Source organism: Paraliobacillus ryukyuensis (assembly GCF_003315295.1).
Taxonomy (GTDB): Bacteria; Bacillota; Bacilli; order Bacillales; family Amphibacillaceae; genus Paraliobacillus; species Paraliobacillus ryukyuensis.
Genome location: NZ_QNRI01000010.1, coordinates 1 through 115,343 on the forward strand (window position 1 = coordinate 1; position 115,343 = coordinate 115,343).

125 protein-coding genes are annotated in these 115,343 nt (G+C 35.1%); 46 read left to right on the top strand and 79 right to left on the bottom strand.

The window, feature by feature from the left end; all coding sequences use genetic code 11:
- Nucleotides 1-129 precede the first annotated feature (129 nt).
- The 4 genes from DES48_RS12580 to cbpB all read right to left on the bottom strand — a co-directional run bounded on the left by DES48_RS12580 (nucleotide 130) and on the right by cbpB (nucleotide 2,980).
- On the bottom strand, nucleotides 130-372 hold the full coding sequence (locus DES48_RS12580; RefSeq protein WP_079709311.1) for a YkuS family protein: 243 nt from the start codon (nucleotides 370-372) through the stop codon (nucleotides 130-132).
- Between the two features lie 155 nt (nucleotides 373-527).
- A complete protein-coding gene (locus DES48_RS12585) occupies nucleotides 528-1,652 on the bottom strand; it encodes an N-acetyldiaminopimelate deacetylase (protein ID WP_113869704.1) in 1,125 nt (374 codons plus the stop codon).
- A gap of 67 nt (nucleotides 1,653-1,719) precedes the next feature.
- Nucleotides 1,720-2,442, bottom strand: a complete 723-nt coding sequence (dapD, locus tag DES48_RS12590) for a 2,3,4,5-tetrahydropyridine-2,6-dicarboxylate N-acetyltransferase (RefSeq protein WP_113869706.1) — start codon at nucleotides 2,440-2,442, stop codon at nucleotides 1,720-1,722.
- Between the two features lie 70 nt (nucleotides 2,443-2,512).
- Nucleotides 2,513-2,980: a cyclic-di-AMP-binding protein CbpB gene (cbpB, locus tag DES48_RS12595; RefSeq protein ID WP_113869708.1), complete on the bottom strand. Its 468-nt coding sequence runs from the start codon at nucleotides 2,978-2,980 to the stop codon at nucleotides 2,513-2,515.
- 252 nt (nucleotides 2,981-3,232) lie between these two features.
- Here cbpB and DES48_RS12600 point away from each other — a divergent pair, with 252 nt between their 5' ends.
- Nucleotides 3,233-3,697, top strand: a complete 465-nt coding sequence (locus DES48_RS12600) for a YkyB family protein (RefSeq protein ID WP_079709307.1) — start codon at nucleotides 3,233-3,235, stop codon at nucleotides 3,695-3,697.
- Nucleotides 3,698-3,701: 4 nt separating this feature from the next.
- Here the strand turns inward: DES48_RS12600 and DES48_RS12605 are convergent, their stop codons facing one another.
- Entirely contained in the window at nucleotides 3,702-4,070 is a 369-nt protein-coding gene (locus DES48_RS12605; RefSeq protein ID WP_079709306.1) for a hypothetical protein, read from the bottom strand.
- A 187-nt stretch (nucleotides 4,071-4,257) separates the two neighbouring features.
- Complete coding sequence (locus DES48_RS12610) at nucleotides 4,258-4,392, bottom strand: FbpB family small basic protein (protein WP_079709305.1); 135 nt, start codon at nucleotides 4,390-4,392, stop codon at nucleotides 4,258-4,260.
- Nucleotides 4,393-4,491: 99 nt separating this feature from the next.
- Between DES48_RS12610 and DES48_RS12615 the strand changes: the two genes are divergently transcribed.
- Nucleotides 4,492-5,649: an aminotransferase A gene (locus tag DES48_RS12615; RefSeq protein ID WP_113869710.1), complete on the top strand. Its 1,158-nt coding sequence runs from the start codon at nucleotides 4,492-4,494 to the stop codon at nucleotides 5,647-5,649.
- A gap of 18 nt (nucleotides 5,650-5,667) precedes the next feature.
- On the opposite strand, the gene DES48_RS16240 is transcribed toward DES48_RS12615, so the two are convergent.
- A complete protein-coding gene (locus DES48_RS16240; RefSeq protein ID WP_245911447.1) occupies nucleotides 5,668-5,826 on the bottom strand; it encodes an aspartyl-phosphate phosphatase Spo0E family protein in 159 nt (52 codons plus the stop codon).
- Between the two features lie 315 nt (nucleotides 5,827-6,141).
- Between DES48_RS16240 and DES48_RS12625 the strand changes: the two genes are divergently transcribed.
- Nucleotides 6,142-7,290: a hypothetical protein gene (locus DES48_RS12625; protein ID WP_113869712.1), complete on the top strand. Its 1,149-nt coding sequence runs from the start codon at nucleotides 6,142-6,144 to the stop codon at nucleotides 7,288-7,290.
- A gap of 20 nt (nucleotides 7,291-7,310) precedes the next feature.
- Complete coding sequence (locus DES48_RS12630; RefSeq protein WP_113869714.1) at nucleotides 7,311-8,447, top strand: S1C family serine protease; 1,137 nt, start codon at nucleotides 7,311-7,313, stop codon at nucleotides 8,445-8,447.
- A 58-nt stretch (nucleotides 8,448-8,505) separates the two neighbouring features.
- On the opposite strand, the gene DES48_RS12635 is transcribed toward DES48_RS12630, so the two are convergent.
- Nucleotides 8,506-8,955 carry a hypothetical protein gene (locus tag DES48_RS12635; protein ID WP_113869716.1) on the bottom strand — a complete coding sequence of 150 codons (450 nt, stop codon included), beginning with the start codon at nucleotides 8,953-8,955 and terminating at the stop codon, nucleotides 8,506-8,508.
- 600 nt (nucleotides 8,956-9,555) lie between these two features.
- Here DES48_RS12635 and DES48_RS12640 point away from each other — a divergent pair.
- From DES48_RS12640 to spoVAE, 4 genes are read left to right on the top strand one after another with little or no spacing between them, the layout of a single operon-like run.
- Entirely contained in the window at nucleotides 9,556-9,975 is a 420-nt protein-coding gene (locus DES48_RS12640) for a YhcN/YlaJ family sporulation lipoprotein (protein WP_079709300.1), read from the top strand.
- Nucleotides 9,976-9,992: 17 nt separating this feature from the next.
- Nucleotides 9,993-10,460: a stage V sporulation protein AC gene (spoVAC, locus tag DES48_RS12645; RefSeq protein ID WP_113869718.1), complete on the top strand. Its 468-nt coding sequence runs from the start codon at nucleotides 9,993-9,995 to the stop codon at nucleotides 10,458-10,460.
- Entirely contained in the window at nucleotides 10,461-11,474 is a 1,014-nt protein-coding gene (spoVAD, locus tag DES48_RS12650; RefSeq protein WP_113869720.1) for a stage V sporulation protein AD, read from the top strand.
- Nucleotides 11,474-11,824 carry a stage V sporulation protein AE gene (gene spoVAE / locus DES48_RS12655; RefSeq protein WP_079709297.1) on the top strand — a complete coding sequence of 117 codons (351 nt, stop codon included), beginning with the start codon at nucleotides 11,474-11,476 and terminating at the stop codon, nucleotides 11,822-11,824. Before spoVAD ends, spoVAE begins: the two co-directional genes overlap by 1 nt.
- A 31-nt stretch (nucleotides 11,825-11,855) precedes the next feature.
- Here spoVAE and DES48_RS12660 read toward each other — a convergent pair whose 3' ends face one another.
- The gene (locus DES48_RS12660; RefSeq protein WP_113869851.1) at nucleotides 11,856-12,833 is read right to left on the bottom strand and encodes a zinc-binding dehydrogenase; all 978 of its coding nucleotides are present in this window, start codon (nucleotides 12,831-12,833) and stop codon (nucleotides 11,856-11,858) included.
- Between the two features lie 91 nt (nucleotides 12,834-12,924).
- Here DES48_RS12660 and DES48_RS12665 point away from each other — a divergent pair, with 91 nt between their 5' ends.
- A complete protein-coding gene (locus DES48_RS12665) occupies nucleotides 12,925-13,212 on the top strand; it encodes a hypothetical protein (protein ID WP_245911449.1) in 288 nt (95 codons plus the stop codon).
- Nucleotides 13,213-13,264: 52 nt separating this feature from the next.
- On the opposite strand, the gene DES48_RS16430 is transcribed toward DES48_RS12665, so the two are convergent.
- Nucleotides 13,265-14,077 carry an N-acetylmuramoyl-L-alanine amidase family protein gene (locus DES48_RS16430; RefSeq protein WP_113869722.1) on the bottom strand — a complete coding sequence of 271 codons (813 nt, stop codon included), beginning with the start codon at nucleotides 14,075-14,077 and terminating at the stop codon, nucleotides 13,265-13,267.
- Between the two features lie 209 nt (nucleotides 14,078-14,286).
- On the opposite strand from DES48_RS16430, the gene DES48_RS12675 reads away from it, so the two are divergent.
- A complete protein-coding gene (locus tag DES48_RS12675; RefSeq protein WP_113869724.1) occupies nucleotides 14,287-15,615 on the top strand; it encodes a TrkH family potassium uptake protein in 1,329 nt (442 codons plus the stop codon).
- Between the two features lie 76 nt (nucleotides 15,616-15,691).
- Here DES48_RS12675 and DES48_RS12680 read toward each other — a convergent pair whose 3' ends face one another.
- Entirely contained in the window at nucleotides 15,692-16,147 is a 456-nt protein-coding gene (locus DES48_RS12680; RefSeq protein WP_113869726.1) for a DUF6884 domain-containing protein, read from the bottom strand.
- A gap of 687 nt (nucleotides 16,148-16,834) precedes the next feature.
- Here DES48_RS12680 and ilvB point away from each other — a divergent pair.
- From ilvB to leuD, 7 genes are all read left to right on the top strand, one after another.
- Nucleotides 16,835-18,568, top strand: a complete 1,734-nt coding sequence (gene ilvB / locus DES48_RS12685; RefSeq protein WP_113869728.1) for a biosynthetic-type acetolactate synthase large subunit — start codon at nucleotides 16,835-16,837, stop codon at nucleotides 18,566-18,568.
- Nucleotides 18,565-19,089, top strand: a complete 525-nt coding sequence (gene ilvN / locus DES48_RS12690; protein ID WP_113869730.1) for an acetolactate synthase small subunit — start codon at nucleotides 18,565-18,567, stop codon at nucleotides 19,087-19,089. Before ilvB ends, ilvN begins: the two co-directional genes overlap by 4 nt.
- 61 nt (nucleotides 19,090-19,150) lie before the next feature.
- Nucleotides 19,151-20,182, top strand: a complete 1,032-nt coding sequence (ilvC, locus tag DES48_RS12695; protein WP_245911451.1) for a ketol-acid reductoisomerase — start codon at nucleotides 19,151-19,153, stop codon at nucleotides 20,180-20,182.
- Nucleotides 20,169-21,716: a 2-isopropylmalate synthase gene (locus DES48_RS12700; RefSeq protein WP_113869734.1), complete on the top strand. Its 1,548-nt coding sequence runs from the start codon at nucleotides 20,169-20,171 to the stop codon at nucleotides 21,714-21,716. Before ilvC ends, DES48_RS12700 begins: the two co-directional genes overlap by 14 nt.
- A gap of 16 nt (nucleotides 21,717-21,732) precedes the next feature.
- Nucleotides 21,733-22,794, top strand: coding sequence for a 3-isopropylmalate dehydrogenase (leuB, locus tag DES48_RS12705; RefSeq protein ID WP_113869736.1), 1,062 nt, complete (start codon nucleotides 21,733-21,735; stop codon nucleotides 22,792-22,794).
- 26 nt (nucleotides 22,795-22,820) lie between these two features.
- On the top strand, nucleotides 22,821-24,236 hold the full coding sequence (gene leuC, locus DES48_RS12710) for a 3-isopropylmalate dehydratase large subunit (protein WP_113869738.1): 1,416 nt from the start codon (nucleotides 22,821-22,823) through the stop codon (nucleotides 24,234-24,236).
- A gap of 31 nt (nucleotides 24,237-24,267) precedes the next feature.
- Nucleotides 24,268-24,858: a 3-isopropylmalate dehydratase small subunit gene (gene leuD, locus DES48_RS12715; protein WP_113869740.1), complete on the top strand. Its 591-nt coding sequence runs from the start codon at nucleotides 24,268-24,270 to the stop codon at nucleotides 24,856-24,858.
- 114 nt (nucleotides 24,859-24,972) lie between these two features.
- On the opposite strand, the gene DES48_RS12720 is transcribed toward leuD, so the two are convergent.
- The gene (locus tag DES48_RS12720) at nucleotides 24,973-25,275 is read right to left on the bottom strand and encodes a hypothetical protein (protein WP_113869742.1); all 303 of its coding nucleotides are present in this window, start codon (nucleotides 25,273-25,275) and stop codon (nucleotides 24,973-24,975) included.
- A gap of 295 nt (nucleotides 25,276-25,570) precedes the next feature.
- Between DES48_RS12720 and DES48_RS12725 the strand changes: the two genes are divergently transcribed.
- From DES48_RS12725 to DES48_RS12740, 4 genes are all read left to right on the top strand, one after another.
- A complete protein-coding gene (locus tag DES48_RS12725) occupies nucleotides 25,571-26,632 on the top strand; it encodes an amino acid ABC transporter substrate-binding protein (RefSeq protein ID WP_113869853.1) in 1,062 nt (353 codons plus the stop codon).
- Between the two features lie 83 nt (nucleotides 26,633-26,715).
- Nucleotides 26,716-27,897, top strand: a complete 1,182-nt coding sequence (locus tag DES48_RS12730; RefSeq protein WP_342769952.1) for an amino acid ABC transporter permease — start codon at nucleotides 26,716-26,718, stop codon at nucleotides 27,895-27,897.
- Nucleotides 27,898-27,903: 6 nt separating this feature from the next.
- The gene (locus tag DES48_RS12735) at nucleotides 27,904-29,103 is read left to right on the top strand and encodes an amino acid ABC transporter permease (RefSeq protein ID WP_113869745.1); all 1,200 of its coding nucleotides are present in this window, start codon (nucleotides 27,904-27,906) and stop codon (nucleotides 29,101-29,103) included.
- Between the two features lie 46 nt (nucleotides 29,104-29,149).
- Nucleotides 29,150-29,887, top strand: a complete 738-nt coding sequence (locus DES48_RS12740; protein WP_179123909.1) for an amino acid ABC transporter ATP-binding protein — start codon at nucleotides 29,150-29,152, stop codon at nucleotides 29,885-29,887.
- Nucleotides 29,888-30,017: 130 nt separating this feature from the next.
- Here the strand turns inward: DES48_RS12740 and DES48_RS12745 are convergent, their stop codons facing one another.
- The 11 genes from DES48_RS12745 to DES48_RS12790 form a co-directional block, all read right to left on the bottom strand.
- Nucleotides 30,018-31,064: a lactonase family protein gene (locus tag DES48_RS12745; protein ID WP_113869747.1), complete on the bottom strand. Its 1,047-nt coding sequence runs from the start codon at nucleotides 31,062-31,064 to the stop codon at nucleotides 30,018-30,020.
- 119 nt (nucleotides 31,065-31,183) lie between these two features.
- Nucleotides 31,184-31,321 (bottom strand): hypothetical protein, encoded by a 138-nt coding sequence (locus DES48_RS15955; RefSeq protein WP_170126219.1) that lies wholly within the window; start codon nucleotides 31,319-31,321, stop codon nucleotides 31,184-31,186.
- Between the two features lie 95 nt (nucleotides 31,322-31,416).
- Nucleotides 31,417-31,959 carry an RNA polymerase sigma factor gene (locus DES48_RS12750; protein WP_113869749.1) on the bottom strand — a complete coding sequence of 181 codons (543 nt, stop codon included), beginning with the start codon at nucleotides 31,957-31,959 and terminating at the stop codon, nucleotides 31,417-31,419.
- Nucleotides 31,960-31,976: 17 nt separating this feature from the next.
- A complete protein-coding gene (locus DES48_RS12755) occupies nucleotides 31,977-33,938 on the bottom strand; it encodes a DUF6449 domain-containing protein (protein WP_113869751.1) in 1,962 nt (653 codons plus the stop codon).
- Entirely contained in the window at nucleotides 33,913-34,809 is an 897-nt protein-coding gene (locus DES48_RS12760; RefSeq protein WP_113869753.1) for an ABC transporter ATP-binding protein, read from the bottom strand. Before DES48_RS12760 ends, DES48_RS12755 begins: the two co-directional genes overlap by 26 nt.
- Complete coding sequence (locus DES48_RS12765) at nucleotides 34,802-35,191, bottom strand: GntR family transcriptional regulator (protein WP_113869755.1); 390 nt, start codon at nucleotides 35,189-35,191, stop codon at nucleotides 34,802-34,804. The genes DES48_RS12760 and DES48_RS12765 overlap by 8 nt, the downstream gene beginning before the upstream one ends.
- A 181-nt stretch (nucleotides 35,192-35,372) precedes the next feature.
- Nucleotides 35,373-35,972: an alpha/beta hydrolase gene (locus DES48_RS12770; RefSeq protein WP_113869757.1), complete on the bottom strand. Its 600-nt coding sequence runs from the start codon at nucleotides 35,970-35,972 to the stop codon at nucleotides 35,373-35,375.
- Between the two features lie 90 nt (nucleotides 35,973-36,062).
- Nucleotides 36,063-36,947, bottom strand: coding sequence for a 50S ribosomal protein L11 methyltransferase (locus DES48_RS12775; RefSeq protein ID WP_113869759.1), 885 nt, complete (start codon nucleotides 36,945-36,947; stop codon nucleotides 36,063-36,065).
- Nucleotides 36,948-37,102: 155 nt separating this feature from the next.
- Nucleotides 37,103-37,303 carry a hypothetical protein gene (locus tag DES48_RS12780; protein ID WP_113869761.1) on the bottom strand — a complete coding sequence of 67 codons (201 nt, stop codon included), beginning with the start codon at nucleotides 37,301-37,303 and terminating at the stop codon, nucleotides 37,103-37,105.
- Nucleotides 37,304-37,470: 167 nt separating this feature from the next.
- Nucleotides 37,471-38,310, bottom strand: coding sequence for a formate/nitrite transporter family protein (locus DES48_RS12785; protein ID WP_113869763.1), 840 nt, complete (start codon nucleotides 38,308-38,310; stop codon nucleotides 37,471-37,473).
- Between the two features lie 295 nt (nucleotides 38,311-38,605).
- Entirely contained in the window at nucleotides 38,606-39,052 is a 447-nt protein-coding gene (locus DES48_RS12790) for a DUF5392 family protein (RefSeq protein ID WP_245911454.1), read from the bottom strand.
- Nucleotides 39,053-39,335: 283 nt separating this feature from the next.
- Between DES48_RS12790 and DES48_RS12795 the strand changes: the two genes are divergently transcribed.
- Nucleotides 39,336-40,265, top strand: coding sequence for a nuclease-related domain-containing protein (locus DES48_RS12795; protein WP_113869765.1), 930 nt, complete (start codon nucleotides 39,336-39,338; stop codon nucleotides 40,263-40,265).
- A 201-nt stretch (nucleotides 40,266-40,466) separates the two neighbouring features.
- Here DES48_RS12795 and DES48_RS12800 read toward each other — a convergent pair whose 3' ends face one another.
- The 10 genes from DES48_RS12800 to DES48_RS12845 form a co-directional block, all read right to left on the bottom strand.
- Nucleotides 40,467-41,189 (bottom strand): amino acid ABC transporter ATP-binding protein, encoded by a 723-nt coding sequence (locus tag DES48_RS12800; RefSeq protein ID WP_113869767.1) that lies wholly within the window; start codon nucleotides 41,187-41,189, stop codon nucleotides 40,467-40,469.
- Nucleotides 41,182-41,841: an amino acid ABC transporter permease gene (locus DES48_RS12805; protein WP_079709269.1), complete on the bottom strand. Its 660-nt coding sequence runs from the start codon at nucleotides 41,839-41,841 to the stop codon at nucleotides 41,182-41,184. Before DES48_RS12805 ends, DES48_RS12800 begins: the two co-directional genes overlap by 8 nt.
- A 30-nt stretch (nucleotides 41,842-41,871) precedes the next feature.
- Nucleotides 41,872-42,663: a transporter substrate-binding domain-containing protein gene (locus tag DES48_RS12810; protein WP_113869769.1), complete on the bottom strand. Its 792-nt coding sequence runs from the start codon at nucleotides 42,661-42,663 to the stop codon at nucleotides 41,872-41,874.
- Between the two features lie 107 nt (nucleotides 42,664-42,770).
- Nucleotides 42,771-43,934, bottom strand: coding sequence for a M20 family metallopeptidase (locus tag DES48_RS12815; protein WP_113869771.1), 1,164 nt, complete (start codon nucleotides 43,932-43,934; stop codon nucleotides 42,771-42,773).
- 81 nt (nucleotides 43,935-44,015) lie between these two features.
- Nucleotides 44,016-44,270, bottom strand: a complete 255-nt coding sequence (locus tag DES48_RS12820; protein WP_113869773.1) for a DUF6171 family protein — start codon at nucleotides 44,268-44,270, stop codon at nucleotides 44,016-44,018.
- Between the two features lie 31 nt (nucleotides 44,271-44,301).
- Complete coding sequence (locus DES48_RS12825) at nucleotides 44,302-44,895, bottom strand: 3'-5' exonuclease (RefSeq protein ID WP_113869775.1); 594 nt, start codon at nucleotides 44,893-44,895, stop codon at nucleotides 44,302-44,304.
- A 123-nt stretch (nucleotides 44,896-45,018) separates the two neighbouring features.
- Complete coding sequence (locus DES48_RS12830; RefSeq protein WP_113869777.1) at nucleotides 45,019-45,957, bottom strand: aldo/keto reductase; 939 nt, start codon at nucleotides 45,955-45,957, stop codon at nucleotides 45,019-45,021.
- 108 nt (nucleotides 45,958-46,065) lie between these two features.
- Nucleotides 46,066-46,785: a YebC/PmpR family DNA-binding transcriptional regulator gene (locus DES48_RS12835; protein ID WP_113869779.1), complete on the bottom strand. Its 720-nt coding sequence runs from the start codon at nucleotides 46,783-46,785 to the stop codon at nucleotides 46,066-46,068.
- Between the two features lie 358 nt (nucleotides 46,786-47,143).
- On the bottom strand, nucleotides 47,144-48,352 hold the full coding sequence (locus DES48_RS12840; protein WP_079709262.1) for an NAD(P)/FAD-dependent oxidoreductase: 1,209 nt from the start codon (nucleotides 48,350-48,352) through the stop codon (nucleotides 47,144-47,146).
- Nucleotides 48,353-48,562: 210 nt separating this feature from the next.
- The gene (locus tag DES48_RS12845; protein ID WP_113869781.1) at nucleotides 48,563-49,342 is read right to left on the bottom strand and encodes a Cof-type HAD-IIB family hydrolase; all 780 of its coding nucleotides are present in this window, start codon (nucleotides 49,340-49,342) and stop codon (nucleotides 48,563-48,565) included.
- Nucleotides 49,343-49,491: 149 nt separating this feature from the next.
- On the opposite strand from DES48_RS12845, the gene DES48_RS12850 reads away from it, so the two are divergent.
- From DES48_RS12850 to metA, 5 genes are all read left to right on the top strand, one after another.
- Nucleotides 49,492-49,671, top strand: a complete 180-nt coding sequence (locus DES48_RS12850) for a YjzC family protein (RefSeq protein ID WP_113869783.1) — start codon at nucleotides 49,492-49,494, stop codon at nucleotides 49,669-49,671.
- A 72-nt stretch (nucleotides 49,672-49,743) separates the two neighbouring features.
- On the top strand, nucleotides 49,744-49,968 hold the full coding sequence (locus tag DES48_RS12855) for a DUF1659 domain-containing protein (RefSeq protein ID WP_113869785.1): 225 nt from the start codon (nucleotides 49,744-49,746) through the stop codon (nucleotides 49,966-49,968).
- Between the two features lie 35 nt (nucleotides 49,969-50,003).
- The gene (locus DES48_RS12860) at nucleotides 50,004-50,216 is read left to right on the top strand and encodes a DUF2922 domain-containing protein (RefSeq protein ID WP_079709258.1); all 213 of its coding nucleotides are present in this window, start codon (nucleotides 50,004-50,006) and stop codon (nucleotides 50,214-50,216) included.
- Between the two features lie 57 nt (nucleotides 50,217-50,273).
- On the top strand, nucleotides 50,274-50,408 hold the full coding sequence (locus DES48_RS12865) for a YvrJ family protein (protein WP_079709257.1): 135 nt from the start codon (nucleotides 50,274-50,276) through the stop codon (nucleotides 50,406-50,408).
- A gap of 120 nt (nucleotides 50,409-50,528) precedes the next feature.
- Complete coding sequence (gene metA / locus DES48_RS12870; RefSeq protein WP_113869787.1) at nucleotides 50,529-51,437, top strand: homoserine O-acetyltransferase MetA; 909 nt, start codon at nucleotides 50,529-50,531, stop codon at nucleotides 51,435-51,437.
- Nucleotides 51,438-51,517: 80 nt separating this feature from the next.
- Here metA and DES48_RS12875 read toward each other — a convergent pair whose 3' ends face one another.
- Nucleotides 51,518-52,459, bottom strand: coding sequence for a prenyltransferase (locus DES48_RS12875; protein ID WP_113869789.1), 942 nt, complete (start codon nucleotides 52,457-52,459; stop codon nucleotides 51,518-51,520).
- A 221-nt stretch (nucleotides 52,460-52,680) separates the two neighbouring features.
- On the opposite strand from DES48_RS12875, the gene DES48_RS12880 reads away from it, so the two are divergent.
- From DES48_RS12880 to DES48_RS12890, 3 genes are read left to right on the top strand one after another with little or no spacing between them, the layout of a single operon-like run.
- The gene (locus tag DES48_RS12880; protein ID WP_113869791.1) at nucleotides 52,681-53,622 is read left to right on the top strand and encodes an ABC transporter substrate-binding protein; all 942 of its coding nucleotides are present in this window, start codon (nucleotides 52,681-52,683) and stop codon (nucleotides 53,620-53,622) included.
- Entirely contained in the window at nucleotides 53,619-54,356 is a 738-nt protein-coding gene (locus DES48_RS12885; RefSeq protein WP_113869793.1) for an ABC transporter ATP-binding protein, read from the top strand. The genes DES48_RS12880 and DES48_RS12885 overlap by 4 nt, the downstream gene beginning before the upstream one ends.
- A complete protein-coding gene (locus DES48_RS12890) occupies nucleotides 54,353-55,126 on the top strand; it encodes an ABC transporter permease (protein ID WP_113869795.1) in 774 nt (257 codons plus the stop codon). Before DES48_RS12885 ends, DES48_RS12890 begins: the two co-directional genes overlap by 4 nt.
- A gap of 181 nt (nucleotides 55,127-55,307) precedes the next feature.
- Here the strand turns inward: DES48_RS12890 and rlmN are convergent, their stop codons facing one another.
- On the bottom strand, nucleotides 55,308-56,372 hold the full coding sequence (gene rlmN / locus DES48_RS12895) for a dual-specificity RNA methyltransferase RlmN (protein WP_113869797.1): 1,065 nt from the start codon (nucleotides 56,370-56,372) through the stop codon (nucleotides 55,308-55,310).
- Between the two features lie 293 nt (nucleotides 56,373-56,665).
- Here rlmN and DES48_RS12900 point away from each other — a divergent pair, with 293 nt between their 5' ends.
- Nucleotides 56,666-56,866, top strand: a complete 201-nt coding sequence (locus DES48_RS12900) for a cold-shock protein (protein WP_017471671.1) — start codon at nucleotides 56,666-56,668, stop codon at nucleotides 56,864-56,866.
- 49 nt (nucleotides 56,867-56,915) lie between these two features.
- On the opposite strand, the gene DES48_RS12905 is transcribed toward DES48_RS12900, so the two are convergent.
- From DES48_RS12905 to DES48_RS12915, 3 genes are all read right to left on the bottom strand, one after another.
- Complete coding sequence (locus DES48_RS12905; RefSeq protein WP_113869799.1) at nucleotides 56,916-57,989, bottom strand: C45 family autoproteolytic acyltransferase/hydrolase; 1,074 nt, start codon at nucleotides 57,987-57,989, stop codon at nucleotides 56,916-56,918.
- Nucleotides 57,990-58,023: 34 nt separating this feature from the next.
- Nucleotides 58,024-58,818 (bottom strand): alpha/beta hydrolase, encoded by a 795-nt coding sequence (locus DES48_RS12910; protein ID WP_113869801.1) that lies wholly within the window; start codon nucleotides 58,816-58,818, stop codon nucleotides 58,024-58,026.
- A 78-nt stretch (nucleotides 58,819-58,896) separates the two neighbouring features.
- Nucleotides 58,897-60,369 (bottom strand): potassium/proton antiporter, encoded by a 1,473-nt coding sequence (locus DES48_RS12915; protein WP_113869803.1) that lies wholly within the window; start codon nucleotides 60,367-60,369, stop codon nucleotides 58,897-58,899.
- Nucleotides 60,370-60,913: 544 nt separating this feature from the next.
- Here DES48_RS12915 and DES48_RS12920 point away from each other — a divergent pair.
- Nucleotides 60,914-61,426 carry a hypothetical protein gene (locus DES48_RS12920; RefSeq protein WP_079709247.1) on the top strand — a complete coding sequence of 171 codons (513 nt, stop codon included), beginning with the start codon at nucleotides 60,914-60,916 and terminating at the stop codon, nucleotides 61,424-61,426.
- Nucleotides 61,427-61,598: 172 nt separating this feature from the next.
- Nucleotides 61,599-62,453, top strand: coding sequence for a Cof-type HAD-IIB family hydrolase (locus DES48_RS12925; RefSeq protein ID WP_113869805.1), 855 nt, complete (start codon nucleotides 61,599-61,601; stop codon nucleotides 62,451-62,453).
- Between the two features lie 75 nt (nucleotides 62,454-62,528).
- Here DES48_RS12925 and DES48_RS12930 read toward each other — a convergent pair whose 3' ends face one another.
- The 5 genes from DES48_RS12930 to licT form a co-directional block, all read right to left on the bottom strand.
- The gene (locus DES48_RS12930; RefSeq protein WP_113869807.1) at nucleotides 62,529-62,738 is read right to left on the bottom strand and encodes a hypothetical protein; all 210 of its coding nucleotides are present in this window, start codon (nucleotides 62,736-62,738) and stop codon (nucleotides 62,529-62,531) included.
- Between the two features lie 420 nt (nucleotides 62,739-63,158).
- Nucleotides 63,159-65,036: a beta-glucoside-specific PTS transporter subunit IIABC gene (locus DES48_RS12935; RefSeq protein WP_113869809.1), complete on the bottom strand. Its 1,878-nt coding sequence runs from the start codon at nucleotides 65,034-65,036 to the stop codon at nucleotides 63,159-63,161.
- Between the two features lie 352 nt (nucleotides 65,037-65,388).
- A complete protein-coding gene (locus DES48_RS16255) occupies nucleotides 65,389-65,577 on the bottom strand; it encodes a hypothetical protein (RefSeq protein WP_245911455.1) in 189 nt (62 codons plus the stop codon).
- Between the two features lie 117 nt (nucleotides 65,578-65,694).
- On the bottom strand, nucleotides 65,695-67,515 hold the full coding sequence (locus tag DES48_RS12945; protein ID WP_113869811.1) for a beta-glucoside-specific PTS transporter subunit IIABC: 1,821 nt from the start codon (nucleotides 67,513-67,515) through the stop codon (nucleotides 65,695-65,697).
- Between the two features lie 29 nt (nucleotides 67,516-67,544).
- Nucleotides 67,545-68,396, bottom strand: a complete 852-nt coding sequence (gene licT, locus DES48_RS12950) for a BglG family transcription antiterminator LicT (RefSeq protein ID WP_113869813.1) — start codon at nucleotides 68,394-68,396, stop codon at nucleotides 67,545-67,547.
- Nucleotides 68,397-68,676: 280 nt separating this feature from the next.
- Between licT and DES48_RS12955 the strand changes: the two genes are divergently transcribed.
- Nucleotides 68,677-69,465, top strand: a complete 789-nt coding sequence (locus DES48_RS12955) for an HAD family hydrolase (RefSeq protein ID WP_113869814.1) — start codon at nucleotides 68,677-68,679, stop codon at nucleotides 69,463-69,465.
- 314 nt (nucleotides 69,466-69,779) lie between these two features.
- Nucleotides 69,780-69,896 carry a YjcZ family sporulation protein gene (locus DES48_RS12960; protein WP_079709244.1) on the top strand — a complete coding sequence of 39 codons (117 nt, stop codon included), beginning with the start codon at nucleotides 69,780-69,782 and terminating at the stop codon, nucleotides 69,894-69,896.
- Nucleotides 69,897-70,139: 243 nt separating this feature from the next.
- On the opposite strand, the gene DES48_RS12965 is transcribed toward DES48_RS12960, so the two are convergent.
- The 12 genes from DES48_RS12965 to DES48_RS13020 form a co-directional block, all read right to left on the bottom strand.
- Complete coding sequence (locus DES48_RS12965) at nucleotides 70,140-70,643, bottom strand: methylated-DNA--[protein]-cysteine S-methyltransferase (RefSeq protein WP_245911461.1); 504 nt, start codon at nucleotides 70,641-70,643, stop codon at nucleotides 70,140-70,142.
- A 135-nt stretch (nucleotides 70,644-70,778) separates the two neighbouring features.
- Nucleotides 70,779-71,363, bottom strand: coding sequence for a redoxin domain-containing protein (locus DES48_RS12970; RefSeq protein WP_113869815.1), 585 nt, complete (start codon nucleotides 71,361-71,363; stop codon nucleotides 70,779-70,781).
- A 257-nt stretch (nucleotides 71,364-71,620) separates the two neighbouring features.
- Nucleotides 71,621-72,202: a class I SAM-dependent methyltransferase gene (locus DES48_RS12975; protein ID WP_113869816.1), complete on the bottom strand. Its 582-nt coding sequence runs from the start codon at nucleotides 72,200-72,202 to the stop codon at nucleotides 71,621-71,623.
- Between the two features lie 271 nt (nucleotides 72,203-72,473).
- A complete protein-coding gene (locus DES48_RS12980; protein WP_113869817.1) occupies nucleotides 72,474-72,770 on the bottom strand; it encodes a rhodanese-like domain-containing protein in 297 nt (98 codons plus the stop codon).
- Nucleotides 72,771-72,978: 208 nt separating this feature from the next.
- Nucleotides 72,979-75,768 (bottom strand): GGDEF domain-containing phosphodiesterase, encoded by a 2,790-nt coding sequence (locus tag DES48_RS12985; protein ID WP_113869818.1) that lies wholly within the window; start codon nucleotides 75,766-75,768, stop codon nucleotides 72,979-72,981.
- Between the two features lie 205 nt (nucleotides 75,769-75,973).
- Complete coding sequence (mnhG, locus tag DES48_RS12990) at nucleotides 75,974-76,330, bottom strand: monovalent cation/H(+) antiporter subunit G (RefSeq protein WP_370622730.1); 357 nt, start codon at nucleotides 76,328-76,330, stop codon at nucleotides 75,974-75,976.
- The gene (locus tag DES48_RS12995) at nucleotides 76,311-76,592 is read right to left on the bottom strand and encodes a Na(+)/H(+) antiporter subunit F1 (protein ID WP_079709238.1); all 282 of its coding nucleotides are present in this window, start codon (nucleotides 76,590-76,592) and stop codon (nucleotides 76,311-76,313) included. The genes mnhG and DES48_RS12995 overlap by 20 nt, the downstream gene beginning before the upstream one ends.
- A complete protein-coding gene (locus DES48_RS13000) occupies nucleotides 76,592-77,068 on the bottom strand; it encodes a Na+/H+ antiporter subunit E (protein ID WP_079709237.1) in 477 nt (158 codons plus the stop codon). The genes DES48_RS12995 and DES48_RS13000 overlap by 1 nt, the downstream gene beginning before the upstream one ends.
- Nucleotides 77,069-77,101: 33 nt before the next feature.
- The gene (locus DES48_RS13005; protein WP_113869819.1) at nucleotides 77,102-78,589 is read right to left on the bottom strand and encodes a Na+/H+ antiporter subunit D; all 1,488 of its coding nucleotides are present in this window, start codon (nucleotides 78,587-78,589) and stop codon (nucleotides 77,102-77,104) included.
- The gene (locus DES48_RS13010) at nucleotides 78,582-78,920 is read right to left on the bottom strand and encodes a Na(+)/H(+) antiporter subunit C (protein WP_113869820.1); all 339 of its coding nucleotides are present in this window, start codon (nucleotides 78,918-78,920) and stop codon (nucleotides 78,582-78,584) included. The genes DES48_RS13005 and DES48_RS13010 overlap by 8 nt, the downstream gene beginning before the upstream one ends.
- On the bottom strand, nucleotides 78,920-79,342 hold the full coding sequence (locus tag DES48_RS13015; RefSeq protein ID WP_079709234.1) for a Na(+)/H(+) antiporter subunit B: 423 nt from the start codon (nucleotides 79,340-79,342) through the stop codon (nucleotides 78,920-78,922). The genes DES48_RS13010 and DES48_RS13015 overlap by 1 nt, the downstream gene beginning before the upstream one ends.
- A complete protein-coding gene (locus DES48_RS13020; RefSeq protein ID WP_113869821.1) occupies nucleotides 79,332-81,755 on the bottom strand; it encodes a Na+/H+ antiporter subunit A in 2,424 nt (807 codons plus the stop codon). Before DES48_RS13020 ends, DES48_RS13015 begins: the two co-directional genes overlap by 11 nt.
- A gap of 462 nt (nucleotides 81,756-82,217) precedes the next feature.
- Here DES48_RS13020 and DES48_RS13025 point away from each other — a divergent pair, with 462 nt between their 5' ends.
- On the top strand, nucleotides 82,218-82,553 hold the full coding sequence (locus DES48_RS13025; RefSeq protein ID WP_113869822.1) for a thioredoxin family protein: 336 nt from the start codon (nucleotides 82,218-82,220) through the stop codon (nucleotides 82,551-82,553).
- 57 nt (nucleotides 82,554-82,610) lie between these two features.
- Here the strand turns inward: DES48_RS13025 and DES48_RS13030 are convergent, their stop codons facing one another.
- The gene (locus DES48_RS13030) at nucleotides 82,611-83,309 is read right to left on the bottom strand and encodes a CBS domain-containing protein (RefSeq protein ID WP_079709231.1); all 699 of its coding nucleotides are present in this window, start codon (nucleotides 83,307-83,309) and stop codon (nucleotides 82,611-82,613) included.
- Nucleotides 83,310-83,480: 171 nt separating this feature from the next.
- On the bottom strand, nucleotides 83,481-85,727 hold the full coding sequence (locus DES48_RS13035) for a glycosyltransferase (protein ID WP_113869823.1): 2,247 nt from the start codon (nucleotides 85,725-85,727) through the stop codon (nucleotides 83,481-83,483).
- A gap of 126 nt (nucleotides 85,728-85,853) precedes the next feature.
- Here DES48_RS13035 and DES48_RS13040 point away from each other — a divergent pair, with 126 nt between their 5' ends.
- Both DES48_RS13040 and DES48_RS13045 read left to right on the top strand, forming a co-directional pair.
- On the top strand, nucleotides 85,854-86,333 hold the full coding sequence (locus tag DES48_RS13040) for a PH domain-containing protein (protein WP_113869824.1): 480 nt from the start codon (nucleotides 85,854-85,856) through the stop codon (nucleotides 86,331-86,333).
- Complete coding sequence (locus DES48_RS13045) at nucleotides 86,323-87,771, top strand: PH domain-containing protein (protein ID WP_245911456.1); 1,449 nt, start codon at nucleotides 86,323-86,325, stop codon at nucleotides 87,769-87,771. The genes DES48_RS13040 and DES48_RS13045 overlap by 11 nt, the downstream gene beginning before the upstream one ends.
- Nucleotides 87,772-87,861: 90 nt before the next feature.
- On the opposite strand, the gene DES48_RS13050 is transcribed toward DES48_RS13045, so the two are convergent.
- The 3 genes from DES48_RS13050 to wrbA all read right to left on the bottom strand — a co-directional run bounded on the left by DES48_RS13050 (nucleotide 87,862) and on the right by wrbA (nucleotide 90,031).
- A complete protein-coding gene (locus tag DES48_RS13050) occupies nucleotides 87,862-89,073 on the bottom strand; it encodes an EAL domain-containing protein (RefSeq protein WP_113869825.1) in 1,212 nt (403 codons plus the stop codon).
- A gap of 39 nt (nucleotides 89,074-89,112) precedes the next feature.
- Nucleotides 89,113-89,319 carry a hypothetical protein gene (locus DES48_RS13055; RefSeq protein WP_079709226.1) on the bottom strand — a complete coding sequence of 69 codons (207 nt, stop codon included), beginning with the start codon at nucleotides 89,317-89,319 and terminating at the stop codon, nucleotides 89,113-89,115.
- A gap of 112 nt (nucleotides 89,320-89,431) precedes the next feature.
- Nucleotides 89,432-90,031 carry an NAD(P)H:quinone oxidoreductase gene (gene wrbA, locus DES48_RS13060; protein WP_079709225.1) on the bottom strand — a complete coding sequence of 200 codons (600 nt, stop codon included), beginning with the start codon at nucleotides 90,029-90,031 and terminating at the stop codon, nucleotides 89,432-89,434.
- Between the two features lie 246 nt (nucleotides 90,032-90,277).
- On the opposite strand from wrbA, the gene guaC reads away from it, so the two are divergent.
- On the top strand, nucleotides 90,278-91,261 hold the full coding sequence (gene guaC / locus DES48_RS13065; protein WP_113869826.1) for a GMP reductase: 984 nt from the start codon (nucleotides 90,278-90,280) through the stop codon (nucleotides 91,259-91,261).
- Nucleotides 91,262-91,271: 10 nt separating this feature from the next.
- Here guaC and DES48_RS13070 read toward each other — a convergent pair whose 3' ends face one another.
- Nucleotides 91,272-92,408 (bottom strand): hypothetical protein, encoded by a 1,137-nt coding sequence (locus tag DES48_RS13070; protein WP_113869827.1) that lies wholly within the window; start codon nucleotides 92,406-92,408, stop codon nucleotides 91,272-91,274.
- Between the two features lie 174 nt (nucleotides 92,409-92,582).
- On the opposite strand from DES48_RS13070, the gene DES48_RS13075 reads away from it, so the two are divergent.
- The gene (locus DES48_RS13075) at nucleotides 92,583-93,572 is read left to right on the top strand and encodes an aldo/keto reductase (RefSeq protein ID WP_113869858.1); all 990 of its coding nucleotides are present in this window, start codon (nucleotides 92,583-92,585) and stop codon (nucleotides 93,570-93,572) included.
- An 89-nt stretch (nucleotides 93,573-93,661) separates the two neighbouring features.
- Here DES48_RS13075 and DES48_RS13080 read toward each other — a convergent pair whose 3' ends face one another.
- From DES48_RS13080 to DES48_RS13090, 3 genes are all read right to left on the bottom strand, one after another.
- Nucleotides 93,662-94,492 (bottom strand): metallophosphoesterase, encoded by an 831-nt coding sequence (locus DES48_RS13080; RefSeq protein WP_113869828.1) that lies wholly within the window; start codon nucleotides 94,490-94,492, stop codon nucleotides 93,662-93,664.
- Between the two features lie 527 nt (nucleotides 94,493-95,019).
- Nucleotides 95,020-95,280: a hypothetical protein gene (locus DES48_RS13085; protein WP_113869829.1), complete on the bottom strand. Its 261-nt coding sequence runs from the start codon at nucleotides 95,278-95,280 to the stop codon at nucleotides 95,020-95,022.
- Between the two features lie 154 nt (nucleotides 95,281-95,434).
- Nucleotides 95,435-96,979, bottom strand: coding sequence for a BCCT family transporter (locus tag DES48_RS13090; protein WP_113869830.1), 1,545 nt, complete (start codon nucleotides 96,977-96,979; stop codon nucleotides 95,435-95,437).
- Between the two features lie 181 nt (nucleotides 96,980-97,160).
- On the opposite strand from DES48_RS13090, the gene DES48_RS13095 reads away from it, so the two are divergent.
- The 5 genes from DES48_RS13095 (at nucleotide 97,161) to DES48_RS13125 (ending at nucleotide 102,967) form a co-directional block, all read left to right on the top strand.
- Nucleotides 97,161-97,847, top strand: a complete 687-nt coding sequence (locus DES48_RS13095; RefSeq protein WP_113869831.1) for a TerC family protein — start codon at nucleotides 97,161-97,163, stop codon at nucleotides 97,845-97,847.
- An 86-nt stretch (nucleotides 97,848-97,933) separates the two neighbouring features.
- Nucleotides 97,934-99,079, top strand: coding sequence for a CAP domain-containing protein (locus DES48_RS13100; RefSeq protein ID WP_113869832.1), 1,146 nt, complete (start codon nucleotides 97,934-97,936; stop codon nucleotides 99,077-99,079).
- Nucleotides 99,080-99,754: 675 nt separating this feature from the next.
- Nucleotides 99,755-100,399 (top strand): YczE/YyaS/YitT family protein, encoded by a 645-nt coding sequence (locus tag DES48_RS13110; protein WP_245911457.1) that lies wholly within the window; start codon nucleotides 99,755-99,757, stop codon nucleotides 100,397-100,399.
- Between the two features lie 264 nt (nucleotides 100,400-100,663).
- Nucleotides 100,664-101,434 carry a MurR/RpiR family transcriptional regulator gene (locus DES48_RS13120; protein ID WP_170126220.1) on the top strand — a complete coding sequence of 257 codons (771 nt, stop codon included), beginning with the start codon at nucleotides 100,664-100,666 and terminating at the stop codon, nucleotides 101,432-101,434.
- 78 nt (nucleotides 101,435-101,512) lie between these two features.
- Entirely contained in the window at nucleotides 101,513-102,967 is a 1,455-nt protein-coding gene (locus DES48_RS13125; protein WP_113869836.1) for a glycoside hydrolase family 1 protein, read from the top strand.
- Nucleotides 102,968-103,024: 57 nt separating this feature from the next.
- Here the strand turns inward: DES48_RS13125 and phnE (DES48_RS13130) are convergent, their stop codons facing one another.
- From phnE (DES48_RS13130) to DES48_RS13145, 4 genes are all read right to left on the bottom strand, one after another.
- Nucleotides 103,025-103,834 (bottom strand): phosphonate ABC transporter, permease protein PhnE, encoded by an 810-nt coding sequence (phnE, locus tag DES48_RS13130; RefSeq protein ID WP_079709214.1) that lies wholly within the window; start codon nucleotides 103,832-103,834, stop codon nucleotides 103,025-103,027.
- 13 nt (nucleotides 103,835-103,847) lie between these two features.
- Entirely contained in the window at nucleotides 103,848-104,663 is an 816-nt protein-coding gene (gene phnE / locus DES48_RS13135; protein ID WP_113869838.1) for a phosphonate ABC transporter, permease protein PhnE, read from the bottom strand.
- A complete protein-coding gene (gene phnC, locus DES48_RS13140) occupies nucleotides 104,656-105,429 on the bottom strand; it encodes a phosphonate ABC transporter ATP-binding protein (protein ID WP_113869839.1) in 774 nt (257 codons plus the stop codon). Before phnC ends, phnE (DES48_RS13135) begins: the two co-directional genes overlap by 8 nt.
- Before the next feature lie 86 nt (nucleotides 105,430-105,515).
- Complete coding sequence (locus DES48_RS13145; RefSeq protein WP_113869840.1) at nucleotides 105,516-106,571, bottom strand: phosphate/phosphite/phosphonate ABC transporter substrate-binding protein; 1,056 nt, start codon at nucleotides 106,569-106,571, stop codon at nucleotides 105,516-105,518.
- 313 nt (nucleotides 106,572-106,884) lie between these two features.
- Between DES48_RS13145 and DES48_RS13150 the strand changes: the two genes are divergently transcribed.
- Nucleotides 106,885-108,177 (top strand): purine/pyrimidine permease, encoded by a 1,293-nt coding sequence (locus DES48_RS13150; protein ID WP_245911458.1) that lies wholly within the window; start codon nucleotides 106,885-106,887, stop codon nucleotides 108,175-108,177.
- Nucleotides 108,178-108,231: 54 nt separating this feature from the next.
- Here the strand turns inward: DES48_RS13150 and DES48_RS13155 are convergent, their stop codons facing one another.
- The 11 genes from DES48_RS13155 to DES48_RS13205 form a co-directional block, all read right to left on the bottom strand.
- On the bottom strand, nucleotides 108,232-108,792 hold the full coding sequence (locus DES48_RS13155) for a DNA-3-methyladenine glycosylase I (protein WP_113869841.1): 561 nt from the start codon (nucleotides 108,790-108,792) through the stop codon (nucleotides 108,232-108,234).
- 16 nt (nucleotides 108,793-108,808) lie between these two features.
- Nucleotides 108,809-109,054: a hypothetical protein gene (locus DES48_RS13160; RefSeq protein ID WP_079709209.1), complete on the bottom strand. Its 246-nt coding sequence runs from the start codon at nucleotides 109,052-109,054 to the stop codon at nucleotides 108,809-108,811.
- 24 nt (nucleotides 109,055-109,078) lie between these two features.
- Nucleotides 109,079-109,432: a nuclear transport factor 2 family protein gene (locus tag DES48_RS13165; RefSeq protein WP_170126221.1), complete on the bottom strand. Its 354-nt coding sequence runs from the start codon at nucleotides 109,430-109,432 to the stop codon at nucleotides 109,079-109,081.
- A 121-nt stretch (nucleotides 109,433-109,553) separates the two neighbouring features.
- On the bottom strand, nucleotides 109,554-110,240 hold the full coding sequence (locus DES48_RS13170) for an RluA family pseudouridine synthase (RefSeq protein ID WP_113869843.1): 687 nt from the start codon (nucleotides 110,238-110,240) through the stop codon (nucleotides 109,554-109,556).
- A 66-nt stretch (nucleotides 110,241-110,306) separates the two neighbouring features.
- Nucleotides 110,307-110,909, bottom strand: a complete 603-nt coding sequence (locus tag DES48_RS13175) for a DedA family protein (RefSeq protein WP_113869844.1) — start codon at nucleotides 110,907-110,909, stop codon at nucleotides 110,307-110,309.
- 83 nt (nucleotides 110,910-110,992) lie between these two features.
- A complete protein-coding gene (locus tag DES48_RS13180) occupies nucleotides 110,993-111,175 on the bottom strand; it encodes a hypothetical protein (protein WP_079709205.1) in 183 nt (60 codons plus the stop codon).
- Nucleotides 111,176-111,186: 11 nt separating this feature from the next.
- Nucleotides 111,187-111,876, bottom strand: coding sequence for an NAD(P)H-dependent oxidoreductase (locus tag DES48_RS13185; RefSeq protein WP_113869845.1), 690 nt, complete (start codon nucleotides 111,874-111,876; stop codon nucleotides 111,187-111,189).
- Nucleotides 111,877-112,364: 488 nt separating this feature from the next.
- Nucleotides 112,365-113,114: an ABC transporter ATP-binding protein gene (locus tag DES48_RS13190; RefSeq protein ID WP_113869846.1), complete on the bottom strand. Its 750-nt coding sequence runs from the start codon at nucleotides 113,112-113,114 to the stop codon at nucleotides 112,365-112,367.
- Complete coding sequence (locus DES48_RS13195) at nucleotides 113,107-113,790, bottom strand: ABC transporter permease (protein WP_245911459.1); 684 nt, start codon at nucleotides 113,788-113,790, stop codon at nucleotides 113,107-113,109. The genes DES48_RS13190 and DES48_RS13195 overlap by 8 nt, the downstream gene beginning before the upstream one ends.
- Before the next feature lie 128 nt (nucleotides 113,791-113,918).
- Nucleotides 113,919-114,209 (bottom strand): thiamine-binding protein, encoded by a 291-nt coding sequence (locus DES48_RS13200; RefSeq protein ID WP_113869848.1) that lies wholly within the window; start codon nucleotides 114,207-114,209, stop codon nucleotides 113,919-113,921.
- Between the two features lie 25 nt (nucleotides 114,210-114,234).
- Nucleotides 114,235-115,236: an ABC transporter substrate-binding protein gene (locus DES48_RS13205; RefSeq protein WP_113869849.1), complete on the bottom strand. Its 1,002-nt coding sequence runs from the start codon at nucleotides 115,234-115,236 to the stop codon at nucleotides 114,235-114,237.
- Between the last annotated feature and the right edge of the window lie 107 nt (nucleotides 115,237-115,343).

A 115,343-nucleotide genomic window follows, 5' to 3' on the forward strand; every position in this document is an offset into this window, starting at 1 on the left:
CGGCCATCTCTATTATACGATTGGAGATTCTTTTGTTACATCCCTTAAAGGTTTATTTTCACACAGGCATAGCCTGTGGTTTTAAAAGCATTAATAAAAAGGTTTCCATTTAAATGGAAACCTTTTTTACTACTTAAACCTAGTATCTACTTGTTCACACACTTGTGTAGCTGTTAAGCCATCTGCATTAATTACAGCGCCTTTAAAATTGGTGGTTTGCATCCCCATTACATTTTTGTCTTGACCAGATATAACACAACAATCACATCCGTTAGAATCTGACTCTTGTTTAAGATCAACAACATCATATCCTTTTTGTTGCAAAGCCCCTTTAACATCTGATAATGTGCCTTCAACACCCACACGTTTCATATTCATTCCTCCATTCTTGTATTTCTTCGGTGTTAGTATTTGCTTGAAATACAAATTCAATACAACGGAACAGATTTGAATGAAAGAATTATTTGGTACACGTTTCAAATACAGCTATAAAAAAAGTAGGTTTTTAAACGCAACTCAATTATTGATTATACTTCAGTTAATTTTCTCAGCGTTAATTCCACAATATCGACCCCTTTTAACAATGCATCTTCCTTTGGGTTTAGTTTACTATGATGCAAACCGTAATCCGATTCTACTCCCAACCAAAACATAAACCCAGGAATATCACGTAAAAAATAGCCAAAATCTTCTCCTGTCATAGCCGGTGCTGCTTCTTTCCATATATGCTCCGTTCCAGTAATAATTTCTCTAAATTTATCTACAAAGTCTTCATGATTAAAAACTTGATAATAGTTAGAACCATAATCAATGGTTATCTGACAATGATGGCTTTTTTCAAATCCCTTAGCTAATGTTTCAATTGAATGTTTAATTTCATCAATTGCTCCCGGTTCACCTGTCCGAATTGTACCTTCAAGCCGGGCTTTTTCTGCAATAACGTTTTGAACAGTTCCTCCAGTAATTTTGCCTATGGTAACGACACCACTTGACATTGGATCCATTTGTCTAGCTATTATATGTTGTAATTGAGTAACGAAAGTACTAGCTGCAACAACCATATCATTTGCCAGATGTGGATATGCTGCATGACCTCCTTTACCTACGAAATCAATGAATAATTCGCTTGTATTTGCAAACAATAGTCCAGGTTTGGTGGCAACAGTACCTACTGGTAGCTCTGGCGCCACATGGAGCGCAAAAATAACATCAGGTTTAAACGCTTGAAATTCCTTTGATTCAAGCATTGGTAGAGCCCCGCCTGGTCCTTCTTCTGCTGGTTGAAAAATAAAAACAACATCATCCGTTATTGGCTGCTCTGCCAACCTTTGTAAGGCACCTAGCGAAATGGTCATATGAAAATCATGGCCACATGCATGCATTCTACCTTCGTGATCAGAAGAAAAAGGAAGATTAGTATCTTCAACAATTGGTAATCCATCAATATCAGTTCGAAAACCAATTACTTTAGCAGGATTTGTTCCATGTACTTTTACTAATATGCCTGTTTTCCATGTAGTTAGGGTTAAATGTGTTTGTTTAAAATTTTTGATCTTATCTAGCAAATATGCTTGTGTTTTAAACTCTTGAAATCCTAATTCAGGAATTTGATGTAATGCTTGTCGTATTTGTAGTAATTGATTGTTTTCCATTTTATCAACCTCACCCGTAGTAATTTAAAAAGCAGGAGAGTATACTCTCCTGCTTAAATTATAGTAGTTATTCTTCATCAAGTTTGCGCAAGGCTTGCATAATCTCTGTTTTTGTTTTAGTTTGATCGTCGATTTTTTTAATCATCTTAGCTGGAGTACCCGCCACAACTGTGTGTGCTTCCACATCTTTGGTGACAATAGCTCCTGCTGCCACCACAGCACCTTCACCAACTGTAACACCTTCTAAAATAACTGCATTAGCACCAATTACCACGCCGTCTTCAATCACTACCGGTTGGGCGGATGGTGGTTCAATAACCCCCGCTAATACGGCACCAGCACCAACGTGACAATTTTTCCCTACCGTAGCTCGTCCACCTAGTGTTGCATTCATGTCAATCATGGTCCCTTCACCAATAACAGAACCAATGTTGATCATAGCTCCCATCATGATGACTGCACCGTCTCCAATTTCCACTTGATCTCGAATGACAGCACCAGGTTCTATTCGTGCATTAATTCCTTTTAAATCCAATAAAGGAATAGCTGAATTTCTACGATCATTCTCTAATACATAATCCTCAATGTGTTCACTATATGTATTTAATGCCTCTTCAATAACTTTCCATTCTCCAAAGATCACACCCGTAGTAGACTGTACAAAAGCTTGGATTCCTTGATCAAATGTTAATTGATCTAAGTCTTTACCTTTAATATATACTTTCACAGGTGTTGATTTCTTGCTATTTGAAATAAATGAAATAATTTCATTTGCATCCATCATATTCATTTTGTTACCTCCAACAATTATAATATTTTTTATTACCTTATCAAAAACCTTTCACCATTGACAAGTATTTTTATTCTTCCTCTAATTCTTCAAACAATGTCTTATTCAAATGAACATATTTGTTAAATTCTTTTAATATCACTCTTCTTGTCAAGATTCCATCAAAATACCCTTCTTCATCAACAACACATACAAATGGGTAATTAATTACGGTTTTAAGACAGGTGAGAAACTCATCTTGTTTATTAACACATGGAATCGATGTATTCATCACTTCTTGCACTTCGATTTGTGACAACCTTTCCATTTCAAACCTCTCTAAACCAAGAACATGATTTAGAATTGGATTTTTACCAATAACGCCTTTAAATTTATAAGTAGTATCTAATACTGGAACTGCAGAATATCCAGATTTGACTAAGATAAGCAAAGCATGTTCAAGAGGATTGTTCATTTGAACGTGGGCAACTTTTTCAGAAGGAATCATTAGAGATTCAGCCGTAATAGTTAGTAATGGCATTTGTTTTAATTCACTCATTTTTTCACTCCCTTACTTGACAGTTGAAGGAGTTCTTCATACTGATTTTTATCAGACAGTATTAGTTTACCATAACAGCCTTAGAAAACCAACTATCCGTTGTTAGGTAAGGTATTTGTCAATGTGAAAATCTTTAAGAAGTTTTCATCAGCTCATATAGTTTTTTTGTAAAGAAAATGTTAAAATGATTGACAAATAGAAAAAAATTAGTAGCAGATAACTACGTTTTAATATTAGAAAGGGGAACTAGCAATGGAAGAGAAAAATAGTATCGATATTGAACGAATAGCAAAGGCACTATTCGTGATTAATCGTCATGCTAAAACTGCGCTGAACCCTAGAGACTTATATCATTTAAAAAAACAAACAATTGAAAAGCTATTAGAAAACAATGATGCACAAAAAATAGGCCTACATTATTCTGATCGACCAAAATTGAGTCACCAACATTCTACACTTTTAGTGAAAGTAGGTAGTTACTATTTTCATATTTTACCTAACAAACAGGATTTTAAAGAGGTAAAGCATCTAGGTAACATTGATAAAAACTATCGTAATCCAAAAACAAAAATGTCCTTATCTCAAGCGAAAAAGGTCATTTGTTCATACTTAAAAATAAATCTACCAAAAGAAAAACGTACGTATTCATCTTATTACACACCGTCTTCATTAGGAAAATGGAAACCTTCTAATCAAAATTACAAACGAAGAAAATGACTTCTTACGTATTTTTCCAATAAGATAGAATAATTTTTGTGAATTGTGTAATGACCACTATAATTCCTAGCACAATAATGGAGAGTAAGGCATATACCGCATGACTTTCAAATACAGAAAAAAACTTAACTTGATTAATTAGCCACAGTATATTAACAAAAGCTAAAATGGTGACTATATAAGTAAGAAAATGATACCATTTCAAACCAATAATTAGCTTCATTAATGGTTTGAAAATGAAAAACAACGTAATTAAAGCTATTAAACTGATAATAAAATAAAGTTGTTGTTCGTTTACCTCTAGTTCAAAAACCTCATTTTTATCAATCCATTTAAAAATAGAAAATAGTATGAATGGATTACCAAAAAGCACAACAATCCGCTCCCATCTATACAGGTACTTTTCAGTAATTCAGTATAGCCGAGTTATGAGGCTTATAAACCATGATAAAATTATTTATGTTAATCATAATAAGCTTGCATCTTATACTGCATATGTTTAAAGTAATAAAATAAGCAAATATTTTACTAGATTTTCAACAGGAACAAGAGATTAAATTCTATTTATTGTTATTTTTATTCATATATTTGTTGTCTATTCGTTCTTCTAGTTTTTTCATTGTATCGCTATCATCAAGTAGCTCTTTTTTATTTTGATTAACTAGTTGTTCAAATGAGTATTTTTTTAAACGCATAAAATCCACCTCCTTCGTTTACTATTATAACTTATTTACATTTTAAATAAATCAGAATTGAATGACAATTATATTACATTTGTTAAAGGAGATTTTATAATGGAACACTTATTAAATGATAACGTGAAACAAGTGGAAATATCAGGGATTCGAAAATTCTTTAATATGGTGAATGATAAAAAAGATATTCTTTCGCTCACCATCGGACAACCGGATTTTCATACACCAGAACATATTAAACAAGCAGCCCATGAAGCAATTGATCAAAACCATACAACATATACCCATAATGCTGGTATTATTTCCTTGCGTAAAGCAATTGCAACGCAAGTATTTGAGGATTATCAATTAGATTATCACCCAGAAAATGAAATTATAGTTACAGCCGGAGCTTCTCAAGCCATTGACATATCTCTCAGGACAATTATTCAACCAGGCGACGAAGTAATCTTACCAGGTCCGGTGTACCCTGGATATGAACCCTTAATTAAATTGGCAGGAGCTACACCTGTGTATATTGATACAAGAGAAACAAATTTTAAAATAACACCAAAGCAACTAGAAGGTGCTATTACAAATAAAACCAAATGTGTTATCCTCCCCTACCCATCTAATCCAACAGGAGTAACACTAACGAAAGATGAACTTATTGCTATTGCAGAGGTGCTAAAAGGAAAAGAAATTTTTGTTATTGCAGATGAAATCTATAGCAAGTTAACCTATGAAACACCGCATTTTTCTATAGCTGCCATTAATCAAATGAAGCAACAGACAATTGTAATTAATGGATTATCAAAATCCCATGCAATGACTGGATGGCGTATTGGATACGTGTTAGCCCCAGGATGGTTAAGTAAACATATCCTAAAAGTGCATCAATACAATGTATCTTGTGCAACATCGATTAGTCAATATGCCGCGTTAGAAGCCTTGAAAAATGGAAAAGAAGATCCTACAACAATGCGGAAGGACTATCATAAAAGAAGAGACTATGTATTCAATCGACTAGTTAATATGGGAATGGAAGTAGTGAAGCCAAATGGAGCGTTTTATTTCTTTCCCAAAATTCAATCTAACAAAGATTCTTTCCAGTTTGCTTTCGATCTAGTGAATGAAGCAGGAGTGGCTTTAGTGCCAGGAAGTGCATTTAGCCATTATGGAGCAGGATACGTACGTTTATCCTATGCTTATAGTATGGAAACATTAGAAAAAGGATTAAATCGACTCGAGCAATACCTACAAAAAAGAGAGCAGTAATGCTCTCTTTACTTTATATTACTTTTCCTTTTCATATTGATTTAATAACTCATCTAATTCTTTGCTCAAATTAATTGATTCTTCACTTGTAAAACCTTTGATCAAGGCAATCTCGATCATTTTGTGTCGTAGAATTTCAATTTTACTTAGTAAATTGTACCCGTAACATTCTTTCAAATCGAGTTACCTCCTCTAAATTATATCTCTATTTAGTTATATTTTATCATAAATTCAAGAAAATTAGCGAAAAATTGTTATTTTTTAAAAAATGAAACGATTTTTTTCTAATTATGTCAACTAGTAATAAAATGAATATGATAAACTAGCTTTAAGATGATTACTCCTATATTAGCCTAAATAAAGATGATTTAAACTACTTAATATTCATAAAATTTAATCATGTTTAATAAGTACTAAACTACCTCTTATAAGTTAATCTTGTGATCCTCTTTAGTCAAATAGGTTATGTACCATAAGATTGGTGGAATTAAAATGGCTTATTGCCCTTATTGTGGAAGTAAAATCAATACAGAAGAATTTTTTTGTGTGGAGTGTGGAGAGAAGCTCCCAGTTGACATAAATGATCGTTTTCCAGCAAAACCAAAGAGATTCCGTTTGCTAAGCTATATTGTTTCTTTACTTCTTTTAGCTTTAATCGGCTTTGTTTGCTACTATCTATATTTGAATTACCAGGAAAATAACGCACTTATTAAGTATCAGTCAGCAGAGGATAATCTATTAAAAATGGAATTTCAAAAAGCACATCAGCAATTAGAAAAATCACTCACATTTAAAGAAAACTTTCCGGAAGCAAAAAATTTACTTCAATTTACTGACGTTGCAAAAAACATTTCTGCTGCCATTGAAGATATCTCGGCATCAAATTATGATGAAAAGTTAATTGCTATTAATAATGGTAAAAAGCAAATTAGTGCTTTTACCGGAACAGTTGTAGATAACTTTCAAACATCATTAAATAATCAGCAGAAAGAAGTGCAGTTACAAAAGGTGAAAACCAAGTTAGAGTCAGAACCTGATATCCACACATTACAAACCATATTATGGGAAGCAGAAGGCATTCAAGATCCAGAAGCGGATGAAATTGTTGCCTCTATTCAAGAACAACTTGTTGCTTATACTTCTACAAGAGCAAATGACTATTTAACGAAGAAACAATTTTCCAATGCAAAGAAAATAATTGAACAAGGGTTACAATATGTACCTAACTCAGAAAAGCTATCCAGCTTAAAAACTACAATTGAAAAGGAAAAGACGGCTTTTGAAACTGCACAAGAACAACGTATTGAACAAGCAATGACTGCTGTAGAGGCTGAAAATGACAAAAATAAAAATGATGCAGTTAAATTAAAAGATATTTCAATCAGCTCGAATGATCAAGGTGAAGTTATCGTTTCTGGTGAATTGACCAGTGTAGCCACTGTTCCGATAAATACAATTGCTGTACATTATACAATCACAAACGACGATGAAGAAGTTGTAACTGAGAACGATATTTACGTTTATCCAGATACCCTGTATCCAGATGAAACCGGAAAATTTGATCACACACATTTTGATATAGATACAGCGGCAAGTTCATTACAAGTATCCATTGATTCCATTACTTGGTTTCTCGATTAATCAGTTAAGGAGTTTCTTACATGAAACAAAAAAAGATGATTTATTATATTGCTTTAGGTATAGCCCTAACAGTGCTTACTGTAGCTGCCAGTTTTTTTTACTATCAACACTGGGCAGCACAAGAAATACATGTCGAAAATAACCTTGCTAAACCGATAGATAATCAAACTGGTGAAAAAATGCTAGCCTCCGTGATACATGACGCACAAAAAAGTGTGGTACAAATTACAGTTGAAACAGAAACAAGTGAACGAACAGGTTCTGGTTTCTTGTATAATGCATTAGGAGATATTATTACCAATGCTCATGTTGTTAAAGATGCGACCTCAATAACGGTTACCTTGTCTAATGCCGAAACCTATAAAGCAGCTATTGTCGGAATTGGCGACAAAACAGATATTGCTGTGATAAGAGTACCTCAATTAACCAATCGAACGGTAATGCATACTGCTTCAGAATCGTTAGCAGTTGGGGATGAAATTATTGCGATAGGAAGTCCGTTAGGTTTTCAAAACTCTGTATCGGTTGGGATTATCTCAGGTACGAATCGATCCTTTGATGTAGACGGATTTAATTATAAAAATGTATATCAAATTTCAGCTAATATTACACACGGGAATAGTGGTGGGCCTTTAATTAATAGGAATAATGGAGAAATAGTAGGAATTAATTCTGCTGGAGTTAGTGACAGTGACATAGCTTTTAGCATTCCCATTGAACAAGTGATGGAACAAGTAACAGAGTGGTCTAACTCAATCAATAACAATGACCTTGTTTTCCCTAGTACCTCTTTAGACTTGAAGCTTGATGCAAGTAAAGTGAAAGAAGATGCGGAGTATTTAGTGAATTATTTTTTCGAAAGTCTTCAAATTCGTGATTATATTAATGCTTATACCTTACTTGGTAGCGACTTACAAACAGATCAATCCTATTCTGATTTTCGTTCTGCCTATGTACATTATACGTCATTAACAGTAAACGACATAAATGTGGTTTATGAAAGTGATAAAGAGCAAGCTCAGGTTATAGCATCGGTAGAATTACAAAAAGTCGATCAAGATGATCCAGAATCATGGAGTTATACTTTTTCGATTGGTTATGAAAATGACCAATTAAAGATATTGACATACGATTCCTCTCTGTCTGAAGAATCATAGGCCATATAATAAATACCATAATGAAAAAGAGAGCGAATTTTTAAATTAGCTCTCTTTTTCATTTTAAATTTAAGTCCTTATTAACAGTAATGTTCATTAACTTATCGCCAACTTTAAATTGACAGTGAACATATACTTGTCCAACACCTTTTTTTAACACATTATAAGTTTCGCTTATTACATTTGGACGGTAAATATCACCCGGTTGTAGTGCTTTTGTGACCGGACTTCCTGTAAACGTGCTTTTATCGACTCCAAATGATACAAAAGTAAGTGGCGTTCTATGCTCAATGGTAACTGGTTCTTGCCCTGTATACTCTAATGAATGTAATATTCTAAAACCCTCTGTGCTATTTTCAATCCTCATATGTAAAATAAAATCATCTTCTTTTTGATCGATGAGAACAGGTTTAGAGAGGGTGAGTTCTGAACTTGCTTTTAACCATATGACCGTTATAGTTCCAAAACATAAGACAATAACTCCCATCACAAGTAAGCGTTTTACCAACAGACATCTTTCCCCTCTTTTTATTTATTCTAATATATATGACGTTTTTTATCATTAAAAAGTTTCATAATTCTGTTAAAAAGTTTATTTCTAATCAATTTCATAATTGCATCCACACTTATAAAACATCAACATTACATGGCTATTTCTTTTCACGTTTTCTTTCAAATAAGAGAAGGAAGCAAATGGAGAGACTCCTCGAAAATAAAAAACTATTTTCTTCGTGCGATTATTTGCTGCCGAAGCGTTCCTTATCCTGAAGGAAACGCATCAACCGAAGATCCACTTTTGTTGATGAAGGAATGTCAAACTAAAATCGTCACGTCGTGTGACAACGTCTAACTGACCCACGTCTTGTAGGCCCGAGGTGATGCCTTCGGAAAGCGACCCCATTTGCTGACTGAACGGAGCAGTGTGCTACATTCAGTCTGAAATATCATTCGTGTTTTTTAACCAAACATGGAATGATGAAATTGATTCAATTACTTTTCTTTACACATCTTGCATCGAATAATTTTATGGATTTTAAACAAAATAACTATATCCTTTCATCATTCTTTTGATGTATTGGAATACTTTAATGATCTGGGTGATATCTGAATGAACAAGCAATTACATTTTATTTTATGCTTCACTTTGCTTTTCTTTTTGATTGGCTGTACGATGCAAGACAAACCATCTACGAGTGAAACAAAAAATGCAGAGCAAATGAACTACCCTGTTTCTCACAATAATGTGACAGATTTCATTTTAGCTGAATTTGATTCTGTTTCTAAGGCAAAAGCCATCGAATATGAGAGCAAATTAATTGTAGCTATTCAAGCTACTACCTTCCAACAAATAAATGAACAAAAGATAGAACGCAAAATAAAAAAAGAGTTAAAAAAACAGTTTGAGTATGAAACTATTGAGGTGTCTTCTGATCAAAAAATTTTTATGGAGATAAATAAAATGGAAAAGGAAGGTATAAACAAAAATCACTTTAACCACATTAAAAAATTGTTGAAAGATAATGCATAGAAAGAAGGAAATACAAAATGAATCATTCACCATCTACTAGCAAAAATAACTATAAACAAATAGCTCAAAAAAAAGATCCGAAACGTCCTTTAGTAAAAAATTGTATCCGAGCTTTTTTAATTGGGGGTGCCATTTGTACAATAGGTCAATGTATCTCATTTTTTTATATGTATTTTTTTAATTTCACAGAGCAAACAGTTGGTAATCCGACTACCGCTACTTTGATATTTTTGACTATGTTATTAACTGGTTTTGGATTTTATGATGATATTGCGCAATTTGCAGGAGCCGGCACGGCTGTTCCTGTAACTGGATTTGGCAATGCCGTTATTTCAGCTGCAATTGAGCATCGCTCAGAAGGTTTTGTTCAAGGTGTTGGTGGTAATATGTTTAAATTGGCTGGTTCCGTTATCTTATTTGGCGTATTTTCCGCTTTTGTCCTCGCTTTGATTAAAACAATTTTATTAGAATTGGGAGTGATTTAAATGTTAGTTGGTAGCCAAACATGGGAGTTTAAACGACCTCCTACCATTCTATCCACTGGCACAGTTGGAGGCCCTTTTGAAGCCAAAGGACAATTAACAGCCTATTTTGATCAACTATATGATGATATTAGGTGTGGGCAGAAAACTTTTGAACAAGCAAACCAAATTATGCTTGAAACTGCTTGTAACCTGGCAATTAACAAAAGTGATATTCCAAAAGAACAAGTACAATTTTTGATTGCTGGAGATTTAACAAATCAAATGACTCCTACCAATTTTGCTGCTTCCACCTTACAAATACCTTTTATAGGTACATTTAACGCTTGTGCTACTTCAATGGAATCACTCGCGCTAGCTGCTAACTTGATTGATTCTGGTGCAGCCTCTTCCATTTTAACTGGAGCAAGTAGTCATAACGCAGCTGCAGAAAGACAATTTCGTTACCCTACAGAATATGGTGCACAAAAACCAGATTCTGCTCAATGGACTGTAACAGGAGCTGGGGTAGGATTAATTAGTAACACAGGGAATGGACCAAAGATAACAAGCGCTACCCTAGGTAAGGTTATCGATATGAACATGACCGATCCGTTTAATATGGGGGGAGCGATGGCTCCAGCTGCGATGGACACAATTACCATCCATCTAAAGGATAGAGGCATTGACGCTTCTTATTATGATGCGATTATTACTGGGGATCTTGCAAAAGTTGGCCGTTCTATTTTACTTGATTTAGCAAAAGAGCAGAACATAACCTTGCGTGAAGATACATTATTAGATTGTGGTCTAATGATATATAAAGACGATCAAAAAGTTTTTGCGGGTGGAAGCGGAGCTGGATGTTCGGCAGTCGTAACCTATGGTTATGTGATTAACCAACTTAAACAAAAAAAATGGAATAGATTACTTATAGTTGCTACTGGAGCTTTATTATCACCTTTAAGTGTCCAGCAAAAGCAGTCTATTCCTTGTATTGCACATGCTGTATCAATTGAAAATGAGGTGAAAAGTTAATGGTTTTTTTATGGTCTTTTTTAGTTGGTGGACTTATTTGCGTAATTGGTCAATTACTATTAGATGTTTTCAAATTGAATCCTGGTCAAACCTTAAGTATTTTAGTTGTTTCAGGAGCTATCTTAAACAGTTTTGGCTTATACGAACGCTTAATTGATTTTGCTGGTGCAGGTGCAACTGTCCCAATTACCAGTTTTGGAAACTCACTCGTACAAGGCGCCATGCATGAAGCCGAAAAGCATGGATTAATTGGGGTTGTTACAGGTATGTTTGAAGTTACTAGTTCTGGGATTAGTGCAGCCATCATATTTGGGATGATAGGAGCTATATTTTTTAAACCTAAGGGTTGACTAGAAGCATCTCATGCTCCTAGTCTATTGCCTAAAAACGAATTCCAACTTTACCAAATTGCTTTGCCTCTTTTAAGTAATGGAAAGCTTCTTCAATATTTTTATATTCAAAAATCTGGTCTACTACTGGGCGTATCTGATATTGTTCCATAAACTGCAGCATATGCTGCAATTCTTGTTTACTTCCCATTGTGGAACCGAATAATTGGTATTGACCATAAAAGAACTCCCGTATATTAATGGTTACTTCATCTTCAGTCGTAGCACCAAAGGTTACCATGCGACCACCTTTTTTTAAAATAGCTAACGAACGATTAAAAGTTGCTCCTCCAACACTATCAATAACTAAATCAATAGTTTCATTTTCTAACTCACGTTCCCAATTCTGATTCGTATCAATCGCAAGGTCTGCACCAAGTTCTAAAGCTTTTTGTCTTTTCACATCTGATCGGGATGCTACAATGACTCTGGCTCCAATTGCTTTTGCAAATTGTATGATGTAGGTGTTAACCCCACTACCAGCACCGGGTAAAAATAATGTCTCATTGGCAGCAACTTTTCCTTTGGTAAATAGTGCTCGATAACCGGTTAATGCTGATAACGCTAAAACACCCGCTTCTTCCCAACTTAAGTAACTAGGTTTTTTTTCAACATATTGTTCGTTTACAACATATTTTTGAGCGAATGTACCATTGTATGGCATTCCGACAATTTCGAATGATACTGGCGGCGCTTCTGATTGATGCAGCCAGCCTAAGCCTGGATTAATTATTACCTCGTCACCTGGAGCAAACGAATGGACATCTGCTCCAACCGCTTCAATTATACCAGCACCGTCTGATCCCAAAACTAAAGGCTCTGGATCGTGTCCTCTTCTTTCAGGAATATGTAGATCGCGGTGATTGAGTCCAGCTACTTTGATAGCGACTTTTACTTCATTTGTTTTTAATCCCGGCTCATTTACTTTTGTTCTTTGTAATTCAGTACCTTGATGAACAAACGCTTGCATCAATACATGTCCCTCCTTGCTATATTCTTTGCTTTCACTACCTATAAGTGGCATACTAGTTGATAAATCTACTACGTAAAGGATGAAAAATTTGCACTTACTTGCTAGTCAAACCTATTATACGATGGAAAAGAAGATTGAAAATAACACGCAAATCATTGATAAGCAAGAGCATGTTCTTGCTTTATACAATGATCATATTCAAAGCTCATATCAGCAACTTCTTCTTCAAGAGGTCTTTGATGTATCGTATCGACGAGTAACGTCTTACGATTATTTTCTTTACCTGCACACGAATAGGGGTGTCTCCACTTTCCAGACTAACAACGATCCATTCGACTTTATTAAAATGTTTAAAGAAATCAAAAATAATAAGTAAAAAAAGTATATCACGTTCGAATGAATTCATGAAAATATATACTACCTTTGCATCAAACAATCCTAACATATTTTTCACTTGCTGTAATATAATAGGTCTCGCCTTGTGAATTCTTAACTTTATACTGCTCTCCCTTCCCTACTTGTACCTTTCCTACAATTTCCGGAAAGCCAATGCCCTTATCAATTGTATTAACTAACCAACGATCAGACCAACTTGGTTGATAATAATAACGTAAATTATCTACTATACTCTCGACTCTTTTCCCGATATATTGATGTTGTTTGTCTTTCATTTCTCTAATCTTACTATTTTCACTTTTACTATACTTAATATTGGCTATCTCACATATACCTTCCACAATTGCTTCAGCATACAATTTCCAGTTTTCTTTTAATCTTTCGACATCACCTTTTGTATCAGCAAAGCCATATTCAACAATGATTGTTTCTACTTTTCCTGTTTCACGATGCATGAAATAATAATCTTTCTTTGAATTACTGGGTAATGTTTTGGTAAAAATCCGTCGAATTTCTTGTCCACTGTGCTTTAATCTGTTTGATAAAACCTTAGCATTCTTACCGTTACTATAGATAGAATGAATAAATTCCGCTCCCTCTCCTCCACCACTATTGATATGATTCGATATGCAGAATCGTGCCCCGCTTTTTCGGACGCGTTCACTTCTCTCCTCCGTTGATAAATAACAATCATAATATCTAGTCATTTTAACTGGGATCGCTAAGTCTTTTAAACGTCGATATTGATATAACGATAATTCAAGGACAAAATCCTTTTCTTTCCACAAATGATTTGTTCCTCCTCCAACGTCCTTTCCACCGTGCCCTGGATCAATAATAAACATTTATAGCACCTCCAAATGTAAATTTAAATATTACTAAGTTGCTTACAACTATTATCGTCATCTTTATTCATTTAGGCGCGTAAAAAATTGGAGCATTTATCTAATGGGTTATAATAGTTTGTATAACATAGCTGGTTACTTATTGAGGTTAATCAATTAACTGGTATAATAGAATAGAATTACAGCATATAAAAAAGAGGAATAACGTAATGAATAAAATTAAAAACATCTTATTAACGATATCTCCACCACAAATTCTAGCTTTTAGTTTTTTGGCAATTATTATTATTGGCACTCTTTTATTAAAACTTCCTATTTCTACAACCGCTTCATTAAGCTGGTTAGATGCACTATTTACTGCTGCGTCAGCCACAACTGTTACAGGACTTATTGTGGTTGATACAGCTACTGAATTTACGCGTATCGGACAAACATTTATTATGATAATGATCCAACTTGGTGGTATTGGCTTGATGACTTTTGCTCTCTTTACGCTATTAGTTATTGGTAGAAAAATAACACTAAAGCAACGGCTATTTTTATCTGATAGCTTAAATCAAACGCATCCTGGTGGCATTATAAGATTGGTAAAGCTAATGATGATTTTCATTTTTGTTGTTGAAGCGAGTGCTTTTTTTGTTTTGGCTATCGTATGGGTTCCGACATATGGATGGAGTGATGGTTTATTTCACAGCATATTTCATACCATCTCAGCATTTAATAACGCTGGATTCTCCACCTGGACGAATAATTTAATGGATCATGTTACCGATCCTATTGTTAATATCGTTATCACATTTTTATTTATCATCGGGGGTTTAGGTTTCACTGTAATCGCTGACTTAAAAAGTCATAGACGGTGGCAAACATTATCTTTACATACTAAATTAACATTAGTAGGCGCTCTAATATTAAATGTTGTTTCTATCTTTGTAATATTTTTTATTGAGTATAATAACCCGAATACAATAGGAACACTTTCAGAGGGGAATAAATTGTTAACTTCTTATTTCCAGGCTGTTGCACCACGTACAGCTGGTTTTAACACTATTGATATTGGTTCTATGGAAGATGCTTCTTTACTTTATATTATTATGCTTATGTTTATTGGTGGTGGAACAGGTTCAACCGCTAGTGGTGTAAAATTAACAACCATTATTGTTGTTATTTTAGCTACCTATGCTTTTTTAACCTCAAAAGCAGAACCAGTCATATTTAGACGTAGCATACCGATAGAAATTATTACGCGGTCTTTATCAATCATTAGTTTGGGTATCATTGTGGTCTTTTCATTTACATTTTTATTAACGATAACGGAGGAGGCGCCCTTTCTTTCGATACTGTTTGAAACAGTTTCAGCTTTTGGTACAGTTGGTCTATCTACTGGAATAACTGGCTCGCTTTCTACTATTGGGAGATTGTTAATTATTTTACTTATGTTCATTGGTAGACTCGGCCCATTAACGATGGCCTTTTTACTAGCAAGACCACACAAAACCCATATTCGATACCCGAAAGGGAATATATTTACTGGATGAGAAAGAATGACACGATAGGGTAAAAAAATGAACAACTTTTTACTAAAGTTGTTCATTTTTTTATTGTTACTTCACTTTAAAGTAAAGGGATATTCATTTGAATTGCTCGCTTTAGTTTCTGTTGTACTTCCCCAATCCCCTTTGTTCCTAATAATGGATACTCAACCGCTTGAGGGATTGATCGTTCGATATACGGCATATGTTTTTTACCTGTTAATGCAATTACGCGATCAAAACAGTCTAACTTTTTCCTTTTCACCTGTTTGTTTAATTGCTCTAAAGTGATAATTTGTTCAGCTTTGTCTTTCATGTTAAATGTGACATCATAATTAGCTGGAATTATTTCATTTGGTAACATATATCCATGTAATCCTGACAAAACAACCCATTGATCACAAAATTGGTTAGCATATTGTTTGCTCAAGCGATGATAAGTTCCAATATATGCTTCATTAACATTTACTGGCCCCAAGTTCGTGTATTTGTCCCAAATTTTCTTTTTACCACAAGGAATTATAGCTAAAGTTCTCATTTTCCACTCTCTTCTTTCTTCGATTGTTCACCCAATATTAATGTTAGATTATTTAACGAAATAATGAAAGTTTTTTAGTTGTGAAAGCGCACATAAAAAAGTTCACAATTCGTTTTCTCCCTTTGTTATGAAAGGGTTTATCACGTGTTAAACACCCAATTTTTATTAAATATCAGAAAATTTTCACTAAACCTGTTGACCGCAAGTGAAAATGAATGTATTATTGTCGACAACCAATTAAATATTTTTATTATTTTTTAGTGAAAATAATCAGAATATTCTATAGTGTGTTACTATTCTCACTACATTTAGTATAGCAATAAATCGTTGAAGAGAACAAAGGAATAATCCATTTGTATTTACAGAGAGCCGGGGTTGCTGGAAGCCCGGAAGTACAAATTATTCTGACATCGTCTCTGAGAGTTAAATGGAACAGCTAATGCTCAGTATATTTAACCGAGTGTAACAAATCGCACACTCGTTACCAAAATGTAAGCTGCATCAATTCTACATTGAGTAGCTTTATGAGGCAGTATTTGTGAAAATACTGTGAATCAGGGTGGTACCGTGAAAAGATAGACCTTTTCTCCCTTGTATTGCTGCACTATATGCAGTTTTATGCTTGGAGAATGAGGTCTTTTTTTTATAGACACTTTAAAATATTTACCAAAACACAGGAGGGATATAATGGTCCAAACAAAAGAAACGGCTGACAAGCAGATCGCTAGTAATGTTCAAGCACCTAAGACGGGGGCAGATTTGTTGGTAGAAACGTTGATTGAAGCTGATGTGGACACATTATTTGGTTATCCAGGGGGAGCTGTACTACCTATTTTTGATGCTTTGTATCGAGCAAAAGGATCTTTTAATCAAGTATTAGCAAGACATGAACAAGGTTCTATTCATGCTGCAGAAGGGTACGCGCGAGTTTCGGGTAAACCGGGTGTTGTCATTGCAACTTCTGGGCCTGGTGCAACTAACTTGATAACAGGTATTGCCGATGCGATGATGGATTCTATTCCACTTGTCGTATTCACTGGTCAAGTTGGTCAACAGGTAATCGGAACGGATGCATTTCAAGAAGCAGACGTAATCGGAATTACTACTCCTATTACGAAACACAATTATCAAGTTCGTTCCATCAAGGATTTACCAAGGATTGTTAACGAAGCTTTTCATATTGCATCAACCGGACGTCCTGGGCCAGTGGTCGTCGATATACCAAAAGATCTTGCAGCAAATCCTTGTGAAGATCACTATGATTCAGATTTTTATTTACCTGGCTACCAGCCAACAACAAAACCTAATCCAATGCAAATCAAAAAACTAAAAGAAGCATTAAAAACAGCACAGAAACCTGTCATTTTAGCTGGAGCTGGCGTTATTATTGGAAAAGCAACTGCTGAATTAGCTGCTTTTGCTGAAAAACATAATATTCCGGTTACCTCCACCTTACTCGGTCTTGGTGCTTTTCCAGGAACACACGAGCTTTTTCTAGGAATGGCGGGGATGCATGGAACCTATGCTGCAAATAACGCGCTATATGAGTGTGATTTACTCATTAATATTGGGGCAAGATTCGATGATCGTTTAACTGGTAATCTAGATCATTTTGCACCAACTGCAATTATTGCACATGTCGATATTGATCCAGCAGAAATTGGAAAGAATATCACTACACAGATTCCAATTGTTGCTGACGCTAAAAAGGCATTGAATGCAGTATTAAAAGAAACAGATATAGCATTACATCATCAACAATGGGTCGAACGTGTGCACGCAAACAAAAAACAATATCCATTATGGTATAAACAACCAAAAGAAAACATGGTAGGACAATGGGTAATTGAACAAGTCTATCAAGCTACCAAAGGAAATGCTATTGTCGCAACAGACGTTGGACAACATCAAATGTGGTCGGCTCAATATTATAAGTTCAATAAACCTAATCGCTGGATTACATCTGGTGGTCTCGGCACAATGGGATATGGCTTCCCGGCTGCCATCGGCGCCCAATTAGCCGCACCAAATGACACGGTGGTCGCCATTGTAGGAGATGGTGGTTTTCAAATGACTTTACAAGAGTTGTCTATTCTACAAGAACGCCGCCTTCCTGTGAAAGTAATTATCGTGAACAACGAAGCACTCGGAATGGTAAGACAATGGCAAGAGGAGTTTTATGAAGAACGTTATTCTGAGTCGATATTCAGTATTCAACCCGACTTCGTCAAACTAGCTGAAGCTTATCAAGTAACAGGTGCTAAGGTTTCAACGCAACAAGAATTAATGGAAAAGCTCCCTAAACTATTAAATGATGACGGTCCTGCATTAATTGACTGTCGCGTGTTACAACAGGAAAATGTCTATCCTATGATAGCTCCTGGTAAAGGGATTCACGAAATGATAGGAGTGAAACCATGAAACGAATCATAACAGCTACAGTACAAAATCGCAGTGGTGTCCTTAACCGTATTACAGGGCTACTGCAAAAACGGCAATTTAACATTGAAAGTATCTCCGTTGGTCGTACCGAGACTGATGGTGTATCAAAAATGACTTTCGTCGTCGATGTTGTAGACCATCAAAAATTAGAGCAGGTAACTAAACAGTTAAATAAACAGATTGATGTATTAAAAGTTTCTGATATTACTGACAAGGCAATCGTTGCTCGAGAACTAGCATTGATTAAGATTACCAGTACCAGTCAACTTCGCGGAGAGATTCAAGGGGTGATTGAACCGTTCCGAGCAACCGTGATTGACGTAAGTAAAGACACCCTATCCATTCAAGTAACTGGAAAATCAGAAAAAGTAGAAGCTTTAATCGATTTATTACGACCATATGGAATTAAGGAATTAGCAAGGACTGGTGTTACAGCATTTTCGCGGGGGCAACAACCAGCTCAAACACGTGAAAATGTTTCGTTTTCACTATTAAACTAACAAGTAAATGGTATTCTACCTTTACAATAAACTATACAGAATTAGAAAGGATGTAATTATTATGACAAAAGTACTATACCACAATGATATTCAAGAAGAGGTTTTAAAAGCTAAAAAGATTGCTATTATTGGATACGGATCGCAAGGCCATGCCCATGCATTAAACTTAAAGGAAAGTGGTTTTGATGTTGTTGTAGGTTTGAGAAAAGGAAAGTCTTGGGATAAAGCTGTCGAAGATGGGGTTGAAGTTAAATCTGTTGCTGATGCAACAAAAGTTGCTGATGTTATCATGGTACTTTTACCAGATGAATACCAACCAACTATTTATAAAGAAAGTATTGAACCAAATTTAGAAGCTGGAAACGCATTAGTCTTTGCTCATGGGTTTAATATTCACTTCAATCAAGTAGTACCACCAGAAACCGTTGATGTATTTTTAGTTGCACCGAAAGGTCCTGGACACCTTGTTCGTCGTACTTTTGAAGAAGGCGCAGGTGTCCCTGCATTATATGGCGTGTATCAAGATTACACTGGTAATGCCAAAGACATAGCACTTGCCTATGCAAAAGGAATTGGTGCAGGACGTGCTGGTATTCTAGAAACATCCTTCCAAGAAGAAACGGAAACAGATTTATTCGGTGAGCAAGCCGTTCTTTGTGGTGGGTTAACAAGCCTTGTAAAAGCTGGATTTGAAACATTAACAGAGGCCGGCTATCAACCAGAAGTTGCCTACTTTGAATGTATGCATGAGTTGAAACTTATTGTCGATTTAATGTATGAGGGCGGATTAGAAGGTATGCGTTATTCTATTTCAGATACAGCGCAATGGGGTGACTTCGTTTCTGGACCTCGTGTTATTAATGAAGATACCAAAGCACGCATGAAAGATGTGTTATCAGATATTCAAACAGGTGTATTTGCAAAAAATTGGATCCTAGAAAATCAAGCGAATCGTCCACAATTTAATGCAACCAATGCAAAAGAAAATCAACATCAAATTGAAACAGTTGGAAAAGAACTTCGTGAATTAATGCCCTTTGTAAAACAAAGAGCGAACGCGAAGAAGGAAGTGGTCGCACATGACGCAAATTAAGATTTTTGATACGACACTAAGAGATGGCGAGCAATCTCCCGGCGTCAATCTGAATCAGTTAGAAAAATTGGAAATAGCGAAACAATTAGAACGTTTAGGTATAGATATCATGGAAGCAGGTTTCCCTGCTTCCTCCCAAGGGGATTTTGATGCAGTAAAAAAGATAGCTGAGACAGTAGAAAACGTAACTATTACTGCATTAGCTAGAGCCAATCGTAAAGATATCGATCGCGCATGGGAAGCAATCAAAGATGCAAAGAAAAAGAGAATTCATGTTTTTATTGCTACCTCCCCTATTCATATGGAATATAAATTAAAGAAGACGCCTGAAGAAGTGATGGCTACATCGGTTGAAATGGTTCAATATGCAAAAGCAAAAGGAACAGACGTCGAATGGTCTGCCGAAGACGCTTCTCGCTCAGAACTTCCTTTTTTAGCAAAAATCATTGAAAAAGTAATTGACGCAGGTGCCACAGTGATTAACTTACCTGATACGGTTGGATATACCACACCGAAAGAATATGGGGAGATGTTCCGATATATTAAAGCAAACGTACCAAATATCGAGAAAGTTGACCTGTCTTGTCACTGTCACGATGATTTAGGAATGGCAATAGCAAATTCTATTGCCGCCATGCAAAACGGTGCTACCCAAATTGAAGGGACGATTAACGGGATTGGTGAACGTGCAGGTAATGCTTCGTTAGAAGAAATCGCTGTAGCTTTGAAAATAAGAGAAGATTTTTATCCATACCACACGAACATGGTTTTAAATGAGATCAAACGAACTAGTGATCTAGTTAGTAAATTCACTGGAATGATCGTCCCGGGAAATAAAGCAATCGTGGGTAGAAACGCATTTGCCCATGAATCTGGCATTCATCAAGATGGTGTATTAAAGCATGCCCAAACCTATGAAATTATTACACCTGAATTAGTAGGTATTCAATCCAATAATCTCGTATTAGGAAAACACTCTGGTCGACATGCATTTAAAGACAAAATCGAACAACTTGGATTTGAACTAACAGAAGAGAAATTAACAGAAGCATTTCAAGCTTTCAAGTTATTAACAGACCGTAAAAAAGAAGTAACTGATGACGATTTATTTGTTATTTTAACGGACATTCAAACAGATATCCAAAACAGAAAACGTTATGAGTTACTTTCGTTTCAAGTGCAATATGGTTCACATAATCTACCCACGGCAACTGTATTAATTCGTGATCCTAATGGGAATGAAATCGAAACAGCAAAAACTGGTCAAGGTAGCGTTGAGGCACTTTATAATACAATTGACGCGTTAATAAAAGAAAGCATTCAATTAACAGATTTCACGTTAAGCTCTATCGGTAAAGGAACAGATGCACTAGCAGAAGTGCATGTAAGTATGAAAATCGATGATGTTTTTGTTAGTGGTCGAGGAACAGCACAAGATGTATTAGCAGCTGCAGCAAATGCTTATCTTAATGCAATTAATCGTATATTTATTTTAAAAAAACATAAAGCATCTGTTGTAGATAGTAGCTCATGAACTGGAGGGTAACTTTATGACAAAACACATCGTCTTACTTCCTGGGGATGGCATCGGTCCAGAAATTATCGATGCGACCCAGCAAGTACTGGAAACTATTGCAAAACAATTCAAGCATGATTTTACTTGTGAAACGCAATTAATTGGTGGTAGTGCCATTGATAGTGTAGGCACTCCCCTACCTGATCAAACTGTAGAAGCTTGTAAACAAGCAGATGCTGTCTTGTTAGGTGCTGTTGGTGGACCAAAGTGGGATCAATACCCTTCCCATCTTAGACCTGAACGTGGGTTACTTGGTATTCGCAAAGCATTGGATCTTTTTGCAAATTTACGACCTGTAAAAGGATTTGACTCACTACTAAATGCTTCCCCACTAAAGCAAGAAATCATTCAAGGTAGTGATCTCATCATTGTACGTGAATTAACGGGTGGTCTTTATTTCGGAACCCCAAGTGAACGTTTAGCCAATGGTGATGTTGTTGATACCCTCGCCTACCAACGCTATGAAATAGAAAGAATCATTGATAAAGCTTTTCAAACGGCTCAAATTCGAAAGAAAAAGCTTACCTCTGTAGACAAAGCAAATGTGTTGGAATCAAGTAAACTTTGGCGAGAGATTGTCGAAGAAAAGAAAACAAATTACCCTGACGTAGTAGTAAATCATGAATTAGTTGATGCTTGTGCCATGAAGTTAATTACGAATCCTACTTCATTTGACGTTATCGTTACAGAGAATATGTTTGGAGATATTTTGAGTGATGAAGCTTCTGTATTAACGGGATCATTAGGGATGTTACCGTCCGCAAGCTTAGCTGAAAATGGTGTTGGATTGTATGAACCCGCACATGGATCGGCACCAGACATCGCCGGAAAAGGTATTGCAAACCCAATTGCTACCATATTATCAGCGGCAATGCTTTTACGCTATTCTTTTCAAATGGAAAACGAAGCTGAAGCTATTGAAAAAGCCGTTGAAAAAACTATTGAATCTGGATACCACACCGCTGATCTACATGTAAATGGTGGGAAACAAGTAAATACAAAAGAAATAACTAAAATGATAATTAAACAGATATAATTACACCAAAAAAGGAGTGAAAAATCATGGGAAAACCAAAAACGATTATCGAAAAAATTTGGGATAAACATGTTGTCCATCAAGAAGAAGGGAAGCCAGACCTCTTATATATCGATCTTCATTTAATCCATGAAGTAACTTCTCCGCAAGCCTTTGAAGGGCTTCGTTTAAAAAAACGTACGGTTCGGCAACCTAGTCGAACATTTGCCACAATGGATCATAATGTGCCAACTGTTCATCGCAACGTAATCAAAGATGAAGTATCAAAAAAACAAATGGATCAATTGCAAGTAAATTGTGAAGAATTCGGAATATCTTTAGCTGATATTCATCACAAACACCAAGGAATTGTGCATGTTATCGGACCCGAGTTAGGTTTAACCCAACCCGGCAAAACTATTGTTTGTGGTGATAGCCATACTTCTACTCATGGTGCTTTCGGTGCACTCGCTTTTGGAATTGGAACCAGTGAAGTGGAACATGTACTGGCCTCCCAAACCATTTGGCAATCCAAACCAAAGACACTAAATGTAAAGGTTAATGGAAAATTGGGTACTGGGGTAACAGCAAAAGACTTAATTTTAGCGATCATTGGTAAATTTGGTGTGAAGTTTGGTACTGGTTATGTTCTAGAATACACTGGTGAAGCAATCCGTGATTTATCTATGGAAGGTCGAATGACGATATGCAATATGTCGATTGAAGCAGGCGCTCGAGCTGGTCTTATTAGTCCAGATGAGACGACAGTTGACTTTTTACGCGAAAGAAAATACGGGCCAGATAAAACTGTTTTTGATCAAGTAGCTGCTGACTGGCTTGACTTAGCTTCTGATGAAGGGGCAAGCTATGACGCAATGGTAGAAATTAATGCAGATGAAATTGAACCACAAGTTACTTGGGGTACGAACCCTGGCATGTGTATACCGATCAGTGGCACTATCCCTAATCCCGATCATGCTAAAAATACAAATGAACGAAACGAAATCGAACACGCCCTAGCATATATGGGATTAGAAGCAGATCAGACAATCACTTCTGTTCAAATCCAACATGTCTTTATTGGTTCTTGTACAAATTCAAGACTGGCAGACCTCACACGTGCAGCAAATATAATTAAGGGACACAAAGTCAATTCAAATGTCCGTGCCATCGTGGTTCCAGGTTCACAATCAGTTAAAATTGCAGCTGAAGAACAAGGATTAGATCGTATTTTTAAAGAAGCTGGTTTTGAATGGCGAGGTGCTGGTTGCAGCATGTGTCTGGCAATGAATGGGGATATTGTACCAGCAGGTGAACGTTGTGCTTCCACCTCTAATCGGAACTTTGAAGGACGTCAAGGTACGGGAGCTCGAACACACTTAGTTAGTCCAGAAATGGCGGCAGCTGCTGCGATTGAAGGTAGATTTATTGACGTTAGGCAGATGCCTGTTCCAACAGCTTAATACATCACTAAATAAGAAGGAGGTTATCGTGATGGAACCTTTACGTACCCATCAGGGTTTGGTTTATCCACTTAATCGAACAAATGTTGATACAGACCAAATTATTCCAAAACAATTCCTGAAACGTATCTCAAGACAAGGATTTGGTCAATTTTTATTTTATAATTGGAGATACGATGAAAATGATCAGCTAAAAACAGATTTTTCATTAAATGATCCTAAATATATAAATGCTTCTATTCTAGTTGCAGGAGACAATTTTGGTTGTGGTTCATCTCGAGAACACGCCCCTTGGGCACTACAAGATTTTGGTTTCAAAGTAATTATCGCACCAAGCTTTGCTGATATATTTTATAATAATTGCACCAAAAACGGTATTTTACCAGTCAAACTATCCGAAAATGAAGTGCAGAAATTAATCGATCATGCTACAGCAACGAACTATACACTCACAGTAGATTTAGAAATGAAAACTGTATACGATTCGCAAGGCTTTAAAGCAAATTTCAATTTAGCGGACTACCCTAGAGAAATGCTACTCAATGGTTGGGATGAAATCTCAGTAACTTTGAATTATGCAGATAAAATTGAACAATTTGAGGCACAGCATGTTGTTTACTAATGTATGAACTAACGTAAGCGAACGGAAACGGAATATGATCCCTTATCATAATCATGCTCGTTCGCTTTTTGTTATGTAATCACATCATTCATTATACTTCTGTTCATTATTTAGTTATCCATGGTCTTCACTATGTTCAATCCCCAAATCCTCCACTTCTGTCTTGTATAGATTATGTACATCACAGTGCAATACTCGAATTCTCACTTTTTTCCTTACATTACAAGAAACTTCTTCTTGAATAAAATGATGCCACGTTTTGAAATCGTGTTGATAGAGATCTGTTGTCACAATTCTTTCATGTACTACTTCCCATTGGTGATCTTTTTTTATATCTTGTTCTATTTCTTTTGCATCCAGCTGTTGAATAGGTATAATTGTGAAGGCCAAACATATAATTAATATATATTGCTTCATCTGTGTACTACCTCCTTTTATCACATCATTCAACCTTACATTTTCCAACTACATTTCAAACTATACTTACCTTTTTATATGTTAATTATTCAGAATTTTCAGAAAAAGTATGTTATATATTCTTACAATTTTATTCTATTATTACCAATACTTCTATAAACTTGTTTCTAAGTACATTACCTAACATAGTTATGTTCTGCTACATCAAGGTAAAAGAGAGTTACGTACTACAAAAATTTAGGGGGGAAAAGATGTGAAGAACAGAAAGCGTTATTTGCAATTTGTTTTTGCTGGCATGTTGGTATTCCTATTGACGTTAACAGGATGCTCTTCAACAGATACTAGTACAGATGGAGATGAGACAACAGATGAAGCAACAGATTCAACGAATGATGCTTCATCAGGAAAAACTACGTTAGCAGAAGTAAAAGAACGAGGATATATAGTAGTTGGAGGAAATAATCAATTACCTGGATTCGGTTATGTAAACTCAGATGGTGACTATGAAGGTTTTGATGTTGATTTTGCTAAGGTGTTAGGGGCAGCAATCTTCGATGATCCTGAGGCGATTGAAATTCGACCTTTATCCGCTCAAGAACGATTTACCGCACTACAAACTGGGGAAGTTGATGTGTTAATCAGAAACACAACTTGGACCGTAGAACGTGATGTAGAATTAGGCACAAACTTTGCTCCAACCACATTTTATGATGGGCAAGGAATTATGGTGCGTAAAGATACTGGCATAACTAGTTTAGAAGAATTGGCTGGAGCAAGAATTGGTGTAGAAACCGGAACAACCACAGAAGCAAACTTAGCTGACCAATTCCGTAAATTAGGTATTGAATATGAACAAGTTTTATTCGATGATAGTGATTCACTTGTAGAAGCCTATGAATCAGGAAGCATAGATGCATGGACGACTGATAAGTCAGGATTAGTTTCTAGACAATCAACTTTGTCCGAACCAGATGCACATGTGATCTTAGAACAAACGTTATCGAAAGAACCTTTAGGTCCAACTGTTCGTCATGGGGATGATCAATGGTTTGATATCGTGAAATGGGCCACTTATGCAACCATGGAAGCTGAAGAATTGGGTATCAACTCCACAAATGTTGATGAATTTATTGATAGTAGTGATCCAGTTATTCGTAGGTTTATGGGTAATGAGGGGGAACTAGGTGAGATGTTAGGATTAGAGAATGATTTTGCCGTTCAAATCATTAAACACGTTGGTAATTATGAAGAAATTTATAATCGTAATCTAGGACCAGATACCGTATTTAAATTAGAAAGAGGATTGAATTCACTTTACACAGACGGTGGTATTTTATACTCTCCTCCTTTCCGATAATTGCGATGGTTATTTAATTATAAGAGTCTGCTCTTCCCATGCGAATAGGCAGGCTCTTTGAACGATTAGAAAAAATGTTGGTGGTGAATATTTTGGCAAAAAAATCACATGTTTCTACTCCATTTTGGAGAGATAATCGGATGATACCAATTATGTTACAACTTTTTTTTGCAATATTTGTTTTACTTTTATGCGGTTATCTAATTAATAACGCATTAATAGGTTTAGAGCGTTTGGGAATTGATTTTGGGTTTGATTTTTTACAACGAACTTCCTCATTCAATATCTCTGAATCTTTAATTACTTTTCAACCTACGGATACGTACGGTCGTGCGTTACTAGTTGGTATATTAAATACTTTGAAAGTATCTATTATCGGGGTTATATTAACAACAATCATCGGGGTTATTGTAGGTATTGCTAGGTTATCAAATAATTGGCTCGTGCGAAAATTATCTGGGTTATATATTGAAATTATAAGAAACACACCACTTCTCGTTCAATTGTTTATTTGGTATTTTGCTGTATTATTAACGCTCCCTTCTGCGCAAGAAAGTATTTCAGTTGCTGGATTCTATTTTAATAACAGCGGAATTGCAATGCCTTGGTTTACCACAAACGATGGTACAGCCGTTTGGGTTAGTTTATTCATAATCGGTGTTGTTGGGGCAGTCATTATCTGGGTTATACAATTAAAACGTCAGATTAAAAACGGGAAAAGAACCTTTCCTTTTTTATGGTCGTTAGCTACATTAATTATCATGCTAGTTATTGCATTTATCGTTTCAGGATCCGCTCCAGTAAATATTGATAATCCTGTACTAGGAAATTTTAATTTCACTGGTGGATTGCGGATTTCTTCAGAATTCACTGCAATTTTGTTAGGTTTGGTTATCTATACTGCTACCTATATTGCAGAGATTGTGCGTGGAGGTATACAGTCTGTATCAAAAGGACAAACAGAGGCGGCGAAAGCTCTAGGGATAAAAAATTCCACGATGATGCGCCTTATAATTCTACCGCAAGCAATACGAATCATCATACCACCAGTTACAAGTCAATATCTAAACCTAACAAAAAACTCAAGTTTAGCGATTGCAGTCGGCTATCAAGAATTAGTAAGTGTAGGTAATACTTCGATGAATCAATCAGGTCATGCCATTGAGATGATCATCATTATGATCAGTGTCTATTTGATAGTCAGCCTAATTACTTCTTTAGTTATGAATAGCTTTAATCGAAGAATGCAATTAGTAGAAAGGTGATATAGCATGATGCATACAGAAATTACCCCCACCAAAAGCAAGGTACTACCCCCTGAGCAAAAGCAAACGATTTTTGGTTGGACAAAAAAAAATTTATTTAATAGCTGGTTTAACATTATTTTAACTTTCGTTTCTCTGTTTATTATTTTTATCGTTTTAAAAGGGACCCTTACTTGGGTAGTAACTAATGCTGACTGGGAAGTTATTCGAGCCAATTATCGATTGTTTATGGTCGGTCAATTTTCAGAAGAAGAAATTTGGCGTGTCTGGTCTGCCTTACTTTATCTCACCTTACTGTTTGGTTTATCTGCTGGGATTTGGAAAGGTACCATCCGTCAATTAAGTTTTCTATTAACCGCTATCTACGTTATCCATTTAGCATTACCTTTTTTATCAGGGCATACAAAAATTTGGTTATTAAGTAATATTGTAACCTTATTTGCAAGCTACGTTATTGGATTAAAACTACCTAAAGGGAAAATGATTGGAATTGGTGGATGGCTATTTTCCATCATTGTCATATTATTTTTCTTACAAGGATTTGGTATTCTTCCAAGTGTTCAAACAAGTATGTGGAACGGATTATTGTTAACCGTTATCCTATCAGCAGTAGCGATTGTCGGTTCCTTCCCCATTGGAATATTATTGGCCTTAGGTCGTACGAGTAAATTGCCCATTATCAAGTATTTTTGTATTGCTTATATTGAATTTATTCGAGGAATTCCTTTGATTACAGTATTCTTCTCGATGCAAATTCTAATTCCATTGTTTTTACCAGAAGGATTTACTGTAGCTAATATTATTCGAGTTATGATTGGAGCAACATTATTTACTGCGGCTTATATGGCGGAAAATGTGCGAGGAGGATTACAATCGATACCAAAAGGACAGTTTGAAGCTGCGAAAACAATCGGTTTAAGTTCGATACAGTCTACTTTTTTGATTATTCTTCCACAAGCATTAAGAGCCGTAATACCTGCAATCGTCGGACAAAGTATTTCTATGTTTAAGGATACGTCACTCGTAGCTATTGTTGGATTAGTAGACTTACTAGGGATCGCCCAAACAGTAAAATCTAACCCAGCGTTTTTAGGTCATCACATGGAAGTCTATCTCTTTGTAGCCCTTGTCTATTGGGTGATTGCTTATGCAATGTCTTATTCAAGTCGTCGTTTAGAAGAAACATTAGGAGTTGGCAAACGATAATCAAAAATGGGAGTTGAGTGATTTGGAACAAGTAATGCCTAAAGAAATGCCCGAAAAGGAGATCATCCGATGTCATAATGTTAATAAATGGTTTGGCAAGCTTCATGTATTAAAAGATGTGAATTTATCAATTAAAAAAGGAGAAGTATTAGTTATTCTTGGCCCTTCTGGATCGGGAAAATCCACCTTCATTCGAACCATAAATGGTTTAGAAGACATTCAACAAGGTGACATCGTTATTGATGAAATTACCCTTTCGCATGATATTAAGCATATTGAAGCGATTCGAAAAGAAACTGGGATGGTGTTTCAGCAATTTAATCTGTTTCCCCATATGACCATTTTAAAAAATATAACTTTAGCACCTATTTGGGTACGAAAAAAGCCGAAAAAGGAAGCGGAAAAAGAAGCATTAGAATTATTAGAACGTGTCGGAATTCCCGAACAAGCAAACAAGTATCCAGGTCAACTTTCAGGGGGGCAACAACAACGTGTAGCAATCGCACGTGCACTAGCAATGCAACCAGAGATCATGTTATTTGATGAACCTACCTCCGCTTTAGATCCAGAAATGATCAAGGAAGTATTAGATGTTATGAAAGAGCTAGCCAAATCAGGTATGACAATGCTTGTGGTCACACATGAGATGGGTTTTGCAAGAGAAGTTGCAGACAGGATTGTTCTATTTGATAATGGTGAAATTGTTGAAACTGGAACACCAGAAGCACTATTTGATAACCCACAACATGATCGCACGAAATTGTTTTTATCACAAATTTTATAGAAGTAGACACATAAAAGAACGGTAGATGTTTTATAGTCCATTTACCGTTCTTTTTTCTTACATCCTATATTCACCAAACCAATTGGATGAACATACGAACCTGCATATATACTATTTAAATATTATTTTCTTAAGCATGTAAAAACTTCACACAAACTGCTTCAGGAGCTTTCACATCAGATTGCAGTTTCGTAAGTTTACCAGATTGTTCATCTCTTCTAAAAAGTGTTAAAGTCCCTGATTTTTGGTTGGCTGCTACTACATATTTTTCAGATGGATCTAACACAAAATCACGTGGCCAGTTCCCTTCAGTTGATGTCCATTCAACAAAAGTTAATGCACCATTATCTTCATTAATTGCAAATTGCGCAATGCTATTATGTCCACGATTGGCCACATAAACAAATTTTCCATCACGAGTTAAATGAATGCCACTGCCATCATTGACATCCGTATAATCAGCAGGAATCGCTTTGATGGTTTGTTTCTCATTAAATGAACCATCTTCTTTGTTGTAATCTAATACAATTACTTCTGACGTAAGTTCAGTCATTACATATGCATACTTTTCACTTGGATGAAAAGCAATATGACGTGGTCCGCTACCGGCTTTGCTTTCAAAAGTAGAAACTTTTGTTAATTTACCTGCTTCAATTTTATACGTTATAATTTTATCGCTACCTAAGTCAATCGCGATTAAAAACTTTTCATCTGGTGTAAAGCCAGCAAAGTGCATATGTGGTTTTTCTTGACGATCATTCGGCCCTGATCCTTCATGTTCCGCAACATCAACGACAGGTTTTAATGAACCGTCTTCATTGGTTAAATAAGATTCTACTTTTTTAGTGTGGTAATTTGCTGTGACTACATTACTATTATCACTTTTGACACTTACATGACATGGTGGTGAACCAGCAGATGCTTGACTATTAAGTGCTTCAAGATCTCCTGTTTCTTTTATTTGGAAAGATTGAACACCACCGTTGTCTCCTTCTTTTGATACTGCATATAGGTATTTGTTATCGTTTGTAACCGTTAGATATGTAGGATTTTGTAACTTTGCAACTGGAGTTACTCCCATGATTCGCTCTTGATCTGTATCTAATGTAAATTTGTAAACTCCTTCGCTTTCTTCTTTCGTATACGTTCCAATGTAACCAATATATTGATTTGCCAATTTCTCCACTCCTTTTATCCTAATTTCGTTTATTATAACAAATCTTAGAAGGAGAAGCTATTTTAAGGAATTGAACCGAGCAGACGACAATTTGTTGTCTGCTCGTATTTTTCTTAATACTAATGGGGTTGGTTCATTGCTTTTGTCATTTTTTCCATTGGGTTAGCCATGCCACGTTTACCACGCATACTTAAATACGCTGCAGTACCAACACCAATCGAAGCGATTATAGGAAGCATCATGTTTCGTCTACGCATGTCCTTTTCACCTCCTGTTAATACTATTTCCATACGTGCACACTTTACTACCAGTAAAAATTAACAGGAGTTTTTCAACATAATAATCGTCCAACTTATTGAAGGGACGGCATATTCATCAATTGCCGTAATTGTTTCCTTGCGCGGTATAACCGTGTTTTCACAGCTGATAAAGATATATTTAAGTATTGGGCAATCTCTTTATCAGCTAGTTCATTTTGTAGCTTCAAGTACAAAACTGTTCGTAATATTGGCTGCAGCTGGTAAATGGCTTGATGTAATTGTTCATAAGATATATTTCGATCCAATGCTTCTTCAACAAAGGAAGCGGCCGTTGTAGTGGTCACATAATTTTCTGTTATATCGTTCATTTCCAATAGAACTATACGATGTTCTTTACGTAAACAATCTATTGCTGTACGTTTTACAATTGTTTTGATCCAAGCTTTCCATTTCGAAGAATCATTTATATCAGAATGATGCTGATATGCTTTTAAAAACGCTTCTTGAATCACATCTTCAGCTAAATAGTAGTCTTTTGTAATATAACGTGCAAATGCCAACATTTCGTGGTAATGACATTTAAAATAATCATGAAATGGACGTATATTTTCAGAAGTAGGTGCTTTAACGATCAAAATGTCTCCTCCTTTGTTTATTTAAACGCATCTGTAATAAATTGTGGAATGTGATCAGTATCGATAATATCTATCTGTAACTGAGGATTATTTTTTACTTTAAATGCCATGCCATACACTAGATCTTTTCCGTAACGTTCTCCATTTCCACTATTCATTAATTCTGTTATTTTATTTTTATCTGTAATTTTAACAACTTCATCACTATCAAGGTTTTTATATAAATTATTATTATAGATATCATCGTTTTCCGCATTGAATTCTCGTACATAAACGGCTTCAATATCCTCAGCGTCAACGATGACTTCATCGTATAAATTTTCTTGTTTTAACCATGCTATAAAGGAAGTCGTAGTTGCTTTTATAGGAAAGTAGATGTACTTATCTTCGGTTGTTGTTAGCTCAACATCAGCTAAAAGCTTCGCGTTGTTTTGCATGTCTTCATAGGATTGAGCAAGAAAATCCTTTTTCAAAGCATTCATTGCCTGTTCTATTTTCCCTTGATCATATATGGTTGTATCGTATCGGCCATATCTGTAATTAGAAATTTCCATCTGCTTTAGATTTGTTAAAGTAAATAATTCATTTGTTTTTTTATATTCTTCTGTTTCATAAATTGGTTTAAGCAAGCTATCTAAATTAGCGTTATTAGCTATATAATATTGTCGTATAACCTCTCGTCCATTTTCCAACTGATATTTTATTGTAAATTCGCTACTATTCTCGTCTATTTTTGTTTCTTGACCATGTTCAATTAAATACTGATGCAATTCCCTAACATCAGAAATAATTTCCTTAGATTCCATACCCTTATCCATTTCATCAATTATTTGATTGAATGCATAATGATTATGGTTATCCATTATATAAACCTTTTCCACTTTACTTGTTTCAGGTACGCGTTCTTGATAACCTGTTACATCAAATACAATCAACATTGCTAAGATAGTAAAGCCGATGATGAAATAAAGATAGCTTTTCCAATTCGTAAACACACGCCACGTTTTTGCTAAGATCATCTGTGCTACTAAATAGCCAATAATTGAAGCAATAATATAACCAAAAACTAACCAACCAGTTCCTTTCTGGGCATAACCGAAGTATAATCCACCTAATAAAGTCATACAAAAAGTAAAACTATAGATAAACACAGGTCGAAGCGGTGAAAATGCAACTGCTTGTGATGCAGCTTCTACGCTTCTATTTTTATACAACCAATAGCTTATAAGAAAGATAACAATGGTTAAAAATCCATAAATAAACATTTTGATAAATGATATATTTAGTTCATAAAGCATATTCACACTATCTGTAATCGGAGAGAATTGCATTACTTTTTCTTCGATAAAGTAAGGTTCAGGATAACCGTTTAACACGAGATCTAAATTGTAGAATATTAATATGGATATCCCTGAAGGAAGTAATAAAAAGATATACGTGAATAAACCTTGGATTACAGAAAGTCCAGTAATCATGCCTACAAATGTACCGACACTAAAAACAAATAGTTGAAACAATAATGTCAAACCAAACCAAGGGAAAATATCACTTATTGTATAAAAGGCAGAAACATCTACTGTGCTTGCCATTATAAATAAGATAAGACTTATCACTAAATCTGTTAAAATTAACAGCAATGTTCCGTATCCGATTTTATGAAGATAAATCAAGATGCGATTAATTGGTAGACTATGCATGAAGTCAGCTGATTGCTTTACTTGCATAAAGCGAAAGCTGAACACTGCTAAAAGTACAGGTGCAGTAAACAGCATAATAAGCTGAATCACTGGCATAAACTCAAATAGATGATATCCCTCTTCTTGAATCTGAGATGATAGATTATCTTGTCCCAGTTGCATTGCAACATTTAGTGGCAAAGCAAAAATTAATACCACTGTATACATGAGCCCAATCCAACCAACTTGTCGAAAATCATTTTTGGATAATTCTTTTTTAAACCAAGATGTTTTCGATGGCATAACCAACACCTCCCATTTCATACACAAAAATCTCTTCTAATGTTAGCGGAAGTAAATCATAGACGATTGGATTCGTTTGTTTAATTAGCTGATCAATTTCTTCCTTATTTCCTCGAATAATCAATAAATGTACGCTACCTCGCTTTTCTTGATGAACAATATCTAGTGATTCAAATAAAGATGTAGGAACATCTTTAAAAGCTATTTGCACTTTATGCACATCCGATTTGAGATCATCAATATCTTTTTCTAAAATAAGTGAACCTTTATGTAAGATTCCGATATGATCACAAATATCTTCAATTTCACGAAGATTATGGGAAGAAATGATCACTGTCATATTACGATCTGCTACATCTTGAATAATAAGATTAATTATTTTTTGTCTGATCACCGCGTCTAATCCATCAAAAGGTTCATCTAAAATCAATACCTCTGGCATCGTACATAATGTAAGCCAAAATGCTACTTGTCGCTGCATTCCCTTTGAAAATCGAGCTACTTTTTTATTAACCTCTAAATCTAATACTTTTTGCAAGTTATCAAAGCGTTCTTGATTCCAATCTTTGTACATATCTGCATAAAACTCGGCCATTTGTTTCACGGTATATTGTGAAAAAAAGAACGGTAAGTCCGGTATAAAGAGGACATTTTGTTTTAACGTTGGATTTTCAAAAACAGTTTGTTTATCAATCGTTAAGTCGCCACTCTCTTGTTTATATATACCAGCCATTGTTTTTAGTAAAGTCGTTTTACCTGCACCATTTGATCCTAATAATCCAAAAATGGATCCTTTTTTTATTTCTAATGAAACCTTTTTCAATACCATCTCTTTTTCATATTTCTTAGATACATCGGTTAATTTAATCATTTTTTCGGTCACCTCCAACATCAAGATAGGTATGCTCCACTAACGTATAAATCTCTTCTTTTGATATACCAATAAAAAACGCTTCGGTCAGTCTTTTTTGCAACTCATTTCGGATTTTTTCTATTTCTTCTGCACTAATATTTTTGGTTAAACTATCCACAAAACTGCCTTTTCCTTTAAGTGAGTATATATATCCTTGCATCTCCAATTCACGATAAGCTTTTTGAATAGTATTAGGGTTTATCGTCATTTCTTGCGCCAGCGTTCGAACCGATGGAAGTTTTTCATCCGTTTTCATTACGTCATTAACAATTAATTCTTTTATTTTTTCAACCAGTTGTTCATAAATTGGTTGTCTACTACGTAGATCTAAATCGAACATATCTAACCTCCTAACAACTGTATTAACTGTATTAAATCACTTAGTACAGTTAAACTATAAGTGAATAATTTCTAAATGTAAAGCTATTTTTTCACAAAAACGGTAAACAAAAAAAATCTACAGATCTGAGCTCTGTAGATTTTTAATCGATATTTTTTTACTAGTTGAAGATTATTGACAGTTACAAGCTTTCATACCATTTGATAGCAGCTTCTATTTCGGTAAAAGAAAGTTGATGCCCTCTATTTTCCCAGTGGAGATTAACAGCCGCACCATTCTTTTTTAACATTTCCGCTAATTCATTCGATTCTTGAATACTAATCAATGGATCATTTTCACCTGCACCAATAAAGATAGCAGTACCTGTTAAATCTGGCAACTCTATATTACGTCTTGGAACCATCGGGTGGTGAAGTATTGCAGCTTTTAAAGCTTTTTTATAATGAAAAAGTAAGCTTCCTGCAATATTCGCTCCATTTGAATAACCAATTGCAATGACATTATCACGATCAAAATCATATTGCTCAGCTGCTTCGTCTAAAAATGTGTACAAATCCTGTGTTTGTTTTACTAAATCGGCTTCATCAAAGACACCTTCAGCCAGACGTTTAAAGAATCGATTCAACCCATTTTCATTTACATTACCACGAACACTTAACACACTAGCTTGTGGATCAATTTTTTCTGCAATTGGCAATAAATCATTTTCTGTCCCACCTGTGCCATGCAATAACAAGAAGACTGGTTTATTCTGATCACCTTGCTTAAAAATGTGCTTCATATCGTTAGCCTCCAACCATTCTTTTATCTCGAATTCAAAGCAATTATAATAAAAAAGTTGAAACACTGTCAAATGCTAATGTCTTTCTGTTTATTTTGAAAAATAAAATGTCATCCATTCATTTATCTGCAGGTTTTGTTGCAATGTAAAACCACCTGATTCCACAAGTTCTACTAAGGATTGATAATTCCATTCAACAATTCCAGACAGCAACAAATGGTTCGTCCGTTTTAATAGGTCGTGTTGGTTAATTAATGCAATAGATTCTTCAGCACCAATATTGATAAATATCCAATCTCCACTCTCATGAAGAACTGCGTCATCAGCTAATATATCTGCTTGTTCTACGGTTAGATTAGTATCTAACTCATTTAAACCAAACTGCAATAATACTTCTCGTTCCACAGCTTCTCTGTCAACCGCTATAACTGTTTCAGCGCCTTTGAGAGCAGCTGCCACCGAAAGAATTCCCGAACCAGTTCCAAGGTCTAAGACTTTACGTCCTCGAAATGATTGATCAAGGATAATACGTAAGCAGTCCTGCGTTGTTTCATGTAATCCCGTACCAAATGCAGCTTGTGGGTCTAATTGAATGACGTTTTTTTGATTGTGCATGTTTACTGATTCTTGATCATAACAAATGACCCAGCCGTTCGCTAAATCTACTGTTTGGAATGGATCTTGATCAAGTTGATCATCGATAATTTCAACTTTCACGTCATCTGGCTTAAGTTGCAATTGTTTTGCAATTAATGTGGTATAACTATCTGGCAAGTTCTCTACTTCTTCTGGTTCTGCAAATATATAGAAAGGAATATGTTGTTGTTGCTTTGTTTCATATCCATACCCATTGCTTGTCGTTGTGACATATATCGGTTCTTCATAGTAATAATTAAAAATTCCAACTGCACTTAGTGCCTCAATATACAAATTAATGGCGGTATAAGGCAGCTGAACTGAAAATTGATATAACAAAAAATCTCCTCACTTTATGTATTGTATAATTAAGAATAGTATACCTTAACATTTAAAATTCAATAATATAGAAAATATAAAAGGAAAAACATTATTGAATATTTTCTTATCATCCATAACAAAGAAATAGCTTTACCATGAACTAGAGAGATAGATTAAAAAATGACAAACCACCATAGTATAATAGCAATACATACGCTCAGTCCGACAATACTATTAGAAAAAGCAAAACTAATTTTCTTAGGAATAAAGAATAAAATACTACTAGTTAATACGCCAGCAACCATAATAAATATGAGCAAATATAAGTACATTCCTAGTAGATTAGTAACAGGAAATTCCATTACCTTAAGCAAAAATTTCACCTCTTTGCTGCTCATGTTAAATTACTAAATATAAAATCATATTAAAGTATTTTAATAAAAGTGACAACTTTTTTACCAATATTTACGCAAAAATATATTTTTTACATAAAAAAACTCGGACAATGCCGAGTTTTTAGTTAAGACTAAAGAAAAAATTTTTACGTAGCTTTTTTGTTTGAACTAAAAGCAGGTGATAATGTTGTGTCTTCGATTTCCACTTTGACGGTAGATTCTTTTTTTAAATACACTAGCCAATAAGCTCCAGAAACAAACAAAATACCTCCAACTGCATTTCCTAATAATACTGGGACAAAATTGTGTAGGTATTCTATCCATGTGACATGTCCAGCGAAAATTGCTGCAGGTATAAGAAACATATTAGCTACAACGTGCTGAAAACCGATTGCTACAAACGCCATTGTTGGAAACCATATCCCCAATATTTTTCCTGCCATATCTTTTGCTCCATAACACAGCCATACAGCGGAAGCGACTAACCAGTTACAACCGATACCGGACACAAATGCTTGGATGAAAGTTGCTTCAATTTTATGTTCTGCTAGATGAACGGTAGTCGTTAAATAGTCACCTGTTTCAGTCAAACCAACAACGTGACCGAAAAAATAAGCAACAAAAATCGCTCCAACAAAGTTACTACAAGTGATAATAAGTATATTCTTTAGTACCTGTCCAGTTTTGATTTTGTTTTCCATACGTGATAATGGTACAGCCATCATATTTCCAGTTAATAATTCGCCGCCTGCTAATAATGTTAAGATGAGTCCAAGTGGGAAAAGTGATGCCCCAATAAAAGTACTAAATCCTCCCCAAGCCTCTGGCATATTTGTAGTGACTCGAATATACAAGAGGAAACCTAGTGCAATAAATGCTCCAGCTTGAAAACCTAAAATTGAGGATTGTAAAACCGTATAATTTGCTTTCTTTTTACCGGATTTAACCGTATAATTAGCAATTTCTTGTGGACTGTAGAAGTCCATAATAATCAGATCCTTCCATTCAGTTTGTGAAATTATAAACATATTATATCAGAACTATTTCGTGAAGTTGTGAACAAATTTTAAATCTTTTAAGTGAAGCAATTTCATAATTGGATCCACACTTATAAAAGACGAACGTTATATGGCTATTTCTTTTAAATGTCTTCCTTAAAAATAAGTGAAAGAACTTTCCATTGTGATAGAGGACACCACCACATTCAGTATAGAGCCAATTGAAATTGATTCTAGTAATAAAACAAACAAGGAAGTTGCCTTTTTAGACAACTTCCTTTGCTTATAGATACATATTTTGTTTTTGTTTATTTTCCTCTGTAAGAAAGTTAATAAAAATTTGCAAGCTCATTTTAGAGTGTTTTTTCACCATATTAATATAAGCATTTTTCTTATCATCCGCAATGATACTACTAGTTTCAATCCGTTCAATCATGTGATTTTTTCCAATTCGATGAATTTGTTTATTTACATGTTTTGACTCTTTATAAAGCGCGATACCAATAGCTGTTATCAACGCATAAATAGATGGAACTAGCAGTTGATCAAAACCTACTCCACCTTGGAAGAATGTTAATAATAAATTAAACCCGCCAACAATCATTAGTGGAAATGCAAACATCACATATTTAGAATTTTTCTTCATTAACGGTTGTATTTGTTCTGTTATTTTTTCCATTTCTCTTTTAATAAAAGGTGGCATATTTTCAAATAATAAAGGATTCATCATTACACCTCTCCTTTTTCTGACCATATTATTACTTGGAATTGTATTTTATTACACTGTATGAAAAAAGACCTCCCCAAAAGTAGTGGTAAGGTCTTGCTAACAACTTATGTTGCCAACAAAGCTGAGAATGAAAATTTTCATATCTGTACTGACGACTTTGCTGTAAAAGCTACTCCCCTTAAGGAAAATCAATTTCTTATTCTTATTATATATTTTTCTTCTATTGTGGTCAATGTTAACGCTTATAATCTGCTATAATAGTAGCTATGAAAGGGGTGGTTAGTTGATTATTCGACCTCCACAAAAAACAAAACGACTATCACAGTTAGCTATTTTCAAAGAAAGATGTCAGTTTGAAGCTGAAGATATACTTGAGCAGTATGGAAAAGAATTGGCGGGTTATCTTGGCGAAAAGCGTCTACCCTATTTTATAGATGTGAATACCGCTTTGTTACACGACGATCTCTATGGTTTGCGTTTGGAAGTTGCGCAGCATCATTTCCAAATGGATGGGTTATTTATATTTCCGACTTTCTTGTTAATTACCGAAGTGAAACATATGAATGGAAAGCTAGTTGTTAATGACGCTAACCAACTTATTCAAGTGAAAGATGCAATAGAAAAAGTCTATCAACACCCGTTACAACAAGCTAATTTGCAAAAAGCACAACTTCATCTTCTCTTGCAAGAACTTGGCTATGATCCCCCACCTATTCACACTCTAGTTATCTTCTCACATGATCAAGCGCAAGTGAACTTCCACCATTCAGACATGCTTCCGATTCATCAATTACCTTTTCGACTAAAAGAATTGAATAATCAATACACGAAAGAAATATTCGGTAAACAAGAACGGTACCTGTTAGCCAATAAACTGCTTAGCAAACACCAAGAAAGACCCCTCTCTTTTATCCCAACGATGAGTAATGTACGAAAAGGAGCCCTTTGTAAGAAGTGTAAGTTTAACATTATGAGACGTACGTATGGCACTTGGACGTGTACAGAATGCGGTCTTCAAAATAAAACTGCGCATATCAGCGCATTAAAAGACTTTGCTTATCTTTTTGGTCCACGTATAACTAATAAACAATTTAGAGATTTTCTTCTGATCGACTCTAAATATACTGCATCACGGTTATTAAGAAGCATGAATTTAAAAGTTAGAGGGCAGACATATCAACGCCAGTATGATTTATCCAACTTTATTGAATAAAGATTAAGTGTTGTTAAAGATTTGATGATCTTGTTGCAACTTTCGCGAGCTTGTTGCAACTTTTGCGATTTTGTTGCGACTTTTGCGATTTTGTTGCGACTTTCGCGATCTTGTTGCGACTTTCGAAATCTTGTTGCAACTACACCAAATGTAAAAGAAAAAGAGAACTTTTCACATAGAAAAGCTCTCTCTAAATAATGACTATAATATTTTTTCTAAAAAGGAAGCTGCTCGTTCTGTTTTTGGTGCATCAAAAAAGGAAGTTGGCTCTCCTTCTTCAACTAATACACCATGATCTAAGAAAAGCACACGATCAGCAACTTCTCGTGCAAAGCCCATCTCATGTGTTACTACTGCCATCGTCATGCCAGAATGCGCGAGATCCTTCATTACGTCTAATACCTCTTTTACCATCTCAGGGTCTAAGGCTGACGTTGGTTCATCGAATAACATTAATTCTGGTTCCATCGCTAAAGCTCTTGCAATAGCGACCCGTTGTTTTTGCCCACCGGATAAACTACTTGGATAGGCATCTGCTTTATCCGATAATCCTACTTTGGCAAGTAAGTCCATTGCTTTTTCTTGAGCAGCAAGTTTTGATTCTTTTCTTACTTTCATTGGTGCATAAGTGAGATTGTCCAATACAGATAGGTGTGGAAACAAGTGAAAATGTTGAAACACCATACCAATTTGTTCGCGCGCTTTCATAATATTTGTCTTCGGATCAGTTAATTCCTGATTATTAACAACAATTTTACCGTCTGTTGGTTTTTCCAATAGATTGATACACCGTAAAAAAGTAGATTTACCTGAACCCGAAGGCCCGATAATGGATACGACTTCCCCTTTTTTTATTTCAGTTGATATATCAGATAATACTTCATTATTTCCGAATTTTTTTGTTAAATGTTCGACTTTAATCACTTACACTCATCCTCCGTTCCAAGAGCCTCCCGATTATCGTTAGACCCATAACCATTAACCAGTATAGCACACCTACAAATAGTAACGGTTCAAAATTACGATATAAGTCTGCCCCCACTACTTGCGCCCGTCTCATTAAATCTAGATAACCAATTGTGGAAACTAATGCTGACTCTTTGGTTAAGGTAATGAATTCATTCATTAATGCTGGTAAAATATTTTTCATTGCTTGCGGTAAAATAATATCCGTCATCCTTTGACGATAAGGTATACCTAAGGCAATTGCCGCTTCTGTTTGACCTCTATCAACGGCATTAATACCTGCTCTAATTATTTCTGATACATAAGCAGATGAATTTAAACCAAATGCTAATATTGCTGATAGAAATGGTGTGATGTCGTACCCTGTTAATTGTGGTACGGCAAAATAAATAATCATTAATTGCAAAATTAATGGTGTGCCTCGAAAAATAGATGTATATGCATCAGCAAACCATCTTAGTGGACGGACATGATTAATTTTAAATAAGGCCAAAATGGTACCTAGTATAAATCCAAATATAATAGCAAAAAACACAAATTTTAACGTTACCCATATTCCTTCTAACATAAAAGGAATATAAGGCACAATTTGGCTAAAATCCAAATTCATGCCTTACACCTCTTTTCTTTCAAGTATATTTTATTCTTCTGACAACCATTTATCCTTTAACTCTTGTAACTTTCCATTCTCTTCTGCTTGAGCTAGAACTTCGTTGACATCATCAACTAATTCACTACCTTTAGGAAAGGCAATCCCCATTCCAGGAGAACTACTTGTTGGATCATCAAATCCAGCCAAGTCTTGTTCTTCAATATATCCTTTTGCGACTGATTTATCCATATAAGCTACATCAATTCGGTTGGAAATTAATTCTTGAATTAATGTTGGTCCGTTATCAACTGCTTTAATTTCAAAATCCATGTCTTCTTGAAGTTTTTCTGCCCCCGTTTGTTGAATTGTGCCCAATTGCACCCCAACTGTTTTTCCTTCAATATCATCTACTGAAGTAATATCAGAATCTTTCAAGGTCACAAACATTTCACCCGAGTGATGATATTCTTTGGAAAAGTCAACATTTTGTTTACGCTCTTCTGTTGTCGACATTCCAGATAACACCATATCGACGCGCTCATTTTGTAGAGCGCCAATTAAACCATCGAATTTCATATCAGTAATTTTTAGTTCATACCCGAGTTCGTCCGCGATATAGTTTGCTAAATCAATGTCAAATCCTTCAATATCACCAGCTTCATTTCTTGATTCAAATGGAGCGAAATCAGCTGATGTAGCCATTTCTAATACTTCTTTATCTTCTGAACTAGTTGCATCTGTATTTTCACTACTATCTTCTTCTCCTGTTGTCCCACATCCAGATAATAAAATAGTGAAGAATCCAATAAATGCAATAAATAATAATAAATGTTTTTTCATGGTTTACGTTCCTTCCTCTAAGTTTTTAAACATCAATAATGTATGATTATGAATTCTATCAAATATTTATACATTTGTGAAGAAAAAAAATAAAATTGATATTATTTTTATTTTTTTTGCGCTTCAATAAATGCTATCTTTATCTGGTCTAGTAAATTCGGTTGTGTAATAACATCAGCACCTGTAAGGGCAAGTGAAAGCGCGCCGCGTGCAATAACTTCATGACCTGTTTCAGTGATCGTCTGATTAGCAAATTCGGTCGTATGTGCAACAAAACCCGGTTGTCCAAACCCAATATAAGGATGGATAGCAGGGCATACATGACTTACATTCCCCATATCGATTGAACCGTAAGATTTTTTTGCTGGCTGAATAACTGTCTCGCCTGCTTGATGCAAATTTTTGTTGAACTGGTCAGACAATATCTGATTGGTACACATATCATCATAGCTTAGCTCATAATTACTTATTTTCAAAGTTGCGCCTGTCATCGTAGCTGCCCCATTGGCTATTTGTTTTACTTGTTCTACAACGGTATTAAGGTACGTTCGTTCTTTCGCTCTAACATAGAATTGAGCCACGGCATAATCAGGTACAACATTCGCAGCCATGCCACCTTCTGTAATAATGCCATGAATTCGAACATCAGGTGTAACATGTTGGCGAAGAGCGTTGATACCATTGAATAATTGAATCACGCTATCAAGTGCATTAATCCCTTTTTCTGGAGAAGCTGCAGCGTGACTTGTTTTCCCAAAAAACTCAAATTGAATGGCATCCATTGCTAATGATTCACCACTTTCTGTGGAAACATCACCAGGATGCACCATCATCGCAACATCAACTTCATCAAATAATCCAGCCTCTGCCATTGGAACTTTTGCTCCGTTGGTCTCTTCTGCAGGCGTACCAAACACAATTACTTTACCGCCGATTTGATCAAGTACTTTGCTTAATGCAATTCCTGCACCTACGCTCATAGTAGCAATCATATTATGACCGCAACCATGCCCCACGACTGGAAGCGCATCATACTCAGCCATATATGCAATAGTCGGCCCACTTTTTTTACTATCATATACCGCCTTAAATGAAGTTTCACGATTTACTAAACCAGTTTCAACCTCAAAGTCATGTTGTTTTAGAAAATCAACCAGTATTCCCATGGAACGAAATTCTTGATCACCTAACTCTGGGTGTTCAAAAAGATCATCACTAATTTTACATAAACTAGTTTTGAGTTCATGTACCGTAGTATGTAGTTTCTGCATATTCCTGTCTCCTATCTATGATGAATTATTATACATTATATCGCATAATAATAATTCCATCTAGTATTAAGAGAGAGAATCTTATTTATCCCATCTAGCACCTTTTGGATCAGGGCATCGTTTATTTGATAGTTTTGCTCGAAAGGCAACAAAGCAACCACAAAAGCCACACGTTGTTTCATATTGTAAATGCGGACAACTTGCACAAATAGCCAATCGCTCTGAATAAACTTGATCAGAAACGACATTCACTTCAAACATTAACTGTCCTTCAACTAATGCTTGCACCTCTTCTTTACTATGTCTTACTGTCGCAGAACAGCCTTTGCATGTCATAGATATTCCTCCTGAGATAGTTAAAATATTTTTAAACTTTTCTCTTCTTTCGTTTAGGGGTGCGATAACTTCGTTCATATAGTTGACCACAAACCAGTCCATGGTGCTGTAGTAATTGCTCGAAATCCATTATTTCGTTATCTTTAAACGCTTTCACAATTAAATCTACAACAGCTCTCGAATCCGCTAATGCGTGGTGATGATCAAGCATGATACCATGAATATCTGCTAGAGTATTAAGCTTATAGTTTACAAGCCCTGGCCACACTTGTCTTGAAAGCATAACCGAGCAAACATATTGTAAATTAGGGTATGGTAATTGATATTGATCTAATGATGCTCTTAGCACACTCATATCAAAACTAGCATTATGTGCAACAACCAACTGGTCTTTTAGATAATCTTTTACCCTAGGCCATATATCATAAAAAGTTGGTGCATCTTGCACATCTGCCTCAGTGATCCCATGAACCCGTATATTTTGTGATTCAAATGGCATCATTGGATTAATGAGACTATAAAACTCGTCGATTACACCAGTTTCATTACCGACCACAATCCCGATAGCACAAGCACTATTACGATAACGATTGGCAGTTTCAAAATCAATTGCAACAAAATTCATTTTACCTCTCCTAGATCTAAATAGTATATTTATATTCTAACAAACTATTTCCTTACTTCCCATTAAAAAAATTTGTAATAAAAAAAGGTTAAGTGACTAATAAAATCACTCAACCTTCACCTTTTATTGTTCTGAGAAGATACTATCGATTCGCTCAATTTCATGTTCTGTTAGCGTAACATCTAATGTTTTTAAGTTGCTAATAACTTGTTCTTCGCGTTTCGCTCCAGGAATAATTGCATCGATTGCTGGTTGTGCAAGATACCATGCTAGTACAATATGTGGCACTCCTACACCTTTTTCTTCTGCAATTCCTCTTACTTGATTTACTTTTTCCAAGTTATGTTCAAATTGACGCCCTTGAAAATGCGCCATGTTTTGACGCAAATCATTAAAGGTTGTGTCTTTCGTATATTTACCGGCTAATAGACCTGATGCAAGTGGAAAGTATGGAATAAACGTGATATTGTTTTTAGCACAATAAGGTAAGATATCTTTTTCTGCATCACGTTGTAACAAGTTATATTCTCCTTGATAAACATCAACTAAGCCATTTTTATTTGCTTCTTTTAGTTGTTCTAAAGAAAAATTAGATACACCAATTGCTTTAATTTGTCCTTTTTCTTTTAATTCTTGTAGAGCTGCTACTGCTTCATCTTTCGGTGTATGATCATCAGGAAAATGAATGTAAAACAAATCAATATAATCCGTTTGTAGACGTTTTAAACTGCTTTCAACAGCTTCAACTAAAAATTCAGGTGAATTATCCATGATCGTTTCATTTCCTACAAATTTATGGGCACCTTTTGTCGCTATCACTACTTCTTCTCGCTTGCCTGATTCTTTTACAACTTCACCCACTAATTCTTCTGAACGTTCTGGTCCATATATATATGCAGTGTCTAAGAAGTTAATTCCTTTTTTTAAAGCTGTTCGAACTAAATCTTTTCCAGCCTCTTCATCTAAGTTAGGATATATGTTATGTCCTCCAACCGCATTCGTTCCTAGTCCAATTGGATTCACATATAAGCCTGATTGTCCTAGTTGTACACGTTGTGTCATTTGTATACTTCCTTTCTTTGTTTTTATCTATAACATACAAAATTTACCCATAATTATTTAGATGTAAACATAAAAAAAGCTGAACTGGAATGTTCAGCTTTTACTAAGCTAGTTTGCTAAATCTACATTATGATAAATTTGTTGCACATCTTCTAAATCATCTAACGCTTCAATCAATTTTTCAAATTGTTCTTGATCTTCTTCAGAAAGGACTACTTCGGATTGCGCTAACATGGTCCTTTCAGCTACAGAAAACTCTGTAATCCCTTGTTGTTTAAGTACTTCTTGTACATGATGGAATTGTTCTGGTTCTGCATAAACAATAACAGCATCATCTTCTTCTAGAATATCGCGTACATCTACTTCTGCTTCCATCAACCATTCCAATACTTCATCGGCAGAATTTCCTTCAAAACCAATAACGGCTGTCGCATCAAACATATAAGCAACGGAACCATTTACACCCATGTTTCCACCATTCTTACTGAATGCTGCACGAACATCAGCTGCCGTTCGATTAACATTATTGGTAAGTGTGTCAACGATTATCATAGAACCATTTGGTCCAAAGCCTTCATAACGTAATTCATCATAGTTCTCATCTAATCCGCCTTTTGCTTTTTCAATAGCTTTATCGATAATGTGTTTTGGAACACTATATGTTTTTGCACGTTCTAGTACAAATTTTAAATGTTGATTTGATTCTGGATCCGGCTCTCCTTGTTTAGCTGCTACATAAATTTCTCTACCAAATTTAGCATAGATACGACTAGTATTTGCATCTTTGGAAGCTTTTTTCTCTTTAATATTATTCCATTTACGTCCCATTTAAAATCCTCTCACTTTCTATTTCTAACTTTATAAATACGAAATATTAGTTAAGTACCTAACATATTATACCGTAAAACCAAGATTTGTTAAGTGAATTTCATGAAAACATTTTTTTAATCATTACAGTTTAGTGAAGAATTGCAGTAATTCTTTCATAAAAAAAAACTAACCTAGCACTTCATGCTAGGTTAGTTTCATCTTAATGAAAATCTCTTCTATGTTCAGCTTCACGTGAAAACAACACATACGCAATTGCTGAAGCGAATGTTATTAGTGTGACAAGCAACGTGTTTTTCATGAACGGAATCCTCCTTCAATCATTACAATATAAGCTTGCTTTCTATTTATCTGCTACTTAGAAAGGTTTAAATTTACCTTTTCTTAGTACTAAGCCAGGTCCACCTAATAAGAATAGATAACGGTCATCAATAATGTTTTTCATCATTTTTGCTGAGAAGCCATACAATTGTTTTCCATCAAAAATAGAACCCATTGCGTGGCGACCACCTAATGACGCTACAGTACCTTTGTTGTCAAAAACAAATTCTTTTAATGCGCCACCACGAATTAATGCAGCAAGGTTAGCAGAAGCTACATCTGCTTCTTGGATAGCAATTTGTGCTGTTGGTGCATATGGTCTGCCTGTTTCTTTATTCATTACCCATGCACAATCTCCTAAAATAAAGACATCATCATATTGAGGAGAACGCAAATCAGTATCGACATTAACTTTACCTTTTGTTAATTCAAATCCAGATTCACCAATGATAGAATTTGCCTGAACGCCACCAGTCCAAACAATCGTACCTGCCTTAATTTCTTCACGATCATCACCAAAAATAACTGAATCCTCCGTACATTCTTTAATGAACGTATTAAATTTAAATTCTACACCACGATCTTCTAGAGACTTTTGACCATAGTTAATTAGATCTTCATCAAAACCTGGTAGGATCGATGATGCACCTTCAATATTGATGATTCTTGGTTTACTTGGATCAATATCGTATTTTCTACATAATTGCGGTACGCGTTCAGCTAGTTCCCCAACAAACTCAATTCCTGTGAAACCACTACCACCTACGACAATCGTTAATAACTCGTCTTTGTCACTTTCACCATTGTGGTAACGTGCAAATTGATGTTCGATGTGATCACGGATATAACGACTCTTATCTACACTTTGAATAGATAACGCATGCTCTGCCATACCAGGAATACCAAAGGTCGCTTTTTCAAAGCCTAACCCGATTACTAGATAATCGTAATCCATTTCACCATTTGTTAATTGCACTTTCTTTTGGTCTGGGTCAATTTTTTCTACCGTATCTTCCACAATCGAGACACGGTTTGGGTTAATAACATCAGAAATCATAATTCGAGAACGGTTCGGATCAATTGTTCCCGCAGCAACTTCATGTAACCAAGTTGTTTGATAGTGATAATTATGTTTATTCACTAAGACAATCTCAGCTTCCTCTGCTGATAATTTTTGCAATAGTCGTTTGGTTGTCATCATGCCAGCGTAACCAGCACCTAAGACAACTATTTTTGGTTTACTCATCGACTTCAACCCCTTCTGTTTGTTAAAAAATTCGTATCTACTCTATTTTCATTTTTTTATTATGTAAGAAAATACGATACGATTTCTAATTTTTTCTCGCTTTATCCCCGAATAAAACCAATGCACATTATTTATTTTAACAAAAACCGTTATTAACGTCTAACTAAAGGTGCATAGATTATTAATTTTGTTTTTGAAACAAGAACTTGTTTATAACAAACCTACCATCTTAAGTCCAGATAAAATCCCGTCTTCATCCACTGATTTGGTTACATATTTCGCAACTTCTTTCACTTCATCTTTTGCATTCCCCATTGCTACACTATGTGTAACGGTAGACAACATTTCTAAATCATTTAACCCATCTCCAAATGCGTATTGATTCACTTTCGCTATACCAAGTGCAGTCATTGCTTGTTCAATTCCTTTTGCTTTTGAACCTCCTTTTGGCAGTACATCAACTGATAATGGGTGCCAACGCACGAAATTAAAAGCTGGGAAGTTGTTCTGATAATAGACTTCTTCCCCTTCTGAACAGAAAAAGAGAGATTGCAGTATTTCTCTATCTTGATAATAATAAGGATCATGTGTTGGAAATTGATCGATTTGCAATGATGCAATACTCTCTGAGATATAATCATGATGTGGCACATTTGCTTTCATATCTTCATGATCCATATAAACGATTGGATGATTATTCTCCAATCCTACTTTCGTTAACTTTAATAAAGCATTTAAATCAAGCGGGTTTTTATAAACCACTTCCCCGTTAGCTACGACATATTGCCCATTGTAACTAACATATGTATTAATATTTAACTCGTTTCTTAATGATTCAAACATAAACGGTGCTCTTCCCGTTGCTATAGCAACAGTATGACCATCCGCTTGCAATTGTTGTACTGCTTTTTTTGTATTCTGCGGCAGCTTTTTATCATCATCCAGTAATGTTCCATCAATATCAAAAAAAATAATACTTTGTTCCTTCATTATACTGTCTCCTTTGTCGATTCATTTTAGCATAACCAAGTATATCATACTGTATTAGATACTTTTTATATTAAATAAAGATTCCTTTATTAGAAAATAAATTATTTTGAAGTACGTTGGATAACCTATGAAAAAGGAGGTGATGGTATATGGGACAAAACCATCAATTTGAACCTGGACAAAAGGCTCCGAATAATGGTATCTACGTAGAAATTGGCGAAACAGGGAGTATGGTGAATAACCCCAAATCCGTCAAGCTAACTGCTGGAGAAAGATTTCCTGAGACCACAAATAAAGATCGAAAATGGATGCCCAAACGAAAACCGTAGTCTTTTTAAAATTTTTGTTACACCTTTTTTCCTTCTAGTTACGATTATAGAAGTGAAAGGAGGTGATTTTTTATGGCAGTAACGCAAACACTTGATACGCGTTTACAACTTGTTTTGGACAATGGCATTAACGAGAGCAATGGCAACATGGTAACAAAAACCAAAAGCTTAACAAATGTAAAAACAGACGCTACACCTGATCAGCTTCTAGCAATTGCAGAAGCGCTTGCGCCTTTACAAACGCTACCCTTGTATATGGTGAAACGAAATGACACAGACCTTATTACCGCAGAATAGTTTTATACAAGTAATCAAAAAAGGAGGAAATACAAATGAGAAAGCTTGAATTAAAATTTTTGAACGAAGAAAATAAAACAGTAACAATTTCTCTTGATTCACCTGTGGAGCCAGTAGATGCCCCCGCTGTAAGTGCAGCAATGGATCAAGTCCTTGACCAGCAAGCACTTCTCTCTTCAGGTGGGGAACTGGTAAGTAAAAAAAGTGCTCGTATTGTAGATCGTCAAGTTACCGATATTAACATTTAACAAAGTTAGGGAGCGTTTTTTGCTCCCCTCTATTATATGTATAGAAAGGAGCTTACTATGGAGGATACATGGATCTCTATTGTGACTGATCTAGGCTTTCCAATCGCTGTAACATTTTACTTGTTACACCGAATTGAGGCTAAGTTGAACACATTAATCGAATCGATTTTATCCTTACCTGAAAAGCTGTAACAAATAACGTGCTATTTTCTATCAAACGATAAGAAAATAGCATTTTTTATTGTAATTATTAGAATTGTTGCTCTTCTTTACGATGATAGCTATAATAAGAAAAGTATAGGGGGTATTTTTGTGCCAATTAATGTTCCAAAACAATTACCGGCTAGAAGCATTTTAGAAAAAGAAAATATTTTTATAATGGATACGGAGAGAGCGACTACACAAGATATTCGTCCTTTAAAAATTTTGATTTTAAATCTTATGCCAGAAAAAGAACGAACAGAAACACAATTATTGCGTCTGCTTAGTAATTCACCACTACAAGTATACGTTGACTTTATACATACAAAAAGTTATCAGTCGAAAAATGTAGCAGAATCTCATCTAAAACAATTCTATAAAACATTTGAAGACGTTCGTTCACAACGATACGATGGAATGATTATTACCGGTGCACCAATCGAGCACTTGGCATTTGAGAAAGTTGATTATTGGCAAGAGATTACTGCGATTATGGAATGGGCAAAAGATAATGTAACCTCTTCTCTTCATATCTGTTGGGGAGCTCAAGCAGCGCTGTATTATCACTACGGAATTAACAAAGATAGTCGTTCACATAAGTTAAGTGGCATTTTTAACCATCAGCTGGTGGAACCGACATGTAAATTGGTTCGGGGTATTAATGATGAATTCCTAGCACCGCACTCACGCAACACTGATATTCAAATCAGTGATATTATGAAGCATCCTGATTTAGTCCCGCTTGATCAATCGGAGAAAGCCGGTCCGTTTCTTATTGTTTCAAAGGATGAAAGGCATATTATGATTACCGGACACATTGAATATGATGCTACAACGCTTGCTGAAGAATATAAACGTGATCTCAATAAAGGTTTAGATATTCATATGCCTACTGGATACTTTCCCGATAACAATCCAGATAATCTTCCATTAAATCGTTGGCGTTCACAAGCATATTTAATCTTTTCTAACTGGTTGAATTACTATGTATACCAAGAGACGCCATATACGTGGGACTGAATATATAACTAAGGCGTCATTCAAACGAACGTTAAAAAGTGATACGTAAAAATGTTCGTTTGAATGACTAATAATTACATTTAAAAAAGTAGCGAAATAATCATAATGAGACCAAAGCTTAGATGTAATTTATTAGTTTTTGGAACAAGTGCGCTTTCATTTACAGCAACTAAACGATAGCTTTTCCATGCTAACGGAACTGTAAACAAAACAAATAAAGCATAAAAAGGAAGTATCTTAATCCAGACAAATATGATTACAAGAAGATAGCTTGCTGCCAGTAATCCTATGTATAAATTTCTACCAAAGATGTAACCAAACCTAACTGTTAATGTTTGAATACCAAGTTTACCATCACGTTCAAAATCTCTTAATTCATTGCTTAACATTAACGCTGGTATTAACAAACTTACAGGTAGACTTAACAATACTGGTGACCAAGAAAAACTACCTGCAAAAACAACATAAGCTCCATATACCATAAGCGGCCCCATCAATAAGAAAGAAAGTGGGGTTCCTAACCCTCTTTTTTTATACACGATTGGTTCTCCTGTATACGAATAACTACCAATCATTCCTAAAATACCTACAATTAAAACTTCTTTAGTACCAAAGTAAAGTAAGAGCAGCCCTAGCAATCCAGTTGCACCAAAACAAGCCATACCAAATAAAAATATAAAAATATCAAATAGTGTGCGTTGTTTCCCTAAAAAATGATACTTTTTCACACTTTGTGGTCGATATTTATATTCACACTCAAAATAATCATTGATTAAATTTGCCCCCGTTTGTACGAAGATTCCAGCCAGGGTAACTAAACAGATTTTAAGTAAATCGTAAACTAATTGACCTGTTTGAAAAAGAAAACCATTATGATAGGCAATGACTATCCCAATCGTAGTTGAATAAATAGCTAAAGTTAGTGATAATGGTCTTGTAGCAATAAACACTTCATAGATTGTTTTTTTTGATATTTTTGGAATGCTTGTCACAAAATCTTGAAGAATCAATTTATATTCCATATAATTCCTTCCCCTCTCTGACTTTGTTCATTCTTTCACTTCATTTGATTATTGTCAATATTTTTTAAGAAACAAACGCCTTTATATAGATTTTTCTGTTCACAAAACATTCATGATATCCCCTTTAAATGTTCAACTTTTCACATTGAAATGTATATTATATTTAATTAAAATAAGTACATATGTGAGATAAATATTTTTTTGAAAAGGAGAATTTCCATATGAAATACATGAGGTTTACTAGTTTTATTATTTTATTATTATTTTTTATAACTGCTTGCTCTTCGGAAACAAGTAATAATAATCAGCAATCAGATAAAATTGAAAAAGAGGAAACGGTTTCTTTATCAATTGGCTTGATGCCAGCTGTGGATGCTGCCCCCATTCTTCTAGCAGAAAAAGAAGGCTATTTTGACGATTTAAACCTTGATTTAGATGCTAAAATCTATACAAACGCAAACAATCGTCAAAGTGCCATTCAAGCAAACGAACTGGACGGAACAATGACTGACCTTATTGCCTATATCAATAATAAACACAATGGATTCGATACAAAAATTGTTACAAGCACAGACGGTAGCTTTGCTTTTCTAGTCGGCGATAACTTTGAACAAAAGGGACGAAAAAAATTAGGGATTATGGAAGTCAGTGTATCCAATTATTTAGCAGATCATTATGTTGCGAAAGACTATAATATAGAAAAAGTTTACATTCCAGAAATTCCAACACGATTAGAAATGGTCCAGACTGAGCAATTAGATATTGGTTTCTTCCCAGAACCAATCGCCTCCAACGGTGAAGTTGCCGGTTTAACAAAGCTCATCTCAATCACAGATGATGACGGTTATATGCCTGAAGCAATGGTATTTACTACAAAAGCATTAAATGAAAAAAGAGAAGCAATACAACGATTTATTAAAGGCTATAATCAAGCCGTGAATGCAATTAATAGCGATGATACATTAGCTAGAGAAGTATTAATTGAAGCAATTGATCTAAAACCAGAAATTCAAGATTTAATTACTTTGCCAACCTATCATCAAGCTCGAATTCCTAGTGAAGAATATATGAATAAAATCATAACGTGGGTGGAAGAAGCACAAAAAATTCAAACAAACTTAAAGTATGATGAGATGATTGCTAAGGAATATACGGAGTCATGATTGACGTACATAATTTAGTTGTACAGTACGGACAAACAAAAATATTAAACAATCTAAATATGCAGGTTAAAAGAAATGAAAGTTGTGCCATTATTGGTCCTTCTGGCTGCGGTAAAACAACTCTATTATATCAACTTGCAGGCCTTCGAAAACCCAATGAAGGAAAGATTATTATTAATGGGACAACATTAACTGACATCAGAGATAAAACAGGGGTCATCTTACAAAATTATGGTTTATTACCTTGGAAAACAGTTTGGGATAATGCAGGTTTAGGTCTTAAACTTAGGGGTTTTTCTAAAAATCATCGAGATAATGTAGTTAAAATGATTTTAACTGAACTAAATGTTTACCAACAACGTCGTCAATATCCGACTCAGTTGAGTGGAGGTCAGCAACAACGAATAGCAATTGCTAGAGCTATCTCAATTGAACCAGACATATTACTAATGGATGAACCATTTTCTGCATTAGATGCCATCACAAGAGAGTCCTTACAAGACCTCATGATTAAGCTTTATCATCAAAAACAGTTAACCATTGTCCTTATTACACATAATATTGAAGAAGCAGTATTTTTAGGTGAAAAAATAATTATCATGCACCCTTCCAATGGTACAATAAAAAAAATCATTGATAACCCTCATTTTGGTGATAAAGCTTTTCGTAATACTACTGATTTTCATAAGTTATGTGTGGAAGTTCGTAGTGAAATGGCAGGAAGACCATCATGATAATACGATATCTTAAACAATTCAAAACGATATACGCAAGTTTATTTGTTCTAATTATCTGGTATATATTGCATTTAATTATTAAATCCAATATAATTCCAAATCCATTTCAAACAATTTTAGTTTTTATTCAATTATTACAAGATGACTTATTGATTCATTTAGCAGTAAGTCTCACTAGAATTGTCTTTTCTATCATCATTGCTGTTTTTTGTGGAGGAACCATTGGTTTATACTTAGGTATGCATGAGAAGTACGATTTATTTTTTGGACCAGTCATCTACTTACTGTTCCCCTTGCCAAAAATCGCATTTTTACCAGTGTTTATGATTTTATTTGGACTTGGAAATACATCAAAAATTGTATTAATAACCACAATTATTTTCTTTCAAATTTTAGTTACTACTAGAGATAGTACCAAAGGATTAAGTAGAGAAATCTTTTATTCGATTTCATCACTAGGTGCAAATAAATGGCAAATATATAAACATGTTGTGATACCTGCTGCTTTACCTAAATTATTTACTGCCTTGCGGATTAGTATTGGTACTAGTATTTCTGTGTTATTCTTTGCAGAAAATTACGCTACAACATACGGCATAGGATATTTTATTATGGATAGTTGGACTCGAGTGGATTATGTGGAAATGTTTGCTGGTATTATTGCCATTAGTTTACTAGGTTTATTTATATTTAAAATCATTGATTATGCAGAAAGGTATTTCTGTAAATGGGCGCTTTTAGAAAAGAAAGACTCGGCTTTATTTTAGCACGAAAAAAATTGGGTTCTGTCAAATGTGGAGGGGCGATTTCACTCCACCATCTCTTTTTCTTGATGGAGCAGAAAGCCCACCACATTTAGTATAGAGCCAAATTTTCAAGAATACTTTATGTTAAAAAAACGAACAATACACGGGTTACATGTAATTGTTCGTGTTCTTTTTACTGTCTTTAATTTACTTTCTTCATTTGCTTACTGCGCAATTGGCCACAAGCTGCATCAATATCTGACCCTTGTTCCACACGAACACCACACTTGATACCCGCGTTTAATAGGGTTTCATAGAACGTAAGAATCGCTTCTTTCTCACTTCGGTCATATTGGTTATGCTCTGCAACCGGATTATAAGGAATTAAGTTCACATAAGAAAGATGCTTTTTATTTTTTAGTAACTTAGCAAGTTGTAAAGCCTCTTCTTTATGATCATTTACACCTTTTAACAAGATGTATTCAAAGGTAATACGACGATTGTTATTTTCTAAATAGTAATCAATCGAATCCATCACTTTTTTAATCGGGAACGCCTTATTAATTTTCATAATTCTTGTTCTTAATTCATCATTTGGCGCATGAAGGGAAACCGCTAAATTCACTTGGAGGTCCTCATCAGCAAACGTTCGGATTTTGTGTGCTAATCCGCTTGTGGATATTGTGATATGGCGTGCACCAATAGAAAGCCCTTGTTGATCATTAACCACTCGCACGAAGTCCATCGTATTATCATAATTATCAAATGGTTCTCCAATACCCATCACAACGATATGACTAACACGTTCGTCTTTACCTTGTTCGTCTAAGTGGTGCTGCACTTTCATGATTTGTTCTACTATTTCACCAGAAGATAAATCACGATTTTTCTTTAATAAGCCACTCGCACAAAACGTACAACCGATATTGCAACCAACCTGTGTCGTCACGCAAACGGATAAACCATAAGAGAAACGCATTAACACTGTCTCAATTAAATTACCATCTGCAAGTTTAAATAAGAATTTAATCGTTCCGTCTTTGGATTCCTGTTTAATTTCTTCTTCTAATGTCTCAATATAGAAATTCTCTTCTAATAAAGTAAGACACTCTTGATTTAAATTATGCATTTCTGGAAATGATTTTACACGTTTCTTATATAACCAATCCCAAACCTGTTTGGCTCTGAATTTTTTTTGACCTTGTGCTTCCAACCATTCCATCATCTGTGTTTTCGTCAATCCATATATGGATTTTTTCTTATTCATGATAAACCCTCACTCATTTATTTAAATTAATAAACATTAATACCGTTACTATACTACCGACAAAAGTGCCATCTATCAAGTTTAACATCGCTTTTTATGTGTCGTCTACACTACTTTTTAAATTTTTTTCAGTAAAAGTTTGCTTTATCCTCATTAACTTGTTATAATGAATTTAGCTATTTTGTTCGACAAAACACCTTCAAGTTAATTGCAACGTGAAAGTTTTCGTTTTGAAGCATGAGCAAGAATAGTAATACATTGTGTGGATCGACCACACTAGGAGGAAAAGTAATATGGCACAAGGTACAGTTAAATGGTTCAATGCAGACAAAGGGTTTGGATTTATTGAAGTAGAAGGACAAGACGATGTATTCGTACACTTCTCTGCTATCCAAGGCGAAGGCTTTAAAACACTTGAAGAAGGTCAAAGCGTAACATTCGATATCGAAGAAGGTAACCGCGGACCACAAGCTGCTAACGTTGAAAAAAACTAATAACAGCTAGTAATAAAAAAATGAACCAGATAATCTGGTTCATTTTTTTTTATGTTTTTTTCGAATGCTGCCAATGTGCACCTTCATCCATATGTGCAAAAGCAATGTCAGTATCAACTTGACCAGTCACTTTGTCTTGCATTAATTGCTGTCCTTTTTGTAATTTGTCAAAATCAATTATGGTTGGCACTTGATTATTGCCTAAAGCAATCCACAACTTCTTTTCATTTGGGAAATAAGCCGTCGTGTGGATAGTTCCAGCCCAGTTTTTATACTCCTTAGAAAAAATATTATTCTCTTCATTATTTAATAAACGGAATGCTTCTTCCGCATTAGCTAATCTATTTGATTGAGCCGCAAGGAGTTGTTCTCTCCTAATTGAATCCACTAAGTAATGACGGTTTTCATCCTTTTGCATCACAAAATGATTGGTACAGTAGGATGCTGCTCGAACAGTCACGTCTCTAGGTGAAGCTTCAACAACATAACTTTCGCCAGACCGATCATAAATAATATAGCTAAACGAATGGCGATGAGGGATGTTTTTTAATAATTGTATAGCCTCTCTCACGTTCGCACATGTCTCAAGTACGAAACGGCCAATCATCCCACAAATAAATCCTTCAGCTGGACGTTTACGGTGCATAAAATTATAACCCATCACCAGCCCTTTTTCATTCATGCCACCAGACCGTCCTGTAATACGTTGTGTCGCTCCAAATGTTGTATAGCCACCATCACTTGGCTGATAAAAGACAAACCTTCCATCATAAGTCTTTGGATGATAGTCATAGTTACGAATAAAATAATTTTCTCCAGTTAAAATAGAGCATCCTGACTTTACATAGTCCAACCGATAGCCACCAAATTCTTGTAGAGTTTGGGACATATCCCATTCTAAACCATCTTTCAGACCTTCCAACTCCTGCCATAGCTGCGGTGCAATTTCTTCAATTGCTTCTTTTGTTTCTTGCACGCTTATCGTAAAACGTGGTTTACGTGTCTTCCATTGTTTTAAGCGATTTCTTACATATGGTCCATTTTTTAATTCCAGACCTTGATTGTGCCCAAAGGCATAATGATTTCCTCGAAATTCAATCAAGTCAGCATAAATTGCTTTCATAATAACCCTTCTTTATAACTAAATGATAAAACAACTACTTAGTAGTAGATAAAGGTAACCATTCTAGTACTTTCTGGATATGGTGATCCCAGTAGCCCCATTCATGTGTTCCTGGATCAAAAGTGGTTTGTACAGCCAATTTGGTAGTGGTGCAAGCCTCTTTAAATGCAAGATTTTCTTGATATAAAAAATCTTCGGTTCCACAAGCTTGATAAATATTAGGAACCGCAAATTCTGATTGGTTTAATTGATTAACTAGATGTAATAGATCATGTTCTGTTCCTCTAATATCTTGATCCCCAAATACACGATAAAGCACCTCTGCTAACGGATTATTTTTATCCTGACTCTGGACGTGACTTGCAATATCTAACACCCCAGAGAGTGATGCTGCGGCAGCAAAGTGATCTGGTTTATGTAATGCCCATTTAAGCGCTCCATATCCCCCCATCGAAAGACCTGCAACGAAATTATCTTCCCGCTTATCAGAAAGGGGAAAAAATTGTCGCGCAACACGTGGAAGTTCTTCCGTTAAAAAAGTCCAATAGTTTCTTCCGTAGGCCATATCTGTATAGAAACTATGATCGCCATCCGGCATTACGACCGCTAACCCAAGTTCAGACACATACCTTTCAATTGCGGTACGGCGTGTCCATATCGTATGATCATCACTAAAACCATGTAACAAAAACAAAGTAGGATAGACGGAACGATCCCCTGTTTTATTTTGCATCCCTATTTGATTAGATGTTTTTTCAGGTAAAAGTACGGTCATTGATGTACTCATCATTAATGTTTCCGAAAAAAAATCACATGTTATTCGTGCCATTTCCTTATCACCTTTCCTCTTGAGTAATTTTCAATGCTATTTAGTTAGTATATTCCCTAAATTATCTTGATATCTACATCACGCTTTACTATCTAATAATTTTTTAAGTGACTTTTTTGTCTTCCTTGAGGTTAAGATATATAGTAAGTCTCCTGAATGAATATACGTATCACCACTAGGAGTAATTAATTGTCCATCACGAATAATTCCATTAACTAATGTATCATCCGGAAAAGGAATATCATTTAACGTCTTGCCAATCACCCCATGGTCCGAATCAATTTGATATTCGACCATTTCCGCATTTGCTTTTCCTAGAGAGATTAATTCTAGCGTATGCATTGGTGGTGTTTTTTTCGGACCAAAAAGTGCTAATTTTTTTGCTAACACAGGTATGGTCGTGCCTTGTATTAAACAACTTGTTAAGACCACAAAGAAGACAACATTAAAAATTTGTTGACTACCAGTTACATCAGCAAGTAATGGAAACGTTGCTAACACAATTGGTACAGCACCTTTCAGCCCTGCCCAAGAAAGAAATAGCAACTCTTTAGCTTTAAATTTCATTTTAAACGTACTAATAAACACTGCTACTGGGCGAGCTATTGCTATTAAAACAACAGAAACTGCTAAACCTTGCAGGATAATTTCCCAAGTGAATAGATCAGATGGAAAAACTAATAACCCTAAAATAACAAACATCAAAATTTGCATCATCCACGCAAAACCTTCGGAAAAACGAAAGACAGAATAGCGATACGCGATATCTGCATTACCTATTATAATTGCTAGAATATAAACTGCTAATAGTCCACTACCATTTAATGATGCTGTTATGCCATAGGTTAATAATGCAAAAGCGATGGCAAATAAAGGATAAAGTCCGCTGGAATCTAAATTAATTCGATTAAGAGCAGCCACTGTAAGTTTTCCAAAAAGATAGCCAAACAATAGCCCTAAACCCATCTGAAGAAAGAAAGTCAAAACAAGCAACAGGGCGTTAGTAGCTGGATTTGTAATCCATTCAATCATGGATACAGTTAAAAATACTGCCATCGGATCATTTGAACCAGACTCCGCTTCTAATGTTGCACCAATTCTTTTTTGAATCGGTTGATCTTTTAATACTGCAAATACTGCAGCCGCATCGGTAGAGCCTACAATCGCTCCAAATAATAATGCAAGTTCCCAATCAATCGCTAATATGTACTTGGCAGCTACAGCAACCAACAATGTCGTAATGAAGACACCTAAAGTTGCAAGCGATAAGGCAGGCTTAATGATTGGACGTAAAGTGGGCCAATCCGTTTGAAGCCCACCTTCAAACAAGATAATAATTAAAGCGAACACCCCAATAATTTGTGCCATCCAGGCATTATTAAAGTATACTATTCCTAATGCATCACTCCCAATCAGCATTCCTATACCAATAAACAGGACTAAAGCGGGGACGCCCAATCGCGCAGAAAATTTGGTCGTGATGACACCTGAAATGAACAATATTGCAATGAATAATACTACATAATGTGTTTGTGTAATCTCAGAGAACATATATTCCTTCCTTTTTTGCTGAGCATCTGTATGTATTTATATCTACCCGTTATGAAACCTTTCTACTTCAACAATATTAGTATTCGTTTATTTTACCGTAAAAATAAACGCAGTTAAACTTATATGCATATTAGGATTTCTATTATTAGTTTAAAATAGAAAAGGGGCCACTAATCTAAGTTAGTGGCCTCTTTTTGATAGTCTTACAAAAATGCAATTAACAAAGCAAGAACGATAATGATTGGCGTGAAAATGAAGAACCAGAAAAATAGTAAAAGAAGCGCTGCAATAATACTCATCTTAACCCCTCCTGATAAATTCGTTTTGTGCGGCCTCACATTAATAATCTATGTACACGGAAAGATTAAGTATAGACAAATATAGTTAATTATTAAAAAATAGTATAACCATCATAGTTTTATGATGAGTCAGTAACTTTAAACTAAATAAAACACACATTTTGCTTTTACTAGACTACTACACTTACTACATCTCCGAGATAGCATATCTATAGTAGTAAATACTCTAGAAAGAAGGTGTTATGTTGAAAACTGGAAAGTTGTATTTTGAAACTTCAGAAGACGGGAAACTAAAACAAATAAAAAGACCAAGAACAGCTAATACAGACACAACATTAATAAGTAACGATAAGGAACTACCGATTTTTTTAGAAAAATTGCGCCATGAATGGGATAAACGCGCTATTAAAACAGATCAATTAGACAAATTAGAGGCTTTTACAGCTACATTAAAACACCCTGAAGTGCAAAAAACCATTATAAAAATCATAGAAAAAGTGAAATCACTTTTAACTAGTGATAAAGTGAAAGGAGCGTTAACAAAAATGAGTTCCTCCAATTTCAGCGACTTATTAAAAAAGTTAACTAGTAATGAAGACGCAAGTAAATTAATGGATCAAGTTATGCGTGATCCAAAATTATCAAAAGATGCAATGGAAATGATGAAAGATGTGCTGAATGATAAAGAGAAGTTTCATTCATTAACGGAAATGATGTCATCGATGATGAATAATGACAATGATAAAGATAAAGAATAAAACGTAATGTTTATGTTAAAAACAAGCATATGAGTCTTTTTTTGTGTGCATCTATTGTATAATTGTAATAGATTTCTATAATAGAAGGAGTAGTGTATTTTAAACGCAGTACTTCCTTCTTCTACCTATATTAATTAAAATTGTGAATTGAAAATACATAAGGAGTTTTTAGATGAAATTAATTGCGACAGATTTAGATGGAACGTTGTTGAACCAAAACGGGAAAATAAGCCAAGGAAATGCAACAGCTCTAAAAAGAGCAATTGGTCAAGGTGTGGAAGTAATCGTAGCTACTGGACGTTCATTTTCTGCTGCTAAAAAACCGCTACAAGATGTTGGACTAGTACTTCCAATCATTTGCTTAAATGGAGCAAATTTTTACTCAACCGAAGGAAAGTTATTGAATAGTATTCCCCTTTCCAGATCTGTTGTGCATAACATTGTCAGTGATAGTCAAAGGATTAATGCTTATTTCGAGCTCTATACAAACAAAGGAATTTATTCACCGGATCGAACACAGTTTATGGACGTACTTGTGAACATTATGCTATCGGCTAATCCGTCTTTATCTCGAGAAGAAGTAGAACATATTGCAAAACAACGTTTTCAAGAAGAAGATTTTAACGTATTAAAAGAATTCGATACATTAATTGATAATAGTACAATTGAGATCTATAAAATACTAGCTTTCTCCCTGGAAGCAAATACATTAGATACACTTAAACAAAATCATACGAATAAAGAAAATGTGGTAGTAACTTCTTCTGGTTATGATAATGCTGAATTTAACCATCCAGATGCTCAAAAAGGGACTGCTTTATCTCAATATGCGGAAGAAAGAGGAATCAATCTAGCAGATGTTATGGCAGTAGGTGATAACTTCAATGACTTATCAATGCTTAACATTGTTGGGCATAGTGTAGCTATGGGTAATGCAGAGCAAACAATCAAAAATAAGTGTACTTTTACTACAACATCAAACAATGAAGATGGTGTTGCCAAAGCAATTGAGCATTTCTTAAATTAACAAGCAACAATGTAATAATTAGTGGTGCAAGGTATGTTCACCTATTTTACTATGCAGAGATAAAGACTTTGTAAATTATAGTTCTTTATTTTTTGATTTTTCTCTTGAATATAAGTATATATTGAACAAGATACCTAAAATACTAATAGAGCCAGATATAATAAAAATCCAATCAGCTGTTTTTTCCCATGCAATAACAGAAGTTACAAGCATACCTATTATTATAATATAGGAAGCAGCAATGATTACATTAATAAGTTTGTTATTGATATGTTTAATATTCATAATGGTCTCCTTTAAATAATATTGTGTAAGGTAAGCCTACTGTGATTATAACACATCCTTTTTAACACGATATAAATATATGGTATAAAAGGGCTGGGACAAAACAGTAAATGAACAGGAAAAATCCGAACATTAACGTGTGAAAATATAACGCTTTGGCAAAATACTTCGCTTTCCACGGGAACAGCCTCGGGCCCACAGGAGGGGGGTCAGTTAGACGTTGTCACAGGACGTGACGGTTTTCGTCTAACTTCTAGCCACTTCACCCAGTGGATCTTCGGCTTGTGGGGCTGCGATTACTCACCCCATCGAAAACATTTGCTTTTCCAGCAGGAGTCTACGTATTTTACCTACGCTTCGTTCACATTGTTCGGATTCGACTTCTTCTAATTTTGTTTTGTCCCGCACTCTTTTAAATTCTTAAACTGTTAGTTTCAAGAATGGGTCTTCTTTTGTCACATTGCCTTCTTTTTCATGCTCAATTGCTCGGTAAGCTGCTGTATTCGTGATAATTACTGGTGTAATGACATCATAACCTTCACCTTTAATGGCTTCAACATCAAAGCTAATTAATTTATCGCCTACACTAACTTTCACTCCATCTGCAACATGCGCTTCAAAATGGTTACCATCTAATTGGACAGTATCTAATCCAACATGGATTAAGATCTCCGCACCATTGTCACTTGTAATGCCAATCGCATGTTTCGTTGGGAACAAAGTTGTTACTTTTCCTGATACCGGAGAAACAACTTCACCTACACTCGGTACAACTGCGTAACCTTTTCCCATCATTTCTTGTGCAAAGGTTGGATCATTTACTTCGGCTAATGGTTTTGTTTCTCCTTCAATCGGACTTTGGATTACTTCTGTTTGAATAGCTTCAGATGCTTCTTTATTGTCAGTTGTATCTTCGTTAGCTTTGTCTTCATTACCCTCTGTTGGAACATCTTCAAATCCAATGATATATGCAGCAATAAAACCAGCTACAAAAGCGATTAACATACCAATGATTCCATTCCAGAAATTCATACCATCATCTGAAACAAATGTTGTAATACCTGGTAGTCCAGCATTACCTCCCATAATATAGGCAGCTACTCCTGTAATTGCATAGTATAAACCACCTACAGCACCACCAATTAGTGCAGCGATAAATGGCTTTTTCAAACGAACGTTCACACCATACATTGCTGGTTCTGTTATACCCATTAGTGCTGTTATACCAGTAGACATTGATAATGACTTAAATTTAAGATTACGCGTTTTAAGCGAAACAGCAATTGCTGCACCAGCTTGACCCATATTTGCTAATAGCATAGCAGGAATCATGTAATCAATGCCTTTAACAGTAATATTGTTAATCATGATCGGAACAAGTGCATAATGCATGCCTGTCATAATTAATAGTGAGAATGTACCTGCTAATAGGACCATCGCAATAAATCCTACATGCTGAAATAAGTAGGTAACACCAGTTGATAGATACTCACCTAAAATAGCACCTAATGGACCAACTGTAATAAGCGTTATTGGTACTATTATGAGTAATGTTAATGTTGGTACTACGATAAGTTTTAAAGCCGTTGGCGTAATTTTATCGACAAACTTCTCAACATAAGATGTAATCCACATTGCTAATAAAATTGGAATTACTGTTGAAGAATATGTTGCAATTGTTACTGGTAAACCGATGAATGAAATTGGCTCACCCGCAGTAAATAATGCAGTCAAATCGGGATGTAAAAGAGAAGCACCAATCGCTGCTGCAATATAAGGATTTGTTCCAAATTTTCTTGCGGCACTAACAGCTAGTAAGATTGGTAGGAAATAGAATGCTCCATCACCTATGGCACTTAAGATTTTATATGTCTGTGATACTTCTGTTATCCAACCAAATGCAATAAATATAGCAACTATCCCTTTAATCAAACCAGCACCAGCAATTGCTGGTAAAATCGGCGTAAACACACCTGATATAACATCAAAAATTGCACTTATAATATTTTGTTTTTCTTTAGGTTGATTACTATCATTGTTTGCTTCATCACTTAAATTACTATTTGAAATCATTTCTTTATAAACGTTTGGCACCTCATTACCAATGATAACTTGGAATTGAGCACCGCTTACATTTGTCCCCATTACGCCATCTAGATTTTCAATTTTGCTTTTGTTCACTTTACCATTATCATAAAGATTAAAACGTAGTCGCGTCATACAATGAATAACACTTTGAACATTTTCTTCGCCACCGACGGCTTGCAATATTTCTTCGGCTGTTTTTTTGTAGTCCACACGAAAGACCTCCTGTTATTTTAAAAATTCAATCGCTAAATTATAAAAGTATTAATGCATTAACTGATAAGAGGCATCCCTTCTTTCCCCCCTTCTATTTTTCCAATAAAAAAACCTAAGCTAATTCAAACATAAGAGTATACACTACTCCCAATGGTTGAAATAACTTAGGTTTTGCCTGCTTGACCAGTAACAATCCTTTTTTAAGGATATTAAATTATGTTAATTAATATAGCACTCTATTTTTTAAATGTCAACGCTTTCTATTTATTTTTATATTTTAAGCGAAACATCTATTTATAAATCTCCATTTTGAAGCTAAGGTAATAGCTAGTATTCTAAAAATCTAGGTTTAAAAGGTTAAGTGAATAATTAACCAAATCAACACAAAGCTAATAAGAATTGTTACATTACATACCATTCCAACGAATTTTTTATCATATTTAAAATCTACTGCGTACGGAAGCAATATTGTTGTAGGTAAAAGCACACCCACCACAAGACCGGAGCCAAATCGAACAGCAAGGATTTTACTAAACAAACGCAAATACTCTTTATCAACAGTTAAATTATAGAATAGATAGTAAAGACCGCTTACTACTAGCCTGAACTGAGTAATAGCAGTCTTCACACGTTGAAACAGGAATAGAATACGGAACTAAAATATTACTGTAATAAGTTCCTCTCCTTTTTTGATATTCTCCTTATCAACTTGAATGGTTTGCATAAACTGATCATGATTCGTAACAACTACGGGCGTGATTAAATCAAAACCATTGGCAGCAAGTAACGATCGATCCACGCGACCAATTAATTGACCTGCTTGAACTTTCTCGCCTTCCTGCACGAAATATTCAACGTATGTTTCCTCTAATCTTACTGTATTTAAACCAATATGAATGAGTAATTCTACACCATGTTCAGATATGAAGCCAATTGCATGACCTGTTGGAAAAATCATATTTACGCTACCAGTATATGGGGCATATAACTCGTCTTTCACTGGAACTAAAGCTACCCCTTCTCCAATAACACCTGAAGCAAACACGTCATCAGGAACATCCACCAAAGAAAGTACAGCGCCTTCCATTGGAGCGATGACGTTCATGCTTTTTACCACTGGCTCCGATTGATTATGAACAAACGCTGTTTCTGATTTCGCACCAAAAAAATAAGTTAATACTGTGGCTAAACAAAAGCTAAGGAAGGTAGCTATTACAAATAAAACAAACCCTTCCCCAAATAGCGCTGGTAACGCTGTAATTCCAGGTATCACAAGGCTAATCGTACTAGCACCAGATAGACCCGCTAAAGCTCCACCTACTGCTCCAGCAAAACAACCGAATATAAAAGCCCGTTTATTAGGCAAATTAATCCCATAAATTGCTGGTTCAGTCACCCCCATTATACTAGCTATGGTAGCGGTGCTAGCTATTGTTTTCGTTTGTTTATGATTTGTTCTTAACACTACACCAAATGTTGCGCCAGCTTGACTTAGTATTGATGGAACAATCATTGCGACTAGGGTATCAGAACCAAATTGATTAATATTATTTACGACGATGGGAGATATCACCCAATGTAAGCCACTTACCACTAGAACTTGCCAAAAGAAACCTATAATTGCTCCAGCTAATACCGCGCTATTTTGATTAACCCAATCATATCCGATAGCAATAATATCGCCTATTAACGATCCTAACGGGCCAAATATTAGTAATGTGGCTGGTACCATTACGGTTATTAAAATGAGCGGAATAAAAAACATTTTTATTGATTTAGGAATCCAGTCATTTAATTTATGCTGAAGCTGGGCCATCACATAAACAGCAATGACTATCGGGAGTACGGTGGAAGAATAATTCGTTAAAATAACAGGCACCCCTAAAAACGTATAGGCATTTCCGGTTTCATAAGCAGTGACCAAATTCGGATATAACAATGATGCTGCAATAATAAATGCAATATATGGGTCAGCATGAAATTTACGTGCTGCGGTAATAGCTAAAATTAATGGCAAAAAATAAAATAAACTATCACTTGCAGCGTACAATATTTGATACAAACCACTCGTATCACTGATAACATCTAAATTAACAGCTACCAGCAGCAATCCTTTAAGGATACCTACTGCGGCCAGAGATCCAACTAGGGGCATAAAAATGCCTGAGATAACATCAATTATATAATTTAAAAAAGAAATGTTACTTTTTTTGTCTTTTTTACCGTCTGTAATATGTGTGATACGCTTGATTTGCTTGGAAATATCACTTACTTCAGGTCCAATAACCAGTTGTAATTGACCAGCTGCTTCAATCACTTGTAAAATATCAGGTAATTGCTGGAGTGCTTGTTTCTCAACAATTGCTTCCTCTTGAACTTTAAAACGAAGTCTTGTTGTACAGTGTTGCACATCATTTATGTTTGACTCGCCACCTATGTATTGAAGTATTTGCTCAGCCAGTTCTCGATCATTCATGTTCCCACTCTTTTCTCGGTAGTAAAAACTTAATGATTATCCGCCCTGCTAGTAACACGATGAATATGCAGCGTAAGATAGATCTTTTCATCATTGGACACCTTCCAACCATATGTTTTTGAAACAAATGCAGCTACCTTCTCACTACAGTGAAATGCCTTAGGATATTTATTTTTTACTTGTTCAAATAAAAAATTATCTTCGGCAACCGCTTGATTTCTTTCGCTTCGTATATATCTTAAAGCGAAAAATTTTAGATGCGTTAAGAAGCGTTCATAATTAATCGACGCCTCATCTAGTTTTATATTGTAGTGATAGATAACAATGGTAAGAATACTATTTACAATCTTTGTTATTTGCATGGTTGTTTCTACATTTTCACCAGACAATTGGCTGTTAACAAAATGTAAAGCAATGGAAGCAGCTTCATCTTGAGGTAGATCTACTTCTATTTCTCTATTGATGATTAGTAACGATTCGAGCGCAAGTTCAAATTCTTTTTTGTAATATTTTTTAATTTCCCATAACAATGCATTCGCAATAGAAATACCTTGTTTATATCTGCTAATAGCAAAATTCAAGTGATCGGTTAACGCAATATAAAGATAATCATCAAGATCATACGGTAACTGCTCTTTTGCTATAGAAATTATTTTATAAGCAATTTCAAAAATTTCTGCCGGCGTATCTCGTAGTAGTTCTGTTAATTTATCTGATATTGAACTATTTTCCATTACAAATGTCTTTTCAATTTTTTCTGCATCTACCGTCTGTCCAACTTTTTTCTGAAAAGCTAGACCTCTACCCATGACCACAATTTCTTCATTATTGTCATTCGTACTTAAAACAACATTATTATTTAGGATTTTTTTTATGTTCATACACTATGCTTCCTTTGGTTGATAAATTTAATTCTTAAATAGTAATATAGTAATTTATTTCTTTTTACGTGAGACGTTAGCAGCTACTACTTTAAATCCATATTAATCGCTTTCAAAATTCAACTTGTGACTTAGTTTTTTAGAAAAATAAACGATTCAGAGTTCCATATATAATCTGTATAACATTAATACTATAACATTACTGATTTAACAGGTAAATAAATTCTCATTGGATAGGATATGTGCTACACTTCTGTTAAACATTAGAAAGGAGTTTATGATGCGTAACTATAAAGCTTTATTTTTAGATATTGATGGAACTATATTACTTCCATCACATACCATTCAACCATCAACGATCAAAGCAGTTAAACAAGTAAAAACAAAAGGAATTGAAGTATTTCTAGCTACAGGAAGACCATTACACGAGATCGATTGGATCGCTAAAGTATTAGATGTTCATTCTTACATTGGTTACAACGGAGCTTATGCAAGCATAAAGAACGATGTAATTGTTAACAAAGCAATCCCTAAACAAGTGGTGGATCACTATTACCATGTATCTAAAAAATTGGGACATGAAATGGTTCTATATACCGCTGATAAGAACTTATTTACATCCTTACAAGCAAAAATGGTTCAAGACTTTATTGGTTATTTTGACCTTAAGAAAAACGATTTGTTTGAACCCAACCGAACTCAGGATATTTTAGGTATTACCATAATGGGAGCTACTCGAGAAGATCTTAAATTATATGAAACCAAAGAGCCAATTTACTTCTCTCAAGTGAATGTGGAAGGTCTAACAGATAATTATGATGTTATTAGGAAAAATGTTAATAAGGGAAGTGCGATTCAGCAAGTATTAGAATCGCTTTCTATATCTACTGAATCGGCTATTGCTTTTGGAGACGGGATGAATGATAAACACATGCTGCAAGTTGTGGGCGAAGGCTTTGCGATGGGGAATGCACATCCAGAACTGTTTAATTTTGCGAAGCATCGTACCACTTCAGTTGGAGAGGACGGTATTTTTAATGGATTGAAAAGCTTATCCATTATTCCATAAAAAATAAATAAAAAAACCAAAACACAGGGGGTATTTTGGCTTTTTTATCGCTAATTTCACGTAGCAGACACTTTAAAATAAACGGAGAGCAATGAAACAGGATAAGTAGATTTAATTACTTACCTGCTCTATGGATATAATGTAACATAGAACTAATTATGATTCGTTTATTTTGTTAGATTATCTTACGCAGTTTTTTTAACATAGTAACTTAGGTGATTTGCCCATTTATGAAAATATAGACTTATGCCCGCAACACAAACGGGTCTTTTACATAACCTAAAGTATCAAGATAGTAAGGTGGTGAAAAACACATGGGTTACTATGGTGGCGGCTGTGGCTATCCGCAACAAGGCGGCTATGGCGGTGGATTTGCGTTGATTGTAGTATTATTCATTTTGCTAATAATTGTAGGTGCATCATTTTACTAAGTTTTGGTGTGCACAATAGTGACAAAGGAAAGTTTGACTCCTTTGTCACTCTATAACTAATTAGTAACTTACATATAAGCAAAATAGTATTAGAATTATCCGCCCACAGACGGAAATAAGCATGAAAATAGTCTGATTTTTCGCCAAAATACTTTTTAATTTTTAGATAGTTTGTTAAACTCAAAAAGTAGGTGATGCGTGTTTTCCTTGTTGACTTCCCCAAAGTTACTTCATAGCGTTCACCTACGCAGTTTTATCCTCTTCTATCTGCAATAATTGTTTTTTCAATATTATCCCTGCTCGAAACCCAGTAATACTACCATTTTTTCCTAGCACACGGTGACATGGAATAGCAATTAAAAGCGGATTATTCCCAATTGCGTTTGCAACTGCTCGTACAGCTGTTGGTCGATTAATTTGTTTCGCAATTTCTTGATAAGTTGTAGTTGAACCATAAGGAATTTCTTTCAGAGCTTGCCACACTTGCTTTTGAAAATCTGTCCCTTGGTAACTAAACGGAACATTAATACTTCGTTTTTCTCCATCAAAATAACTGACTAACGCTTGTTTATAGATGGCCATTTCTTTAGGTTGATACTGTAACCTATAATTAGTATAATATTTCTTTTTTAACTTCTCCCAGAACAGCTCATCTTGATTTTTTAATCCCACATAACATAATCCTTCAGTTGAAGCCACTAACATATATGTTTCATTATCTTTTACTAGATAATCATAGAATAACACCTTAGCCAATACTTTAATCCCCTCTCCCAGTCTGTCATACATGCTTGTTATCATTAATTTAACATCTTTTTGAATATGAGCAATGTAGTATTTTATTAGCATGTTAACTACAAATCTAATGCACCTTATTTGCTGTTACTCCATACTACGTAACGCTTGTTCCATCTGTTCCTGATTCAGCGCTCCAAAAAATTTGTGTTGAATAATACCTTTCGTATCGATCATAAAAGTTGTTGGAATAGGTTGAATGTGATAAGTGGTGGATAGTTGATCATCTTTATCCAAAAGAATAGGGAATAGCAAACCATACTCATCTGTAAAGACCTTTACAGCATTTACAGATGATTCTGTTGCGGTCAAATTAACTGCCAGAACTTCCACATCATTGTCATGATAGAATTGTTGCATTTCCGGAATTTCTGCTTGACAAGGTGGGCACCATGTTGCCCAAAAGTTTAGCATCACCTGTTTTCCTCGATAATCCTTAAGTGATATTTTTTCACCCTTTAGTGTTTCAACCGTGAAATCCGGTGCGAAATTTCCAATTTGCAAGCCAACTTTTACATCTTGTGCTTTACTAGAGATCGTTTTAGAAGTTACTACTGTCTGTGTTGTTGTTTTAGATTTTTCAGCACTGATAGTTGTTAAATGAACAAAACCGTGTATCGACATCCAACCAAACATAGCACATAATCCTACTAAAGGTAATAATTTTTGCATATTTTACGAATCCTCCCGAACCAAGATTAAACAATATATCTTGTATCTTTCGCAAAATATAGATTGGATATACGCGCTAACTTTCCTGTAAAAAATCAGGCAACAACGAGAACAAAAAAACAAATGACAAGATTGGATTCCACAACAAAAAGTAAATGGTGACTTGCATTGTTGCAAGTCCAATGGTCCAAATGATAAAAATATCAAAATATATGGTTAAGCAAAAAAGATTAATGCAACTATAAATTAAAGTTTTACTAACTTCGTGTTCCTGTAATAACATAATAATTGTCGTTGTTAAAGGATTGAATGTCTATATCTGTGAAATGATTCGCTTCAAGTAATTGTTTCATTTTTTGAGATGGAATACGAATATGTAACGGTGGTCCAGATACTGTTTCTATTACATTAACTTCAATAAACATAATCTTTCCACTTGTTTTTACTGTCCTACTAATCTCTTGTAACGTCTTTTCTAAATCATCGACCTCATGTAAAACAAACGCAGCCAATAATTTATCTACTTGATTACTTTCCAAAGGAATTACATTAAGGTTGCTCTCTATCGTCTTGATGTTTGTTATCGTTTGTTCTGCTGCATATTCTTTCAAGAAAACATGCATTCTAGGTTCAATATCTACTGCAAAAACCTTATTTTTTGTGCGTCTCGCCAACGGGATAGTAAAAAATCCTGTTCCAGAACCAAGATCGGCAATCACTTCATTTTCATCTATTTGAAGTGCATCCATTAATATTTCAGGTTGTATTTTTTCATATCTTTCTTGTGACATTAATTTGCTAATGTTTTCTGGTTTAAATCTATGTTCAGATTGTCCCATTTCTAATATTCTCCATTCTTTTAGTCAATATTTATAATTTAACACTGAAAGGATAAAATACAACCAAGATAAAAAGGAAAATGAATATGATAATTAAGCGTTTGTGTATTAAATGACGACAAATTCCTCTATGATTAGCAAGGTGGAAGCGAACAGTATTATATCCTATAAACACCGTTCGCCGATCCCCTCATGCTTTTTTACAAAGCTATTCAGATCTATTTTAAAATCCAAAAATGTAATACATTAATTCCAATTCATTTCCTAATTATTACTCAATCTCCCCTGTCCAGGCAAGCATACCTCCAGTCATGTTTGTCACATTAAAACCCTTTTCTTCAAGAACAGCACTTGCATTAGCACTTCTAGCTCCAGACCTACATACCATATAATAGTGTTCATTTTTATCCAATTCATCTGTTCTTTCTTCTATTTCACCCAATGGAATGTGCTTCGCTTGAGGAATTTTTCCTGCCTCTATTTCAAAGTCTTCCCTTACATCAATGATATTTACCTTTTCATTGTTTGCTAACTTTTCTACTACTGTTTCTGCGTTTATTTCTTTCATAATTAAGCCTCCATTATAATATATAACTAAATTGACATACCAATTTTTATGTCACATTCTTTATTTTGTCTATTCTAATAGATTCATGGTATTGTGCAAGTAATTAAAATCTTTCTTAGTAACTAACTCAATTATATTTTATACCCCGTTAGGTATTAAGTCAAGTCACAATAAACACGTACTAAGTGTAGCGCCACTTAGTACGTGTTTATTGTGACGATATAAATTTTTCTCGATGTATTGTTTGAATTTTTTCTGGTAAGAGTTCCTTTCGAACAGGCTTACTATACCAGTAACCTTGAAAATGTTCACAACCTAAACGTTGGAGGAGATGCACATGCTCAATGGACTCTACACCTTCTGCAATTACTTTCAACCCCATAGATTGCGACATTTCCGTTACAGCTTGTACAATTGCATAGTCATTGATGTCTTTATGAATGTGAGTCACAAAAGAACGATCAATCTTTAAACAATCCAATTTAAATTGTTTTAAATAAGATAAAGAAGAATAGCCGACGCCAAAATCATCAACAGCAATTTCTATTCCTAATATTTTCAATTCATTTATAACGTTGAGAGAAAGGGCTAAGTCTTTCATAAGCATGTTTTCTGTAATTTCAAACACAAGTAGATGCGGCGGGCAACCTGTTTCTTCAAGAATCTCTTTTACTTTTGTAAGAAACATTTCATCTTCCATTTGCACATAAGAAATATTTAATGAGACCTTATAAGAGAGACCTTCTCGTAACCACGTAACAAGGTCTTGACACACTTGTCTTATTACCCACGTACCAATCGGAATTATCCAGCGCGTTTCTTCAGCAATTGGAATAAACTGACTTGGCGAAATAATGCCAAAGGTATCATGATTCCAACGAATTAATGCTTCCATTCCTTCAACTTTTGAGGAAACTGTATCTATCTGGGGCTGATACCAAATTTCAAATTGATCTTTATCTAAGGCATGATATAATTCATTTTGTAACGAGAGAGAACTAATATTTCCTTCTTTCATTGCATCCTTATAAATATAATAGCGTTGTTTTCCTTGTTTAAATGATTCCTTGAGTGCTAATTCCGCTTGCAAAATTATCGTATCAGCAGTTTGATCATTGAATAAAGCAGCCCCAATATTTACTGTTGTAACAAATTGATGGGCTTGATAATGCCAAAATGTATTCATTTCAGCCAATACTTGTTTAACCTTTTTTTCTAGTTCGTATTTGTCATTAATTTGTTTGCTAACGATAGAGAATTGTTCTTCGCCTGTTCGCGCAATCGTTGCATCAGGAATAAGATTTTTAATTCGATCAGCAACATTATTCAATAGATACTCCCCAGCGCCTTGTCCAAATGTATTACTAATTTCTTTTATTTGATCAAAATCTAATACCAATAGCGCCAATTGGTCGTAATTACTGATCATATCTTCTAGTAATTGTTTAAAATAATAACGGTTTGGTAAATTGGTTAAACTATCATAATATAACACACGATTTAATGATACTTCATAACATTTTCTCTCTGTAATATCTCTAAAAACAAGTAATATTTTATTTTTACCCTCTTCGGAATCGTAGATTTGCTTTCCATCTACTTCAAGTTGATAGGTTTGTTGATCGATATCAAAAGGCAACTCAATCCTGTGTAATTCATATTCTTTTATTAACTGATTGACGTAACCAATCAATCGTAATTGTGATGTTGCAGGTAATGCATTAATTAAATCATTAAAACTAGAAAATCCCTCAAAGTAGAGTTCGTATGATGGTGATATATATTCCGTATTTAAATCACTATCAATTACGCATATCATATCTTTTGTATTATCCGCAATTAAACGGTAATTTCTTTCGCTTTGCTCTATCTCTTTTAAATAGTCCATATGTTTAAGGGAAATGCTTAGAATAGAAGCATAGTTTTCTATTGTTTGTAACATAATAGATTCTACATTTTCGTTCTGCTTAGAAAAAACAAAAAAACCACCTAGCACTTGACCTTCTTCATTTAAAATTGGCTTAACGTTAAACGAACGAAACCCCTCTTCATAAAGTAATCTCCAGTAAAAACCATATACTTCATGTTCCATCATATCTTTCAATTCGTAAGATCCGCTATTAGATAACATTTTAAGATATACTTGACTTCGTTCATTGTATGCTCTTTCATATATTTTATTTATAATCGCAATAGGAATACTATTAGAACCAAACAACTCATAGGTTTGACGCTTTTCATCTATCCGAAGTATCATACACCCCATATTTAGATGGTCTTCTACCATCTGACAAGATTTTTTTATCGTGTCTCTAATATTATTAGGAGATAACATTTCTTTTGCTATTTTCAGCTGATTCTCCATAAAATCAGTTTTTATCTTTTTCTCAGTTATGTCTTCTAAAACACCAACACAACAGGTTAATTCATTGTGAGTATTGAATATCGGAGAGATTTTCAGAACAGCCCAATAAAAAGTTCCATCTTTCCGATAGTTTTTTAATTCCATTTTTACTGTTTCTTGATTTTCTAATGCTTGATTAATTTCAGATATATTGTTAGACAAATCTCGCTGATCACTTAAAAAGCTACAATTTCCCCCTATAACTTCTTCAGTTGTGTATCCTGTGATTTGCTCAAAACCTTCATTGACATAAATAATAGGATTGTCTTTCTTATTAGGGTCTGTGATGACCATTCCTGCAGTTGATTGTTCAAACAAATGGCGAAATTGATCATTTTCATTAAGTAATGTTATAAGTTCTTTTTCTTTATTAATACGGTTCAGTGTTTCTTGCTGATGCCGCTTTACCAGCAGGCGAACCATGAAGAAAATCAGTAAAGTGGTTAAAAACACATAGAAAAATCCTTTTGTAGTTTGGAATAAACTGATCGTATTATTATTGGTGAAAATTAGCTCTAATAAACGATCAGAAAATATAATCCATAGCAGTCCTACTAACAAATAAACGACACTAATCTTAACTGCTGCTTTCATCAACACAAACCTCCTTTACTAAAGGTTTTGCAAACATACATATGTATCCTTTTATTTATAAATAAACGTACCTATTATCTTATTATATGTTATTTCGACAGCTTGCCACAATGTTATTTTTTTTAACATACTTATGACTTTGGAATTACCAAAAATTAATAAAAACTGCCTATAAAAAGGTTTCCCTTTTTATAGGCAGTTAAATCTAATGTTCAGGTTTATTTATTTTTTGTTTCAAATCTTCTTTCAAATCATCACGCACGCTTTTATCCCAAATACGAACACCGGCATGATAAGCTGATCTAGCCATCATAAATCCACCTACTGGTGCAGTAATAAACACAAATACAATAGTAAGAAGTACTTTGCCACTGATGACATCGTGTGCATAACTGAAATATAAAAACAAACCAATCATGGTTCCGATTACGCCAAATGTAGAAGCCTTGGTTGCAGCATTAATACGCGTATATGCATCTGGCAGACGGATGATAGCAATTGCACCTAACAGCATAAAAATCGCACCGATGAGTAAAAAAATACTAATCACGATCTCGCTCAATGACAACACCACCTTCCATATATTTTGATAATGCAACTGTTCCGACAAAAGATAAGATTCCTAAGACTAAGATAACTTCCACGTAAACAAGTGTTTGTTGGACAATCATTAACATCCCTACAAAACCAATTAACGTGATTCCTAATAAATCCAAAGCAACAATTCGATCAAACATGGATGGTCCTTTAACCATACGAAATAGACATAAAGCAATAGCGATCGCTAATATACACATTACAATGAACGCAACAGAATGTAGCATTAATCTGTCACCTCCAAAATACCTTTTTCAAATGTTGTTTTAATGCTTTCAATAACTTTTTCTTTTGAATCAATATCAATTGTATGAACATACAATGTTTTCCGATCATCTGAAAACGCCATAACTAATGTTCCTGGCGTTAACGTGATTAAACTAGATAATAGAGTCACTTGAAGTGCAGAATTTAATTCTGTTGGATAAGCAACAATTCCCGGTTTTGCTTTAAGCTTTGGACTCAAAACAATCTTAGCAACATTTAAATTTGCTATAATCATTTCTTTTATGAAAACAAGTATTAATTTCACAAAAGCAATGATCTTAGTAAAGTACAAGTCGAACTTTAGAAAACTCTTAAAAAGATATAGCAACGCTAGACCTATCACGTAACCTACTAAAAAAGTAGAAAAGGAAAAATGACTGGACAATAGCATCCATATTATCGCAATGCTTAAATTCAAAAGTATTTGTATCGGCATAAATAAATCTCCTTTTCGATTATGCCATTCCCCTTATGGTAGAATGACATCTATATAATGGGTGGGATTCATTAATTGATCTGCAGCAGCTGAGACATATTGAAACGCAGGTTCAGCGCCTAATCCTAATGCAATGGTAACTGCTATTAAAGGTATAACCGTTCGTAACAGTCCGTTAACCTGCTCATTTGATAAAGCAAACGTTATATCTGTTTCCTCTCCCCAAAAAACGTTCATAAAAATTCGTAACATGGAGAATAGGTTTAATAAGCTCACGACTAAAGCAACACCCACAATAACATATTGTCCTTCCCCTACACTTGAAACAATTAGAGAGAACTTACCAAAGAATCCACTTAATGGTGGAATTCCTACGAGTGACATCGCAGCAATAAAGAAAGACCAACCTAATAATGGATATTTTTTCAACAACCCGCCCATTTTTCGAATATCAGCCGTTCCAGTTAACTGAATGATAATGCCAGCAATAAAGAATAGTGCTACTTTAACAACCATATCATGTGTAATGTAATAAATAGATCCAGCGATTGCATCAGCTGAAAATACACCAAGCCCCATAATCATAAAACCAACCTGGCTAATAATTTGATAAATAATGATACTCTTTATATCAAACTTAGATAATGCACCTAACACACCGAAGATCATCGTAGCTCCAGCTAACACTAAAATAATGGTATGTGTGAATGCTGGATTTTGATTAAATATTAGTGTGAACGTACGTATTAATGAATACAAACCTACTTTTGTTAAGAGCGCACCGAAAAGTGCAGTAATAACTGCTGGTGGTCCATAGTATGATTTAGGTAACCAGTAGTAAAGTGGAAATAACGCACCCTTCGCTCCAAATACAAACAAGAAAATGATGGCAATTACGTTTATTATGCCTTGTTGGTCAAGCATCGCAACTCGATCACCTAAATCCGCCATATTGAGCGTACCGGTTATTGCATATAGATAGGCAACAGCAACTAAGAAAAATGCGGATGCAACCATATTCATAACGACATACTTAAAGGACTCTCGAAGTTGAAACTTTTTACCTCCGTGAGAGATTAATACATAAGATGAAATTAACGTTACTTCAAAAAATACAAACAAGTTAAATAAATCGCCAGTTAAAAAGGCACCATTTACACCAGTAAGTAAGAAAAAGAAAAAGGAATAGAAATAATATCGTTCTCTCTCGATATGTATTGTTTTAAAACCATAAAACAAACAAACTAGTCCTACAAAACTCGCCATAAGAACCATTAATATGGACAACATATCCCCTACTAAAACAATACCAAACGGAGCACGCCAATCCCCTACTTCAAGGTGAATCATTTGTTCCGGACTTTGATATACACGATATGTTAAGTAAATAGAAAAAACAAATAATGCAATGCCTGTCAAGCCAGCTATTATTCGTTGTAGTCGATGATGCTTTGCAAAAAAGATTAAAACCGCACCAACTACCATTGGTAATAAAAATGGTACAACTAATAAGTTACTCATCTAATCTTCCCCTTAACTGATCTAAGTCATCTGTTTGGTGTGCCTTGTATGTGCGGTATGTTAATACTAATAGCAAGGCTGTCATTCCAAAACTAATTACAATTGCTGTTAAAATTAGTGCTTGTGGTAATGGATCTGTGTAACTACCTGCTTCTTGTCCTAATAAAGGAGCAGCTCCTTGACCTAAACCTCCCATGGTCAGAATTAGCAAATGCGCTCCATGTGAAAGTAAAACGGTACCAAGTACAATTCGAAGCAAACTTTTTGTCAACAACAAGTAGGTAGCAACAGAAAATAACACTCCTATTAGCAAAGCAATTAAAATTTCCATTATACATCATCCTCCGCTATCGTTGTAATAATTAATAATGTTACACCTACTACGACAATATAAACACCTATATCAAATACTAGCGCAGTTGTTAATTCCACGTCCCCTAATATTGGAAGATGTGCGTGCGTAAAGAATTGCGTAAGGAACGGATAACCAAAAATCATACTGCTTATACCAGTTCCAATCGCAATGATAAGTCCAGTACCGATAAAGTATGGAAAATAAAACTCAAGCACATTTTTGATCGTTTTCAGATCAAAACTGATATACAAAAGCACCACGGCAGAGGCAGTCATCAATGCTCCAATGAATCCTCCGCCAGGGTTATTATGTCCTGCAAGCAATAAGTAAATAGCAAAGGAAAGGATTATAAACACAGCAATACGTGTCATTGTGTGTAACGAAACATTATTTTTCATTTATATCTTCCTTTCCATTTAATTTTAACTTGATAAGTGCAACAATTCCTAATGCTGCGATTCCCAATACAAGGATTTCAAACATTGTATCCATCCCACGAAAATCAACGAGGATAACATTGACAACATTATCGCCTCCTGCAAAGTCATGCGCATTTTCTAAGAAATAATTTGCGATGGATTCAAATCCTTTTTTACTTTTCAGTGCTAAGGAACTTAGTGCCATTGTTGTAACTAAAACACCAACACCAATGGAAATAATAACATTGGTCCACTTAAAGGTTGGTTTGCTTTTTTCGTTTCGCAATTCTGGTAAGTGATAGAAACAAAGTAAAAACAGTGCAGTTGTAACTGTTTCAACCAGTAATTGTGTTAAAGCTAAATCTGGTGCACGGAACATAACAAATAATAAGGCAACTAAGAAACCTACAAAACTTGTTGCAATAATTGCAGTTACACGATTCTTTAAAAATGGAATTAACAATGCGGCTGCAGCAATAACAGCTACAATTACCCAAACATATATTGGAATTTCAGCTACATTAGCCGTCTCTATCGCAAAGCCACCAAAATGATACAAGGTGAAAACAACTGCTACAATCAAGAATATATACATATAAGCAAGGTAGTCTCTCAATAAACCTGTTTCAGGAACTTTGGTCACACGTTTTGCCACTGGCACGACGCGTTTAACAATTCCGTCATAAATATAGTTAACCGGGTCTTTTTGGTGCAGACGCAAGAACGTATATATCTTCTGCCATTTGGTTAGCGTTAAATACATTAATACACCTACTGCAACAATACTAACAGTCATAAATAATGCTGGTGTGAAACCATGCCATGGCGAAATATGCACATCAAAATGTTCGACGCCCGTTAGACCATAAGGGTAAATGGATTGAACAGCTGGTTCAATGATACTATGCGCTAAGATGTTTGGGAAAAATCCAAAGATGACAACTAATCCAACTAAAATAATTGGCGGAATTAACATACCAATTGGTGCCTCATGTGGTTTTTTATCCAATTTTTCAGGTTGATAATTTCCTGTAAATGTTTTAAAGACGAGAATCATACTATAAATAAAGGTAAACACACTTGCTATCCAAGCAACTAAAGGAAAGATGAATCCTAGGGAAGCCATGTTTAAAGACGTGATATGCGTTGCTTCAACCATGCTTTCTAAAAACATTTCCTTACTCAAGAAACCATTAAATGGATAAATTCCCGCCATAGAAAAAGCACCAATAATGGAAATCGTAAATGTAATTGGCATAAAGGTCATTAATCCACCTAGTTTACGAATATCCCTTGTACCAGTTTCATGATCAACGATTCCAGCAACCATAAATAAGCTACCTTTAAATGTTGAATGGTTAATCAAATGAAATACTGCAGCAACTGTTGCAGCTGTATATCCAGCTTCATATCCATAAAAAGCTGCAGCTGACCCTAATCCTAGCATGCTCATAATCATTCCCAATTGACTAATTGTCGAATACGCTAAAATTGATTTTAAATCTGTCTGTCTTACTGCATTAAACGAACCCCATAATAGCGTAAACAAACCAAAGCCCGATACGATCCAAAACCATTCTGATGAACCTGAAAAAACAGGGCTTAGTCTTGCCACTAAGTAAATACCTGCCTTTACCATTGTTGCAGAGTGCAAGTAAGCACTAACTGGTGTTGGTGCTTCCATTGCATCAGGTAGCCAAATATGAAAAGGAAATTGCGCTGATTTTGTAAAAGCACCTAACAAAACGAGAATCATGGTTGGAATGAAGAGACCACTTGCTGCTACTGTGTCAACTTGAGCGATAATCTCCGTAATAGTAAATGTTCCGGTGATAACATATAGTAATGAAAATCCTGCAAGCATTGAAAAACCACCACTTACAGTAACTAGCATTGATTTTAATGAGCCATATCTAGATTTTTCACGGTCATACCAATAACCAATTAATAGTGCGGATGATAAACTTGTTAATTCCCAAAACACATAAAGGACCATCAAGTTACCCGAAAGCACCACACCTAGCATAGCCCCCATAAACATCATTAAATAAAAATAAAAATTGTGCAGTGATTCTTTGTTTTTATCAAGGTAATAGATGGAATATAATATCACCAATACACCAATCCCTGATATTAACAGAGAAAATAGTAACGCTAGACCATCTAAATGAATATCAAAATTAATCCCTAGTGAGGGAACCCAAGGTAATAATTGTGTTACCGTTTCTCCACGAGAGATGGTTGGAATAAATGTTAATAAATAAATAAATATAACCGTCGGTAAAATTAATACAAACCATCCCGTATGAATGGATGGAATTTTTTTGTAAAAGAACGGTATAACTAATGCAAATAAAAATGGTGCTATAATTGCAATATGTAACAATGACAAGAGCATGTACCTCCTCAGAAATAAAAAAACTTCTTTTTCTATATTTTTTTAAAAAAATCATCCTGCACATATGATGTAACTTTTTATCACATAGATAATTACAATAAAATTATACATGATAAAATTTTTAGCCGCAATTAAGGTATTCTTCTCAACCAACCAATTATCCAAACCTTTTTAAATAGGAAGAAACGCAGAAAATATTTTTTTATTTTTTTCATTACACCCGATACCCATTTTTGTTTTTGGATAACAAATTAGTTTGTAATTCATCGAAAATAGACTATTTATATTATGCACATAAATTCCAATTGTAATAATTAATTCACGTCTCCCCTTTCTTATTTATAGTTATTATCGACCATAACTAGTAGTTATCAACTAATAATAAGCATCGAATTTGTCGATTCTAGTAACTTTATGTTTAAATTAAGCAATAACATATGAAAAGGAGCAAACGAAATGTCTCAATTTGAAGCAATTAACGCTATGGAAAACCTAACTAGCTTTATTGAACAAAATGATGTTGCACTTGTATATATATCGCGAGAAAATTGTAGTGTCTGTCATAGTCTGAAACCACAAATACAACATATTATGGATAAGTATCCTAAAATAGCGACTAGCGAGGTAAGTGCAGATCAAGTACCAGAAGTAGCAGGGGCATTTTCTATTTTCACTGTACCAGTTGTGTTATTGTTTGTGGATAACAAGGAATTTTATCGCGGAGCAAGGATCGTTCCACTTGATCGATTTGAAGCTACAGTAAAGCAGATCTACGATGGTTATTTTGAATAATCGCAGAACAAAAAGATGGACAAAACAATCCTGTTTCACCCTCTTTTTTTGATTCAATTAAGGAATATGAATAAGGTCATTAGTTGTCACCATTCCGAGAATTGTTTCGGTTTGTTTCCCATTTTCGGTAATTAGTAAAGCATCCAAGCGCTTCTGCTCTTTTAACTTTGTTAAAAAGATCTCTTCTGCTTCATAAATAGTCATATACTTATGAATAAAGAGGTAATTACGTGAACGTTTATCATTTTTAATCATTTCCAGTATGGTTGTTTGGAATAACCCCTTGTTATTATCATTGGTATTTTTGGCTAACCAATGAGTGATTCCTTTATCGGTTAAAAGACCGATAAATTGCTTTTTTTGATAAACAGGAAATTGAGAATAGTCTGTTTGTTTGATAATATGTAACACATCTTTTAATAAATCTTTCCCTTGTACAATTTTTAATTGTTTTTTAAAGGTTGGAATCACTAACTTAGGAGCCGTTAGCTCGTCGGCAATTTTCTCAATTTGAAACACTACTTCATTATGAGGCTCCGCTATTGCATAATCTGCCTCCGTTCGTTCATGTATGATGGCATTACGTAACTCGGAGTATTCTAATAAATCGTCTTTATATCGTTTAACAACAGGGTGAGTGTGGCTCAATCGTTGAACAGAACGATAGAATGGAATATATTTTTTATCCTCTATCTGTTTATCAAAGAATTTTTCTATTTTGTTAAATGCTATTACAAATCGATCAGCATTAGTCATTGTCATCACTCCTATGCTATTTATATTTTTTGATAAGCTACCGATAAAATGAACTTTAAAAATCTGATCAGTAGTGTCCCCTACCGACCGGTTTATCATGAGAGATATGATTGAAATGCACATTTATATCAGAATAGTTGGCACTAATGAGCCTGGTGATTTGGTAATAACTCACGCACCTAATTCAATTGTATCATGAATATATTTAAGTCCTACATAGTACGTGCCCCCTCTTTTTTGTACCCACATCACTCTCGCTTTCACTTTCTCTTTTGTGTGGTAATTAACTTCTAACTCAACTCGTTGATTTTTTCTTAACTTTTTCTTACTTTTAATCTGACAACCATTTAAACTGTAGTCTAACAAAGTAACTGGCATTTCATTTTTACTTGTAGACAATTTCCCTTTAAGTTTAACCTTTTCCCTCATTCGCTGTCTTTCTAATTGTTTCGGCGTTTTCCTTGAATGCTTTAAAAAGCGAAGAAATACATAAAATAAAGATGCATTTACATACGTTTGGTTTGAATAAATATCTTTAGAATGCGTAAATAATATGCTAATTAGAGCAGCATATTGTGCTTGACTAAGAGCTTGGAAAGAAACTCCCATGTAATTATGATTGGCTTGCTGGCTTATCCATTGTTTTGTCACTTTTAACTTCGGTATTTCTTTTATTTCTAAATATAGTGATCCACCATCCAATTGACCTTCACTTATAGTATCTACTAATTCAATTCTTGCTCCGCTCTCACTTAAATCCACAATATTACATTTGTATTTTGTTCCAAATTCACTAATTAAATAACCGCTTATCTCGACATTACTCCTTTCAGCCCCTCTAAACCTTGGACGCTCAACGGAGATAACTAAACTAACTAGAATGGCTAATAGATTATAAAATATCCAAAAAATGTTGATGATCAGCATGTCATTGCTTTGATAAAATTCAATTGATGTGAACAAATGTAAGTTCACCATAGCAATAGCTATTAAAGAAAATATGGTTAACAATACATACGGAAAGGTTGTTCTCCATAAAATTTGCCGGTTCTGACTTTGAACTCCTTTTCGGGTTACACTAAAATTAAAATTTTTCTTAAGGATCAATTCTCCTAATACAGATGCAGCCATAAAAGGTGCTAAAGCCACTTCATAGACATGACTCCAAAATGTTGTTCGTTTACTACTGGCAATTCTTCTAAAGGCAAATTGGGAAGAAAGAAATGCCGGTAGCCAAAAAATTACTAGTGTTTCTAAATCAGTGTCAATACTATAAATCGAAAATACTAAAAATAGTAAAGGTGCAAGCAGATAAATAAGTTTATAGATACCAAAAAACCAATAGTGAATGCCATCAAGATATAATAGTTTTTGCATAAAACTTAATCCTTTTAATCGCAATGGATTCCATTTTCGTGCTACTTGAATATTACCTCTAGCCCACCGATCTCGTTGTTTTAATAGATCAGCATATGTTTCTGGTGATAGTCCCACAGCTAATGTCTCATTAACAAAAACTGTTTTCTGATTGTTAGTTTGAAGCAACATCCCGGTAGCCATATCTTCCGTAATAACGCCAGTAGCAAAACCGCCAATTGCTTCTAAAGAAGTTCTTCTGAAAAGTGCGTTACTTCCTACATACATGGTTGCGTTAAACCTATCTTTTCCTTGTTCTAATTGTCGCATAAAAAAGTCTTGTTCATTAGTAATCCTATCTTCATAGAAAAGGTTATATTGAAACGCATCTGCATTATAAAAAACTTGTGGTGTTTGTACAAAAGAGACATCTGAGTCAGTAAAGTATCCGATCGTACGTGTTAAAAAATTGTATTTCGGTACCATATCTGCATCCATCGTTACAATAATCTCTCCATTTGTTTTCGTCATTGCGTGGTTTAAATTTCCGGCTTTGGCATGTGTGTTATCATCCCTTCTGATATAATGAACGCCTAGGTGAGAGGATAAAGCTCTAACCTCCCCACGATCGCCATCGTCACAAACGTAGATGTTCAATTTATTTTGCGGATATTCTAGTAACTGACAAGCAGTGATCGTTCGCCGCAATAAATCAGTTGGTTCATTATAGGTTGCAATAAAGATATCTACTCTAGGCAGCTCCTCAAATGCGGTTATCACCGCTTCTTTTCGTTTAAATGGAGACCACGATAGGATGGTGAACACAATAGACTGACTAAATCCTGCCCATTCTGCAATTAGTAAAAGAGCACCTAACACCAGGCTTAGTACACCTGATTCAGGAAGGGTGAAACTTGTTCGCCATAGTAAATAAATAAAATTCACTACTAAAAAAGTAGTGTATAACAAACGTCTAGCAAAAAAATTTTTCTTAGAAAAGTAATAGGAGATAAATAATGTTACTATTATAAATATAAGCCATAAGATTCCAATATCATTCATTTTATCTCAGCACTCCAATTTTTAATTGTGATTTTAAATAATCTAAAATCACAATTCCCTTTTACCTATCAAGATGAAACCATTTTTATAACAAAACGTATAACTATATAGAAAGGAGATGACGCAATGAAACAAACACCCCAAAAGCAAATCGCAAACGATGCAATTAAAGCATGGCAAATTTCTGCTAGCATACAACTTTCTATCGGAATTTTGATTGGCATAATCATCTTGATTTTAGGAAACGTATTTTCATTTTCATACTGGTATGGAATTGGATTCTTTGGTCTAGATATTATTTTAGGTACTATAACAATCTTTATTATTCCAAAATTACGTTGGCGTAGATGGCGTTATGAGATTTTCGATCAAGAAATATACATACAATATGGTATTCTAATTGTTACTCGTACCTTAGTCCCGATGGCTAGAGTACAACATGTAGATACAAAACAAGGACCCATTTTGAAGAAATATGACTTGGCCAGTTTAACAATTTCGACTGCCGCAACAGTCCATGAAATTCCTGCGTTACTAGAACACGAAGCTTATGGGTTAAGGGATCAGATTTCTGAATTAGCAAGGGTGGAACAAGATGATGTCTGAAGCGAAACGACTACATCCAGTATCTATACTGTTTCATGTTATCACGACTACTAGGCAAATCTTTTTTGCATTACTACCTATTATTCTATTAGTGATCAATGATTTTAAATGGTTGCATTTGATCTTAGGTTTAATAATTGTTATTGTCTTTTTATTTGGATTCAGCATATTAAAATGGTTGCGCTTTACTTACCAAATAGAACATGACCAATTACGAATTGAGCAAGGAGTATTCGTCAGACAGAAACGAACGATCTCTAAGCATCGTATCCAATCGATAGATTTAACCCAGAACGTGATTCATCGTATATTTGGATTAACCAAAGTTCAAATTGAAACAGCTGGTAGTAATTTAAATGTAGACGCTTCTTTGAGTGCGGTAACATTTGCTGAAGGAAAATGGTTACATGGTCAACTGAAATACCATAACAACAACACACCTGTTGATACAGAGGATAATCAGGTAGATCAACAAGTTGAGAAACAATACCCTACACGACAAATCTCATGGCCAATGCTTATTCTTGCAGGATCCACTTCTGGTAGTTTTGGTATTCTCTTAGCTCTTATCGGTTTTGCTTCTTCAGAGGCAGAGTCTTTAATCCCTGATTCATTTTACGAAGAAACAACAAGTTGGATTTTTAGCCAAGCAGTCCCAACTATAATTTTATTAAGTATTATTTTATTGATTGGAATATATATCGTTGGGATATTAAGTACATTAATTAAATATGGTAATTTCACTATCACCCGTTACGAAGAGGAATTGTACATTACGCGCGGTCTATTAGAAAAAAAACAGATGACTATACCACTAAAACGCATTCAAGTAGTAGGTATTAAGCAATCTATTATTCGAGAACCACTTGGCTTAGCAACCGTTTTTGTAGAGATTGCTGGTGGTGAAGTTGACGAGCGTGAGGGGACAGAAACATTACTTTTCCCTATTTTGTTTAAAAAAGAAATCAAAACATTCTTAGCTGAGATCATTCCAGAATACAATGCACTACCAGATAAATTTCAGTCAATACCGAAACGAGCACTGCCTTATTATTTCGTTCGAGCAGCATGGTTGCCAATTATTGCTTCAATTATTGTGGCTCTTTTTTGGTTCAAATGGATTTGGGTTCCATTACTAATTCTCGCAATTTCTATCATCTTTGGTTTCTTGCGTTTCCGGACCAATGGATATAATCTAACAGATAAACAATTAACACTTCGCTTACGTCATTTTTCTAAAGATATTATTATGTTAAGACGCAGGCGAATGCAAGCATTTGAAACACAGCAACATGTTTTACATCGAAAGCAGCGTTTAGCAACGACAAACTCATCGATATTAAATAATTTTGCAGGCCGTCATTACAAACTAAATGAAATAGAAAGTGATGGCGCAGATGCAATTGGAGAGTGGTATTCTTATCAAACGAAAGGTTAAATAGTTTTTTTAAAACAAGATAAACAACCGCAAATGACAAAGCATAGTTCATCATTTGCGGTTTTGTATTTTAATTTTATTCACTGCATATTAGATTAACAAGCAATCGTGTTCGAATAGATAAGCATATCCTAGATCAATAAATAAGAAATAAGATTCGGATAATGGAAAACTAAACGTACGCGTTAATTCTCTTGTTTCGATATCTGAATAAACATCTGACAGTATTCCTTTACCCGTTGCTCGCATTTGCATCATATTCTCAAGGAAATATGGACGGAAAGCCCAATTTGAACCTTTTTGATCTGCTTGCACCAACCAATTATGCTCAATTTTCCGAAAGTTAGATGATACTTGTTGCCCATCACTATCACAAATGTACACACGAAAACTTTCGTCTTTAAAATAACTCGTTACTATTTGAATAAACTCGTCAACTAATTGAGGTCCTTGCCATTGGGTAATAACGTTTGTTAACCTTTTTTCCCATTCAAAAACAAGATCGAGTCGTTTCTTTACTAAATCTTTCTCCTGTTGAATATACTCCATTACTTTCGTATTCACGTCAACTCCAAGTGCTTTACGAGACGGATAATCCAATGGTTTTGCTAAATAAAACCCTTGATAATAGCGGCTACCATGTTTCCATGCAAAATAAAGATGAAAGTCTTCTTCAATATTCTCAAACAAAAGTGCAGCTCCAATTCGATGGGCAAGCATAGCGAGTGAATACATGACATCCTGAAACCCTTCTGCTCTTAAATTACCGATTAAGCGCGTATCTATTTTTAAGATATGTGGCTCTAATTGACGAATTCGATCGAGATTTGAACTTTTTGCACCTACATGATCTACTGCTATTTGGATGCCGTAAGTTTTATAATAAAGAATAAGATGATTAATATTTTCGAAATCATAATCAAAGTCTTCTTCCATAATTTCAACTACAACCCGTTCCATCATAAAGCCTTTTTTCTCGAATTTCTTAAGTGCCTGTAGTAAATCTTCTCCGTTATTATAAAGTAGTTCTTTGACGGTTCGATTAATAAACAACAAACCATCCGTGTTTGTTTCAAGTATCTCTGTTACAGCAATATGTAATAAATGCTGGTCGACTTCCACTTTAAATTCTTCAGGAACGTCTTGGTCTCTAAAAAATGGCCCTAGACTAACCCAGTCTCCGTTATGATAATATCTGCCATACAATTCATAACCAACCACGGAATGTTTAATAGCACTGACGATTGGTTGATAAACAGGTTTTACTTTATCTAAGTTACTTACGATATCTAATGGATCCATTCATTATCCCCCTTTCGAGCTCCCGTTCAACAAATTTAGTTATTTCCCCTGTTTGTAAAATAGTTTTTTAAAATAGAAATAAAACACGATATTTAAAATAACAGCTAAAAATAATAGCCCTTCTACAATCCAGGCAATATTACTGCTTGGGAATTTGTAATAAGCCAAATACCCAAAACCTAAAAAACCAATTAATTGAAACAAAGACAATACTAAAAAGATCTGATAACGTGTAAACTGATTCATTTTATGTTCCTCCAACATTTTGTTTCTTTATCTATTTTATTGTAGCATATTTTTAATGAAGCAAAATAAGCAAAAAGAAAACCAATCAGGAATCCCGATTGGTTTTTAAACTTTATTCTCCAGCTACTTTTGTTGTTACTTCAACAAGACGTTTCGCTTGATGTTTTACTGCACCTTCCACATCTTCTACCATTTTACCATCTTGCCCTTGTGTCACACTTGTTCCATAAGGATTACCGCCTGCACCATAAAGAACCTCGTTTGAATATCCTGGTGGCACAATAATCGCTCCCCAGTGCATCATTGCTGTATAAAGGTTAAGTAAAGTTGCTTCTTGACCGCCGTGCGGATTAGCAGCAGAAGTCATTGCTGTAACAACTTTATTTACTGTCTTACCTGTAGCCCAAAGCCCACCTTGTGAGTCAATTACTGATTTCATTTGGGAAGGTACCGCTCCGAAACGAGTTGGGACACTAAAGATAATACCATCTGCCCATTCGATAACATCAGAAGTTACCTCAGGTACATCTTTCGTTGCTTCAATATGCTCTTTCCAAGCTGGGTTTGACGCTACAGCAGCTTCAGGCGCATTTTCAGGAGCTCGAACAACTTTCACTTCTGCCCCAGCAGCTTTAGCCGCCTCTTCTGCCCATTTTGCCAGTTGATAGTTCGTTCCTGTTGAACTGTAGTATATTACTGCTACTTTTACCATTAATAAACATCTCCTTCGCTTTATTAATTTATTTTATTTTTATACCCAAACCAAAATAATTTTAAACCTAATTATTTTGGTTTCTAAATAAAACTATACTAATTATTTGTCTTGATTTCAAGATAAATGCTCATTTTATTAATTGTTAAATGTTTTGACAATGATTCAAAAATGCGTTACATTATCCTATGGACGAACAATTTTGTTGAATGAATGAAATTTCATTCGTATTTAGGAGTGTTAACTATGGAAAATGTCTTTGATTATGAAGATATTCAATTAATTCCCGCAAAGTGTATTGTAAACAGTCGATCTGAATGTGATACAACCGTTACTTTAGGAAAACACACATTTGAATTGCCGGTTGTACCAGCAAACATGCAAACCATTATCGATGAAAATATTGCCTTATTCTTAGCTCAAAATAACCATTTCTATATCATGCATCGTTTTGAACCGGAAACAAGAATTAATTTTATCAAAAACATGCACCAACAAAACTTAATTGCTTCCATTAGTGTTGGGGTTAAAGAGGAAGAATACCAATTCATAGAGACATTACAAGAACAAAATCTTGTACCTGACTATATTACAATTGATATTGCACATGGACATTCAAATGCGGTTATTAATATGATTAGACATATTAAACAATATATACCTGAAACATTTGTTATTGCCGGAAATATCGGTACACCCGAAGCCGTAAGAGAATTAGAGCATGCAGGTGCTGATGCAACAAAAGTAGGGATTGGCCCTGGAAAAGTATGTATTACAAAAATTAAAACTGGTTTTGGTACTGGTGGTTGGCAATTAGCAGCTTTACGCTGGTGTTCCAAAGCAGCTAGTAAACCAATTATCGCAGATGGTGGTATTCGTACACACGGTGACATCGCCAAATCAATTCGCTTCGGTGCTTCCATGGTGATGATTGGGTCACTATTTGCTGGTCACGAAGAATCTCCAGGTGAAACGATCGAAAAAGATGGCAAGTTATTTAAAGAATATTTTGGTTCTGCATCGGAATTTCAAAAAGGTGAAAAGAAAAATGTGGAAGGCAAAAGAATGTATGTTAAACATAAGGGGGCACTGGTAGATACATTAACCGAAATGAAACAAGACTTACAATCTTCTATCTCTTATGCAGGCGGTACTCGCCTAGATGCTATCCGTAACGTTGACTATGTTGTTGTTAAAAATTCAATCTTTAATGGTGATAAAGTATATTAAAAAACGGCTGTTACTCAGCCGTTTTTTCTTTCGTATTTTTTTCATTTTCAACTTGTAATTCTTTGTACCTTTGATATTGTCTATAACCATAAGCGATATTGCGAACTATTTCAGGATTAGCAGACCCAGCTCCGATTGCACCTGCTAATATTGCGACAGAAGTTCCTAGCCATGATAAACGTAAAAAGCTAAATAGTGTGACATTCCCCTCTAATTCTGTCACTGATTTAAACATTTCTGGCGGCACAAAAACCATAATCGCGATCGAGAAAAAAACTAATAGAATCAGATAAAAAACTAATACCCCGATCAACAATGTAAATATTGTGGCCGTATTATAGAGTATTCTAATTCTTTTCTTCCCTTTTTTTGTTGGTTTTTCCCATAAGTCGTGCGATATAATCATCCAAATAATCATGCTAATGCAAGAAACCAACATGAGTGCTGCTAATCGAAAGATGGAATAGTTCACACTAAGCTGCCACAACGTTGTAAAGATAATCGAGTAAGCACCGGTTCCAAATGCAACCGCAATAATAGGCTTAAAGGAAGTAAGCAAGAGCCAAGGACGGTTTGCAAATGTCATTCCTGCCAGAACACGAAGTTTCCCATTGATAGCTGGAATAACCAGATAACGCGCATCAACATTTGATTCCGTTTCAATATCGTGCGTTTTCTTAATAGAGGAGAACGGAAATTGACGTTTAATTTTATTTTCATTGAAGTTTGATGTAGTTGGTGGAAGCGTATTAGCCTGGTATAGTTCTTGCATTACCTGAATAATGCTCTTCTTAACTCTATTTTTCATTGGTGGAAAACCAAATGCAGGCAAAGATATTTGACCAATTCTCTTATCAAAATCTAAGTCTGCCAATACAGTTTCATGTTTAACTGAATGTTTTGGTAAATCTGTCAGACAAATTACATAGTTCCAGTTGTTTTGCCGTTTTAGCTTCTCTGCTGTATCAAAGATTTCATGAGCCTGTTCAGCTGCACCAGTAAGCTGATCAACTTTATAATCCAACTCCCACTCTATTTGGTTAGACACTGACTGAGCAAATCGCTTTTTTAATTCTTCTAATATTTCTTTTGTGATTTTAGTCGGTAATTCTGGTGCACAAATGATACCAACCGTTAATTTCTCCATAAAACTTAAAACTCCTTTTCCTCCTTTTTCTATATAGTTTGTTACCCGTTATTTACAAATTTAATCATTTGCTATGTATGTGATATAAGACTGCTCCTATAACGGTTTTATTATTAGATAGATTGGGAAAAGACACAATAGTAGTAGAATTTGTTAGGAGGTAGTTTAATGTCAATGGAATTTTTAAATAAAGCCCTAATAAAAAAATTAGGATTAGGCACCGCGCCGCTTGGAAATATGTTTCGAGATGTAAGTGAGCAAGAAGCGCATCAAACGGTGCAATCTGCTTGGGATGCTGGAGTGAGATATTTTGATACAGCGCCATTTTATGGTTACGGTCTAGCTGAAAATAGGCTGGGAGAAGTGCTATCTGCTTATGATCGAGAATCGTTTGTCCTTAGTTCAAAAGTTGGTCGTGTAATGTTAGACGAGAAAGAAGAAAAGTCAGGTTTATTTGCTGACGGACGGAAGAACAAAGTGTTAACCGATTATTCTGAGGATACAACGTTACGCTCAATTGAACAAAGCCTCAAACGTTTACAGACCAATTATTTAGATATGGTATTTGTCCATGACCTTTCTCCTGACTTTTGGGGAGATAATTGGATAACCAAATTTGATGAAGCTCGAAATGGAGCATTCAAGACACTAAATCGACTGCGAGATGAAGGGGTAATTAAGTCATGGGGGCTTGGTGTAAATACAACTATTCCTATTGAGTTGGCCATGGAACTGGAAGAAGTTACACCTAATTTAAGTCTTTCAGCAACACAATATACTCTGATGCAGCACGAACGAGCTTTAGAGGGAATGATGCCTCAAGCCTATAAAAAAGAAATGGGCGTGGTTGTAGGAGGCCCTTATAACTCAGGTGCTTTATTAGGCGGAAAGCATTTTGATTACGCACCAATTACAGACGAAGCTAAAACACAAGTAAATCAATTAAAAGCAATTGCGAATAACCATAATATATCGCTTAAAGCAGCTGCATTACAATTTTCAGCTGCTCATCCAGTCGTGAAGGCGATTATTCCTGGTTCAACTAGACCAGATCGGATAAAAGAGGATATTAAAGCAATGGATGAAGAGATCCCTCTTACATTCTGGGAAGAACTTCGCAATAAGAAATTAATTTCAGAAAAAGCACCAATACCGAAGACTTGAGATGAAAATTAACGAAATAAACCGAAAACAAGCATGATCAAGTGGTTACTGCATTGATCATGCTTGTTTTCGATTAAAGGAAGGTAACATTATTTTTTTCCTTTGATTGTCAATAACGACATCTGACTTTGATTAAATAACCGGAGCGGCAGCTTAGTCGTTCCCAGTCCACTATCAATATAGAGATAGTGGTCAGGTTTCCATTGATATAAGCCTTTATCTAATTCTGGAAAATAACCTTGATCTGGAGCAACTAATGCACCAATAAATGGAATCCTAATCTGACCGCCATGGGTATGACCTGATAAAATTAAGTCAATCGATTCATTCATTAAGGTATTCACCAAATCAGGTGCATGCGAAAGCAATAACGTATAGTTCTCTGATTGCAACCCCAACATCGCTTCAGATAGATTATCATGTTCTGTTGAATAATCAGCAACACCCGCTAACTGAAGTTTATTATGATTAATATCTAGAATAATATTGGTGTTATCCATTAATTGAACTCCACGATCGACCAATCCATCCATTAATCGATCTTTTTTAAAATTATCCCATTCATGGTTGCCTGATACAAAATAAACATGTTTGTTTATAGTAACTATCTTTTCAATTAAGCGAAACATAGCCGTTAAGTCTGTTGTCTTTCGATCAACTAAATCACCAGTAATAACAATAATATCTGGCTGTAACTCATCTATCCTATTAATTAATGGTAGGTGGTCTTTTCCAAAAATTCTATTATGTATGTCTGTTAACTGTAAAATTTTTATCGATGATCCGTCGCTAAGTTTTGTACTATATAAATCCACTTCATTAACTTTAAATGTATTGGTATCATAAATAACTTTCAAACAAACAGCTGTAGTTAATACTAAACTAGGATATAGTAATAACTGCTTTTTTCTTTTCAACATTTCGAAACCTTCTCTCCGTGAATCTTGTTATTAAATTAGTTTAGCATTTATTTTCTGGAAAATATATGCGTAATATCCTAACATATCAAAATGTATAAACAAAATAAACCTACTGAGGCTACAACATGGCACTTACTACATCTTGCCACATCAATACAAATATAAGAAATCAAAAGCTCTACCGTATGCTTTGGTAAATAAGCCAATTAAAAAGGTCGATACCCGTATGGTATCGACCTAATACTTGCTTGTAGCAAGTGTTCTATGTTTTGCGGCGAAAAGACCATTAAGTCCACGTAACGTTTAGCATTTAAATGCTCATCTTTCGTCTTATGCAAAAAAGCTCATCGCCCCATTACTATAGCATACCCTTTGTTTAGTAGTAAAGCTATTTTTTTATACTGATAACCATTAGACGAGCGGTTATATCTGTCTCCTATAAAGCCCTGTTACTTACTTCTCACTAGTAACAGTAACTTTAGATTAACAGATAAATTCTAAGCCTTTTCTGCTATCTTAATTATGTTCTATTTCAATGCACGCAGTAAACGATATTGAAATTTAACTTGATAACGGTCGTTGTTTAATTTGTTTGTTTTACATCTTCCAATTATATTTCGAATCTTTTTGTTAAAAATTATTTTATCACGATTTCTTTGCTCCTTTAATAAGTCTTCAAACCAAGGATACCGCTTCAATACCTTGATATTCTTTGCAATAGCTTGTTCATTTACTTTTGAAGTGCCAGAAATAAATATAGATAAAATTTCAAAGATTATATCCAACAAGACATTTACTCCTTCGTTGAGATAGTTTATTAACTTATCCTTTGTTGGTCAACTCTTATTTTCAGATTATTACCTAGTATTATATTGTTAGCTAAGCGTGACTGTCTAGTAATTTCCCAAAAAAAGTCTCGCACCGTATGCGAGACTTTTCATATTACTTTTTCCGAACATTATGCAGCCAAGCTTTATCTTGGTCCATCATTTTCTTCGCAGCGGCAATTGTTAAAAATTGAATAACTATAATTGGGATTCCTAAAATACCTGATAATACTTCTAAGGGCTCGAGACCGCCAATCTGCATCATAATCAATGCCATCGCAGTAATCACTGCTGCTATAATGATCCGCAGTTTTTTAGACGGCTCCGATCCACTCATATCTCTTGTACCTGTATAAGATGCAATAGTATAGGTCGTTGAATCTAGTGTCGTGGTTAAGAAAATCATTGCCACAATAATAAAGGTAATAATCGCAATAGTGGATAGTGGTAACGTTCGTAGTATTGCAGGGATTGCAGCCATTGCATCATTTTCTACAATGGATAACACGTCCACCGCCCCATTCATGAAACGATCGACACCTAACCCGCCTAATACACCAGTAGCAATCCAAGAGATGGTTAAAGGAGCGAATAGATAAGTTAGAATCATTTCCTTAATCGTTCTTCCTTGTGAAATTTTAGCTGCAAAGACACTGTGTAACATTGCCCATGTTGCGTTATAAGCAAACCAAAAGATTGTTTGATTTTCGATGTAAGTTTGTCCGCCAATTTCTAATGAATTAGTAAATAATGACATATCAATATAATTAGAAATTAAAAAACCAACACTATCAGTAAAATAATTCAAGATAAATATCCCTGGTCCAGCAATTATCACGAATATTGCAAAGATCGCTGCCAAATACATATTAAATGTACTTAAGCGCTTGATCCCTTTTTCAATCCCCAAATAAGCACTAATAGAAAACAGAGACACCCAAATCACCGTGACAATTAGCGTTAATGTAAAGGATTGGTCAATATTGAATAACTCTGCTAAATTATACGTGACAATCGGTGCTCCCAGACCTAACGTAACAGCTGCTCCTGCTAAAATACTGATTAAAAAAATAATATCTAGTATTTTTCCGCCAATACCATCGGTAAATTTATCGCCAAATAACACACGACATGCTTCAGATATTCGCATAAACGGTTGCTTGCGAACGTGTAAGATATATCCTAATGCTGGTGCTGCCATTACAAAGATAGCAAATGTTTGTAATCCCCATAGAAACATACTATAGGCATTCCCCCATAGAAGTGCTTCACCAGAACCAGATTCAGTTCCAAATGGCGGACTTAGTGATACATTCGCCCATTCCACCATACCAGTGCGCATAATCGTTGAACCTAATCCCATGGCAATTAAAATAGAAGCATATTCAAATAACGTAAATCTTGGCTTTTCCATTGGATCACCTAAGACCACATTCCCGTATTTAGAAAAAGAAAAATACAAACCAGCAGCAACTAAAATAACGGCATACCATATATAGCCCCATGCAAAATTAGCTACTATAAAATCAAAAATCTGATTAAGTAAATTTAACGACTCAGATTCATACATAGAAAATGGAATGCAAATAATTGCTAAAATAATTAATGATGGAATAAATATTGAGTAATCAATTAAACTCTTTCGCTTGTTATTATTCATTGTATTTCGCCTCCAGAAGTAGTAGATTTACTATCGTAATGTATAGTTTGTTGTACTATTTTTACTACCACCGGAATTAATGAAGTAAACTTCATAGACATTAGATATTTTTTAGGGTTATTTTCATTCCTATCACATACGATGATAAGGACAGGCTCTATTTATAATGGAGGGTGAATAAATGGATTTTTTTACAAATTCCGTGCTAGATTTCTCATCTTTTAACACATTAACACTATTACAAATTATTATCATTGATATGATCCTATCAGGTGATAATGCTGTTGTTATTGCAATGGCAACAAAATCTCTTACTAGCGAAAAACAGAATAAGGCGATTTTTTTAGGTACTGCTGGTGCTATCATTCTACGCATCTGTTTTGCTACTATTATTGTATTTTTATTACGTATCCCTTTTATCCATGCTATTGGAGGGCTCATATTACTATGGATCGCTTATCAATTATTAGTAGAAAAAGAAGAAGGTCAAAAGGTGAAATCACATGCAACTATTTTTCAAGCTGTTATTACCATCGTGATTGCTGATGCAGTGATGAGTTTAGACAATGTGGTAGCGATAACAGGGGCGGCGCACGGGGATCTTCTACTTATTATTATTGGTGTCATGATTAGTATTCCTATTATGATCTTTGGATCCAAATTAATCGTTAAGCTTCTACAACGTTTTCGGATTATTGTTTATGTTGGAGCAGGTATTTTAGCTTGGACAGCTGGAGATATGATTTTATCTGATGAAAAACTCATTGCTCTGCTGCACCTAACAAACGTAAATTTAAATTTGATTATCGTATGTTTATTAACACTGACCATATTGTTACTCGGCTATATTCGAGCAGATGATTATTAACAAGTAATGGATTGATTTCCTTCATTGTTTCTCACCAATAAACTTGATAAAATAAGCATACTATTGTGAAAGACTGAGGTGAGGAATTGGCAAAATTAAAGTTTGTCATTATATGCTTATGTTTTGCGGGTGTTTTTTGGTATTTTTATGGGAACACCTTAAAAGAAAATGGAATAGAAGCGACGTATCATGAGATACAGGGCGACGTCTCAGCTTTAAAAGAAACACCCTTTATCCAAGATACAATAAATACCGTTCAACAAGGGGTTCATTTACTCGTACAATCCATTAAAGATGATAAAAAAGATATGGCAAATAACACCGATGAGGAAGCAACAGAAACGAACCATGATAAATTAACGCTTGAACAGCCAAAAGAGCAATCATTTTCAATAGCAAATATTGAAATAGGAGATAATCGTAAAGCCGTGGAAGAGCAACTTGGACAACCACAACGTACAACCCAAAATCAATATGGCGCAGAGTGGGTTTCTTATCATAAAGACTATCACAATTTTGTCATGGTAACTTACGATCAAGCGGATCAGGTTGCTGGTTTATACACAAATCAGTCTTTATTAAGTTCAACCTATGACCTGTCATTTGAAGATACAATGGATGACGTGCTTAAACAATTAGAGCAACCAATAGAAAGTATCAACAAAGGGTTGGTGAATTATCAAATAAATGGGAAAGATGAATATGACATGTTTCATATGAACCAAAATTACATCACCTTTTTTTATGATGTTCATGAAAACCATACAATAACTGCTGTACAAATTATTAGTGAAACATTAGAAAACCAGAAGCCTAGTTATTTTGCCACGCCGAGCAAGGAGTTAAGGCAAGGACTGGAATATCAACTTTTTGATTTAACGAATGCGGCTAGGGTAGAACATGGATTAAATACGTTAACTTGGTTTGATCAAGCACAGCAAACCGTACAAGATCACAGTGCAGACATGGCTAAAAACAACTACTTTAGTCATACGAATTTGCAAGGTCAATCACCTTTTGACCGATTACAATTAGATGGAATAACATTCACGATGGCTGGTGAAAATCTAGCAACCGGGCAACCGAGTAGTATCTTCGCTCATGAAGGGTTGATGAATTCAATGGGGCATAGGGAAAATATCTTAAAACCAGGTTTTAAGATGCTAACCATAGGTGTTGCATTTAACGACGAAAACCAGCCATTTTATACCGAGAACTTTATCACAAAATGAGTCTGGGACAAAGCTAATTTTAAACTACAGTATACGAATGATTGATGAGAGCTTAACCATCGCAACTAGAATACACTCGCGTTCTGGGGCACGGCCTCGGGCACACAGGACGTGGGTCAGTTAGACGTTGTCACAGGACGTGACGGTTTTCGTCTAACTTCTAGCCGTTTTACCAAGTGGATCTTCGGCTCGTGGGACTGTGATTACTCGTCCCATCGAAAACATGCGCGGTTCCCGCTAGAGTCTCGTAGATTCCCAGTTACTTAGTTATGTTTTCCAGCTAAAAACGAACGATGGATAACCTATTTTATCCATCGTTCGTTTATCAGGGATCTTCATTCACTTTTGTCTCAACCTCATTAGTTCAATCGAAATAGCTAATACAATCACAACAGCTGAAGTAATAAAACTAAAAATTAAATTCAACCAATTCTCTTGCCATATAATGGACGTTACTAGCTGTATGCATACACATGCCACTAATATCCAATGTATGTAATTTGAGAATAGTTGTTTCATAGCCTACTCCTTTCATTTTTTAAAATTTATAACCACTAGATCATCTTTCAATTAACAAACATTGATTTTAAATCTTCCACCCCGTTAAAAATTCGGATATACTATTCAATGAATGATTTTTCCATATTTTATTACATATAGAGGAGAGAACTTTATTTGCAAACACAAATGTTTCGGCGTGTCGCACTGGTCATTTTAGGTAATGTGTTTATTGGTCTAGCAGTCTCTTTATTGCGTATTGCTAATTTAGGTACAGACCCATTTTCAACTATGAATTTAGGGTTAAGTAGTACGTTAAACCTGTCATTAGGTATCTTCCAAGTCATTATTAACCTCGTCCTATTCCCATTAATGATCGTTTATTTACGTAACTCTATTGGATTAGGAACCATTGTTAATATGTTTGGGATTGGTTTCATCTCTGATTTCTTTGTATATATTTATTTTAACTTATTTGAACAAATTCCAGGTTTAGAACTTCGGTTGATGTTTATGCTAGTTGCTGTCACACTTACTAGTCTTGGAGTCGCGCTTTATGTAACACCAGACTTAGGGATGGCTCCTTATGATGCATTAGCTTTTGTTATTGAGAAAGTTAGCAATGGTAATATCCGTTTTTCTATTGCACGAATGATTACCGACGTCTCTGCCGTTATTATTGGCTTTATGTTTGGAGCAGTTGTCGGTGTTGCTACAGTTATTTTAGCTTTTTTCCTCGGCCCATTCATCCAATTTTTTAGAGCCCGTGTGGCTGAACCACTTGTTCATCCGAAAATGCCACCTATAACTTTTACAGAATAAGAACAAAATACGACGTAAGCAGAATAGCTGCTCACGTCGTATTTTTTTATTTTAACGAAATAGACACACACTTATTTTTGGATAAAACAAATAAAAAGGAGGCATGGATCGAAACGCTCTCCCCCACTTGCGCAGGCTTCGAACAAAACAGTCGGAAACTCAATTATTAATGTTTGTTGTAGAAATGGTAATTTATGATTCATCATTTTCGATATAAATAGGTTTATTTAATAAATATGATAAAATGGCATGGAGGTGGTAAGCTTGGAACAATTAATTTATAATCTATTGTCATACATAAACAATTCATTAGAGAAGGATATTAATCATTCTATAGCTACAAGTTTATTAGAACATATAGATCAAATTCATGATTATTCGTTAGAAATGGTCGCTGAAGTATGCAATGTCGCACCGTCGACGATTAACCGTTTCTGCAAACGAATTGGCTTTAAGAATTTTTCTCATCTGCGAAAAAGTGTGTCATTTAACGTTGATCCATCAACTGGATTAGAAACAGATGTCGTGCTCAATACGAAAGCATTTGAAACTCAGTTGAATGAAAATTTGGCTGTGATTGATAGTATAGTTGATGAACAAATGAATCATATTATAGACTGTATCCATCATGCGAACAAAATTGTCATTTTAGGTTTTGAGAAACATCAAGTACAGGCGCTGGAATTACAGAAAAAATTATTTTTACTTGGAAAATATTGCGAGTGTCATACGAATCTTTTTAAACAAATTAACACTCTATCTGATCTAACAGAGGAAGATTTGATCATTACGATTTCGATTGAAGGAAACATTCTTGCAGAAGATTTCGCAGTTATACAAAAAATTCAAGCTTCCTTAGGTAAAAAATTACTCATTACTTTTTCAAAAGAAACGGCACACAGTAAGTTTTTTAATGACGTACTTCGTTGTGGAAATATGAACAATAAAGCAGTCAGTAATTATACCCTCCTTCGCTTGTTTGATGTGTTAGAGGATCAATACAGACAAAAAGTGGATAAACCAAAACTGGTCTAATTTAGACCAGTTTATTAACGTTGTGTCTATTATAATGATAGTATAGTTAAATTTATCATCTTGTTAGGAGGAAATATAATGACTGAAAGTGTTTTTCCTAAAGATTTTTTATGGGGAGGGGCAACTGCTGCAAACCAAGTAGAAGGTGCTTATAACGAAGGCGGAAAAGGATTATCTATCTTTGATATGATCTCTTTCATTCCAAAAGAAGAAAGAACAAAAGATATTGAAATGGGCGTTAGTAGCCGAAAAGAACTTGATACATTATTAGCACAAGATACATCTGGTAATTTCCCAAAACGCCGCGGTGTTGATTTTTACCATCGCTATAAAGAAGATATCGCATTGTTTGCGGAAATGGGTTTTAAAACATTTCGTTTATCTATTTCTTGGCCAAGAATTTTCCCCAATGGCGATGAGACTGAGCCGAATGAAGAAGGATTAAAATTTTATGATAATGTATTTGATGAATTATTGAAATATGGTATTGAACCTTTAGTGACATTATCTCACTATGAGATTCCACTAAACTTAGTACAAAAATACAACGGTTGGATAGATCGTCGTGTTGTTGATTTCTTTACCAATTACGCTAAAACTGTTTTTAATCGCTATAAAGACAAGGTTAAATATTGGTTAACCTTCAATGAAATTAATGTTTCTACAATGGAACCATATATCGGTAGCGGAATTTTAGTTGATGAGGTTGAGCATGTGGAACAAGCAGTCTATCAAGCATTACATCATCAATTTGTTGCCAGTGCTAGAGCAGTAAAAGCTTGTCATGAAATTATTCCTGAAGCTCAAATTGGCTGTATGCTAGCACGTATGGAAGTTTATCCAGAAACACCTAACCCAGATGATGTATTAGAAGCATTAACCCAAGAACAAAAAAATCTATTTTTCACTGATGTGCAAGTGCGCGGTTACTATCCAAGCTTCATGTTAAATTACTTCAAAGACAACGGCATTCACATTGAGATGCAGCCTGGTGATGAAGAAATTCTTGCGCAACACACAGTCGACTTCTTATCATTTAGCTATTACATGACGATGGTAGCAAGCGGCGATGCTGAACGCGTAAAAGAAAAGGGTAACTTCTTTACTGGTGTACCAAACCCTTATTTAAAAGCTTCTGATTGGGGCTGGAAAATTGATCCTAAAGGACTTCGTATTACACTGAAAAAACTGTATGATCGTTATCAAGTGCCATTGTTTATTGTAGAAAATGGTCTAGGTGCATATGATACAGTGGAAGAAGATGGATCTATCATTGACGATTATCGTATCGATTACTTACGCGCACACATTAAAGAAATGGGTGAAGCGATCAAAGAAGGTGTCGATGTTATGGGATACACCAGCTGGGGATGTATTGACTTAATCTCTGCTTCCACATCTGAAATGTCCAAGCGTTATGGATTTATCTATGTCGATCAAGATGATTATGGTAATGGTACATTGGAGAGAAAGAAGAAAAAATCATTTGATTGGTATAAACATGTTATTGCGACAAATGGTGCTGAACTATAAGATTAATAATTTAAAAAAGAGATAGTAGCAATATTGCTACTATCTCTTTTTAATACCTTAAAAACCACGAACCAACCTTCTTCTTAATCTATTAGATAACAGTTCAATAATCAATATTAAGGCTACTAATCCAATTAAGATTGATCCTACTTCATTCCAACGATACGATTGCATGGCGAAAAGAAGTGGAGCACCAATACCACCTGCTCCAACAAGGCCTAAGACGGATGCGTCACGAAGATTCATATCAAAACGATAAATCATGATTGATAAAAACATAGAAAACAGTTGTGGAATAATTCCATAACGGATTTTTTCAAATGTCGTACACCCAATTGATGTCATTGATTCAAATACACTTGTATCTAAGTCTTCAATTGCATCAACAAACAGTTTCGCTAACATACCAATGGACAATACAGCGACTGTTAATACCCCAGCAAAAGCCCCTGTTCCAGTAACACGAAGGAACATAAGTCCATAAACTAGACCTGGAATTGTACGAATAACAATTAGAACCAATCTGGTTATGATAGAAACAGATTTAGGTACCACATTGGATGCGGATAAGAAAGCAAGCGGAATCGCTAAGCAAGCTCCAATAATTGTTCCTAAAAAAGCGATAGCCATTGTCTCTACTAATAAATACATAACGCCAGTTTCTGTAAAATCAAATAGCAACCCCAAATCTGGCGTGACAATTCCTTTCAGAATATTTCCAGCTATCGACAAGCCGCTTTCTTCCATATCTTCTAAACTCACTGCTGACAGTGACCAATAGAACAGAAGTACAAGTATCGTTGTCATTATTAATATATAACGATAATTTCTAGGTTCCTCCATCAATTTATCTTCAACTTTTAACATAATTATTTCTCCCTTAGACTAACTTTTTCCTAAAATACTCGCTAACTTGTTCAATCAAATAGACAGTGATAATTAAAACAAGTAGGATCATTCCAACGCTTGAGTAATCTCGCCAACTTAAACCTTCGTCTAATATAAGTCCGATACCACCTGCGCCGACATAACCTAAAATAGCAGCGTACCGTACATTTCCCTCAAAACAAAATAATGAGGTTGATAAATAGTTCGGTAATACTTGAGGAAAAACAGCATAACGAAATGCTTGTACACGTGTCATGCCAGCCGATTCCATTGCTTCAAATGCGCCCATATCTACCGATTCAATTTGTTCATATAGTAACTTTCCAACATAGGCAAGCGTGAATAGGAAAATAGCAATGGTCCCTGCCATTGTACCTAAACCAAAGATAAATGTGGCAACCAATGCAGTTACTAGAGTTGGTAGGGTCCGTAAAATACTAAGTACAATTTTAGCTATAGCAACAACAATATTGCTTTTTATGATATTAGAAGATGCTAATACTGCAAGTGGAATTGCAAAAACAGCTCCAATTAAAGAACCTAACAGAGACATTTTGATCGTATCCAATAACGGCTTCCAAATGCTTGAAATATATTCCCACTTCGGTGGAATCATATCGCCAATAATAACAAAGAATTCTTTACCGCGGTTTAGTAATACGGAAAATTCAAACCCTGTAAAACGAACAGATACAATGATCGCTATGCCGATAATTAATAAAATGAGTGGTGTCCGTGAACGTTTCTCAGAAACAACTTTTCCATTGGAAAGTTTCATTTGTTTCGGTGGAAAAAGCTTATCATACATAGTCACGACGCTCCTCTTGCACTTCTGCTTCTTTATTACCGTAGATGTCATCTAGAATGCCTTGTGTTACGTCAGTTGCTGGGCCATCATACACCACTTGTCCGGCACGAATCCCAATAATACGATCAGCATATTCTAAAGCAACTTCAACATGGTGGATATTTAGAATAATCGACATATTAAAATCTTTGTTAATTCGTTTAAAATCATTCATCACTTGTTTTGATGTCACTGGATCTAGTGAAGCAATTGGTTCATCCGCCAACATAATAGAAGGATCTTGTGCAATCGCTCGTGCTAGCGCGACACGCTGTTGTTGTCCACCAGATAACTGATCAACACGGACATATGCTTTATCCAAAATGCCTACTTTATCCAAAGCTTCTAATGCTTTAATTTTATCCTCTTTAGAGAAAACACCTATGATTTTTCGCCATAATGGAAGTTCAGGAACAAAGGAAACAAGGACGTTTTTTAGTACTGTTGTCCGTGTTACAAGATTAAAGGATTGAAAGATCATTCCGACATTACGCCGAAATCGACGTACTTCCTTTCCTCTTAATGATGCGACTTCTACGTCATTAACAAGTAATCTTCCGTGTGTGATATCATGCATGCGATTGATACAACGTAGCAGCGTAGATTTCCCTGCGCCAGATAAACCAATTACACCCACAAATTCGCCTTGATCTATTTTTAAATTGATGTTTTGCAGTGCCTTCACATCATTGTTATATGTCTTTTCCACATTGATAAACTCAATCATTTTTAATCTCCTATTCTCTTAAAAAGCTTTAAAAAAATAACGGAAAAATGAGAACATCTATGAATCTCGATGTTCTCATTTAAGAATTAATTTAATTCTCGAACTAGCTCCTGCGCTTTACGCTCGTTATCGTAGTCAGAAGACTCGGCTTTTTGATATCCTTCATGACTGTAAATTGAGATAACTTCTTTACCCTCATCTGTTTTTGCAATATTGATGAATGCTTCTTGTAAAGCAGCTTTCAAATCTTCATCCATAATATCAGAGTTTTTACTTACGCTGATTGTATCATTGTAGATTCCAGGAGTTACACCGATTACGTTTGTTTCATCCCAAATGGAAGCTTCACGACCAAATTCAGCTTTCCATGCATCTGCATTATCTCTTCTAGCATCCGCATATGTGACAAGTACATCAGTTTGACCAGCTGCAAGACGAGCAAATGCACTACTATAAGAATCTGCTTGTACAACACTATCTAAATCCGTAATTGTTTTATCATAATTTTCATCTAACCAAAGCGCTGGATAAATGTAACCTGCCGGTGACGATGAAGAGCTCACAGCCCATGATGCACTGTTTAAATCTTCCCAAGTTAACGCTTCGCCATTGTTAACTTTGTCAGCAAGCGCTTGTCCTGTTTCAGACGGACCTGCAATAAATAACCCACGGTAGCTTGTTGCTTGCTCATCTGAAGCTTCTGTTGGCTTATTCTCATTCCACTCTTTTGGATCATCAGCGTCAATGCTTAAACCAGCACGAGTTGCTGTTAAGATAACTTCAGCACCGTCATCATACAGTACATATGTACCACCAGGAATTAATCCAACATCTAACGAACCAGCAGATAGTGATTCACCAACTGCTTCATAGTTGGTACCAACAGTAATATCTACATTACCAATATCATAACCAAGCTTAGCCATCTCTTCTGTTAATAATTGTTTTAATGGCTCTGTAGCTGTGGTGATTTCTTCTGGATCACGCGAAGGAACAAAACCAATGGATAATTCATCTATTTTTGTATTACCACTTTCTTCACTTGAAGTATTTGCTTCATCACTTGAATCACTATTTCCACAAGCAGCTAAAATAGCGATTAGCGCAAAGATACTAAATAATAATGCTAATTTTTTACTCATATTTTTTCCCCCTATTTTTTTCTTTTTATAAACTCAAAACACATTATAGCACTATTAAATTAAATTTGTGTAAATTCAAGGTAAAAAAACGATAATATTTTACATAATAAAATGGTTTTTAACTTTATGAAGAAGCAAAGGGGATGACAGGTTGGAAAGCTTACGTTAAAGTAGATAAGGTGTAAGTTTTATCGAAGTGTAAGCACAATTTACTGCATGACATAATAAAAGTGCCGTAATCTTGGCTTATTTTTGTGTTTTTTCCCTTTATAATATCGAACTACTAAAAACAAATGATAGAGGAGGATTGACATTGCAGCAATCTACATTCACTAAAACAACAATGGAAACATTGCAATGGCTGTTATTTTTACTAGCTAGTGCAGTAGCTATGCCAATTGTAATTGGATCCGTTTTTCATTTAGATGGTGCAGAAATAACTGGGCTGATGCAACGGACGTTTTTAACGGTTGGATTAGCTTCTTTATTACAAGCGCTGTTTGGTCACCGCTTGCCCATCATGGAGGGACCAGCCGGAATTTGGGTTAGTGTCTTCACGGTAATGGCAGCAACTGGTTCTTCCTTAAGTGGGACTTTACAAACGTTAACAACAACAATGATTTTCACTGGTTTGTTTATGTTTCTTTTAGGCGTATTTAAACTATCTAAACGAATCTTACCAATCTTCACGCCATTAGTGACAGGAACTTTCTTCTTTTTATTAACTGTTCAATTAAGTGGAACCTTCCTAGAAGGCATGCTTGGTTTACAGGGATCTTCCGAGACTATTCAGTTATCAAAAGCAACCATAGCCTTCCTTACCTTTTTAATCGTTTTAGGGTTATCGATCTTTGCGAAAGGTTGGCTAAGTAGTTATGCTGTTTTTATTGGAATTCTAATTGGATGGACAATATTTGTGCTAGTAAATGGGACGAGTGGAAATGCACAAGATGTCGCTAAGTTTGCATTACCGGATTTATTTGCATTCGGAAAACCAACGTTTGATATAAGTATTATTCCGATTTCTTTCATTACTGCCATAATTTCAATTTCAAATGTGGTAGCATCCGTTGTTGCTGCTAGTCAAACGATCGGATTAGATGGAAAAGACAACGCTGACAGAGTAAATAACGGAACAACATTGTCAGGAATTAATCATGGTCTTGCTGGTCTATTTTCGACAATTGCCAATGTACCGTTGGCAACCTCATCCGGTTTCATTGCTTTAACTGGACAAAAAAAGAAAACACCGTTTATTTATGCAACTATCATTTTATTGTTGGTTGCATTCTTTCCGCCAATCGTAACGTTTATTGCTAATATTCCATCACCTGTAGCAAATGCTGCCTTAATGGCATCATTTGTACAGTTAGTCGGTTTAGCAATTCGTAATATCACACTTAAACCGCTTGATGAACGAAAAGTCACCATTGTAGGAATTGGCTATCTAATTGGTATGGGAACCATGTTTCTTCCTACTGAAGTATTTAATGGACTACCGTCTATTATTCAAAATGTCATGAGTAATGGACTTCTGGTTGGAACTGCTTTAGTTATTCTACTCGAGCAGTTGTGGCGCGAAAAAGAAACAAGCTCGTTCAAATAATTGGACGAGCTTGTTTCAATATATCATTTCCATCTTTTCCTTTATTATTAATTCCTACTCTACTCGACTTCTACAAATACAGGACAAAATATGATCATTCACCATTCCGCTTGCTTGCATAAATGCATAACAAATTGTCGATCCAACAAATTTAAATCCTCGTTTTTTGAGTGCCTTACTCATGTGATCACTTATAGCTGTCGTGGCAGGAACTTGGGCAATGGAGTCCCTCTGATTAATGATTGGTTTTCCATCTACAAAGCTCCAAATATATTCCGAGAATGAACCGTATTCTTTTTTAATAGCTAAAAAAGCTTGTGCATTCGTAATTGCTGACCGAACTTTTAGCTTGTTGCGTATAATACCGGGATCTTGAAGAAGTGCTTGCACTTTATCTTCTGTGTAATTCGCAATTTTGTATGGATCAAACTGATCAAATACTTTACGATAGTGGGCACGTTTTTTTAACACCGTATACCAACTTAAGCCTGCCTGTGCTCCCTCTAAAATTAGTAACTCAAACAACTTTTTTTCATTATACTCAGGTACTCCCCATTCCTTATCGTGATATTCAATGTATAAAGGATCGTCATTTACCCAATCACACCGTTTCATAGTATCGCTTCCTTCGTTAGATATGTAACTCATGGTCTTCTTCCAATATTCGATAGATTTCTTTTAATTTTGGCTTCTTAGCTACTATTGTGCGCACTCGTTGCGCTAAATGAAGTAATGCTTCATTTTGCTCCTCTTTTGGTCTGTTCTTTTCTGATTGATACGTTTCATAAAGTGTTGTATCTAGCAGTTGTAGAATAGCCCGTTGTGTTTTGACAGCTCGTAGTAATAGTTCTTCAGTGGTTTTATTTTCACCATTCAATGTAACCAACCTCCATGTTTCTCGCTATTGTTGTATGACATAACTCTTAATTTCTTTAATCTTTCCATCTACCTTGTTGTTCAATAGATAGATATCGCAGAATCCGTATGTTTTTAATTCATTTAATGAAGTCGTTACCTCAATCGTTCCATTCACAGCAGCTTCTAAATCTTGAATGATGATGTGATCAAGTTTTACATTGTATTCCATGGTATGATCCATACTACCAAGTACATTTGCTAGCTTATCTTTCCCTTCAATCACATCATTTCCGATCATTGTCCATGATACATCATCCGTTACGCTCGCTAAAATAAAAGAAAGATCACCTTTCATTAAAGCCTCATTAAATTGTTGAAAAAAAATATGTTTATCCATTATACTTCCTCCTTTTCCGTTCATTGTCTATAATATAAAATACCATTACATTAAATTGTAAAAATAAAGATATAAGATTCGGTGACATCTATTTGTTAAAAGATAGTAAAAAAACCAACTATTAGACAAATAATTGGTTTCTCCATATATTCCATGGATACTGATTCGGTGGTGTGGAAGTATAATAAGTTTCTTGTTCCTTTACCGGATGATCAAATCCAATTTGATAGGACCAAAGTGCAATTTGTTGCCCTATTTTATTGACCGTTGAACCATATTTTTGATCACCGTATAGCGGGTAACCTCTACTAGCAAATTGCACTCGTATCTGGTGCGGTCTTCCCGTATGTAAGTTAATTTTCACTAAGCTTAATCCTTTAGATGTTGCCAGAACTTGATAATCAAGAATTGCTTTTTTTGCTTTCGCTTCTTTTACATTTGCGACTCGTACTTGATTTTTGCGACGGTCTTTTACAAGATAGTCTTCTAATTGTCCACTTTCATGTTCAGGTAAGCCGCGGACAACTGCAATATATTGCTTAGAAATTTGCTTTCTCCTTATTTTATCAGACATACGCGAAGCAGCCTTTGATGTTTTTGCAAACACCATCGCTCCACCTACTGGACGATCTAATCGGTGTAATAAAGCTAAATATACGTTACCAGGCTTTTGATGACGTTCTTTAATATCTTGCTTTAGCATATTTAATAAGTCGGCATCCGACGTTTGATCTTCCTGTACTGGAATATTAACTGGTTTTTCTACAATGAGTAAATGATTATCTTCGTGCAGAATTGGAATCTCCATAAAAACTACTCCTTTTCACATAATCTATTCAAGGATATCACATCATAGACATGCGAACAAAATCGTTTACTTCCTTCGTTTCAGATATATTCCAATTCCTATAATTATCACTACCGCTAATAAACCATACATAATTAAAGAATATCTGTCCATGTAGATAAGAATATCTTGCCACGATTCGCCGACATAAGCCCCTAAACTAACGAGAACAACATTCCAAATAAGCGTGCCTGTGGTCGTTAATAGTAAAAATGGCCAAAACTGCATTTGCGCTAAACCAGCTGGTATGGAGATTAGACTTCGTATGAGTGGGATGAAACGACAGACGAAGACACTCCATCCCCCATATTTATGAAACCAGCCAATTGCGCGATCAACATCATCGACTTCTAACCGTAAATAATGCCCACGCTTGTTGATAAATTTTTTTAGAGTCTCTTTTGAAATAGAGGCGCCAATAAGATAAAGTACTACTGCCCCGAAAACCGACCCAATCGTAGCTGCCACCACGACACCAGTTAAACTCATCGAGGTAGAAGTTGTTAAAAAACCTCCAAATGTAAGAATGATTTCAGATGGTATTGGTGGGAAAATATTCTCTACAGCAATCAAAAACGCAATTCCCATGTACCCATAACTATTAATGACAGTCATTAACCAGTCTTGCATTTATCTCCGCCCTATCTCTTTATATGTAATAGCATATAAAACACGGTACATCTTAATAAATTATATGCTACATGTCCATCTCGCTATTCACTCCATCGACGTGGACTCCAAATCGTTCCTTCCATCTCGCCTTCCATTTGTTCCATTCGTTTACCCTGTTCTACAATAATATCTTGTGTTGCCTTGATTAAGATACGTTGATAGTAATCATCGGTTCGATCAAAAAGTTCTTGTAATTGGCCAATCATCCATTGATTCTCTTCCATATTGCTCCCTCCTACTTTAAAAACATGTCATCAAGTACCATTTTAAGCTCGTCTATTTTATCACGATTGGCTTGTATTCGCTCGATTGCAAATGTTAATGGACTGAATGCTTCATCCGGATTCACAATCTGCTCCAATTGCTCAATCAGCCACTTTTCTCGGGTAGCAAGACTAATATCCTTATCCATCGTGAGAAGTTGCCAATATTTGATTAAATTATTCATCTTTTCCTCTTCTTCCATATAAAAAAACTGAAAGACTGGTAATGGTCTAAGATAAACCATTCCTAACTTATTTGCCATTGCTTGAAATGGTTTCGTCAATTCACTAATCGAAAATAATTCTTCGCCACCTGCTTGATATTCTCTTTCGGCAACACCGATCATCATCACTAAACCAAATTCTTTTCCTGCAAGCGGTTGTCGTTTTGTACCATAACCAAAGCCTTCGCCTAAGACTTCATCTTGCCATTTTTTTATGAAAGGTGTGGCACTGTACCAATAAAAGGGAAACTGAAAAATAATGCGTTCATGTTGTTTTAATAAATCCTGTTCTTTCGCTACATCGATCTTTCCATCCGGATATAAATGCTCTAAATGGTGGATAGTGATGTTACTATGCTGCTTGATAGAATTCAAAAAATATTGTTGACTGCCAGATTCGATAATATCTGGATGTGATACGATTAATAATGTTTGCATGCTTGTCTCTCCTTTCAACTTCAAGTTCCGTTCTTTTTTATTATCCCAAAACTAACCTTTGCCAATAATCTTATCCGTATAATATTATCTAATAATAACATAGGAGCGTAAAGGAGGAAGCTTGTACGAAATAAAAATTAATCATGAATAAAGGGGCTGGGACAAAAGTGAATTAAGACCCCTGATAAACGAACGATGGATGACCTATTTTATCCATCGTTCGTTTTAATTATAAAACATAACTAAGTAACTGGAAATATACGAGACTCTAGCGGGAACAGCAAATGGGTTTGATGGGGCGAGTAATCGCAGTCCCACGAGCCGAAGATCCACTTTGTAAAGTGGCTAGAAGTTAGACGAAAACCGTCACGTCCTGTGTGCCCGACGCCGTGCCCGCAGAACGCGAGTGTATTTCCAGTTATGATGGTTAAGCTCTCATCAATCATTCGTATACTGTAGTTAAAAATTAGTTTTGTCCCCGCCCCTCCTTAAGATGGTATATGATTATTTTCTTGTAATGCTTGATAAATTTTACGTTTCCATTGCAAAAATTCTTCTGTTAAAAACAGATTCTCATCTCGTGGTCGAACAAACGGCAATGAAAAATCATATTTAATCGTAGCTGGATTATTGGACAGAATCAACAAACGATCTGCTAAATATAATGCCTCCTCAATATTGTGCGTAACGAACAATATTGACTTTTTATTTTCTTGCCAGATGTTTAATAACCATTGTTGCATTTCTAATCGAGTAAATTCGTCTAAAGCGGAAAAAGGTTCATCTAAACAAATAAAGTCTTGTGGGCTCAATAGGGCACGCACAAACGCAACACGCTGTTGCATTCCACCAGATAATTGATAAGGATAGGCATTTTCATATCCTTTCAGACCAGCTTTTTCTAGCATTTCTTGGGCCGTTTGATAATCTGGTTTTTTTTGAATTTCAGCACCAAGTACTACATTTTGGATGATTGTTCGCCATGGAAATAAAGATGGGTTTTGTGGTGTATAACTAATCATTCCTCTTTGCCCAGTTATATCTTTACCATCAAGCGAAAATGTTCCCTCATCTGGACGCGACATACCACCAATCAAATGAAAAATCGTGCTTTTGCCACTTCCAGAAGGACCTAATAAAGCAACAAATTCACCTTCTTTAACGGTAAATGAAACATTCTGCAAGATTTGTTTATCGGCAAATGATTTTGTAATTGATTCAGCGATTAATTCACTCATCTTTACCCCTTCTTCCTTTAAGCATCACTTTTTCTAATCCAATTATAATCGCAAAAAATATCAAACATAGGATCATTATAAATACAATAGCCACAAAAACCCGATCCGTTCGAAAAGAAGATTGCGCTAATGTCATGTAAACGCCAATCCCTTTATTAGCACCTAGCCATTCAGATATGACCGCTCCCATCACACTATACGTAGCTGCAATCTTTAATCCGGAAAAAATCGATGGCAGAGCATGTGGAATTTCTAACTTCCTAAATAACTGACTTTTTGATGCCCCAGCCATACGCATATAATGCATCAAATCCGGTGATGTTTGCCGAAATCCGTCTAAGGTAGCGACAACAATCGGGAAGAAACAGACGAGAGTAATAATGATAATTTTGGGTAGTACACCGAAACCAAACCATATAACAAGCAAGGGAGCGAGCACAATAATCGGAATATTTTGCGATAAAATTAACAACGGATAAACAGCTTGTCTTACACTTGGCAACAGATGTAAACTTATGGAAACCACTAGCCCAACACTAACGCCAATCACAAAACCTACAACAGCTAAATTAGAGGTAGATAAAAGATGATGCGCATAACTATCCCAACCATTCACTGCTTCATGAAATATATCTGTTGGTGCTGGTAATAACCAATTTGGAATAGCAAAAAACATACTACTCCATTGCCATACGGCAAGAATTGCAATAATAACTATTATTGGACTGTAGATTGAAAAACCTTTTTTCATAGCAAAGGCGGTTTATGCATCAGCATCGATACACAACCGCCATTCCCCCAATCTTAACGATACTTTTCGGTTAAAACATCCATGGATGCACCATCTGGCTTGTAGTAAACTTTTACTTGCGAAATGACACTAATACTACCAAGTTCCACCATTTTTTGATTCATTTTCTCGATAACGCTAAATAACTGAGTTAATTCACCTTCCATGGTTGTTTCCAATGGATTCACTTGATATTTCACTCCAGAAGCTTCAATAACAGCAATTGCTGCATCAACTAACGGAATCGTATCTTCTCCATTGCTTGTTTTTGGAATAATTTGAACGCTAACTAGTGCATTTGCCATATTATCTCCTCTTTTCCCCATAGGTTTATTCGTTTTCAGGTAAAAATTCATTGGTAAATGCTGCATCAGCATCTAATTCTGTATCTAATAAATTATTACTATACATCCAGTCTGCGTAGTTCTTCCATACTTCTGCGTCTTGAACACCCCACTGTTTTGCCTCTGCTTGATATTTTGGTGATAGCCATTCTTGACTTGCACGTACCAATTCTTCATCTAAGTCAGGTACAGCTTCAATTAGAATATCCGCAGCTTCATCTGGGTTATCGATCGCGTACTGATAGCCTTTTGAAACAGCACCAATGAATTTTTTAATTGTTTCTGGGTTCTCATCTATCATTGTTTCATTTGTTGTGATCACTGGCGTATAGTAATCTAGTTTCTCAGAGTAATCGGTTAAATATAACATATTTAAATCAATATCACGTAATTCTGCTTGGATTCCATCCCAACCGTAATAGATCCATGCAAAGTCCACATCGCGCTCTATCGCAGTGAAAAAGTCGGTATTCCCCATATTGACAATGTTCACATCTTTAACACTAGCACCTTCTTGTTTCATTAGCGAATCAATCACAGCTGACTCTACTGGCGCTCCCCAGCCACCATAGGTTTTGCCTACAAAGTCAGCAGGAGATGTAATATTTTTATCTACTGGAGAAGCAAATCCAGAAGTATTGTGTTGAATAACAGCAGCGACTGATACAAGTGGAATATCTTGTGTTCTTGCTTCAGTTACTTGTTCTTGTGCACTTATACCAAATTCCGCTTGACCGGAAGCAACCACTTGATCCGCACCTGATTCACCAGGTAAGGTAATCTCCACATCTAAGCCCGCTTCTTCAAAATATCCTTGGTCTTGTGCCACATATATACCCGTGTGATTCGTGTTTGGTGTCCAATCTAGCACCATCGTAACTTCTTCTTTGGTATTTTGCTCACTTTCTTCTGTTCCGTCTTGACTGTTTGCACAAGCACTAATAAAAAGTAGACCGACAAACAATACGAATAGCATCTTTCTTTTCATAAAAAAATCCCCCTAGTTTATAGTATTTAGAGGAACATATATTACCACACGAATAAAAATAAATATCCGCCCGTAAAACGGGCGGTTTTAATTTCGCCCTAGAAGGG

Excerpts from the sequence above, each read along its gene's own strand:
- DES48_RS13095 (WP_113869831.1), top strand. The coding sequence starts at position 97,161 with ATGGATTTTTTTACAAATTCCGTGCTAGATTTCTCATCTTTTAACACA.
- DES48_RS13170 (WP_113869843.1), bottom strand. The coding sequence starts at position 110,240 with ATGGAGATTCCAATTCTGCACGAAGATAATCATTTACTCATTGTAGAA.
- leuC (WP_113869738.1), top strand. The coding sequence starts at position 22,821 with ATGGGAAAACCAAAAACGATTATCGAAAAAATTTGGGATAAACATGTT.
- DES48_RS12855 (WP_113869785.1), top strand. The coding sequence starts at position 49,744 with ATGGCAGTAACGCAAACACTTGATACGCGTTTACAACTTGTTTTGGAC.
- leuB (WP_113869736.1), top strand. The coding sequence starts at position 21,733 with ATGACAAAACACATCGTCTTACTTCCTGGGGATGGCATCGGTCCAGAA.
- DES48_RS12820 (WP_113869773.1), bottom strand. The coding sequence starts at position 44,270 with ATGACATGCAAAGGCTGTTCTGCGACAGTAAGACATAGTAAAGAAGAG.
- DES48_RS12970 (WP_113869815.1), bottom strand. The coding sequence starts at position 71,363 with ATGCAAAAATTATTACCTTTAGTAGGATTATGTGCTATGTTTGGTTGG.
- DES48_RS12875 (WP_113869789.1), bottom strand. The coding sequence starts at position 52,459 with ATGGAATATAAATTGATTCTTCAAGATTTTGTGACAAGCATTCCAAAA.
- DES48_RS13010 (WP_113869820.1), bottom strand. The coding sequence starts at position 78,920 with ATGGAAATTTTAATTGCTTTGCTAATAGGAGTGTTATTTTCTGTTGCT.
- DES48_RS12975 (WP_113869816.1), bottom strand. The coding sequence starts at position 72,202 with ATGGGACAATCTGAACATAGATTTAAACCAGAAAACATTAGCAAATTA.
- rlmN (WP_113869797.1), bottom strand. The coding sequence starts at position 56,372 with ATGAATAAGAAAAAATCCATATATGGATTGACGAAAACACAGATGATG.
- licT (WP_113869813.1), bottom strand. The coding sequence starts at position 68,396 with ATGAACATAAAAAAAATCCTAAATAATAATGTTGTTTTAAGTACGAAT.
- DES48_RS12850 (WP_113869783.1), top strand. The coding sequence starts at position 49,492 with ATGGGACAAAACCATCAATTTGAACCTGGACAAAAGGCTCCGAATAAT.
- DES48_RS13075 (WP_113869858.1), top strand. The coding sequence starts at position 92,583 with ATGGAATTTTTAAATAAAGCCCTAATAAAAAAATTAGGATTAGGCACC.
- DES48_RS12580 (WP_079709311.1), bottom strand. The coding sequence starts at position 372 with ATGAAACGTGTGGGTGTTGAAGGCACATTATCAGATGTTAAAGGGGCT.
- DES48_RS12700 (WP_113869734.1), top strand. The coding sequence starts at position 20,169 with ATGACGCAAATTAAGATTTTTGATACGACACTAAGAGATGGCGAGCAA.
- DES48_RS12740 (WP_179123909.1), top strand. The coding sequence starts at position 29,150 with ATGCCCGAAAAGGAGATCATCCGATGTCATAATGTTAATAAATGGTTT.
- ilvN (WP_113869730.1), top strand. The coding sequence starts at position 18,565 with ATGAAACGAATCATAACAGCTACAGTACAAAATCGCAGTGGTGTCCTT.
- DES48_RS13145 (WP_113869840.1), bottom strand. The coding sequence starts at position 106,571 with ATGAGTAAAAAATTAGCATTATTATTTAGTATCTTTGCGCTAATCGCT.
- DES48_RS12900 (WP_017471671.1), top strand. The coding sequence starts at position 56,666 with ATGGCACAAGGTACAGTTAAATGGTTCAATGCAGACAAAGGGTTTGGA.
- DES48_RS12925 (WP_113869805.1), top strand. The coding sequence starts at position 61,599 with ATGAAATTAATTGCGACAGATTTAGATGGAACGTTGTTGAACCAAAAC.
- ilvB (WP_113869728.1), top strand. The coding sequence starts at position 16,835 with ATGGTCCAAACAAAAGAAACGGCTGACAAGCAGATCGCTAGTAATGTT.
- DES48_RS12910 (WP_113869801.1), bottom strand. The coding sequence starts at position 58,818 with ATGGCACGAATAACATGTGATTTTTTTTCGGAAACATTAATGATGAGT.
- cbpB (WP_113869708.1), bottom strand. The coding sequence starts at position 2,980 with ATGAGTGAATTAAAACAAATGCCATTACTAACTATTACGGCTGAATCT.
- DES48_RS16430 (WP_113869722.1), bottom strand. The coding sequence starts at position 14,077 with ATGTTTATTATTGATCCAGGGCACGGTGGAAAGGACGTTGGAGGAGGA.
- DES48_RS12810 (WP_113869769.1), bottom strand. The coding sequence starts at position 42,663 with ATGAAAAAACATTTATTATTATTTATTGCATTTATTGGATTCTTCACT.
- DES48_RS12955 (WP_113869814.1), top strand. The coding sequence starts at position 68,677 with ATGCGTAACTATAAAGCTTTATTTTTAGATATTGATGGAACTATATTA.
- phnC (WP_113869839.1), bottom strand. The coding sequence starts at position 105,429 with ATGATTGAGTTTATCAATGTGGAAAAGACATATAACAATGATGTGAAG.
- DES48_RS13155 (WP_113869841.1), bottom strand. The coding sequence starts at position 108,792 with ATGAAACGGTGTGATTGGGTAAATGACGATCCTTTATACATTGAATAT.
- guaC (WP_113869826.1), top strand. The coding sequence starts at position 90,278 with ATGGAAAATGTCTTTGATTATGAAGATATTCAATTAATTCCCGCAAAG.
- DES48_RS13090 (WP_113869830.1), bottom strand. The coding sequence starts at position 96,979 with ATGAATAATAACAAGCGAAAGAGTTTAATTGATTACTCAATATTTATT.
- DES48_RS12840 (WP_079709262.1), bottom strand. The coding sequence starts at position 48,352 with ATGAGTAAACCAAAAATAGTTGTCTTAGGTGCTGGTTACGCTGGCATG.
- DES48_RS12945 (WP_113869811.1), bottom strand. The coding sequence starts at position 67,515 with ATGAATGATCGAGAACTGGCTGAGCAAATACTTCAATACATAGGTGGC.
- DES48_RS13035 (WP_113869823.1), bottom strand. The coding sequence starts at position 85,727 with ATGAATGATATTGGAATCTTATGGCTTATATTTATAATAGTAACATTA.
- DES48_RS12960 (WP_079709244.1), top strand. The coding sequence starts at position 69,780 with ATGGGTTACTATGGTGGCGGCTGTGGCTATCCGCAACAAGGCGGCTAT.
- DES48_RS13205 (WP_113869849.1), bottom strand. The coding sequence starts at position 115,236 with ATGAAAAGAAAGATGCTATTCGTATTGTTTGTCGGTCTACTTTTTATT.
- DES48_RS12830 (WP_113869777.1), bottom strand. The coding sequence starts at position 45,957 with ATGACACAACGTGTACAACTAGGACAATCAGGCTTATATGTGAATCCA.
- DES48_RS12660 (WP_113869851.1), bottom strand. The coding sequence starts at position 12,833 with ATGCAAGCGTTTGTTCATCAAGGTACTGAATTACAAAGAACAAAAGTA.
- DES48_RS12735 (WP_113869745.1), top strand. The coding sequence starts at position 27,904 with ATGATGCATACAGAAATTACCCCCACCAAAAGCAAGGTACTACCCCCT.
- DES48_RS13045 (WP_245911456.1), top strand. The coding sequence starts at position 86,323 with ATGATGTCTGAAGCGAAACGACTACATCCAGTATCTATACTGTTTCAT.
- DES48_RS13055 (WP_079709226.1), bottom strand. The coding sequence starts at position 89,319 with ATGAATCAGTTTACACGTTATCAGATCTTTTTAGTATTGTCTTTGTTT.
- DES48_RS12890 (WP_113869795.1), top strand. The coding sequence starts at position 54,353 with ATGATAATACGATATCTTAAACAATTCAAAACGATATACGCAAGTTTA.
- DES48_RS12885 (WP_113869793.1), top strand. The coding sequence starts at position 53,619 with ATGATTGACGTACATAATTTAGTTGTACAGTACGGACAAACAAAAATA.
- phnE (WP_113869838.1), bottom strand. The coding sequence starts at position 104,663 with ATGTATGATAAGCTTTTTCCACCGAAACAAATGAAACTTTCCAATGGA.
- DES48_RS12865 (WP_079709257.1), top strand. The coding sequence starts at position 50,274 with ATGGAGGATACATGGATCTCTATTGTGACTGATCTAGGCTTTCCAATC.
- DES48_RS12785 (WP_113869763.1), bottom strand. The coding sequence starts at position 38,310 with ATGGACTTCTACAGTCCACAAGAAATTGCTAATTATACGGTTAAATCC.
- phnE (WP_079709214.1), bottom strand. The coding sequence starts at position 103,834 with ATGTTAAAAGTTGAAGATAAATTGATGGAGGAACCTAGAAATTATCGT.
- DES48_RS13005 (WP_113869819.1), bottom strand. The coding sequence starts at position 78,589 with ATGAGTAACTTATTAGTTGTACCATTTTTATTACCAATGGTAGTTGGT.
- DES48_RS12845 (WP_113869781.1), bottom strand. The coding sequence starts at position 49,342 with ATGAAGGAACAAAGTATTATTTTTTTTGATATTGATGGAACATTACTG.
- DES48_RS12905 (WP_113869799.1), bottom strand. The coding sequence starts at position 57,989 with ATGAAAGCAATTTATGCTGACTTGATTGAATTTCGAGGAAATCATTAT.
- DES48_RS12825 (WP_113869775.1), bottom strand. The coding sequence starts at position 44,895 with ATGAATTTTGTTGCAATTGATTTTGAAACTGCCAATCGTTATCGTAAT.
- spoVAE (WP_079709297.1), top strand. The coding sequence starts at position 11,474 with ATGGTTTTTTTATGGTCTTTTTTAGTTGGTGGACTTATTTGCGTAATT.
- DES48_RS13200 (WP_113869848.1), bottom strand. The coding sequence starts at position 114,209 with ATGGCAAATGCACTAGTTAGCGTTCAAATTATTCCAAAAACAAGCAAT.
- DES48_RS13125 (WP_113869836.1), top strand. The coding sequence starts at position 101,513 with ATGACTGAAAGTGTTTTTCCTAAAGATTTTTTATGGGGAGGGGCAACT.
- DES48_RS12640 (WP_079709300.1), top strand. The coding sequence starts at position 9,556 with ATGAACAAGCAATTACATTTTATTTTATGCTTCACTTTGCTTTTCTTT.
- DES48_RS12625 (WP_113869712.1), top strand. The coding sequence starts at position 6,142 with ATGGCTTATTGCCCTTATTGTGGAAGTAAAATCAATACAGAAGAATTT.
- leuD (WP_113869740.1), top strand. The coding sequence starts at position 24,268 with ATGGAACCTTTACGTACCCATCAGGGTTTGGTTTATCCACTTAATCGA.
- DES48_RS12915 (WP_113869803.1), bottom strand. The coding sequence starts at position 60,369 with ATGTTCTCTGAGATTACACAAACACATTATGTAGTATTATTCATTGCA.
- DES48_RS12805 (WP_079709269.1), bottom strand. The coding sequence starts at position 41,841 with ATGAATTTGGATTTTAGCCAAATTGTGCCTTATATTCCTTTTATGTTA.
- DES48_RS13015 (WP_079709234.1), bottom strand. The coding sequence starts at position 79,342 with ATGAAAAATAATGTTTCGTTACACACAATGACACGTATTGCTGTGTTT.
- DES48_RS13000 (WP_079709237.1), bottom strand. The coding sequence starts at position 77,068 with ATGCCGATACAAATACTTTTGAATTTAAGCATTGCGATAATATGGATG.
- DES48_RS12630 (WP_113869714.1), top strand. The coding sequence starts at position 7,311 with ATGAAACAAAAAAAGATGATTTATTATATTGCTTTAGGTATAGCCCTA.
- DES48_RS12790 (WP_245911454.1), bottom strand. The coding sequence starts at position 39,052 with ATGATGAATCCTTTATTATTTGAAAATATGCCACCTTTTATTAAAAGA.
- DES48_RS15955 (WP_170126219.1), bottom strand. The coding sequence starts at position 31,321 with ATGCGTAGACGAAACATGATGCTTCCTATAATCGCTTCGATTGGTGTT.
- DES48_RS13165 (WP_170126221.1), bottom strand. The coding sequence starts at position 109,432 with ATGGATAAACATATTTTTTTTCAACAATTTAATGAGGCTTTAATGAAA.
- DES48_RS13080 (WP_113869828.1), bottom strand. The coding sequence starts at position 94,492 with ATGTTGAAAAGAAAAAAGCAGTTATTACTATATCCTAGTTTAGTATTA.
- spoVAC (WP_113869718.1), top strand. The coding sequence starts at position 9,993 with ATGAATCATTCACCATCTACTAGCAAAAATAACTATAAACAAATAGCT.
- DES48_RS12815 (WP_113869771.1), bottom strand. The coding sequence starts at position 43,934 with ATGCAGAAACTACATACTACGGTACATGAACTCAAAACTAGTTTATGT.
- DES48_RS12860 (WP_079709258.1), top strand. The coding sequence starts at position 50,004 with ATGAGAAAGCTTGAATTAAAATTTTTGAACGAAGAAAATAAAACAGTA.
- DES48_RS12610 (WP_079709305.1), bottom strand. The coding sequence starts at position 4,392 with ATGCGTTTAAAAAAATACTCATTTGAACAACTAGTTAATCAAAATAAA.
- DES48_RS12675 (WP_113869724.1), top strand. The coding sequence starts at position 14,287 with ATGAATAAAATTAAAAACATCTTATTAACGATATCTCCACCACAAATT.
- DES48_RS12585 (WP_113869704.1), bottom strand. The coding sequence starts at position 1,652 with ATGGAAAACAATCAATTACTACAAATACGACAAGCATTACATCAAATT.
- DES48_RS12680 (WP_113869726.1), bottom strand. The coding sequence starts at position 16,147 with ATGAGAACTTTAGCTATAATTCCTTGTGGTAAAAAGAAAATTTGGGAC.
- DES48_RS13025 (WP_113869822.1), top strand. The coding sequence starts at position 82,218 with ATGTCTCAATTTGAAGCAATTAACGCTATGGAAAACCTAACTAGCTTT.
- dapD (WP_113869706.1), bottom strand. The coding sequence starts at position 2,442 with ATGAATATGATGGATGCAAATGAAATTATTTCATTTATTTCAAATAGC.
- DES48_RS13040 (WP_113869824.1), top strand. The coding sequence starts at position 85,854 with ATGAAACAAACACCCCAAAAGCAAATCGCAAACGATGCAATTAAAGCA.
- DES48_RS13070 (WP_113869827.1), bottom strand. The coding sequence starts at position 92,408 with ATGGAGAAATTAACGGTTGGTATCATTTGTGCACCAGAATTACCGACT.
- DES48_RS13180 (WP_079709205.1), bottom strand. The coding sequence starts at position 111,175 with ATGGAAGAGAATCAATGGATGATTGGCCAATTACAAGAACTTTTTGAT.
- DES48_RS12615 (WP_113869710.1), top strand. The coding sequence starts at position 4,492 with ATGGAACACTTATTAAATGATAACGTGAAACAAGTGGAAATATCAGGG.
- DES48_RS13030 (WP_079709231.1), bottom strand. The coding sequence starts at position 83,309 with ATGACTAATGCTGATCGATTTGTAATAGCATTTAACAAAATAGAAAAA.
- DES48_RS12880 (WP_113869791.1), top strand. The coding sequence starts at position 52,681 with ATGAAATACATGAGGTTTACTAGTTTTATTATTTTATTATTATTTTTT.
- DES48_RS12985 (WP_113869818.1), bottom strand. The coding sequence starts at position 75,768 with ATGAAAGCAGCAGTTAAGATTAGTGTCGTTTATTTGTTAGTAGGACTG.
- DES48_RS12980 (WP_113869817.1), bottom strand. The coding sequence starts at position 72,770 with ATGAAAGAAATAAACGCAGAAACAGTAGTAGAAAAGTTAGCAAACAAT.
- ilvC (WP_245911451.1), top strand. The coding sequence starts at position 19,151 with ATGACAAAAGTACTATACCACAATGATATTCAAGAAGAGGTTTTAAAA.
- DES48_RS13050 (WP_113869825.1), bottom strand. The coding sequence starts at position 89,073 with ATGGATCCATTAGATATCGTAAGTAACTTAGATAAAGTAAAACCTGTT.
- wrbA (WP_079709225.1), bottom strand. The coding sequence starts at position 90,031 with ATGGTAAAAGTAGCAGTAATATACTACAGTTCAACAGGAACGAACTAT.
- DES48_RS12600 (WP_079709307.1), top strand. The coding sequence starts at position 3,233 with ATGGAAGAGAAAAATAGTATCGATATTGAACGAATAGCAAAGGCACTA.
- DES48_RS13185 (WP_113869845.1), bottom strand. The coding sequence starts at position 111,876 with ATGCAAACATTATTAATCGTATCACATCCAGATATTATCGAATCTGGC.
- DES48_RS12930 (WP_113869807.1), bottom strand. The coding sequence starts at position 62,738 with ATGAATATTAAACATATCAATAACAAACTTATTAATGTAATCATTGCT.
- DES48_RS12765 (WP_113869755.1), bottom strand. The coding sequence starts at position 35,191 with ATGTTCGATTTAGATCTACGTAGTAGACAACCAATTTATGAACAACTG.
- spoVAD (WP_113869720.1), top strand. The coding sequence starts at position 10,461 with ATGTTAGTTGGTAGCCAAACATGGGAGTTTAAACGACCTCCTACCATT.
- DES48_RS12835 (WP_113869779.1), bottom strand. The coding sequence starts at position 46,785 with ATGGGACGTAAATGGAATAATATTAAAGAGAAAAAAGCTTCCAAAGAT.
- DES48_RS12755 (WP_113869751.1), bottom strand. The coding sequence starts at position 33,938 with ATGCCATCGAAAACATCTTGGTTTAAAAAAGAATTATCCAAAAATGAT.
- DES48_RS12770 (WP_113869757.1), bottom strand. The coding sequence starts at position 35,972 with ATGAAGCACATTTTTAAGCAAGGTGATCAGAATAAACCAGTCTTCTTG.
- DES48_RS12725 (WP_113869853.1), top strand. The coding sequence starts at position 25,571 with ATGTTGGTATTCCTATTGACGTTAACAGGATGCTCTTCAACAGATACT.
- DES48_RS12995 (WP_079709238.1), bottom strand. The coding sequence starts at position 76,592 with ATGCTACATTCTGTTGCGTTCATTGTAATGTGTATATTAGCGATCGCT.
- DES48_RS13195 (WP_245911459.1), bottom strand. The coding sequence starts at position 113,790 with ATGTTTTTTGCTATTCCAAATTGGTTATTACCAGCACCAACAGATATA.
- DES48_RS12720 (WP_113869742.1), bottom strand. The coding sequence starts at position 25,275 with ATGAAGCAATATATATTAATTATATGTTTGGCCTTCACAATTATACCT.
- DES48_RS13190 (WP_113869846.1), bottom strand. The coding sequence starts at position 113,114 with ATGAGTGAATTAATCGCTGAATCAATTACAAAATCATTTGCCGATAAA.
- DES48_RS13175 (WP_113869844.1), bottom strand. The coding sequence starts at position 110,909 with ATGCAAGACTGGTTAATGACTGTCATTAATAGTTATGGGTACATGGGA.
- DES48_RS12760 (WP_113869753.1), bottom strand. The coding sequence starts at position 34,809 with ATGATTAAATTAACCGATGTATCTAAGAAATATGAAAAAGAGATGGTA.